At 71.9% G+C, this 112,815-nt stretch carries 107 protein-coding genes, 3 pseudogenes and 1 riboswitch (2 of these 111 only partly in view); of the genes and pseudogenes, 54 read left to right on the top strand and 56 right to left on the bottom strand.

The features are described 5' to 3' along the window. From P3T34_RS34115 to P3T34_RS34105, 3 genes are all read left to right on the top strand, one after another. Positions 1-260 carry the end of a Scr1 family TA system antitoxin-like transcriptional regulator gene (locus tag P3T34_RS34115; protein WP_280669912.1) on the top strand. It extends 604 nt beyond the left edge of the window, so 260 of the gene's 864 nt are visible here — the last part of the coding sequence; its start codon lies off the left edge, out of view; it ends in the stop codon at positions 258-260. Then, positions 257-481, top strand: a complete 225-nt coding sequence (locus tag P3T34_RS34110) for a DUF397 domain-containing protein (RefSeq protein WP_280669911.1) — start codon at positions 257-259, stop codon at positions 479-481. Before P3T34_RS34115 ends, P3T34_RS34110 begins: the two co-directional genes overlap by 4 nt. 288 nt (positions 482-769) lie before the next feature. Then, a complete protein-coding gene (locus tag P3T34_RS34105) occupies positions 770-1,966 on the top strand; it encodes an FAD-dependent oxidoreductase (protein ID WP_280669910.1) in 1,197 nt (398 codons plus the stop codon). A gap of 28 nt (positions 1,967-1,994) precedes the next feature. On the opposite strand, the gene P3T34_RS34100 is transcribed toward P3T34_RS34105, so the two are convergent. After that, positions 1,995-2,927 carry an LLM class flavin-dependent oxidoreductase gene (locus tag P3T34_RS34100; RefSeq protein WP_280669909.1) on the bottom strand — a complete coding sequence of 311 codons (933 nt, stop codon included), beginning with the start codon at positions 2,925-2,927 and terminating at the stop codon, positions 1,995-1,997. Between the two features lie 108 nt (positions 2,928-3,035). On the opposite strand from P3T34_RS34100, the gene P3T34_RS34095 reads away from it, so the two are divergent. Further along, a complete protein-coding gene (locus P3T34_RS34095; protein ID WP_280669908.1) occupies positions 3,036-3,485 on the top strand; it encodes a MarR family transcriptional regulator in 450 nt (149 codons plus the stop codon). A gap of 57 nt (positions 3,486-3,542) precedes the next feature. On the opposite strand, the gene P3T34_RS34090 is transcribed toward P3T34_RS34095, so the two are convergent. Further along, positions 3,543-5,612 (bottom strand): hypothetical protein, encoded by a 2,070-nt coding sequence (locus P3T34_RS34090; RefSeq protein ID WP_280669907.1) that lies wholly within the window; start codon positions 5,610-5,612, stop codon positions 3,543-3,545. A 455-nt stretch (positions 5,613-6,067) separates the two neighbouring features. On the opposite strand from P3T34_RS34090, the gene P3T34_RS34085 reads away from it, so the two are divergent. After that, on the top strand, positions 6,068-7,348 hold the full coding sequence (locus P3T34_RS34085) for a S53 family peptidase (protein WP_280669906.1): 1,281 nt from the start codon (positions 6,068-6,070) through the stop codon (positions 7,346-7,348). A 71-nt stretch (positions 7,349-7,419) separates the two neighbouring features. On the opposite strand, the gene P3T34_RS34080 is transcribed toward P3T34_RS34085, so the two are convergent. Continuing rightward, on the bottom strand, positions 7,420-8,616 hold the full coding sequence (locus P3T34_RS34080; RefSeq protein WP_280669905.1) for an alpha/beta hydrolase-fold protein: 1,197 nt from the start codon (positions 8,614-8,616) through the stop codon (positions 7,420-7,422). Between the two features lie 338 nt (positions 8,617-8,954). On the opposite strand from P3T34_RS34080, the gene P3T34_RS34075 reads away from it, so the two are divergent. The 7 genes from P3T34_RS34075 to P3T34_RS34045 are packed head-to-tail and all read left to right on the top strand — an operon-like array spanning position 8,955 to position 15,324. Next, a complete protein-coding gene (locus tag P3T34_RS34075; RefSeq protein ID WP_280669904.1) occupies positions 8,955-10,370 on the top strand; it encodes a ferric reductase-like transmembrane domain-containing protein in 1,416 nt (471 codons plus the stop codon). A gap of 14 nt (positions 10,371-10,384) precedes the next feature. Further along, complete coding sequence (locus tag P3T34_RS34070) at positions 10,385-10,858, top strand: FMN-binding protein (protein WP_280669903.1); 474 nt, start codon at positions 10,385-10,387, stop codon at positions 10,856-10,858. A 4-nt stretch (positions 10,859-10,862) separates the two neighbouring features. Continuing rightward, positions 10,863-11,699: an FAD:protein FMN transferase gene (locus P3T34_RS34065; protein WP_280669902.1), complete on the top strand. Its 837-nt coding sequence runs from the start codon at positions 10,863-10,865 to the stop codon at positions 11,697-11,699. A gap of 4 nt (positions 11,700-11,703) precedes the next feature. Further along, a complete protein-coding gene (locus P3T34_RS34060; protein WP_280669901.1) occupies positions 11,704-12,360 on the top strand; it encodes a response regulator transcription factor in 657 nt (218 codons plus the stop codon). After that, positions 12,357-13,574 carry an ATP-binding protein gene (locus tag P3T34_RS34055; RefSeq protein WP_280669900.1) on the top strand — a complete coding sequence of 406 codons (1,218 nt, stop codon included), beginning with the start codon at positions 12,357-12,359 and terminating at the stop codon, positions 13,572-13,574. The genes P3T34_RS34060 and P3T34_RS34055 overlap by 4 nt, the downstream gene beginning before the upstream one ends. Before the next feature lie 34 nt (positions 13,575-13,608). Further along, complete coding sequence (locus tag P3T34_RS34050; protein WP_280669899.1) at positions 13,609-14,391, top strand: hypothetical protein; 783 nt, start codon at positions 13,609-13,611, stop codon at positions 14,389-14,391. Positions 14,392-14,442: 51 nt separating this feature from the next. Continuing rightward, the gene (locus P3T34_RS34045; RefSeq protein ID WP_280669898.1) at positions 14,443-15,324 is read left to right on the top strand and encodes a CHAD domain-containing protein; all 882 of its coding nucleotides are present in this window, start codon (positions 14,443-14,445) and stop codon (positions 15,322-15,324) included. Between the two features lie 19 nt (positions 15,325-15,343). On the opposite strand, the gene P3T34_RS34040 is transcribed toward P3T34_RS34045, so the two are convergent. Then, the gene (locus P3T34_RS34040) at positions 15,344-16,153 is read right to left on the bottom strand and encodes a helix-turn-helix transcriptional regulator (protein WP_280669897.1); all 810 of its coding nucleotides are present in this window, start codon (positions 16,151-16,153) and stop codon (positions 15,344-15,346) included. Between the two features lie 88 nt (positions 16,154-16,241). Between P3T34_RS34040 and P3T34_RS34035 the strand changes: the two genes are divergently transcribed. From P3T34_RS34035 to P3T34_RS34010, 6 genes and pseudogenes are all read left to right on the top strand, one after another. Next, positions 16,242-17,504, top strand: coding sequence for an MFS transporter (locus tag P3T34_RS34035; protein WP_280669896.1), 1,263 nt, complete (start codon positions 16,242-16,244; stop codon positions 17,502-17,504). Between the two features lie 415 nt (positions 17,505-17,919). Continuing rightward, the gene (locus tag P3T34_RS34030) at positions 17,920-19,635 is read left to right on the top strand and encodes an LCP family protein (RefSeq protein ID WP_280669895.1); all 1,716 of its coding nucleotides are present in this window, start codon (positions 17,920-17,922) and stop codon (positions 19,633-19,635) included. Between the two features lie 342 nt (positions 19,636-19,977). Then, positions 19,978-20,541, top strand: a pseudogene (locus P3T34_RS34025) (hypothetical protein); the annotation flags it as partial. Between the two features lie 127 nt (positions 20,542-20,668). Next, positions 20,669-21,205 carry a GNAT family N-acetyltransferase gene (locus tag P3T34_RS34020; protein WP_280669894.1) on the top strand — a complete coding sequence of 179 codons (537 nt, stop codon included), beginning with the start codon at positions 20,669-20,671 and terminating at the stop codon, positions 21,203-21,205. A gap of 80 nt (positions 21,206-21,285) precedes the next feature. Further along, positions 21,286-23,313 carry a glycoside hydrolase domain-containing protein gene (locus tag P3T34_RS34015; protein WP_280669893.1) on the top strand — a complete coding sequence of 676 codons (2,028 nt, stop codon included), beginning with the start codon at positions 21,286-21,288 and terminating at the stop codon, positions 23,311-23,313. Between the two features lie 203 nt (positions 23,314-23,516). Next, the gene (locus tag P3T34_RS34010; protein WP_280669892.1) at positions 23,517-24,320 is read left to right on the top strand and encodes a methyltransferase domain-containing protein; all 804 of its coding nucleotides are present in this window, start codon (positions 23,517-23,519) and stop codon (positions 24,318-24,320) included. Between the two features lie 45 nt (positions 24,321-24,365). Here P3T34_RS34010 and P3T34_RS34005 read toward each other — a convergent pair whose 3' ends face one another. Beyond that, on the bottom strand, positions 24,366-25,349 hold the full coding sequence (locus P3T34_RS34005; protein WP_280672559.1) for a LacI family DNA-binding transcriptional regulator: 984 nt from the start codon (positions 25,347-25,349) through the stop codon (positions 24,366-24,368). A gap of 318 nt (positions 25,350-25,667) precedes the next feature. Here P3T34_RS34005 and P3T34_RS34000 point away from each other — a divergent pair, with 318 nt between their 5' ends. The 4 genes from P3T34_RS34000 to P3T34_RS33985 are packed head-to-tail and all read left to right on the top strand — an operon-like array spanning position 25,668 to position 32,147. Continuing rightward, positions 25,668-26,462 (top strand): ATP-binding cassette domain-containing protein, encoded by a 795-nt coding sequence (locus P3T34_RS34000; protein ID WP_280669891.1) that lies wholly within the window; start codon positions 25,668-25,670, stop codon positions 26,460-26,462. Beyond that, the gene (locus P3T34_RS33995; protein ID WP_280669890.1) at positions 26,459-27,451 is read left to right on the top strand and encodes an ABC transporter permease; all 993 of its coding nucleotides are present in this window, start codon (positions 26,459-26,461) and stop codon (positions 27,449-27,451) included. The genes P3T34_RS34000 and P3T34_RS33995 overlap by 4 nt, the downstream gene beginning before the upstream one ends. Positions 27,452-27,475: 24 nt before the next feature. Continuing rightward, complete coding sequence (locus tag P3T34_RS33990) at positions 27,476-28,474, top strand: ABC transporter substrate-binding protein (RefSeq protein WP_280669889.1); 999 nt, start codon at positions 27,476-27,478, stop codon at positions 28,472-28,474. Between the two features lie 55 nt (positions 28,475-28,529). Continuing rightward, positions 28,530-32,147, top strand: a complete 3,618-nt coding sequence (locus P3T34_RS33985) for a GH92 family glycosyl hydrolase (protein WP_280669888.1) — start codon at positions 28,530-28,532, stop codon at positions 32,145-32,147. 27 nt (positions 32,148-32,174) lie between these two features. Here the strand turns inward: P3T34_RS33985 and P3T34_RS33980 are convergent, their stop codons facing one another. After that, complete coding sequence (locus tag P3T34_RS33980) at positions 32,175-33,086, bottom strand: glutamate ABC transporter substrate-binding protein (protein ID WP_280669887.1); 912 nt, start codon at positions 33,084-33,086, stop codon at positions 32,175-32,177. Between the two features lie 214 nt (positions 33,087-33,300). Here P3T34_RS33980 and P3T34_RS33975 point away from each other — a divergent pair, with 214 nt between their 5' ends. Next, positions 33,301-33,684: a S4 domain-containing protein gene (locus tag P3T34_RS33975; RefSeq protein WP_280669886.1), complete on the top strand. Its 384-nt coding sequence runs from the start codon at positions 33,301-33,303 to the stop codon at positions 33,682-33,684. Positions 33,685-33,689: 5 nt separating this feature from the next. Here the strand turns inward: P3T34_RS33975 and P3T34_RS33970 are convergent, their stop codons facing one another. Further along, entirely contained in the window at positions 33,690-34,928 is a 1,239-nt protein-coding gene (locus P3T34_RS33970) for an RNA-guided endonuclease TnpB family protein (protein WP_280669885.1), read from the bottom strand. A gap of 114 nt (positions 34,929-35,042) precedes the next feature. Here P3T34_RS33970 and P3T34_RS33965 point away from each other — a divergent pair, with 114 nt between their 5' ends. After that, positions 35,043-35,246 (top strand): transposase, encoded by a 204-nt coding sequence (locus P3T34_RS33965; protein WP_280669884.1) that lies wholly within the window; start codon positions 35,043-35,045, stop codon positions 35,244-35,246. An 80-nt stretch (positions 35,247-35,326) separates the two neighbouring features. Here P3T34_RS33965 and P3T34_RS33960 read toward each other — a convergent pair whose 3' ends face one another. Both P3T34_RS33960 and P3T34_RS33955 read right to left on the bottom strand, forming a co-directional pair. Continuing rightward, entirely contained in the window at positions 35,327-36,256 is a 930-nt protein-coding gene (locus P3T34_RS33960; protein WP_280669883.1) for a phosphatidylinositol-specific phospholipase C, read from the bottom strand. Between the two features lie 134 nt (positions 36,257-36,390). After that, on the bottom strand, positions 36,391-36,981 hold the full coding sequence (locus P3T34_RS33955) for a TetR/AcrR family transcriptional regulator (protein WP_280669882.1): 591 nt from the start codon (positions 36,979-36,981) through the stop codon (positions 36,391-36,393). A 121-nt stretch (positions 36,982-37,102) separates the two neighbouring features. Here P3T34_RS33955 and P3T34_RS33950 point away from each other — a divergent pair, with 121 nt between their 5' ends. After that, positions 37,103-37,591: a cupin domain-containing protein gene (locus P3T34_RS33950; RefSeq protein ID WP_280669881.1), complete on the top strand. Its 489-nt coding sequence runs from the start codon at positions 37,103-37,105 to the stop codon at positions 37,589-37,591. A 72-nt stretch (positions 37,592-37,663) separates the two neighbouring features. Here P3T34_RS33950 and P3T34_RS33945 read toward each other — a convergent pair whose 3' ends face one another. Next, positions 37,664-38,659, bottom strand: coding sequence for a helix-turn-helix domain-containing protein (locus P3T34_RS33945; RefSeq protein ID WP_280669880.1), 996 nt, complete (start codon positions 38,657-38,659; stop codon positions 37,664-37,666). A 167-nt stretch (positions 38,660-38,826) separates the two neighbouring features. On the opposite strand from P3T34_RS33945, the gene P3T34_RS33940 reads away from it, so the two are divergent. Continuing rightward, positions 38,827-39,126: an antibiotic biosynthesis monooxygenase gene (locus P3T34_RS33940; RefSeq protein ID WP_280669879.1), complete on the top strand. Its 300-nt coding sequence runs from the start codon at positions 38,827-38,829 to the stop codon at positions 39,124-39,126. A 54-nt stretch (positions 39,127-39,180) separates the two neighbouring features. Here the strand turns inward: P3T34_RS33940 and P3T34_RS33935 are convergent, their stop codons facing one another. The 8 genes and pseudogenes from P3T34_RS33935 to P3T34_RS33900 form a co-directional block, all read right to left on the bottom strand. Further along, complete coding sequence (locus tag P3T34_RS33935; protein ID WP_280669878.1) at positions 39,181-39,912, bottom strand: ABC transporter permease; 732 nt, start codon at positions 39,910-39,912, stop codon at positions 39,181-39,183. Next, positions 39,909-40,876 (bottom strand): annotated as a pseudogene (locus tag P3T34_RS33930) (ABC transporter ATP-binding protein). The gene P3T34_RS33935 and the pseudogene P3T34_RS33930 overlap by 4 nt, the downstream one beginning before the upstream one ends. A 231-nt stretch (positions 40,877-41,107) precedes the next feature. After that, a complete protein-coding gene (locus P3T34_RS33925) occupies positions 41,108-43,636 on the bottom strand; it encodes a rhomboid family intramembrane serine protease (protein ID WP_280669877.1) in 2,529 nt (842 codons plus the stop codon). A gap of 37 nt (positions 43,637-43,673) precedes the next feature. After that, positions 43,674-44,993: an alpha/beta hydrolase-fold protein gene (locus P3T34_RS33920; RefSeq protein WP_280669876.1), complete on the bottom strand. Its 1,320-nt coding sequence runs from the start codon at positions 44,991-44,993 to the stop codon at positions 43,674-43,676. Between the two features lie 133 nt (positions 44,994-45,126). After that, positions 45,127-45,972, bottom strand: coding sequence for a metal ABC transporter permease (locus tag P3T34_RS33915; RefSeq protein WP_280669875.1), 846 nt, complete (start codon positions 45,970-45,972; stop codon positions 45,127-45,129). Next, positions 45,969-46,886 carry a metal ABC transporter permease gene (locus tag P3T34_RS33910; RefSeq protein WP_280669874.1) on the bottom strand — a complete coding sequence of 306 codons (918 nt, stop codon included), beginning with the start codon at positions 46,884-46,886 and terminating at the stop codon, positions 45,969-45,971. Before P3T34_RS33910 ends, P3T34_RS33915 begins: the two co-directional genes overlap by 4 nt. Beyond that, entirely contained in the window at positions 46,873-47,769 is an 897-nt protein-coding gene (locus P3T34_RS33905) for an ATP-binding cassette domain-containing protein (protein WP_280669873.1), read from the bottom strand. The genes P3T34_RS33910 and P3T34_RS33905 overlap by 14 nt, the downstream gene beginning before the upstream one ends. After that, positions 47,766-48,731 (bottom strand): zinc ABC transporter substrate-binding protein, encoded by a 966-nt coding sequence (locus P3T34_RS33900; RefSeq protein WP_280669872.1) that lies wholly within the window; start codon positions 48,729-48,731, stop codon positions 47,766-47,768. The genes P3T34_RS33905 and P3T34_RS33900 overlap by 4 nt, the downstream gene beginning before the upstream one ends. A gap of 237 nt (positions 48,732-48,968) precedes the next feature. Between P3T34_RS33900 and P3T34_RS33895 the strand changes: the two genes are divergently transcribed. Together P3T34_RS33895 and P3T34_RS33890 are read left to right on the top strand one after the other, a co-directional pair. Then, positions 48,969-51,035, top strand: coding sequence for an elongation factor G-like protein EF-G2 (locus tag P3T34_RS33895; protein ID WP_280669871.1), 2,067 nt, complete (start codon positions 48,969-48,971; stop codon positions 51,033-51,035). 113 nt (positions 51,036-51,148) lie between these two features. Next, positions 51,149-51,826, top strand: coding sequence for a hypothetical protein (locus P3T34_RS33890; protein WP_280669870.1), 678 nt, complete (start codon positions 51,149-51,151; stop codon positions 51,824-51,826). Positions 51,827-51,832: 6 nt separating this feature from the next. On the opposite strand, the gene P3T34_RS33885 is transcribed toward P3T34_RS33890, so the two are convergent. Continuing rightward, entirely contained in the window at positions 51,833-52,303 is a 471-nt protein-coding gene (locus P3T34_RS33885; protein WP_280669869.1) for a helix-turn-helix transcriptional regulator, read from the bottom strand. Between the two features lie 127 nt (positions 52,304-52,430). Between P3T34_RS33885 and P3T34_RS33880 the strand changes: the two genes are divergently transcribed. The 3 genes from P3T34_RS33880 (at position 52,431) to P3T34_RS33870 (ending at position 56,229) form a co-directional block, all read left to right on the top strand. Then, positions 52,431-54,821 (top strand): excinuclease ABC subunit UvrA, encoded by a 2,391-nt coding sequence (locus P3T34_RS33880; RefSeq protein WP_280669868.1) that lies wholly within the window; start codon positions 52,431-52,433, stop codon positions 54,819-54,821. 440 nt (positions 54,822-55,261) lie between these two features. Next, positions 55,262-55,621 (top strand): nuclear transport factor 2 family protein, encoded by a 360-nt coding sequence (locus P3T34_RS33875; RefSeq protein WP_280669867.1) that lies wholly within the window; start codon positions 55,262-55,264, stop codon positions 55,619-55,621. Between the two features lie 113 nt (positions 55,622-55,734). After that, entirely contained in the window at positions 55,735-56,229 is a 495-nt protein-coding gene (locus P3T34_RS33870) for a peptidylprolyl isomerase (protein WP_280669866.1), read from the top strand. A 134-nt stretch (positions 56,230-56,363) separates the two neighbouring features. Here P3T34_RS33870 and P3T34_RS33865 read toward each other — a convergent pair whose 3' ends face one another. The 4 genes from P3T34_RS33865 to P3T34_RS33850 all read right to left on the bottom strand — a co-directional run bounded on the left by P3T34_RS33865 (position 56,364) and on the right by P3T34_RS33850 (position 57,697). After that, positions 56,364-56,741 (bottom strand): glyoxalase, encoded by a 378-nt coding sequence (locus P3T34_RS33865; protein ID WP_280669865.1) that lies wholly within the window; start codon positions 56,739-56,741, stop codon positions 56,364-56,366. 164 nt (positions 56,742-56,905) lie between these two features. Beyond that, the gene (locus P3T34_RS33860; protein ID WP_280669864.1) at positions 56,906-57,157 is read right to left on the bottom strand and encodes a hypothetical protein; all 252 of its coding nucleotides are present in this window, start codon (positions 57,155-57,157) and stop codon (positions 56,906-56,908) included. Then, positions 57,154-57,441 carry a hypothetical protein gene (locus P3T34_RS33855; RefSeq protein WP_280669863.1) on the bottom strand — a complete coding sequence of 96 codons (288 nt, stop codon included), beginning with the start codon at positions 57,439-57,441 and terminating at the stop codon, positions 57,154-57,156. The genes P3T34_RS33860 and P3T34_RS33855 overlap by 4 nt, the downstream gene beginning before the upstream one ends. 16 nt (positions 57,442-57,457) lie before the next feature. Then, a complete protein-coding gene (locus P3T34_RS33850; protein ID WP_280669330.1) occupies positions 57,458-57,697 on the bottom strand; it encodes a hypothetical protein in 240 nt (79 codons plus the stop codon). Between the two features lie 108 nt (positions 57,698-57,805). Here P3T34_RS33850 and P3T34_RS33845 point away from each other — a divergent pair, with 108 nt between their 5' ends. The 3 genes from P3T34_RS33845 (at position 57,806) to P3T34_RS33835 (ending at position 59,203) form a co-directional block, all read left to right on the top strand. Beyond that, positions 57,806-58,636 carry a helix-turn-helix transcriptional regulator gene (locus P3T34_RS33845; RefSeq protein ID WP_280669862.1) on the top strand — a complete coding sequence of 277 codons (831 nt, stop codon included), beginning with the start codon at positions 57,806-57,808 and terminating at the stop codon, positions 58,634-58,636. Next, on the top strand, positions 58,633-58,842 hold the full coding sequence (locus P3T34_RS33840) for a DUF397 domain-containing protein (protein ID WP_280669861.1): 210 nt from the start codon (positions 58,633-58,635) through the stop codon (positions 58,840-58,842). The genes P3T34_RS33845 and P3T34_RS33840 overlap by 4 nt, the downstream gene beginning before the upstream one ends. Before the next feature lie 151 nt (positions 58,843-58,993). Then, on the top strand, positions 58,994-59,203 hold the full coding sequence (locus P3T34_RS33835; protein ID WP_280669860.1) for a DUF397 domain-containing protein: 210 nt from the start codon (positions 58,994-58,996) through the stop codon (positions 59,201-59,203). Between the two features lie 89 nt (positions 59,204-59,292). On the opposite strand, the gene P3T34_RS33830 is transcribed toward P3T34_RS33835, so the two are convergent. From P3T34_RS33830 to P3T34_RS33810, 5 genes are all read right to left on the bottom strand, one after another. Next, complete coding sequence (locus tag P3T34_RS33830) at positions 59,293-59,853, bottom strand: GNAT family N-acetyltransferase (RefSeq protein WP_280669859.1); 561 nt, start codon at positions 59,851-59,853, stop codon at positions 59,293-59,295. Between the two features lie 92 nt (positions 59,854-59,945). Continuing rightward, positions 59,946-60,104, bottom strand: a complete 159-nt coding sequence (locus P3T34_RS33825) for a hypothetical protein (protein WP_280669858.1) — start codon at positions 60,102-60,104, stop codon at positions 59,946-59,948. A gap of 115 nt (positions 60,105-60,219) precedes the next feature. Then, the gene (locus tag P3T34_RS33820; protein ID WP_280669857.1) at positions 60,220-60,756 is read right to left on the bottom strand and encodes a GNAT family N-acetyltransferase; all 537 of its coding nucleotides are present in this window, start codon (positions 60,754-60,756) and stop codon (positions 60,220-60,222) included. A gap of 76 nt (positions 60,757-60,832) precedes the next feature. Then, positions 60,833-62,461: an AMP-binding protein gene (locus tag P3T34_RS33815; protein ID WP_280669856.1), complete on the bottom strand. Its 1,629-nt coding sequence runs from the start codon at positions 62,459-62,461 to the stop codon at positions 60,833-60,835. Between the two features lie 96 nt (positions 62,462-62,557). Continuing rightward, entirely contained in the window at positions 62,558-63,427 is an 870-nt protein-coding gene (locus P3T34_RS33810) for a DNA-formamidopyrimidine glycosylase family protein (RefSeq protein WP_280669855.1), read from the bottom strand. 104 nt (positions 63,428-63,531) lie between these two features. Between P3T34_RS33810 and P3T34_RS33805 the strand changes: the two genes are divergently transcribed. The 4 genes from P3T34_RS33805 (at position 63,532) to P3T34_RS33790 (ending at position 66,657) form a co-directional block, all read left to right on the top strand. Next, positions 63,532-64,443 (top strand): glutaminase, encoded by a 912-nt coding sequence (locus P3T34_RS33805; RefSeq protein ID WP_280669854.1) that lies wholly within the window; start codon positions 63,532-63,534, stop codon positions 64,441-64,443. 171 nt (positions 64,444-64,614) lie between these two features. After that, complete coding sequence (locus P3T34_RS33800) at positions 64,615-65,067, top strand: SRPBCC family protein (RefSeq protein ID WP_280669853.1); 453 nt, start codon at positions 64,615-64,617, stop codon at positions 65,065-65,067. A 133-nt stretch (positions 65,068-65,200) separates the two neighbouring features. After that, positions 65,201-65,821, top strand: a complete 621-nt coding sequence (locus tag P3T34_RS33795; protein WP_280669852.1) for a cyclodeaminase/cyclohydrolase family protein — start codon at positions 65,201-65,203, stop codon at positions 65,819-65,821. Then, positions 65,818-66,657 carry a bifunctional 5,10-methylenetetrahydrofolate dehydrogenase/5,10-methenyltetrahydrofolate cyclohydrolase gene (locus P3T34_RS33790; RefSeq protein ID WP_280669851.1) on the top strand — a complete coding sequence of 280 codons (840 nt, stop codon included), beginning with the start codon at positions 65,818-65,820 and terminating at the stop codon, positions 66,655-66,657. Before P3T34_RS33795 ends, P3T34_RS33790 begins: the two co-directional genes overlap by 4 nt. Before the next feature lie 151 nt (positions 66,658-66,808). Here the strand turns inward: P3T34_RS33790 and P3T34_RS33785 are convergent, their stop codons facing one another. Then, entirely contained in the window at positions 66,809-68,455 is a 1,647-nt protein-coding gene (locus P3T34_RS33785) for an APC family permease (protein ID WP_280669850.1), read from the bottom strand. Between the two features lie 578 nt (positions 68,456-69,033). Here P3T34_RS33785 and P3T34_RS33780 point away from each other — a divergent pair. The 3 genes from P3T34_RS33780 (at position 69,034) to P3T34_RS33770 (ending at position 71,965) form a co-directional block, all read left to right on the top strand. Continuing rightward, on the top strand, positions 69,034-69,891 hold the full coding sequence (locus P3T34_RS33780) for a hypothetical protein (RefSeq protein WP_280669849.1): 858 nt from the start codon (positions 69,034-69,036) through the stop codon (positions 69,889-69,891). 80 nt (positions 69,892-69,971) lie between these two features. Beyond that, positions 69,972-70,970: a S41 family peptidase gene (locus tag P3T34_RS33775; RefSeq protein ID WP_280669848.1), complete on the top strand. Its 999-nt coding sequence runs from the start codon at positions 69,972-69,974 to the stop codon at positions 70,968-70,970. Positions 70,971-71,086: 116 nt separating this feature from the next. Beyond that, positions 71,087-71,965: an SGNH/GDSL hydrolase family protein gene (locus P3T34_RS33770; protein WP_280669847.1), complete on the top strand. Its 879-nt coding sequence runs from the start codon at positions 71,087-71,089 to the stop codon at positions 71,963-71,965. A gap of 77 nt (positions 71,966-72,042) precedes the next feature. Here the strand turns inward: P3T34_RS33770 and P3T34_RS33765 are convergent, their stop codons facing one another. The 4 genes from P3T34_RS33765 to P3T34_RS33750 form a co-directional block, all read right to left on the bottom strand. Then, on the bottom strand, positions 72,043-73,356 hold the full coding sequence (locus P3T34_RS33765; protein WP_280669846.1) for an alanine racemase: 1,314 nt from the start codon (positions 73,354-73,356) through the stop codon (positions 72,043-72,045). 138 nt (positions 73,357-73,494) lie between these two features. Further along, complete coding sequence (locus P3T34_RS33760) at positions 73,495-74,103, bottom strand: thioesterase family protein (protein WP_280669845.1); 609 nt, start codon at positions 74,101-74,103, stop codon at positions 73,495-73,497. A 402-nt stretch (positions 74,104-74,505) separates the two neighbouring features. Then, complete coding sequence (locus tag P3T34_RS33755; protein ID WP_280669844.1) at positions 74,506-75,045, bottom strand: GNAT family N-acetyltransferase; 540 nt, start codon at positions 75,043-75,045, stop codon at positions 74,506-74,508. Positions 75,046-75,080: 35 nt separating this feature from the next. Further along, entirely contained in the window at positions 75,081-75,494 is a 414-nt protein-coding gene (locus tag P3T34_RS33750; RefSeq protein WP_280669843.1) for an ankyrin repeat domain-containing protein, read from the bottom strand. 347 nt (positions 75,495-75,841) lie between these two features. Between P3T34_RS33750 and P3T34_RS33745 the strand changes: the two genes are divergently transcribed. The 3 genes from P3T34_RS33745 (at position 75,842) to P3T34_RS33735 (ending at position 78,380) form a co-directional block, all read left to right on the top strand. Next, positions 75,842-76,036 carry a hypothetical protein gene (locus P3T34_RS33745; RefSeq protein WP_280669842.1) on the top strand — a complete coding sequence of 65 codons (195 nt, stop codon included), beginning with the start codon at positions 75,842-75,844 and terminating at the stop codon, positions 76,034-76,036. 99 nt (positions 76,037-76,135) lie between these two features. Further along, positions 76,136-77,713 carry an FtsK/SpoIIIE domain-containing protein gene (locus P3T34_RS33740; protein ID WP_280669841.1) on the top strand — a complete coding sequence of 526 codons (1,578 nt, stop codon included), beginning with the start codon at positions 76,136-76,138 and terminating at the stop codon, positions 77,711-77,713. A gap of 292 nt (positions 77,714-78,005) precedes the next feature. Next, positions 78,006-78,380 carry an RNA polymerase-binding protein RbpA gene (locus P3T34_RS33735; protein WP_035795456.1) on the top strand — a complete coding sequence of 125 codons (375 nt, stop codon included), beginning with the start codon at positions 78,006-78,008 and terminating at the stop codon, positions 78,378-78,380. Positions 78,381-78,468: 88 nt separating this feature from the next. On the opposite strand, the gene P3T34_RS33730 is transcribed toward P3T34_RS33735, so the two are convergent. From P3T34_RS33730 to P3T34_RS33715, 4 genes and pseudogenes are all read right to left on the bottom strand, one after another. Next, complete coding sequence (locus P3T34_RS33730; RefSeq protein WP_280672558.1) at positions 78,469-78,960, bottom strand: FxsA family protein; 492 nt, start codon at positions 78,958-78,960, stop codon at positions 78,469-78,471. 180 nt (positions 78,961-79,140) lie between these two features. Then, positions 79,141-80,770, bottom strand: a pseudogene (lnt, locus tag P3T34_RS33725) (apolipoprotein N-acyltransferase). Positions 80,771-80,990: 220 nt separating this feature from the next. Further along, complete coding sequence (locus tag P3T34_RS33720) at positions 80,991-82,601, bottom strand: amidohydrolase (protein ID WP_280669840.1); 1,611 nt, start codon at positions 82,599-82,601, stop codon at positions 80,991-80,993. A 45-nt stretch (positions 82,602-82,646) separates the two neighbouring features. Further along, positions 82,647-83,087: an Lrp/AsnC family transcriptional regulator gene (locus P3T34_RS33715; protein WP_280669839.1), complete on the bottom strand. Its 441-nt coding sequence runs from the start codon at positions 83,085-83,087 to the stop codon at positions 82,647-82,649. A gap of 206 nt (positions 83,088-83,293) precedes the next feature. Between P3T34_RS33715 and P3T34_RS33710 the strand changes: the two genes are divergently transcribed. Then, positions 83,294-83,770 carry a hypothetical protein gene (locus P3T34_RS33710; RefSeq protein WP_280669838.1) on the top strand — a complete coding sequence of 159 codons (477 nt, stop codon included), beginning with the start codon at positions 83,294-83,296 and terminating at the stop codon, positions 83,768-83,770. 69 nt (positions 83,771-83,839) lie between these two features. Here the strand turns inward: P3T34_RS33710 and P3T34_RS33705 are convergent, their stop codons facing one another. Continuing rightward, on the bottom strand, positions 83,840-85,003 hold the full coding sequence (locus tag P3T34_RS33705) for an acyl-CoA dehydrogenase family protein (RefSeq protein ID WP_280669837.1): 1,164 nt from the start codon (positions 85,001-85,003) through the stop codon (positions 83,840-83,842). Positions 85,004-85,197: 194 nt separating this feature from the next. Between P3T34_RS33705 and P3T34_RS33700 the strand changes: the two genes are divergently transcribed. From P3T34_RS33700 to P3T34_RS33690, 3 genes are all read left to right on the top strand, one after another. After that, positions 85,198-85,827, top strand: coding sequence for a hypothetical protein (locus tag P3T34_RS33700; RefSeq protein ID WP_280669836.1), 630 nt, complete (start codon positions 85,198-85,200; stop codon positions 85,825-85,827). A gap of 350 nt (positions 85,828-86,177) precedes the next feature. Continuing rightward, positions 86,178-88,238 (top strand): AAA family ATPase, encoded by a 2,061-nt coding sequence (locus tag P3T34_RS33695; protein WP_280672557.1) that lies wholly within the window; start codon positions 86,178-86,180, stop codon positions 88,236-88,238. A 35-nt stretch (positions 88,239-88,273) separates the two neighbouring features. Continuing rightward, positions 88,274-88,510: a hypothetical protein gene (locus tag P3T34_RS33690; RefSeq protein ID WP_280669835.1), complete on the top strand. Its 237-nt coding sequence runs from the start codon at positions 88,274-88,276 to the stop codon at positions 88,508-88,510. Between the two features lie 13 nt (positions 88,511-88,523). On the opposite strand, the gene P3T34_RS33685 is transcribed toward P3T34_RS33690, so the two are convergent. The 11 genes from P3T34_RS33685 to P3T34_RS33635 all read right to left on the bottom strand — a co-directional run bounded on the left by P3T34_RS33685 (position 88,524) and on the right by P3T34_RS33635 (position 97,251). Beyond that, positions 88,524-89,033, bottom strand: a complete 510-nt coding sequence (locus P3T34_RS33685; protein WP_280669834.1) for a dihydrofolate reductase — start codon at positions 89,031-89,033, stop codon at positions 88,524-88,526. After that, positions 89,030-89,827 (bottom strand): thymidylate synthase, encoded by a 798-nt coding sequence (locus tag P3T34_RS33680; RefSeq protein ID WP_280669833.1) that lies wholly within the window; start codon positions 89,825-89,827, stop codon positions 89,030-89,032. Before P3T34_RS33680 ends, P3T34_RS33685 begins: the two co-directional genes overlap by 4 nt. A gap of 30 nt (positions 89,828-89,857) precedes the next feature. Further along, positions 89,858-90,901: a hemolysin family protein gene (locus P3T34_RS33675; protein WP_280669832.1), complete on the bottom strand. Its 1,044-nt coding sequence runs from the start codon at positions 90,899-90,901 to the stop codon at positions 89,858-89,860. Then, a complete protein-coding gene (locus tag P3T34_RS33670; RefSeq protein ID WP_280669831.1) occupies positions 90,898-92,220 on the bottom strand; it encodes a hemolysin family protein in 1,323 nt (440 codons plus the stop codon). The genes P3T34_RS33675 and P3T34_RS33670 overlap by 4 nt, the downstream gene beginning before the upstream one ends. 175 nt (positions 92,221-92,395) lie before the next feature. Then, positions 92,396-92,863 carry a PH domain-containing protein gene (locus P3T34_RS33665; protein WP_280669830.1) on the bottom strand — a complete coding sequence of 156 codons (468 nt, stop codon included), beginning with the start codon at positions 92,861-92,863 and terminating at the stop codon, positions 92,396-92,398. A gap of 26 nt (positions 92,864-92,889) precedes the next feature. Beyond that, positions 92,890-93,735: an ATP phosphoribosyltransferase gene (gene hisG / locus P3T34_RS33660; protein WP_280669829.1), complete on the bottom strand. Its 846-nt coding sequence runs from the start codon at positions 93,733-93,735 to the stop codon at positions 92,890-92,892. Between the two features lie 47 nt (positions 93,736-93,782). Next, positions 93,783-94,055, bottom strand: coding sequence for a phosphoribosyl-ATP diphosphatase (locus P3T34_RS33655; RefSeq protein WP_280669828.1), 273 nt, complete (start codon positions 94,053-94,055; stop codon positions 93,783-93,785). Between the two features lie 81 nt (positions 94,056-94,136). Then, complete coding sequence (gene ribH, locus P3T34_RS33650; protein ID WP_280669827.1) at positions 94,137-94,610, bottom strand: 6,7-dimethyl-8-ribityllumazine synthase; 474 nt, start codon at positions 94,608-94,610, stop codon at positions 94,137-94,139. 69 nt (positions 94,611-94,679) lie between these two features. Then, the gene (locus P3T34_RS33645) at positions 94,680-95,951 is read right to left on the bottom strand and encodes a bifunctional 3,4-dihydroxy-2-butanone-4-phosphate synthase/GTP cyclohydrolase II (protein WP_280669826.1); all 1,272 of its coding nucleotides are present in this window, start codon (positions 95,949-95,951) and stop codon (positions 94,680-94,682) included. Next, positions 95,948-96,595 carry a nicotinamide mononucleotide transporter family protein gene (locus tag P3T34_RS33640; protein ID WP_280669825.1) on the bottom strand — a complete coding sequence of 216 codons (648 nt, stop codon included), beginning with the start codon at positions 96,593-96,595 and terminating at the stop codon, positions 95,948-95,950. Before P3T34_RS33640 ends, P3T34_RS33645 begins: the two co-directional genes overlap by 4 nt. Continuing rightward, on the bottom strand, positions 96,592-97,251 hold the full coding sequence (locus tag P3T34_RS33635) for a riboflavin synthase (RefSeq protein WP_280669824.1): 660 nt from the start codon (positions 97,249-97,251) through the stop codon (positions 96,592-96,594). The genes P3T34_RS33640 and P3T34_RS33635 overlap by 4 nt, the downstream gene beginning before the upstream one ends. Positions 97,252-97,469: 218 nt before the next feature. Further along, positions 97,470-97,597: riboswitch (FMN riboswitch) on the bottom strand. Positions 97,598-97,801: 204 nt separating this feature from the next. On the opposite strand from P3T34_RS33635, the gene P3T34_RS33630 reads away from it, so the two are divergent. Further along, positions 97,802-99,070, top strand: coding sequence for a phenylacetate--CoA ligase family protein (locus P3T34_RS33630; protein WP_280669823.1), 1,269 nt, complete (start codon positions 97,802-97,804; stop codon positions 99,068-99,070). Positions 99,071-99,129: 59 nt separating this feature from the next. Here P3T34_RS33630 and P3T34_RS33625 read toward each other — a convergent pair whose 3' ends face one another. From P3T34_RS33625 to P3T34_RS33610, 4 genes are read right to left on the bottom strand one after another with little or no spacing between them, the layout of a single operon-like run. Next, the gene (locus tag P3T34_RS33625; protein WP_280669822.1) at positions 99,130-99,378 is read right to left on the bottom strand and encodes a hypothetical protein; all 249 of its coding nucleotides are present in this window, start codon (positions 99,376-99,378) and stop codon (positions 99,130-99,132) included. Continuing rightward, positions 99,336-101,648, bottom strand: a complete 2,313-nt coding sequence (locus P3T34_RS33620) for an acyl-CoA reductase (RefSeq protein ID WP_280669821.1) — start codon at positions 101,646-101,648, stop codon at positions 99,336-99,338. The genes P3T34_RS33625 and P3T34_RS33620 overlap by 43 nt, the downstream gene beginning before the upstream one ends. Continuing rightward, the gene (locus P3T34_RS33615; RefSeq protein ID WP_280669820.1) at positions 101,645-102,817 is read right to left on the bottom strand and encodes an acyl-protein synthase; all 1,173 of its coding nucleotides are present in this window, start codon (positions 102,815-102,817) and stop codon (positions 101,645-101,647) included. Before P3T34_RS33615 ends, P3T34_RS33620 begins: the two co-directional genes overlap by 4 nt. Next, complete coding sequence (locus P3T34_RS33610; RefSeq protein ID WP_280669819.1) at positions 102,814-103,959, bottom strand: GNAT family N-acetyltransferase; 1,146 nt, start codon at positions 103,957-103,959, stop codon at positions 102,814-102,816. Before P3T34_RS33610 ends, P3T34_RS33615 begins: the two co-directional genes overlap by 4 nt. A 518-nt stretch (positions 103,960-104,477) precedes the next feature. Here P3T34_RS33610 and P3T34_RS33605 point away from each other — a divergent pair. After that, positions 104,478-104,984, top strand: coding sequence for a DinB family protein (locus tag P3T34_RS33605; protein WP_280669818.1), 507 nt, complete (start codon positions 104,478-104,480; stop codon positions 104,982-104,984). Positions 104,985-104,997: 13 nt separating this feature from the next. Here P3T34_RS33605 and P3T34_RS33600 read toward each other — a convergent pair whose 3' ends face one another. Both P3T34_RS33600 and P3T34_RS33595 read right to left on the bottom strand, forming a co-directional pair. Then, positions 104,998-105,495 carry an FBP domain-containing protein gene (locus P3T34_RS33600; protein ID WP_280669817.1) on the bottom strand — a complete coding sequence of 166 codons (498 nt, stop codon included), beginning with the start codon at positions 105,493-105,495 and terminating at the stop codon, positions 104,998-105,000. 42 nt (positions 105,496-105,537) lie between these two features. After that, positions 105,538-106,386, bottom strand: coding sequence for a DUF6777 domain-containing protein (locus P3T34_RS33595; RefSeq protein ID WP_280669816.1), 849 nt, complete (start codon positions 106,384-106,386; stop codon positions 105,538-105,540). Between the two features lie 321 nt (positions 106,387-106,707). Between P3T34_RS33595 and P3T34_RS33590 the strand changes: the two genes are divergently transcribed. The 4 genes from P3T34_RS33590 (at position 106,708) to P3T34_RS33575 (ending at position 111,644) form a co-directional block, all read left to right on the top strand. After that, complete coding sequence (locus P3T34_RS33590; RefSeq protein ID WP_280669815.1) at positions 106,708-108,006, top strand: streptophobe family protein; 1,299 nt, start codon at positions 106,708-106,710, stop codon at positions 108,004-108,006. 93 nt (positions 108,007-108,099) lie between these two features. Then, positions 108,100-108,831, top strand: a complete 732-nt coding sequence (locus P3T34_RS33585) for a Mut7-C RNAse domain-containing protein (RefSeq protein ID WP_280672555.1) — start codon at positions 108,100-108,102, stop codon at positions 108,829-108,831. Positions 108,832-109,147: 316 nt separating this feature from the next. Next, positions 109,148-109,828: a DUF5995 family protein gene (locus P3T34_RS33580; RefSeq protein WP_280669814.1), complete on the top strand. Its 681-nt coding sequence runs from the start codon at positions 109,148-109,150 to the stop codon at positions 109,826-109,828. Between the two features lie 178 nt (positions 109,829-110,006). Continuing rightward, on the top strand, positions 110,007-111,644 hold the full coding sequence (locus P3T34_RS33575; RefSeq protein WP_280669813.1) for a cellulose binding domain-containing protein: 1,638 nt from the start codon (positions 110,007-110,009) through the stop codon (positions 111,642-111,644). Positions 111,645-111,698: 54 nt separating this feature from the next. Here P3T34_RS33575 and P3T34_RS33570 read toward each other — a convergent pair whose 3' ends face one another. Next, on the bottom strand, positions 111,699-112,815 hold the 3' portion of the coding sequence (locus P3T34_RS33570; protein WP_280669812.1) for a GuaB1 family IMP dehydrogenase-related protein. Its footprint extends 347 nt past the window's final position; 1,117 of the gene's 1,464 nt are visible here — the last part of the coding sequence; the start codon falls outside the window, past its right edge — the gene reads right to left on this strand; the stop codon is at positions 111,699-111,701.

The raw sequence follows: 112,815 nt of genomic DNA, 5'->3' as shown, positions 1-112,815 counted from the left end.
ACGTCACACTGTCGATGGTTCCGCTCAGCGCCGGGCGGCCAGGAATCCTGAACTCCGGGGTCACGCTGCTGGGCTTCGCCGACGAGCCCGGCGAAGAGAATGGGTTCGTGTTCGTGGAGGCCGTCGGCGGTATGCTCCCGCGTAGGTCGGGGCGCGACGTGCGGCGGACCAGGCGGACGTTTGACCGCCTGCGGCGCCACGCATTGTCCCCGGACGACACTCTCACCGTCCTTGCAGACAAGTTGGAAGAGATCACGTGAGCGACAGGCACGACCGGCATGGCCACGACACCATCGCCTCCGGCTGGTTCAAGTCGCGGTACTCAGGCGAGGCCAACGGGGCCTGCGTCGAGGTCCGGCGCGATGTCGCAGGCATGGAGGTCCGCGACTCCAAGGACCGGGACGGCGGCACCCTCAGCTTCAGCTCCGATGCATGGTCGCGCTGGCTACAAGACCTGGTCGAGGACAAGCTCTCTGGATGACGATCACAACGCCGCCCGGCTCGATGCGGGTGAGGGGACGGACTGCCGCCATCCTCACAGGCGTTTGCGCATCGTCGGGCGGTGCGCTTCGGTGTCGTCCTTGATCGGGTCGTCCACCACGGCGAGGTGCGCGCCCTTGCCGGTGAGGCCGCCACCGACGCCACCGATCTGACGATGGCCTGATCCGACCGGACCCGACAACTCGCCGATTCAGCCGGGGTGGGGGTGACTTGGGCGCTACCGTCGGTGGGGGACGCGGTTGGTGGGCGGAGTCGGAGGAGAGCCGAGTTGGCGGAGATCATGGTCATCGGCGGGGGTATCGCCGGTACGGCGGCTGCTCTGGGGCTGCACAAGGCGGGCTTCGACGTCACCGTCCACGAGGCGCATCCGGACACCGGGGCGGACATCGGCGCGTTCCTCAGCCTGGCGAGCAACGGCATGCGCGCGTTGGAGCAGCTCGATGCCGCGCCGCTGGTCGCCGGGCTCGGCTTCCCGCTTGCCGCGATGCGGGTCATCGACGAGGCGGGCCGGGAGCTCGCCGCCGTGCCGCTCGGGGAGTACGACGACGCCCTGACCGGCTACCGCTGCCTGCGCCGCGCCGAGCTCGGTGCGGCGCTGCAGCGCGAGGTCCGGCGTCGGGGGATCCCGATCCGGCACGCCGCCCGGCTGGTCGCCCTCACCGAGAGCGACACGGGCGTCAACGCGACCTTCGCGGACGGGACTTCGGCAAGCGCCGAGCTGGTCGTCGGGGCCGACGGGCTGCACTCGACGCTGCGCGCCCGGCTCGACCCGGACGCCGCCGGGCCCGCGTACGCCGGGCAGCGGGTCTTCTACGGATACACCACCGACTACGACGCCCCGGACCCGGCCGAGGAGCCGGCGGACCGGATCACCATGGTCCGCGGCAGCGGCGCCGCGTTCGGCTACGCCAACTCCCCCGCCGGGGAGACCTTCTGGTTCGCGCGGGTGCCCGGCCCGCCAGCCACTCCCGAGGAACTGGCCCGCACCACGCCCGCCCAGTGGCGCGAGCAGCTGCTGCCGCTGCTGCGCCCCGACCGCACGCCCGCGGCGGACATCGTCGGGGCAACCGCCGAGCGGCTGATGGTGACCAACGCCCAGCACCTCGCCCCCGGCGGCCGCTGGCACAGCCGGCGCACCGTCCTGATCGGCGACGCCGCCCACGCGGCCTCGCCCGCCACCGGCCAGGGCGCGTCAATGGCCTTGGAGGACGCGGTGGTTCTCGCAAAGGCGCTGCGCGAAGCGGGCCCGCGCACCGCCGCGCTGGAGCTCTACGAGACGCTCCGCCGCTCCCGGGCGGAGCAGAACATGGCCACCAGCGCCCAGCTCACCGCGAGCAGGGACACCGCTGCGGCGGCGGCAGCCCCGCGTGACTCCGCACGTCCCGCCCCGCGGGTGGACGAGGAACTGCTGCGCCTACTGCACTGGGAGAGCCCCCTGCCGGGCGCCACTCGTCAGAGCGACTGACCGGCACCCCGGCAGGGGGTTGCGGCTCTCAGCGCCCGCCGCACTCCGCGCGCAGCGGCGTGATGATCTCCTCGACGAGCCGGTGGGCGACCTCTGGCGGGTAGGGGCTTCGCAGGCTCAGCACGATGTGGGTGAGGCCGGCGTCGATGAGGTCGCGGATGGCCTTGCGGTCACCGGCCGGGTCGTCGTAGGAAACGATGTACTGCACGGAGCGGGTGATCGTCTGCGGGTCCCGCCCGACAGCTGCGCAGTGCGCGTCCAGGACGCGGCTGCGCTGGATGATGTAGTCGAGGGTGTTGTGCGGCGGACCGGGGATGTTCCAGATGTCCGCGTGTTCGGCGACCAGGCGAAGGGTCCTGGTCCCCCAGCCGCCGATCAGCAGGGGCGGGCCCGGCTGCTGGACGGGCTTGGGTTCGTTGCGATTGCCCTTGAGCGTGTAGTAGTGGCCGTGGAAGTCGAAGACGTCCTCCGTCCACATGCGCTTGAGGATGGTGATGGTCTCGGCCAGGCGGGCGATGCCCTCGGCCGGCGGGACCAGGGTCAGGCCGTAGGCGTCGTACTCCGCGACGGCGGGGTTCTCGCCTGCGACGCCACCGGCGTCGGCTGGCTGGTGGGTGCCGCCGACGCCGAGGCCCATGACCAGGCGGCCACGGGAGATCACGTCCACCGTCGTGGCGATCTTGCCGAGGACGGCGGGCTGGCGGATCCGGTTACTGGTCACCAGCAGGCCCAGCCTGAGCCGTTGGGTCTGTGCGGCCAAGGCGCTCAGGAGCGTCCATCCTTCGAGGATGTGCCCGTCCTTGGGGCCTGCGATCGGCATCAGGTGGTCCCACAGCCATGCGTCCGCGATCTCCGGCAGGGCGTCGGCCTCCTGCCACACTCGGAGGATGTCCTCGTAGGAGGTGCGCATCGGGGTGGTCTTGATGCCGAACGTCACTCGGTGCTGAATCTGATCGCTCATGGTGCCACGCACCCTTCGGCTCGACGTGTCGCCGCCACCGACGACAATACCGTCACCATAGATGATCGTCAGTACTCCTGACTATCATTGCTCGGATACGATGCGGACATGACGGACGATGCAGCCTCCGAGGCCCTCGCCTCCCGACTCGGCTATCTGCTCAAGCACGTGCAGCTGCGGCTGACCGAGGCGTCCGCGCCGGCGCTGGCTCCGTTCGGCATCGACGGCCGCGAGCTGGCGGTCCTGGTCGTGCTCGCAGCGGAATATCCGCTCTCCCAGCTGGAGGCGGCGGGCAGGCTCGGCGTCGACCGCACGACGATGGTGGCGCTCGTCGATGCCCTGGAGAAGAAGGGGCTCGTCGAGCGCCACCGCAGCTCCCAGGACCGGCGCAAGAACACCGTGCAGCTGACCTCGACGGGTCAGGACACCCTGCGTAAAGCCGAGCACGCCCGCGAGGAGATGGAACGCCAGTTCCTCGTCCCGCTCTCGCCCTCGGACGCAGACCAACTGGTCCGCGCCCTGCAGACCCTCGTCACCGCCCCGAAGACCGTCGACTGACGACCGGCCCGGGGTGCGGCGGGAACTCGCTCTTCCCACCGCACCCCTGACTGATCGTCAGTTGCTCCAGTGCGGACGCAGGGTGACGCTCAGGATGGTGCGGTACTCGGCGGGCTCGGCGGCCGGGACGGTGTACTGCGCGGCCGGGTCGGTGCCGTAGACGCTGCCGATGGAGGGCAGCGGCTTGGGGGTCGAGTAGCCGGCGAACAGCATGGTCAGGGTGCCGTTGCCGTTCTGCACCACGGTGGGGTCGTAGACGCGGCCGGCGTAGTAGCCGGAGACGCCCAACGCGCCGCCGGAGGCTGCCTGCTGGGCCAGCGCGTTGAAGCTGTAGTCGGTGCCGATCAGCTTCTGCGGGGCGGACCAGTTCTTGCCGTCCTTGGAGGAGGCGTAGAAGATCTGGTTGAAGGCGTCGCTGTCGCCGTCCGAGGCGTAGGCGCCGGACAGGAAGAGGCCGTAGCCGCCGTCGGGGTTGGTGACGACGGTGCCGCGCGAGCCGATCCAGCGCAGCACGCTGTCACTGCCACTGGCGGGGTCGCCCAGGCCGCCGACCTGCCCGAGGTCGGTGAAGTTCAGGCCGTCGGTGGTGTAGGCGGCGCGGACCACGGTGTAGTCCTCGTTGTTGCCGAACAGCGACTTCGGCTTGTTCTTGCCCTCACCGATCGTGGCGAGCTGCGCGTACGGGACGGTGGCCGCGCCGGGTGCGCCGACACTGCTGCCCTTGGCCACCGTGCCCGTGCCGCCGGTGCAGCCGGTCAGGTGGGTGGCGTCGGCGCCGGTGCAGGCGACCTGGACGATGCCGGCGGCGGTGCCCAGGCTCACGGTGACCGAGCCGTTCGCCGGCCGCAGGGCGGTGGAGTCCGCCACCGGGAGGATCGCGGCCGGCAGGGTGACGGCCGCGGTGGTGGTGGTCGGCGTGAAGTAGTTGAGGATCTTCTCGGTGTAGAGCACCGCGACGCTGCCCTTGGGCGCGCCGGGGTAGTGCGGGATGGTGCTGATGATGCCGTCGGGGGAGACCAGGCCCGAGGTCTGCTGGGCGGTGGCCGGGATCAGCCGGTCGGCGGTGACCGCGTCGCCGGCCTTGATGCTCACGCCGCCCGCGGTGCGGGTGGTGCAACCGGTGAAGGCGGTCGCGGTGGCGGCGCCGTCGTTGCAGTCGACCGTCACGCCGTCGACGCTGAAGTGGCCCGGCTGCTCGAAGGCGGCGGTGCTGCCCACGCTGATGCTGACGCCCGCGCCGGCGGGGCCGGCCGGGACGGTGACGGCCGCGGTGGCGGTGGTGCTGCCGCCCTGACCGACCGGCTCGGCGGCCGGCAGTCCGGCCAGCGGGTTGCCGTCCTTCGGGGTGAGGTGGTGGACGATCAGGTTGGTGCCCAGCGCGTCGCCGGAGGGGCGCGAGAGGGTGTAGAGCACCTGGCCGCGGTGGCCGGTGCCGGCGTAGTCGGGCACGTTCAGCACGAAGGCGTGGCCCTGGCCGTCGTCATTGGTGTTGCCGTTCGGGCACAGGCCCGCGTTCTGCTCCAGCGCCTCGCCGGCGTACTTCCAGGTCTTGCCGTGGTCGGTGGAGGTGGCCGCGACCACCGCCTCGTCACCGTCCTTGGGGCGGTAGTCGAACAGCCCGTTGAGCGTGTCGCCGCCGTCCTGGCTGGTGACGAAGGGGAAGTAGTAGGGCTGCATCGGCAGCGTGGTGCCCTTGGGCTGGCGGACCACGGTGCCGGTCTCGGGGGTGGCGCCGCCGCTTGAGCAGTAGCCGGTCAGCGGGCCGGGCGTGCCGGTGACGCCGCTGGCCGCCGGGACGGCGCCGGTGTCGGCCGGGTCCACCGCCAGGTTGGGGTAGCTGACCCCGCCGACCGTGATGCTGCCGCTGCCGCCGCCCGCGTAGACCGGCAGGCTGCGGCTGTACGAGGGAGCGAGCGAGAGGTCGCCCTGGGCGAGCGTCCACGGCCCGCCCTTGACCTTGTCGACCACCGGGGTGCCCACGGTGTAGCCGAACGTGCCGTGCTGGTGGCCGTGGCCGCCCCACCAGTCGGAGTCGGCCGAGGCTGCCGAGGCGGAACCCGCGGTGGCGGTCAGGGCGGTGAGGCTGAGGGCAGCAAGAGCGGCTGCCGTGGTCCGGCGACGAGGCATGGGTTCCTCCCGTTGGGCACCCGGCGGGGGAAGTCGCACGGGTGGCGCATCCGTGCGACTGCCGCACGGTCACGCCAGATACTGACCGCTCGATCGAGTGAACGGGCCGCTTGTGAAAGAGAGTTCACCCGCCGTTCCGCGACGCAACGCCCAACCGCCATCGAACCCGCGCGCCAGCCAGCACCCCTCAAGCCCCTAGGGACTCCCAACTCCCCCACCCTTGGCGCTTTCTGAGTAAGTTCTGTGTTTTTCCTGGGTAATCCCTGGGAATCCTCTTGATTGACATGCGCGCGCAAATCTACAGTCAGGCCCGGCTGCTGAAAGCGCGTGACTCCCCGGGCTGAACCACCGTCGGAGGACGTGAGCGGCAAGGCTCCGCAGGTTCGGCCACCCCACGGGCCGTTCCTGCGGGCCGCTCCCCCCACACCCTGGTTCACCAGTCAGAGGAGCAGTTCTTGCGTACCTCGATAGGATCAGTGACCCGGCGCACCGCGCTGGCGCTCACGGCCGCGGCGGGTCTCACCCTGTCCGGCTTCGCCATCACCCCCGCCGACGCCGCCCCCACGGCGGACGCGCACGGGCACGGCCACGGACACGTGAGCGTCACCCGGTCCTGCGCGGTGCCGAAGAAGGCCGGCTACCTGGCCTGCAACGCACTGCGCGTCACCAGCGGAACCCCCGTCAAGGCCAAGGCGACCGGCGCGCTGGCCGGGCACGCCACCGCGGCTGCCGCCGTCTCCGGCTACGGCCCGGCCGACATCCAGGGCGCCTACAACCTGGCCTCGGCCGCCGCCGCCAACGGCGCGGGCGAGACCGTGGCCATCGTCGACGCGCAGGACGACCCCAACGCCGAGTCCGACCTGGCGGCCTACCGCAGCCAGTTCGGGCTGCCCGCCTGCACCTCGGGCAACGGCTGCTTCACCAAGGTCGACGAGAACGGCGGCACCAACTACCCGTCACCGGACTCCGGTTGGGCCGGGGAGATCTCGCTGGACCTGGACATGGTCAGCGCCACCTGCCCGAACTGCAACATCCTGCTGGTGGAGGCCACCAGCGCCAGCACCGACGATCTGGGCACCGCGGTGAACCAGGCCGTCACGCTGGGCGCCAAGTTCGTCTCCAACAGCTACGGCGGCTCGGAGAGCGCCGACGAAACCACCGCCGACAACCAGTACTTCAACCACCCGGGCGTCGCCATCACCGCCTCGGCCGGCGACAGCGGCTACGGCGTCGAGTACCCCGCAGCCTCGCCGTACGTCACCTCCGTCGGCGGCACCTCGCTGACCGCCGACTCCAGCGCACGCGGCTGGAGCGAGTCGGTCTGGTCGACCAGCAGCACCGAGGGCACCGGCTCCGGCTGCTCCGCCTATGAGGCCAAGCCGAGTTGGCAGAGCGACCCGGGCTGCGCCAACCGCACGGTGGCCGACGTCTCCGCGGTCGCCGACCCGGCCACCGGCGTCGCCGTGTACGACACCTACGGCGCCTCCGGCTGGAACGTCTACGGCGGCACCAGCGCCTCGTCCCCGATCATCGCGAGCGTCTACGCGCTGGCCGGCAACCCGGGCGCCAACACCACCCCGGCGGCCGACCTCTACGCCAACCCGTCCGCGCTGAACGACGTCACCAGCGGCTCCAACGGTGACTGCGGCGGCTCGTACCTGTGCACCGCCGGCGCGGGCTACGACGGCCCGACCGGCCTGGGCACCCCGAACGGCACGGCGGCCTTCACCGGCTGACGTGCGAAGGGCGGTGGCCCGCGCAGACCCGGACCGGTCTGCGCGGGCCACCGCTGCATGCCACCGCTGCGTCAGTGCGTCGCCGGAATGATCGTGCTGAGCCACTTGAAGGCGGCCGGCACCATCGGCTTCCAGGTCGAGACCAGGTGCGGACCCGGGTTCTCGAACGGCGTGACCGTGGTGGGCGCCTTCGCCGCCTGCTGCAGCGCGATGGCGTCCTCCAGGCCGTCGCCCTTCTTGCCGGTCTCCCAGAGCGCCACGTTCGGCGGGGTCGGGGCGTGCGTCAGGATGTACAGCGTGTTGCCGATCTCCTTCAGGTGCGGGTCCTTGGCGGTGATGGCGGAGCTCTCGCCGCTCGGGTCGTTGTACCCGGACATGGCGATCGCGGCGCGGAAGCGGTCCGGGTGGGACAGCGCCAGCTTGGTCGCGCAGAACGCGCCCGCCGAGTAGCCGCCCAGCGCCCAACGGTCGGCGGAGGGGTCGACGCGGAAGTTGTCCAGGATCATCTGCGGGACGTCCCGCGTGAACCAGGTCTCCGCGTTGACCCTGCCGGGGACGTCGGCGCAGCCGCTGTACTCGTTGCTGCCGATCAGGTTGACCCGCGGCGAGATCAGGATGAACGGCGTCACCTGCCCCGAAGTCATCAGCGGCGCAAGCTGCTTGGAGACGTCCATGCTGCCGAACCAGGCGCTGGAGGAGCCGGGGAACCCGGCCAGCAGCTCGACCACCGGGAAGGTCTTGTCCTTGTACGCGGGGTCGTCGTACTGCGGCGGCGTCCACACCACCACCTCGCCGTCGACGCCGGAGAGCCGCCCCTTGAGGTCGGTGGTCTTGACGTCACCGGGCACCGCGGGGTCGTCCACCGGCTTGAAGGTCTGGATCACCTTGGTCTGCGGCTGCGCCGCGTCGGCCGCCAGACCGTGGTCCGCGGGCGGCGGCGGCACAGCCCGGACGTGGCTGGAGGTGCCCAGCAGGTCGCCCCAGCTGTCGTAGAGCAGGTTCGAGTCGTTGACCATCACGAACACCATGGTCACGGCGGTGGCCTGGCAGAGCAGGATGGTTCCCAGGTAGCCGAGGGTCCGCAGCAGCCCCGGTCCGCTGCTCCCGCGCCGACGCGAGGCCGCTCTCCCCCGGCCGCCGACAGCCCGGCCGCCCTCCCCCGCGGCACCACCGCCGCGGCCTCGACCCCACTGCAGCATGGCGAGCCCGATGGAGGCCATGAACAGGATGATCGTGAGGATGAAGAAAGGGGTACCAGTCAGTTGCATCGCGTTCTCGTATCCGGGTCATCAACCGCCCGGTCCCCCACTCGGCCGGTGCGCATCTCCACCTGCGGGGACGATAGCGAACAGGCGTCCGGTTCGCCGATTTCTGGGAGCTTGATGAGAGGCGCGTCACACCTCGTCAGGCCGAAACAGTACTGGTTGAAACGAGATGACGGGGCAACGACCGGATCCCCATGATCATCGGCAGGACCGGAGCTGTACGGTTTCTGAACGCGGTGGGCCCGGGCGCGGCCGCCCAGCGATCCGGCTGTTACGGCCCTGTTATCCGCTCCCGGGGAGAGTAGGCCCGTCAGCCATTCGCCTCACGACGGGAGCCACTCGTGGCGACTGTGAGCCCGCCCGACGCGCGGACGGCCCGCCACCGCGCGGGGCCGAGTCCGCGACCGCCCGGCCTGTCCGGCCTGCCCGGTCCCGGGAAGCTCTGGTCCTGGGCCCTGCTGCTGGTCATCTGGGCCGGCGTCCCGGCCATCACCGCGCTCTGGTGGCAGAACACCATCCCGGGTGCGCTGCGCGGCGGCGGGGACTACGTGACCGCTGCCGGACGGCTCTCCGGGCTGTTCGCCGCCTATCTGCTGCTGGTCCTGGTCGCGCTGATGGCCCGGGTGCCGTGGCTGGAGAACCGGGTGGGCTCGGACGTGGTGGCCCGCTACCACCGGTCACTGGGCGAGTACACCGTCGCACTGGCGGCCGCGCACGCGGTGCTGATCATCCTGGGCTACGCCTGGCAGTCGGGGACCAACCCGGTCTCCGAGGGCGTCACCGTGCTGTTCGACTACCCGGACGTGCTGCTGTCGGCCATCGCGCTGGCCCTGCTGGTGCTGGTCGGTGTGGTCTCCGCCCGGGCGGTGCGCCGCAAGCTCGCGTACGAGACCTGGTACCACGTCCACCTGCTGGTCTACGTCGCGATCGGCCTCGCCTTCGCGCACGAGTTCGCGGTCGGCGCGGACTTCTCGGCCTCCGTGCGCAACCGGCTGCTCTGGTCCGCCGCGCACATCGTGGTCGGCGCGGCCGTGCTGGTCTTCCGGATCGGGCTGCCGCTGCGCCGCTCGCTGCGCCACCGCCTGCGGGTGGCCAAGGTGGTGAACGAGGGTCCGGGCGTGGTGTCGATCCACCTCAACGGCCGCGAGCTCGACCGGCTGGGCACCGAGGGCGGCCAGTTCGCCCGCTGGCGGTTCCTGGCCCCGGGCCTGTGGTGGCAGTCCCACCCGTACTCGATCTCGGCCGCGCCCGGCTCCGGCACGCTGCGCATCACGGTGAAGGACCTCGGCTCCTCCAGCGCCTCGCTGGCGCGGCTGCGGCCCGGCACCCGGGTCTGGTTCGAGGGCCCGTACGGCGCCTTCACCGCGCGGCGCGGCACCCCGGGCCGGCGGATCCTGCTGATCGCCGGGGGCGCGGGCATCACCCCGATCCGGGCACTGTTCGAGACGCTGCCCGGCCGCGGCTCCGACGTGATCCTGCTGTACCGTGCCTCGCGCGCCGCCGATCTGGTGCTGCAGCGCGAGCTGACCGAGATCGCCCGCCGGCGCGGCTTCGGCTACTACCCGCTGGTGGGGCCGCGCAGCGGCCCGGGCGGCGACCCGCTGGGCAGCACCCAGCTCCGGCGGATGGTCCCCGACCTGGCCGAGCGCGAGGTCTACCTGTGCGGGCCCGTGGGCATGACCGAGGCCGCCGGCCAGCACCTGCGGTACGCGGGGGTTCCCCGGCACCGCATCCACACCGAAGCGTTCGAGTTCTAGGAGAGCCGCGAGCTATGCGCAGGACCACCGTGGCGCTGGCCGCCACCAGTGCAGGCATCGCCCTGCTGATCGGGGCGAAGGCGCAGTCCGCGGGCGTGGCGCGCTCGGCGCTGAGCGACGCGCCGCGCGCGGCGCAGCCGGCCGCCCCGGCGCAGGCCGCAGGCCCGTCGACGGCAGGCTCGTCGACGCAGGCAGCCCCACCGGCGCGAACCGGCAGCGGAAGCTTCACCGGCAGCCCCGTCGACACCCCCTACGGCACGGTGCAGGTCAAGGCCGTCGAGTCCGGCGGCAAGCTCACCGACGTCGTGGTGCTGCAGCAGACCTACGGCGGCCACAGCACGCAGATCGACGACTACGCCCTGCCCGTCCTGAAGTCCGAGGCGCTGGCGGCGCAGAGCGCGGACATCGACGTGGTCTCGGGTGCGACCTACACCTCCCAGGGCTACGCGCAGTCGCTGCAGGCCGCCCTCGACTCCGCCGGGAAGTGAGCGCGTGCGCACCGCGGCCGAGCAGGTGATGGGCACGGTCGTCTCGCTGGCCGCCCCCGACGCGACCGATCCCGCGCTGTTCCGCGCGGCGGCCCAGGCGGCGTTCGGGTATCTGCACCACGTCGACGAGGTCTTCTCGCCGTTTCGCCCCGACAGCCCGGTCAGCCGGATCCGCGACGGCCGGCTCTCGCCGACCGCGCTCGGCGAGCACCCCGACGGCCCGGAGCTGCTCGAAGTGCTGGCGCTGTGCGAGGAGTTGAAGCAGGGCAGCGAGGGCGCCTTCGACGCCTGGGCGGTCGGCGACCCGCCCGGCTTCGACCCCTGCGGCGCCGTGAAGGGCTGGGCCGCCGAGCGTGCCAGTGCTCTCCTGACCGAGCACGGACTGCCGCGGCACTCGCTGAACGCCGGCGGCGACGTCCGGCTGCGCGCCGGGCAGGAGGACCGCTCGCCGTGGCGGGTGGCGCTGGCCGATCCGCACCGGCCGGGCAAGCTGCTGACCGTCCTGGAGATCGCCGACGGCGCGGTGGCCACCTCGGGCACCGCCGAGCGCGGCGCGCACGTCTTCAACCCCTGGACGCACCGGCCCGCCCGGGCGCTGGCCCAGGTCACCGTGACCGGCCCGGACCTCGCCCGCGCCGACGGCTGGGCGACGGCCGCGCTGGCCCTGGCCGACGGCCCGGGCGGCACCGCCGGGGCGCACGCCTGGCTGAGCGCGCTGGCCGAGCGCACCGGCTGCCAGGCCGTCACCGTCGACAACAGCGGCGCCACCTGGCTGACCCGCGGTTTCGCCGCACTCGTCCGGTCGGCGGCGGCCGGCACACCTCCGTCCGGGGGAAGATAAGGGCATGCGGATCCTGGTCGTCGAGGACGAACTACGCCTGGCCGCGCGCATCGCCGAGGGGCTGCGCGACCAGGGCATGGCGGTGGACGTCAGCCACGACGGCGACGACGCCCTGCACAAGTGCGAGCTGAGCGAGTACGACGTGCTGGTGCTGGACCGCGATCTGCCGGGCACCCCCGGCGACGAGGTGTGCAGCGTGCTGGCGGCCCGCCCGGACGCCCCGATGATCCTGATGCTGACTGCTCTCTCCGGCACCGACGACCGGGTGGACGGCCTGACCCTGGGCGCCGACGACTACCTCGGCAAGCCCTTCTCGTTCGCCGAACTGACGCTGCGCATCCAGGCGCTGGGCCGTCGGCGGCGCTCCCACCCGGCGCTGCTGACGCGCGGCGACCTGACCATGGACACGCTGCGCCGCACCGTGCACCGCTCGGGGCGGCCGATCGCGCTGACCGCCAAGGAGTTCACCGTGCTGCAGGTGCTGCTCACCGCCGACGGCGCCGTGCTCAGCCACGAGCAGCTGCTGGAACGGGCCTGGGACGAGCACGCCGACCCGTTCACCAACACCGTCCGGGTCACCGTCAACCGGCTGCGCCGCAAGCTGGGCCCGCCCGACGTGGTGGAGACCCTGGTCGGCGCCGGCTACCGGATCGCGCCGTGAACCGGCCGCCCACGGGCTGGCTCCGCTGGCTGGTCGCGTGGCTCCGGCATCCGCCGCTGACCATCCGGGCCCGCCTGACGCTCACCTACGCGACGCTCTTCACCATCGGCGGCAGCGCCCTGGTGCTCGCCATGACCACGGCGTTCTACCACGCGATCTTCCAGCCGCTGCCGCCCAGCGCGATCCCCGGCCGGCTCGACCCCGACCACGACCACATCCTCAGTCTGAGCGACCAGATCCGCGACGTCGCCGTCTCCCACCTGCTGCGCGACGCCCTGCTGCTGCTCCTGCTGGTGGTCGCCGTCTCGGCGCTGCTGGGCTGGTGGATCGCCGGACGGATGCTGCGGCCGATCAAGGCGATCACCGCGGCGGCCCGGCGAGCCAGCGGCACCACGCTGCACGAGCGGCTGAACCTGCCCGGGCCGCCGGACGAGCTCAAGGAGCTGGGCGACACCTTCGACGAGATGCTGCAGCGCCTTGACTCGGCCTTCGTCACCCAGCGGCGGTTCGTCGCCAACGCCAGCCACGAGCTGCGCACGCCCCTCGCGGTGACCCGGGCCGCCGTCGAGGTGACCCTCGCCAAGCCCGCCGCGACCCAGGCGCAGTGGCGCGCGATGGCGCAGGACGTCGCCGACTCCACCGAGCAGGCGCAGCGGCTGATCGAGGCGCTGCTCGTGCTGGCCCGCTCCGAGCAGCGGGTCACCGACTCCACCGACTCCTCCGAGGACGACCTCGCGGACATCGCGGCGGAGGCGCTGGACCAGGTCGCCGCCCGCCGCCGGGCAAGGGGCCTGCGGCTGGAGGTCGAGTTGGCGCCCGCGCCGCTGCGGGGCAATGTGGCGCTGCTGGGCATCGCGGTGGCCAACCTGCTGGAGAACGCGGTGAAGTACAACCGCGACGGGGGCCTGCTGCTGGTGGCGACCCGCCGGACGGGCGACGGGCGGGCGGTGGAGCTGACGGTGGCCAACGACGGCCCGGCGCTGGAGCCCGAGCGGGTAGAGGAGCTCTTCGAGCCCTTCCACCGCGGCCGGCACACCCGCCGCAGCAGCGGCCCGGGCGCCGACGGTCCGGAGGGGGCGGGCCTGGGCCTGTCGATCGTCCGGGCGGTGGCGCTCGCGCACGGCGGGACAGTGCGGGCCGCCGTGCGGGCGGAGGGCGGTCTGGCGCTGGTGCTTCGCCTGCCGGTCACACCTTGTTCGTCTACAGGCTTGTAGACACTTCGCCCTGAATTATGCCATTCTGCCTCGTATGACGACAGCTCAACTCCAGCCGAACAGCCACAGGGCCCCCGTCAGGCAGGCGCTGAACAAGGTGCCGGAGGTGACGGCACTCTTCTGGATCATCAAGGTGCTGACCACCGGGATGGGCGAGACAGCCTCCGACTTCCTGGCCCATGTACTGAACCCGATGATCGCCGTGGCGCTCGGCGGGGTGGGCCTGGTGGTCTGCCTGGCGGTGCAGCTGAGCGTGCGCCGGTATGTGGCGTGGATCTACTGGACCACCGTCGTCATGGTCAGCGTCTTCGGCACGATGGCCGCCGACGTCCTGCACGTCGGCCTCGGCGTACCGTACCTGATCTCCGCCCCCTTCTTCCTGGTCGCCCTCGCGGTGGTCTTCGCCGCCTGGTACGCCGTCGAGCGCACCCTCTCGATCCACAGCATCGCCACCCGGCGGCGCGAGCTCTTCTACTGGGCCACCGTGCTGGCCACCTTCGCGCTGGGCACCGCCGTCGGCGACCTGACCGCGACCACCTTCGGCCTGGGCTACGTCGCCTCCGGCGTGATGTTCACCGTGCTGATCGCCCTCCCCGCGATCGCCCACAAGGGCTTCCGGCTCGGCGCCGTCCCCGCCTTCTGGATCGCGTACGTGCTCACCCGGCCGCTCGGCGCGTCCTACGCGGACTGGATGGCGGTCTCGCACCAGCGCGGCGGCCTGGCGCTCGGGCTCGGACCGGTCACGGCGGGCTGGACGGTCGCCATCCTGGCGCTGGTCGGCTACCTGGCCGCCACCCGCCGGGACGTCGCACGCTGAGCGACCCACCGTGGGCTGCGTAGAGCGGCGCACGGTGGGAAGGTCATCTCTATGGCCTCCCACTCTTCGGCGTCGGTGGGCGCCGCGCTCACGGCCTACCTGCGCCACCAGGTCGCGGAGCTGGTCGAGCTCGACGCCGCAGTCCGCGCGGACGCCCCCGACTCCGTGCACCGGATGAGGGTCTGCGTCCGGCGGCTGCGCAGCGCGCTCACCGCCCACCGCCGCCTGCTGCGCCGCCGGCACACCGACCCGCTGGCCGAGGAGCTGCGCCTGCTGGGCCAGGTGCTCGGCCACGCCCGGGACGCCGAGGTGCTGGGGCAGCGGCTCGCCACGCAGGCCACCGGGCTGGCGCCGCAGGCCCACCCCGAGGAGCTGGCCGCGCGGATCCGAGACCGCTTCGAGCACCGCTACACCGCCGCTCACCGCGCCGCCGTGCACACCCTGGACAGCGAGCGCTACGGCGCCCTGCTGGCCGCGCTGACCGAGACCGCCGACCACCCCCCGCTGCGCGGCCGGGCCGCCCGGGGACGCGCCGAGGCCAAGCGGGTGCTGCGCCGCGAACGCCGCCGCACCCTCGGGCGGGCGCGCGCCGCATTCGAACGCCCGCCGGGCCCGGACCGCGACGGCGAGCTGCACCGCGCGCGCAAGGCCGCCAAACGCGCCCGCTACACCGCCGAGAGCATGCTGCCGCTGACCGGCGCGGCCGGCGCGCGCTGCGCCCAGCGGATGAAGCAGCTCCAGCAGGCCCTCGGCCGCTACCAGGACGGCGTGGTCGCCGAGCAGGCCGTCCTCGCCCTCGCCACCGAAGCCCGCGCCCACGGCGAGGACACCTTCGCCTACGGCCTCCTCTACGCCACCCAACGCCCCGACGCCGAAGCCGCCCTCACCACCGCCGCCGAGGCCCTCCATATCAGGACCCCGGAAGTCGGCTGACCCGACTTCCGGGGAGGCTTCACGGGCAGATCCAGGGGTCCGTATGGTGGCCGTCCCGCTCGGCGAAGTAGGCGCTCGGGGGTGTACCCAGTGTGCGGCGGAACATCGCGGTGAAGGCGCTGGGCGTGGCGTAGCCGAGCTCGGTGGCGACGGCGGTCACCGGCCTGCCCGCCGCCAGCAGCACCACCGCGCGGACCAGGCGCGCCTGCTGGACCCAGTGCGCCAGAGTCATGCCGGTCGCGGCCGGGAAGCGGCGCTGCAGACTGCGCGGGCTCAGGTGCGCGCGGGCCGCGGCGGTCGCGGTGTCCCAGCCGGCGCCGGGGTCGGCCCGGACGGCCGCGCAGAGCGGCGCGAGGTCCGGATCGGTCGGGGACGGCAGGTGCAGCGCGGCGACGGGGTGCGGTTCGAACTCCAGCAGGAGCAGCTCCATCAGCCGGCCGTCGCGCCCGTCCCGGTCGTACTCCAGCGGCACCCGGGTCGCCGCTTCGATGAGTTCGCGCAGCAGCGGCGGGACCGACACCACGGTCGGCTCGACCGGCAGGCCCGCCGCCGCCTGCGCCTCGATGTAGAGGGTGCGCATCCGGACCGCCCCCGTGCAGCTCATCGCATGCTCGATGCCGCCCGGGATCCACACGCCCCGGGTCGCCGGCACCACCCACAGGCCGCGCCCGGTGACCACCGTGATGGCGCCGCTCGCACCGTAGATCAGCTGCGCCCGCCGGTGCTGGTGGGCGGCGATGTGGTGGCCGTCGGGCAGGTCGCGCGCCATCGCGGCCAGCGGCCTCGGGACGTCCTGGTAGTCGTCGCGGTCCTCGCTCTTACCGAACACGGCTCCCCCGACGCGGCTGGCGCGATCTCGACAGTGGGTGGCACAACGGCGAAAGCATGCCAGAAGCGGCCCGCCTAGCGTTTGGGCGGTGAACAGACGACTGACCGCACTGCTGGCCGCCACCAGCGCGGTGACCGCCGCCAACATCTACCTCAGCCAGCCGCTGCTGACCGCCGTCGCCGGCTCGCTGCACGTCGGTCCGCAGCTGCTGGGCGCCGTGCCCACCGCCACCCAGCTGGGATACGCCGCCGGGATCGCGCTGCTGGTGCCGGCCGGCGACAGTCACGACCGGCGGCGGTTGATCCTGTGGTTGTGCGCGGCCTCGTGCCTGGCGCTGGCCGGGGCCGCGCTGGCCTGCGGCGCCGGGGTGCTGGTGGTCGCGAGCTTCGCGATCGGGCTGCTCTCCCCTGTCCCCCAGCTGGTGGTGCCCCTGGCGCTGGCACTGTCCATGGACGGCAGCCGGGGTGGCCGGACCGTGGGCGTGCTGCAGGGCGGGCTGCTGCTGGGCGTGCTGACCTCCCGGACGTACTCCGGGGCGCTCGCGGCGGCGGCCGGGTGGCGGTCCGTCTACTGGTGCTCCTGCGTGGCGACACTGCTGCTGACGCTCCTGCTGTGGCGCGCGCTTCCCAGCGCGCTTCCCGGCGTGCCGCGCGGCGCGGCCGGCCGGAGCTACCACCGGACGCTGGCCTCGCTGCCACGCCTGTTCGCGGCGCACCCGCTGGTGCGGCGGGTCACCCTGTCGGGGGCGCTGGTCGGCGTCTCGTTCGGGGCGTTCTGGACGGCGCTGACCTTCCTCCTGGAGCAGCGATACCACTACGGATCCACCGGGGTCGGCCTGTTCGGGCTGGTCGCGGCGGCCGGCGCGCTGGCCTCGCCCGCCGCCGGGAGGCTGGCCGACCGCCTGGGACCGCGCGGGACGCCGGCCGTGCTGATCGCCATCGTGCTCGCCGGCTGGGCGGTGCTGCTGCCCGGCGGCCACCGCCTCGGCTGGCTGGCCGCCGGCACGGTGCTGCTGGACGTCGGCACCTGGGGCAACCAAGTCGCCTGCCAGAGTGCCCTGTTCACGCTGGACCCGGCCATCCACAGCCGGCTGAACACCTGCTACTTCACCCTTCGGTTCCTCGGCATCGCGATCGGCTCGACGGCCGGCACGCTGGCCTGGCAGCACGGCGGCTGGCGGGCGGTGGCCGGCGTCGGGGTGACGGCGGGGGTCGCCGCCCTCCTCGTCGCCGTGCTGCCCGATCGCCGCCCGGGTGCGGGTGCGCAGGTCGAGGCGGGTGACGACGCCGTGCACGATGCTCTTGACGGTCCGTTCGGCCCGCGGCCCCGACACCCGCTCCCCACTGCGTGAAGTTGGTCACGTCGACCTCCCGACGGGCCAGTGGTCAGGGCCCTCGCACCGCCCCGGTCGGCGGTCAGGGGCGCCCCGGTACTCTGCCCTGGGAAAACGGGCGCTACCTTGGCATATCTGTCGCAGGCCGCTGGTCCTGTCTACAGGCGATGCAACCGTTCGGCTCGCCGAGGCGTCCAGTTAACCAAGACTGGCGAGCCCCGGATCCGGAACGGCTGGACCGAGACCGCCGGGGCCCCGGCTGACTGGACGAAGGAGAGCGAGTGACGGGTCAGTGGATCGTCGCACCGAGTGGGGTGGTTGAGCCGCGGCACGAGCTGCGCGCGCCCCGACCGGTACGGGGTGCGCACGTCGTGGGCCGTCAGCTGGACAACCGGCGGGCAGCGGAGCGGTCGAGGAATGAGGGCACGCAGGCATGACCGAGATACAGGCGGACAGGTCCCGCTCGGGACGGCGCGGGCAGGGCGGTGCGGGTCCGACCCCACCGGCCGCTGCCGGCGGCGGCCGGGCCGCGGCGCGCAAGAGCCGCAAGAAGCCTCGTCGCGCACTGCGGATCGTGGCCTACACCAGCGCCGGCGCCGTCCTGGTGGCCGCCGGCGTGGGTGCCTACGCGTACGAGACGCTGAACGGCAACATCCACAGCTCCCCGCTCTTCGCAGGGACCTCGGGTGACGCGGGTCACGAGACGCCGGACGCCTTCGGCCGGACCCCGATCAACATCCTGGTGATCGGCTCCGACACCCGCGACAACGCCGCCGACTGCGCGATCGGCGGCGACTGCGGCAGCGGTGCCAACGCCGACGTCGAGATGGTGCTGCACGTCTCGGCCGACCGCAGCAACGCCACCGTGATGAGCGTCCCGCGCGACACCATGGCCCAGCTGCCGGGCTGCACCGACACCCAGAACCACACGTCGATGAAGGCGCAGCGCGGCCAGATCAACAGCACCCTGGACTACGGCCCGGGCTGCACGGTCGCCGCCGTCCACCAGCTGACCGGCATCCCGATCGACCACTTCATCACCGTCGACTTCACCGGTGTGGTGCAGATGTCGGACGCGGTCGGCGGCGTGCCGGTCTGCGTCAGCGACGACGTCTACGACCCGGACTCGGGCCTCAAGCTGAAGAAGGGCGACCACACCCTGAAGGGCATGGCCGCCCTGCAGTTCGTCCGCTCGCGGCACGGCTTCGGCGACGGCAGCGACCTGGGGCGCACCGTCACCCAGCACCTGTTCATCGGCTCGATGGTCCGCCAGCTCAAGAGCGCCGGCACGCTGACCAACCCCTCCGCCGTCTGGTCGCTGGCCAACTCCGCCACCAAGGCGCTGACGGTCGACACCGGCCTGAGCGGCATCCCGCAGCTGATGGGCCTGGCGAACGACCTCAACAAGGTGCCGACGAACCGGATCACCTTCACCACCATGCAGAACGATCCCGACCCCAGCAACAACTCCCGGGTCGTGGTGGCGCCCGCCGCGCAGAACCTGTTCAAGACGATCATCAACGACCAGTCGCTGACCACCGGCAGCGGGGACAAGTCCTCCGCCGCCGCCCAGGCCACCGGCGCGGCCGCCGCGCCCGCCCCGGCCCCGGCAGCCCCCACCGCGGCGCCCAAGCCCGCCGGAGCACCGGCCGCGGACATCGCCGTCCAGATCAAGAACGGCAGCAAGGTCAGCGGCCGCGGCGCCGCCGTGCGCACCGCGCTGATCGCGCAGGGCTACAGCTCACGCAGCACCGATGTCACCGGCACGGTCACCGACCGGACCACCGTGAGCTACACCGCCGGCCGCGAGGCCGACGCCCAGGAGGTCGCGGCCTCGCTCGGGCTGCCCGCCTCCGCCGTCGTCCCCGGCGAAGGCAGCGGCATCACACTCACCATCGGCACCGACTGGACCAGCGGCACCACCTTCGGCGGCTCCACGGGCACCACGCCGTCCGGCGGCGGCGCGCCCGCCGCGCCCGCTCCCGTCGACACCCAGGCCGCCCTCAGCAACGCCAGCGCGGCCACCGCCGACGACAGCAGCAAGTGCGGCCAGGTCAGCCACGACCGGACGGTCAACCTCAAGGGCGTCCCGATGACCCCGACCCAGGCCTACGCCAGGAGCCCCCAGGTCCCCGACTCGGACGCCTGAGCCGACTCGGCCCACGCGTAAAGCCGCCCGCACACCGTTCCCCGGTGTGCGGGCGGCTTTACGCGTTCCGGCCGTCCCGCAGGGTGCGGTTGCGCTTTCGGGAAGAGCTGCGGCCGCGGGTGAACCGAGCCGGTGCGACGGCCCGTCAGAGCAGATGGAGTCCAGCGAACTCCGGGCGCCGGGGAAACCCCTGACCCGGCGCCCGGTCCGCTACCCGGTCCGCTACCCGAGGCGCGGCACCGAGCAGACGCGCACAGCAGGAAGCGGCCACCTGGAGTGTCAGTGGTCGATGCCAGAATGGACACCATGACGGCAGAGAACGGGAACACCACAGCACTCCTGCTCGGCGACGACGAACGCCAGGAGCTTGAGACACGCGTCCGCGAGGTGCTCCTGGGCGGCTATGCCAGCCGGGAGGAGCTGGCCGAGCTCGCGGAGGACTACCTGGTCTCCGGCGAGCGGCGGCCCGTCTCGCCCGCACAGGCATGGCAGTTGGTCGACCGGCTGTGGCTCGAGCAGCTCGCGGCGCAGGCCGACTGGGAGGGTGAGACGGATCCGGAGCGGCTTACCCGGGCGTTCAGCGCCCTCGAAGCCGTCGGGATCACGGCGGCGGAGAACTTCACCTGCTGCCGCTCGTGCGGTCAGGCGGAGATCGGCGCGGCGGGTTCGCCGGACGCCCGCGGCTTCGTCTACTTCCACACGCAGTGCACCGATTCGGCGGTGGCCGGGCAGGGGCTGATGCTCCTGTACGGCGGATTCGACAGCTCGACGGAGACGACGGCGGCCATCGGCCGGGAGGTGGCGGCCGCGCTCCAGGCGGTCGGACTGCCGGTCGAGTGGGACGGCGACCCCTCGCGGGCCGTCAAGGTCACGCCGCTGAACTGGCGCAGACGGCTGGTCGGTTAGGCCTCGATCAAGCCCCCGCCGGCGAGCACTCGCCCCCTGATGATCGCTCTGATAATCGCTTGCGGTTCCGGCTCGGCAGTCCGATGCTCGGGGCGACATGCTGGTTCACGGCGATCAGGCGGCTGCATTGAACTCCCTTACCATCCCGGCCCTTCGCACCGAGCGGCTGGACCTGCAGCCGCTGCGGGTCGAGCACGCCGAGGAGATGGCCGTGGTGCTGGGCGACCCGGCGCTGCACACCTTCATCGGCGGCGAGCCGGACAGTGAGTTCACCCTCCGCTCGCTCTACCGACGTTGGGTGGCCGGCCCCTCCGAGCCCGGTGTCTCCTGGTGCAACTGGGTGGTCCGGCTGCGCACCGAGGACTGCCTGACGGCCTGGCTGCAGGCCACCGTTGAGCCCGCCCCGCAGGGCCCGGTCGCCGAGATCGCCTGGATGGTGGGCACCCCGTGGCAGCGCCGGGGCATCGCGACCGAGGCCGCCCGCGCGCTGGTCGGCTGGCTGGAGGAGCAGCCGGTGCGGAGCATCGTCGCGCACGTCCACCCGGACCACCGGGCCTCCGCCGCCGTCGCCGCCGCCGCGGGGCTGACCCGCACCGACCAGCTGATCGACGGCGAGCTGAGGTGGGTGCGCGCGGTGGGTGCGCACGGTCAGTCGGCAAAGTGACCCCCCTTGCAACCTGACGCCCGACCAGTACGTCACTATGTTGAGCGGTTTCTGATCATCGAGAATGGGGAAGCGTTTTCATGCTGCATGGCTTGCGCACGGATCGGGCGAAGGCCCTGACTGCCATCGGGGCGATGGTGGCGTTGATGGCCGCCGGAGCCGGCACGGCCGAGGCCGCCTCGACCAAGGCGGTGTCCTACCTGGGCCACACCTTCCAAGTACCCGCCGGCTGGCCGGTCGTCGACCTGACGGCCAATCCGTCCAGCTGCGTGCGGTTCGACCAGCATGCCGTCTACCTCGGCACCCCGGGCGCCGAGCAGGCCTGCCCCAGCCACCCGTCCGCGCGCACCGAGGCCCTGCTGATCGAGCCGCGCACCGACGGCGGCGCCGACACCCGGACCGTCGACAACCCGTCAGCCGGCGAGCTGGACGCCGTCGCGCCGAAGATCAAGGTGACCGCCACCTACGGGAGCGACCGGTCCACGGTCTCCAACGTGCTGCAGCAGGCCGGGTTCGGCCCGGCGAGCACCTTCGCGCAGCACACGAGCAGCACCGTCCCGCGCCCCGCCACCCCGCGCGCCGCCGCCGCGGCCACCGCGCAGGGCGCGGCCACCGCGGCCGCCGTGGTCTCCATCCCCGGCACCACCACTGACTACACCGGCGCGGCCTTTGACGCCTGCTCCGCGCCCAGCACCAGCGACCTGAGCGCCTGGGCCGCGTCGCCCTACCGCGGACTGGGCATCTACATCGGCGGGCGCCGCGCCTGCGCCCAGCCCAACCTCACCAACGCCTGGCTTCAGCAGGAGTCCGCCGCCGGCTGGAAGTTCCTGCCGATCTACGTGAGCCCGTCGGCGTCCTCGCTCACCAGCCCGAGCTGGCAGGGCGTGCAGAGCGCCGACGACGCGGCCAACCAGGCCCAGGCGCTCGGCTTCGCCCCCGGCACGACGCTCTACGCCGACATGGAGCAGTACACCTCCACGTACAGCAGCAACGTCCTGGCGTACCTGGCGGCCTGGACCACCGAGATACACGCGCGCGGCTTCCACTCCGGTGTCTACTCCAGCTCCTCCTCCGGCATCAGCGACCTGGCCGGCCACTACTCCGCGTACGCGATGCCGGACGTGATCTGGGACGCCAACTGGAACGGGGCGGCCAACACCAACGACGCGGCGGTTCCCGCCGCGTACTGGTCCAACCACCAGCGCGTCCACCAGTACGACGGCAACGTCACCGAGTCCTACAACGGCGTGACCATCGGAATCGACCACGACTACGCGGACGTCATGATCGCGGGCACCCCGGTCACGGCGAACAACCGCCTGATCTCGACCATCGAGAACGGCACGCTGCACAACGTCTACCCGGCCGGCGACGGCTGGCACGACGACGCGCTGCCGGTCGGCGGCAACATCTGGGCCACCGCGCTCGCCTACCTGAACGGCAACCCGACCCAGGCCGTCGTGGAGGGTGGCGCGCTGCACATTGTCTGGCTGGACGCGGCCGGCTGGCACGACGACGCCGTCCCCGGCGTGGGCGGCCCCGTGAGCGCCGTCGCGCTGGCCTACAACCCGGTCACCTCGGTGGGCGCGTTCGAGGTGGTCGAGAACGGCGTGCTCCACGAGGTCTACCAGGACTCCGCCGGCTGGCACGACGGCGCCATCCCCACCGCGGGCTCGGTGAGCGCCGTCTCCATCGCCTACAAGGCCAGCGGGGACCGGGTGCTCGAGACCATCGAGGGCGGCGTGCTGCACGAGATCTACGCTGACAGCACCGGCTGGCACGACGGCGTCATCACCGGCTCCGCCGGCAACGCCAGTGCCGTGTCATTCGCCATCGACCCGACCGGCAGCCGGGTGATCGAGGCCGTCGAGAACGGCGTGCTGCACGAGATCTACGCCGACTCCGCCGGCTGGCACGACAACCCCATCGGCGTGGGCGGGAGTGTCAACGCGGTCTCCATGGTCCGCCACAGCGACGGCACCCGGGTGCTGGAGGCCGCCGAGAGCGGCGCGCTGCACGAGATCTACACCGACAGCACCGGCTGGCACGACAACGCGGTCGGCAACACCGGCGGTGGCGTCGTCAGCGTCTCGCTCGCCTACCACTGACCCAACCGGCGCCGGCTGACCCGGCGCCACCAGGAGCACTTCGTCCGGCCGGGCCTCAGCCCGGCCGGACGAGCCGTCTCTCAGCCCGGCACGACTCGACAGGTATCTTGACATCGAGATACTTCGGGATCATCCTTGACCTGGTTATCTTGACGTCAAGATAACCAGCCGAGCCGAGCCGCGTTGAGACACCTGGAGCTTCGATGGGCACCGTCCAGTGGGACCCCGAGCAGTACCTGCGCTTCGCCGACGAGCGGACCCGTCCGCTGCGCGACCTGCTGGCCCGCGTGCCGGCCCTGCCCGGCGAGCCCGCGCCCGTCGTCCTGGACATCGGCTGCGGCCCCGGCAACTCCACCGCGGTGCTGCGCGAGCGCTGGCCCAAGGCGCGGATCACCGGTGTCGACAACTCACCCGAGATGCTGGCCGCCGCCCGCTCCCACGGCGAGCCGACCGCCGACTACCTGCTCGCCGACGCCCACGACTACGACCCCGCCCCCGCCGCGCCCGACCTGATCATCAGCAATGCCACCCTGCAGTGGATCGACGGGCACCTCGCCCTGCTGCCGCGCTGGGCCGCCGCGCTGCGCCCCGGCGCGAGCCTGGCCTTCCAGGTCCCGGGCAACTTCGAGGCGCCGAGCCACACCCTGCTGCGCGAACTCGCCGGCAGCCCCCGCTGGCGGGACGCCCTGGGCGAGCGCATCGGCCGGGCCGGCGTCCACCAGCCGGCCGAGTACCTGGACGCGCTGGTCGCCGCCGGCCGCACCGGCGGCTGGAGCGTCGACGTTTGGGAGACCACCTACAGCACCCTGCTGACCGGCGAGGACCCGGTCCTCGACTGGGTCAAGGGCACCGCGCTGCGCCCGCTGCTCACCCACCTCACCGACCCGGCCGAGCAGCGGCGCTTCCTCGCCGAGTACGGCGCACTGCTGCGCGAGGCCTACCCCGCAGGCCCGCACGGGACGGTCTTCCCGTTCCGCCGCATCTTCGCCGTCGCCACCCGCGCCTGACCTGCGCCACCCACCACCCACCACCCACTGCGCAGGCCGCGCCCTTCAGCTCGCCAACTCCCCGCTGCCGCGCGGGATCAGCCGGGTGGGGAGTTCGATCCGCTGGGGCTGGCCGTGCTCACCGGCCAGCCGGCGGAAGAGCAGCTCGGCCGCCGTCCGACCCAGACCCGCCGGATCCTGGGCGACGACGGTCACGGGGATGGCGAGCAGGTCGGCGAGTTCGAAGTCGTCGAACCCGACCAGCGCCGGACGCCGCGCCCGGCCGGTCCACTCGCGCAGAACGGCCACGCTGGTCCGGTTGTTGCCGCTCATCAGTGCGGTGACCGGCCAGCGGCCGGTGAGCATCCGGTCCAGCGCCAGCCGGATGCCGACCGGGTCCGGGCCGCCCATCGAGACCCAGCGCTCCTGCACCTCGCACCCCGCCGCCGCCATCGCCTGCCGGTAGCCGAGCAGTCGCTCGCCCGCCGTGAAGATGCCCGGCAGGTCGCCGAGATAGCCGATCCGGCGGTGGCCCTGGCGCAGCAGGTGTTCGACGCCGCGCCGGGCGCCGCCCCGATTGTCGCTGAGCACCGCGTCGGCCGCCAGGCCCGGCAGCGGGCGATCCACCGCGACGACGGGGGTGCCGGCCGCCGTCTCCAGCGCCAGGTAGCCGTGGTCGGCGGCGGTCGGCACGACGATCAGGCCGTCGACCCGGCGGGCGCAGAAGGCCAGCGCCAACTCCTGCTCGCGCTCGGGGTCGGCGGCCGAGGAGCCGGTGAAGAGCAGCGATCCGTGCGCCCGGGCCACCTCCTCGACCGCCCGGTGGAGAGCTGACGAGAACGGATCCGAGACGTCCTCCAGGATCAGCCCGACGCTGCAGGTGTGACGCCCCTGGCGCAGCAGCCGCGCGCTGTCGTTGCGTCGGAAGCCGAGTTGGGCCACCGCCCGGCGGACCCGCTCGGCCGTCGCTTCGCGCACCCCCGGCTCGCCGTTGACCACCCGGGAGACCGTCTTCAGGCCGACGTCGGCCGCCGCCGCGACGTCCTTCATGGTGGGCCGTCCCGACGCGGGCTGTCCAGACACGGGCCGCCTTCCCTGACCTCGACGAGATGACAACGCGATGACAACGTTGCCAGGAGTTTCCGCCACGCCCGGCCACTCGCTGCCGCTCCGGACGCCAAGTCATCGCTCCCCAGGGCTACTTGACGACCCCATACGCCCCGGTGGTTACGGTCGTGGTTACGGTCGAACCCCTTGACAGCCCCTCAGGTTCCGTGAGTACATGCCAACCGCGACAACGTTGTCCTCGCCATCGACCGCACGACCCACGGCAGTTGACGACACCTGCGCACAGAGCAAGGAGGAACGGTGCCCGAACCCCTCTTGGAGGCCCGGCGGCTCGTCAAGACCTACGGCCAGGTGCAGGCGCTGAGCGGCGCGGACTTCGCGATCCACCCGGGCGAGGTAGTGGCTCTGGTCGGCGACAACGGCGCCGGCAAGTCAACTCTGGTCAAGACGCTGGTCGGGGCGATCGCCCCGGACGGCGGGGAGATCCTCCTGGAGGGTCGGCCACTGTCGTTCGGCGGTCCCCGCGACGCCCAGGCACTGGGCATCGAGACCGTCTACCAGGATCTCGCCCTGGCGGCCGACCTGGACGCGGCCGCCAACCTGTTCCTCGGCCGCGAGCAGGTGCGCGGCGGGCTGCTCGGCCTGCTGGGCGTGCTCGACAAGCGGGCGATGAACGCCCGCGCCGTCGAGGCCTTCGCCGAACTCGGCATCGAGCTGCGCGACATCGGCGCCCCGGTGGCCACCCTCTCCGGCGGCCAGCGGCAGAGCGTGGCGATCGCCCGCTCGGTCGCCTGGGCCTCGCGGATCGTCTTCATGGACGAGCCGACCGCCGCGCTCGGCGTGGTGCAGCGCGCCCGGGTGCTCGACCTGATCCGGCGCGTCCGGGACCGCGGCGTCTCGGTGGTGCTGATCAGCCACAACATGCCCGAGGTGCTGTCGGTGGCCGACCGGGTCGAAGTCCTGCGGCTGGGACGGCGGGTGGCGCGGTTCGCCGCCGCCCGGACCTCGCTGGAGGAACTGGTCGCCGCGATGACCGGCGCGCTCGACAACGAGGGCAACGACAACCCCGACCACCACCTTACGGAGCCGGCATGACCGAACTGCGCGAGGCCGCGCGGCGCCTGCGCGGCCAGAACACGGTCTGGACCTTCCTCGTCCTGGCCGCCCTGGTGGCGGTCTTCTCGATCCTGCGGCCGACCTCCTTCGCCACCGTTTTCGAGTTCCGCAGCATCGCCACCGAGTCGGCCATCCTGGTGCTGCTCGCGGTCGGCCAGACCTTCGTGATCGTGACCGCCGGAATCGACCTCTCGGTCGGTTCGGTGCTGATCTTCTCCGGGGTGATCGCCGCCCGCACCATGAACGCCCTGGACAGCGGCCCGCGGGCCGGCTGGGGCGTGATCGCCGCCGGCACCGCCGCCGGCCTGCTGGCCGGGCTGACTTGGGGCGCGCTCAACGGGTTCCTGGTCGCCAAGGCCAAGGTGCCACCGCTGATCGTCACGCTCGGGACGCTCGGCATGGCACTGGGCTTCGGCCAGATCCTCACCCACGGCGTGGACGTGGGGAATGTGCCGACCGCGCTCACCGATTCGGTGGGCAGCGGCAGTGTGCTGGGCGTGCCGTGGCTGATCGTGATCGCCGTGCTGGTGGTCGCGGTGGCCGCCCTCGGGCTCGGGCTCACCAGGTTCGGCCGCTACACCCGGGCGATCGGCTCCAACACCGAGGCGGCCGCGCGGGTCGGCATCCGGGTCGACCGCCACCTGATCAAGGTGTATGCGCTCTCCGGCCTACTCGCCGGCCTGGCCGGGGTGTTGAACCTGGCGCACTTCAGCAGCACCACGCTGACCAGCGGCACCCAGGACAACCTGAACGCGATCGCCGCCGTCGTGCTGGGCGGCACCAGCCTGTTCGGCGGCGTCGGCTCGGTGATCGGCACCGTGATCGGCGTCTTCATCCCGGCGGTGCTGCAGAGCGGCTTCACCATCCTTCAGGTGCAGTCGTTCTGGCAGACCGTCGCGGTGGGCGGCGTCCTGATCGTGGCCGTCTACTTCGACCAGCTCCGCCGCCGCAGGCGCCAACGTATGTAGGCCCGACCGAGAGGGGTTCTCAAGGTGTACTCCACGAACTACCGGCTGCTCTGCGCAGCCGCCGTCCTCGGCGCCACCGCCGTCACCGCGCTCACCGGCTGCTCCAGCAGCGGGGGCGGCGCGGGTGGCGGCGCGACGAGCATCGCGTTCATCGCCGGCAAGACCGGCGACCCCTTCTACATCACCATGAAGTGCGGGGCGAGCGCCGAGGCGAAGAAGCTCGGCTACAAGTTCAGCGCCACCGGCTCGGCCGACTGGAGCGTGCCCGAGCAGGTCGACTCGGTGAACAGCGTCGCCGCCACCCGTCCCGACGGCGTGCTGATCTCGCCGGTGGACCCCAACTCGCTGGCCGCGCCGGTGAGGACGCTGCAGAGCGCGGGCAGCAAGGTGGCGATCGTGGACACCTCGCTGACCGACGCCTCGCTCGGCGTCACGCACATCTCCTCCAACAACCTCCAGGGTGGCCGGAAGGCCGCCGACACGATGGCCCAACTCCTGGGCGCCGGCGGCACCGGAGAGATCGTGGTGCTCACCCCCGACCTGACGACGACCACCACCAACGCCCGGATCCAGGGCTTCAAGCAGGAACTGGCCGCCCAGTACCCGAACTTGCGCATCGACGACGTTCGCCAGGTCGGTGACACCGCCCAGGGCGCGGCCTCCGCCGTCAGCGACGAACTGTCCACGCACCCCGGCCTGGCCGGCATCTTCACCGCCAACTCGCAGACCGGCGAGGGCGTGGGGACCGGCCTGAAGAACGCCGGCAAGCAGGGCAGGATCAAGGTGGTCTCCTTCGACGCCGGCCCCGAGCAGGTCCAGGCCCTGCAGAGCGGCGCGGTGGACGCGCTGATCTCCCAGGACCCGTACGGGATCGGGCAGCAGGCGGTCGACCAGCTGGGCAACGCGATCGGCAAGCGGCCGGTCACCGCCACCATCCAGACCAACCTGGCGAGCATCACCCGGGACAACCTCAAGGACCCGGCCACCGCCCAGTTCCTCTACAAGGCCGACTGCACCTCCTGACCCACCCACCCACCTCCCCACCCACCTCCCCCAACCCCTCCCGCGAGGTCGCCGAGTGTCCCGCTCCCTGCGCACGCTCCTGCTGGCCGGCGCCCTGCTGGCCGCCGTCACGCTCACCCCGACCGCGACCGCCGTCGCCGCGGCGGACTCCGCCGTGGTCGCCGACCCGGCCTCGCTGGTCGACCCGTTCGTCGGCACCGGCAGTGGCGGCGCCGTGGTCGGGCAGGTGGACACCTTTCCCGGCGCGGACGTGCCGTTCGGCATGCTGCAGTGGAGTCCTGACACACCGTCACGCCCACCGGGCGGCGGCTACAACACGACGGACTCCTCGATCACCGGCTTCAGCCTCACCCACCTCTCCGGGCCGGGCTGCGCCATCGCCGGCGACTTCCCCTTCCTCCCGCTGACCGGCGCCCTGCCGGCCGACCCCGGTTCGGCGACGGCGGCCTTCGACCACACCTCGGAGACCGCCCACCCGGGCTCGTACGCGACCACCGCCGGGGGCGTGCGCACCGAGCTGGCCGTCACCGCGCGGACGGGCGTCGGCCGCTTCACCTTCCCCGCGACCGACCAGGCGCAGCTGCTGGTGAAGGCCGCCGCCAGCGAGAACGGCGGCTCGGCCGCCGCGTTCAGCACCGTCGGCGACCACGAGATCACCGGCTCCGTCACCAGCGGCCACTTCTGCGGCCAACCCGACACCTACACCGTGCACTTCGCCGCCGTCTTCGACCGCCCGTTCACCGCCTCCGGCACCTGGGGCGGCCAGTCCCCGGCCACCGAGCGGGTCAGCGTGGGCAGCGGCAGCGTGACGGTCAGCGGCGTCCAGCAGCCTGCTGCCAAGCAGTTGACGGGCAAGCAATTGACGGCGCGTCAGAACACTGCTGCGGCAAGCGGTGTGGTGGCTGGCGGCTGGCTGACCTTCGACACCCGCAGCAACCCGGTGGTCGGCATGCGGGTCGCGGTCTCCTACGTCAGCACCCAGGGCGCCGAGGCTAATCTGCGCAGCGACAGCGGCAGTTGGGACGTCAACCAGGTGGCCGCACAGGCGAGGGCGCTGTGGAACCGCCGACTGCGCGGCATCTCCATCGCCGGTGGCACCCGCACCCAGCAGGCCACCTTCTACACCGCGCTCTACCACTCGCTGCTGCACCCGAACCTGTTCAGCGACGCGGACGGCCGCTACCCGGGCTTCGACGGCGCGATCCACACCGCCCCGCCGGGCCACGCCCAGTACAGCAACTTCTCCGGCTGGGACATCTACCGCTCCCAGGTGCCGCTGCTGGCCCAACTGGCGCCCGACGAGACCAGCGACATGGCGACCTCGCTGCTCAACGACGCCGACCAGGGCGGCTGGCTGCCCAAGTGGCCGGTGGCCAACGGCTACACAGGCGTGATGAACGGCGACCCGGCCGATCCGATCCTGGCCGATGCCTACGCCTTCGGCGCCCGCGGCTTCGACGCCGGCCACGCGCTGCAGGCCATGGTGCACGGCGCGGAGAACACCAGCGGCGCGCCCGGTCAGGGCTGGTACGCCGAACGTCCGCACGGAGCCGACTACTTGGCCAAGGGCTATGTGCCCAACGTCGGCTCCGACTCGATCAGCCCGGTGCCCAACGGAGCATCGGAGACGCTGGAATACGCGATCGCCGACTTCTCGATCGATCAACTGGCCACCGCACTGGGCCAGTCGGACACCGCCGCCAGGTTCCAGCAGCGCTCGCAGAACTGGGCCGACCTCTTCGACACCGCCACCGGCTACATCCAACCGCGCGACGCCGACGGCGCCTTCCCCGCCGGTCCGCCCGTGCAGACCAGCGGCGGCTTCGGGCAGAGCGGCTTCCAGGAGGGCAACGCGGCGCAGTACACCTGGATGGTCCCGCAGAACCTGCGCGGCCTGATCAACGGCATGGGCGGCGACCAGGCCGCCACCGCCCGGCTGGACGACTACTTCACCCAGCTCAACGCCGGTCCCAACCAGCCCTACCACTGGCAGGGCAACGAGCCGGCCTTCGACACCCCGTGGGTGTACGACAGCCTCGGGCAGCCCTGGAAGACCCAGTCCACCGTCCGGTCCATCATGGACTCGCTCTACTCCCCCACCCCGGGCGGCGAGCCCGGCAACGACGACCTCGGCGCGATGAGCTCGTGGTACGTCTGGGCGGCGCTCGGCGTCTACCCGCAGACCCCGGGCGTGCCGCTGCTGGTGCTCGGCAGCCCGCTCTTCCCGCACGCCGTGCTGCACGGCCCCGGCGGCCACGACCTGACGATCAACGCGGCTGGCACCGGCGGAACTTACGTCCAGCGGCTGGCCGTGGACGGACATGCCTCCTCCCGTACCTGGGTCGACCTGAGCCGAACCCACCGGCTGGACTTCACCCTCGGCGCCACCCCGGACACCCACTGGGGCGCCGGCCCGGGCGACGCCCCGCCCTCCTACGGCTCCGGTCAGCCCGCCTTCCCGCCGAGCACGCGCGCCGCGCTGACCGCCGCGCCCGGGCAGGTCAGGATCGCCCCCGGCGCCAGCGCGACGGTGCAGGTCACCGTCGACAACACGGCCGGCAGCGCCCCCGCCACCGTCAGCTGGCAGGCCACCGCGCCGACGGGCCTGAGCGCCGGCCCGGCCGGTGCGACCGTGACCGCCGCGCCCGGCGCCGGCGCCGCCACGCCCGTCACCCTCACCGCCGCCGCGGGCACGGCGACCGGCTACTACCAGGTCGCGCTCACCGCGCAGGCCGGCAACGGCGCCGTGCTGGCGCGCACCCACCTGCTGGTCACCGTCGCCCAACCCGGCCAGACCATCCCGACCGCCTACGTCTCCAACTACAGCGACAACACCGTCACTCCGGTGGACACCCGCACCCGCAACGCCGGGCCGCCGATCACCGTCGGCAACGGCCCCGACGGCATGGCGACGGCCGACGGCCGGCTCTTCGTCGCCAACAACAACACCAACGACGTCACCGTGGTCGACCTCACCAGCAACGCCGTCACCGCCACCGTCAAGGTCGGCACCACCGCCGCCGACGTCGCGCCCACCCCGGACCAGAAGACCGTCTGGGTCAGCGACTTCGGCGACGGAACGGTCCAGCCGATCGACACCGCCACACTCACCGCCGGCCCGCCGATCAAGGTCGGCGGCCAGCCCGAACGGCTGCGGGTGCGCCCCGGCGGCGGCGAGCTGTGGGTCGCCGACCAGGGCGACGGCACGGTCAGCGTGGTCGACCTCGCCACCCGCGCGGTCACCCGCACCATCGCGGTCGGCGCCGCGCCCTTCGGCATCGCCTTCACCCCGGACGGCAGCCGCGCCTACGTCACCGACAACGGCGCCGGCACGGTGTCGGTGATCGACACGGCCGACTACCAGGTGGTCGCCACCGTGCCCGTCGGCTCCAGCCCGGAGTACGTCGCCGTCGCACCGTACGGCAGGACGGCCTATGTGGCGGCGAGCGGCGCCGGCGGCGTCACCCCGATCGACACGGCCACCGACACCGCCGGGGCGCTCATCCCCACCGGCGCCGGCACCTACGCGCTGGCCTTCGCCCCGGACGGCTCGGCGCTCTGGGCGGTGGACTCCAACGTCAACGACGTCCGCCCGGTGGACCCGGCCACCGGTACCGCCGGCCCGCCCGTCACGGTCGGCAACGTCCCCGACGGCGTCACCGTCACGGGCTGATGTGTCCGCACTACCTGCCGTTCACGCTTACGGCAGGTAGTGCGGCGCCGGCTGCTGCGCCGCCTGACCGAAGCGCCCCATCCAGTGCGTGTAGAGCTGCTGCCAGCCGCCGCCCGTGCGCAGCTGCTCCAGGACGGCGTTGGTGAAGCGGACGAAGTCACTGTTCTGCTTCGCGATCGCCAGCCCGTGCGGCTCGAAGGTGAAGGCCGGGCCGACCACTTCGGTCTGCGGGTCCTGCGCCTGGAGCCCCTGGAGGATGTGCTCGTCGGTGGAAATGCCGTCCACCTGGCCGAGTTGGAGCAGTACCAGGCAGTCCGTCCAGTCGGTGACCCCCACCGGCACCACCGCCGGGACTGCCTGTCCCAGGGTGGCGATCGAGGTGGTCCCACTCGCCGCGCAGACCTTGCGACCGGCGAGGTCGGCGAGGTCGTGGGCGCCGGAGTCGGTGCGCACCAGCAGCCGCTGGCCGTCGTTGTAGTAGTCGGTGCTGAACGCGACCTGCTGCTCGCGCGCGCAGGTCATGGTGATCGAGTCGGCGGCGATGTCGACCTCACCCGAGGCCACCGCGGTCAGCCGCTGCGCGGAACTGACGGCCCGGAACTCCACCTTGTCGGGATCGCCGAACAGCGCCTTCGCGATGGCGTGCACCAGGTCGACATCAAAGCCCTCCAGTGTCCCCGTGCCGGGATCGCGATAGCCCCAGAGGTAGGACGTCTGGTCGACGGCCGCGATCAGCCGCCCCCGGCTCTGGATCTTCGCCATGGTCGAACCGGCGGGCATCGGCGCACCGGGCGCGGGCAACGCGCTCGGCGTCAGGCTGGCCTGCGGGTCGCAGGTGTCCGAGGCCGGGGCCGCCGGGGCCTGCAGCGCGGCCACCCTGACCGCCCCGGACGGGCGTCCGGCCTCGGCCGCCGGCGAGGAGGTGGCCGGCAGTGCCATCCCCAGCGCGACTCCCAGACCCGCACACACCGCTCGCTTCCAACGCACCGACGCCCTCCCCACTGCTCAACTCGGCCCCCCGATGGGCCGGTTCACCACCATACGGCGAGCCTGCGGCCGTCCGGGCGGGAAAGCGCGAAAGGCGCCGCCCCGACCACAGCACGCCCGGGAGCGGGATCCGCGAGCCGACCCGTCCGAGTCATAGAATCGTGGGATGGCTACAGACGAGGGAACCGTTCGGGTCGACAGCTGGATCTGGTCCGTCCGGCTCACCAAGACGCGCGCGCTGGCCGCGGCCGCCTGCCGGGCCGGCCATGTGCGGGTCAACGGCGAGCGCGTCAAACCCGCCCAGGCGGTGCGCCCCGGAGACGAGGTGCGGATGCGCCAGGACGGGCGCGAGCGGATCGTCGTCGTCAAGGACACCGTGCGCAAGCGGGTCGGGGCGGCCGTCGCCGTGGAGTGCTTCATCGACAACAGCCCGCCGCCGCCCGCGCACGGGGACGCCGCGCCCAGCGGTCTGCGCGACCGCGGCACCGGCCGCCCGACCAAGCGCGACCGGCGCGATCTGGAGCGGCTGCACCAGAACCCCGCCAATTGACTTCCTCAACCGGCCTGAAGGCCGGTGATTCCCTCCACGCTGCGCGCGGAGCGCGCGGCGTCCGGGTGGGTTCCTGCTTCACCGCGCGGCGCCGGGACGAGTCCTGGTCTTACCTGCGCTCCACAGGCTGAGACCGCAAGTCCTGCGGCCTTGGCTATGTTCCGGGCTGCGTTGACGTCCCGGTCGTGGACGGTCCCGCAGTCCCCACAGGTCCACTCGCGGACCTGGAGGGGCTTGGGGCCGTCCTTGATCCCGCAATGCGAGCAGACCTGAGAGGTCGGCTCGAACCGACCGATCCGGATCAGCTCGCGTCCGTGGCGGCTGGCCTTGTACTCCAGCATGTCAACGAACGCGGACCATCCAGCGTCATGCACCGACTTGGCCAGGCGGGTCCGGGTGAGTCCATTGACCGAGAGCGTCTCGACCGCGAGCACTTGATTTTCGCGCACGAGGACGGTGGACAGCTGGTGGTGGAACTCCCGCCGGGCGTCGGCCACGCGGGCGTGTGCCCGCGCGACCTTGACCCTGGCCTTGTCGCGGTTGCTGCTGCCCCTGGCCTTGCGGGACAGGGCCTGCTGCGCACGCTTGAGCTTCTTCTCCGCGCGGCGCAGGAACTTCGGTGAGTCGATCTTCCGGCCGTCCGACAGGACCGCGAAGTGGGTCAGGCCCAGGTCGATACCCACCGCCGCGTTCGTCGTCGGCAACAGGTCGGGGTCGGTCTCCACGACGAAGGAGGCGAAGTACCTTCCGGCGGCGTCCTTGACCACGGTCACGGTGGACGGGGTGGACGGCAGCGCACGGGACCAGCGGACCGGCACGGGGCCGATCTTCGGCAAGTTGAGCTTTCCCCCCTCGGTGATCGACCACCGGGCGTTCGCAGTGAACCTGACGGCCTGCCGGTTGTCCTTCCTAGACTTGAACCGGGGTGGCTTGATCTTCGGCCCCTTGCGGGTGCCCTTGAGACTGGCGAAGAAGTTGCCGTACGCGGTCTCCAGATCCCTGAGCGACTGTTGCAGCACCACGGCGGACACCTCGCCCAACCACGCCCGTTCCGGAGTCTTCTTCACCTCCGTCAACCGTTTGGAAAGCTCGGCTGCCTTCGGGAACGGCAGCCCGGCGGCCCGCGCCTCCTCACGAGCCCGCAGCGCATCGTTGAAGACGACACGGGCACACCCGAACGCCTGGGCCAGAGAGGACCGCTGACCAGCCGTCGGATACAGGCGGAAGCTGTACCGAAGCTGCATGATCGGCACGCTACCCCGCCGATTCGACGACCGAGCGTCATATCATCCGTACAGACAGGAACTGCGCGTTCGTTTCACGTGAACTTGGTTCCCGTGACGGAATGACGGCAGTGAGTGTTCGCTGACGACCATCTCAAGCGCATGGAAGAGATTTTGCGAGACGTGTGCGCGGACATCGAAGTGAAGTTGGCCGAACTGGTCCGCCACTACTGGCGCGCACAGAAACTGTGGTCCGGCTCGTCCTACGCGGGCTCAGCCGACGGCGCGCCAATCAGCGTCCTCCGCCGATACATCGAGCAACAGAACCGCCCCGCCTGACCTGCGGGTCAGGGCACCACTCAGAATAGCTTCACCCTCTGCCTGAAGGCCGGAGACCTGCGATTAGCTCCGGTAGCTCTCTACGCGCCGAAGTTCAGGGCGTAGAAGGGCTGGACGGTGGCCGGGGTGACGAAGTCCATCGGCACCGTGCCGAGCAGCGGCCGGGCGGCGGCGTTCAAGCCCGCGAGGTAGCCGCTGATCCGGGGCGCCATCGCCTCGGCCGCCTGCTGCGGCCACAGGCCCCAGCCCGAGGAGGTGGTGAAGGTGATGTACAGCTTCTGCGAGTCGGTCGAGGCGCGCGCCGCGTCCAGATGGGCGGAGACCTCGGGCCACTTGCGGGAGGCGATCTCGAAGATGGTGCCGATGTCGTAGTCGTCCTCGATGTCGGTGGACGCGCCACCCCACGGGATGCCCGGCAGGCCGGAGCTGTCCGCCAGCACCACGATCCGTCCGCGCACCTCGCCGAGCTGCGGGATCCGGTTCTCGGCCCACAACAGGCCCTGCCACTTGGCCTGGTAGCCCGCGAAGACGGCGGCGAAGTCCGCGTCGGAGGCGGTCGAGTACTCCTGCTTGACCCGCATCAGCACGGTCTCCCCCGGGTGCTGCGCCAGGAACGCCTGGCAGAGGTTGAGCACGTCGCCGAAGAAGATCTGCTGGAAGATCGGGCCGTGGTGGATCGCGAAGACTCCGTTGATCAGCCGGCATCGCATGTCCAGGAACCGTACGCCCGCCGCGAGTTGGTCCGGCACGGCGAGCGTCTGGGTCTGCGTGAGCGCCCCGCCGTAACGCGAGCAGGTGTCATGCGTCCCGGGGATGGTCAGCTGCGACAGGTAGCCGCCGCCGGCGAGAGCCCCCATCCAGTCGGCCCCGCCGGGAAGGCCAGCCCCAGTGGGCAGGTCGGCCGCCCGCGCCCGGCTGGTCGCGCGGGTGAGTCCGAGCCCCGCCGCACCCAGCACCAGCGCCGACCGGGCGAAGGACCGCCGACCGAACCGAGCATCCGTCAAGTCCATGGACCCGTCCCCCTGTTGCCGCCGCACCCGGCCGAGTTGCCATGCTCATTGTGACTGCCGCCCCGCGTCGGCGCACGGGGTTGGCGGGGACGACTTTCGCGCGACTGCCGTCAGGGCTGTCGTCAGGACTGTCGTCAGGACTGCAGGGCGGCTCGGGTGAGGCTCGCCGCGGTGGAGGTCAGGCTGGTGATGGCCTGCTCCGAGTCCAGTCCGTACAGGTCCATCAGATTGAAGAGCGCCTCGGCGCTGACGACGACGGCGAGACCGCACTTGAGCTGCACCAGCGTGGCGGGGTCGGGGGCTCCGATGGACTCCGCGGCGAGCGCGTGGTCGATCAGGCCGAAGCGCAGCCCCGGGCGGGGGTTCTGCCCGGGGCGGGCGACCGTGCCCGCGATCATGGCGCGGACCACGCCCTGCCGGGCCAGCACGTGGCGCAGCAGGAAGTCGGTCGCGAAGGCGACGCGCTCCGCCGGGTCCTTGGAGTGCGCGACCGGCGCGAGTGCCTCTGTCGGGACGGGGAGCTGATCGGCGATGGCCTCCAGCAGCAGACTGACCAGGTCGGGGAAGTAGCGGTAGGCGGTGGCCTCCGAGACCAGGGCCGCCTTGGCGATCTCGGGCATGGTCACCTCGCGCCCGGTGCGACTCAGTTCGGCCGCGGCCTGCAGGATCGCGCTGCGGGTGCGCAGTTTCTGGTTCATGCGACCCGCGGTGCTCGGCATGGTCATGACTCCACCTTTCAATCCTCGACAGAACTAGCGAGCGCACCACCGTCATGAGAGATGACTTGCATCATGTAACGCGAGCGCCCTACAGTTGTGCGAGCATACTCTCATAAAGGAGCCGGCCATGAACGATGCCTCGCCCACTCCATCACCCGCCTCGACCGTCTCGGTTGTCGCACCCGACGCAGGCGAGGTGATCCAGCTGGGCCCGGCCCGGATGCGCATCCTGGAGGACGGCGGCACGACCTCGCACCGTCTCGGCATCGGCGAGATCACCCTCGCCCCGCACAGCGCCGGCCCGCCCCAGCACCGGCACTCCGACCACGACGAGGGCTTCTACGTCGTCTCCGGCACAGCCGTGTTCACCGTCGGCCACGACGAGTACGAAGCGCCGACGGGCACGCTGGTCATGGTCCCACCGGGCGTCCCGCACACCTTCGCCAACCCCGGCGACCAGCCGGTCGTCCTGCTCAACACCTTCACCCCGGACCTGTACGTGCAGTACTTCCGCGACCTGCGCGACACCCTCGCCGAGCACGGCGAACTGACCACGCAGGCCACCATCGAGACCATGAGCCGCTACGCCACCACCCCCGCCACCAACTACGCCTGATCCTCCGCCCACGCCTGAGCCAACGCCTACGCAACACGAACACGAACGCCGACGCGGGGCGGCAGGCCGCCCTCAGCCCCGGCGCAGCTGACCGGCCGTCAGCCCAGCCCGGGAACGCAGCAGCACGCGCAGCGTGTTGGCGTTCTGGTAACCCACCCGGCGGGCGATCGCCTCGATCCCCAGGTCGGTGGTGCGCAGCAGGTGCGAGGCCTGCTCGACCCGCAGGTCCTGGACGAAGCGAACCGGCGACGTCCCCAGCGCCCCGGCGGTCGCCCGCTGCAGCGTGCGCTCGCTGACCCCGAGCGCGCGGGCCGCCGCTCCGACGTCCAACGGCTCGTGCAGCCGCTCGCGCGCCCAGCGCTCGAAAGCACTGACCGTGGGATCGCTCGCGGCCAGCGCGCTCGGCAGGGTGTAACTGGCCTGGGACGGCCGCTCGTCCACCACCAGGTAGCGCGCCACCAGGTCGCAGAGCGCGGGACTACGGCGGCGGACCACCGACAGCGCGAGGTCCACGTGCCCGAAGGCCGCGCCGGCCGTGGTCACGCCGCCGGAGCTGGTCACCATCCGGGTCTGGTCGAGCGTCACCAGCGGGTAGCGCCGGCGGAAGAGCGGGGCCAGCCACCACGTCGTGGTGGCGCTCCGGCCGTCCAGCACGCCCGCCTCGGCGAGCAGGAAGGTGCCCGCACAGGCCGAGGCGAGCGCGGTGCCCCGGCCCTGCGCCCGCGCCAGCAGCTCGCGCGCGGCCAGGGTGCCGGGTCCCGAGACGAGCTCGACCAGCGCCTGCGGATCGCGCTCGGCGACGGCCGGCACCAGCAGCAGGTCACAGCCGCCCACCCGGTCCGCACGGTCCACCCGGTCCACCCGGTCCACCCGGTCCACCGGCTCGGCCGGCACCAAATGCCCGGCCCCGGTGCGCACCTGGCGCTCGAAGCCGACGGTGCTCACCTCGAAGGGCGGCGGCGGTTGCGGCAGTTGCCCGCGCAGGTCGTTGGCGCACTGGAGGACATCGAGCACGGAGGCGAGGCCCGAGTCGAAGACACCGTCGAGGGCGAGTACGGCTATTCGCATGTCGGAAACGGTATCGGATGTGCCGGTCACGACACTTCGCCGACGGCGGCCGGCGGCCTAGATTCGGAGCTGCCGGCAGCCCGCCGGCCCAGGTCACCAGCCGAGTGACCAGCGACAGAGCGGCCAGCGGCCGTCAAGTCAGCACAGCCACCAGCAAGGAGCGCATCATGTCGAAGATCGGTCTGCGGGTCCGGATCGAGGCCAAGCCCGAGCACGCCGAGGCGGTGGCCGCCCTGCTGCGGAGCGCGCTGACGCTCGCCGAGCAGGAGGAGCTGACGGTCAGCTGGTTCGCGTTCCGGGAGAGCGAGACGGTGTTCGGCGTCTTCGACACCTTTGACGGCGAGGACGGCCGCGAGGCGCACCTGAACGGCCGGATCGCCAACGCCCTGCTCGAGATCGTGCCGACCCACCTCGCCGCCGCCCCCGAGATCAAGAAGGTCGACCTGCTGGCCGTCAAGCGCGGCTGACCACCCGCTGCGGGTCCCGCCCGACCGGACGGGACCCGCAGCGACCAGCCCCGCTCACTCGTCGATCTTGGCGTCCCGCTGGTAGACGTAGCCCGCGAAGGCGATCGCGCCCACCACCCAGAGGGCGATCACCACCAGGTCGGTGGCGTTTCCGTCCAGCCCACTGACCCGGTGCATCACGTAGTCACGCGCCGAGTAGCTGGGCAGCACCTTGCCGACGTCGGCCAGCGCCCCGCTGCCGAGGGTGAACCAGAGCCCGCCCAGGATCGCCATCACGAAGTACGTGATCATCGAGATCAGCTGCACGCTGTCCTGCGGAATCGCATAGCCGATCGCGATGCCCAGCGCGGTGAAGGCGAACGAGGCGAACCAGATGATCAGCGTGGCCTCCACCCAGACCGCGGCCGACAGGTGCACCCCCATCACGCCGCCGACCACGAAGACCACCACGATGGCGGGCAGCGTGACCATCGCCGCCGAGGCGATCTTCGCCACCACGTAGCCGTTGCCCGGCAGGGTGGTCAGCTTGAGCTGCTTGATCCAGCCGTCGCTGCGCTCCTGGGCGATCTTCTGCGCGTTGTTCATCAGCGCCGCGCCCAGCGCGCCGAACAGGGCCATCGCGACCATGTAGTAGTTGCGCACCGGGACGTCGCCGATGGTGCCCTTCGCGCTGCCGCCGATCACCACGAAGAGCAGCGTCGGATAGAGCACCGAGAAGAACAGCACCCGCCGGTTGCGGAACACCCGCAGGATCTCCAGCCGGGCCAGCGCCCACACGCCGTTCATCCGATCCCCCCTACGTTCGGCCCCTGCTCGCTGTCCTGCTCGTTGTCCTGCTCGTTGTCCTGCTCGGTGATGGCGATGAAGGCCTGTTCCAGGCCGAGCGCGGTCACCTCGATCTCGGTGGGCCGGTGCCCGGCGTCCAGCAGTCCGTAGAGCGTGGCGTCGGAGTCCGAGGTCTGGATCCGCACCAGGCCGCCGGAGACGTCCAGCGAGCGGACCCCGGGCAGGCTCAGCAGCTCCTGCTCACCGACGCCGGCAGCCGGAAGGCCAGCCGGCGGAAGCCGGCCATCGCCTTGATCTCGGCGGCGGTGCCCTCCGCGAGCAGCCGGCCCTTGTTGATCACGACCACCAGGTCGGCGACCTGGTCGGCCTCCTCCAGGTAGTGGGTGGCGAAGAGGATGGTCTTGCCGCGGCGGGCCTCGGCCTTCATCGCGTTCCAGAAGATCTGCCGGTTCTCCACGTCCATGCCGGTGGTCGGCTCATCCAGCACCAGCAGGTCGTTCTCGCCCGCGATCGACACCGCGAAGCGCACCCGCTGGGTCTGGCCGCCGGAGAGCTTGTCGACCTTGCGGTCGGCGATGTCGGCGATGTTGGCCCGGGAGAGCAGTTCCTCGATATCCAGCGGCTTGGGGTGCAACCGGATGATCAGTGACAGGAACTCACGGACCGTCACCTCCCGCATCAGGCCGCCGGATTGCAGCATCACCCCGATCCGTCCGGCGTTCACGGCCTCGCGCGGCGTCCCGCCGAGCACCCGTACGGTGCCGCCGGTGGGCTTGCGAAGTCCGAGCAGCATGTCGATCGAGGTCGACTTGCCCGCGCCGTTGGGGCCGAGCAGCGCGATCGTCCGCCCCTGCGGCAGTTGCAGGCTGAGCTCGTCCACCGCCTTCACCGGCCCGAAGTGCTTGGAGACCGCGCGGAAGTCCACGGCCAACGCACTCGACGCCGCTGGTTGATCCTCACTCATCCTTCATCTCCCAGAGAACCCGGCCTTCCAGCCGGGAGAGCGGGGGTCCCCCGCCTTGAGGGAGGCGGCGGGTCCTTGGTTCGCGTTCTCCTCAGAGTCGGTGGCGGTCCCAGCTGTCAGCGGAGCTCAGCAGGTGGATCGCGCCCATCTTCGGTACTCGTATCGTATCTACCCACCGGCAGCTCAGCGCCATTTACCGGCAGTCCCCCGTGGTGAATCCGGGAGCTGGAGCTAGGACGACAACTTGCGCATCAGGCGCATGCCCTGACTTGGCGTCAGATGTGGTAGGTATGCCTTGCCGATCGCCCGGGTGATGCTCGCCAACGCCGCCGGGTCCGGGTACACCATGTACATCGGGCGGTACTCCGGCTGGAACTTCGACTTGAACGCCAGCAGCGAGCGGAACCCGTACACCGGCTCCAGCGTGCGCCCCATCCAGTCCAGCATCCGCTGCAACGCCGTCCCCACCTCGCCCTGGTCGGCGCGGGCCAGCGGCGCGCCCGACAGGCTGAGGAACAGCGCCCCCTCCTCCTTGAATCCCAGCGCGGCCGAGGCGATCAGGAACTCCATCACCCCGCGGAACGCGCCGTCCGAGCGCCGCATGAAGTCCAGCGTCCACCCCACCGGTTCACCCTCCCGGTAGACCGGCATCCAGCTGGTCAGCCCGTGCACCGTGCGGTCCTCGTCCACCGCCACCAGCATCCGCACCGCCGGATCGTCCAGCTCCTCCAACCCGCCCAGGGTGAAGCCCATTTCGGGGAGTCCCTTGTCGGATACCCACTCCTCCGAGATGGACCGCACCTGGTCCTGGATCACCAGCGGCGCCTTCCCCCAGGTCCACCACTGCGCGGTGATCCCCTCCTTCTTGGCCTTGTTCAGCGAGGTGCGGATGTCCTGCCACTTCTTGCCGGTGAACGCCAGCTCCGGCAGCGCCACCACGGTGTCCTCCGCCACCTGCAGCGACCGCCACCCGAGCGCCACCGCCCTGCCCCGGGTCTGCGCCGTCACGCTGTAGAAGCACGGCGTCCACCCGCGCGCGTCGCAGTACGCGGCGAACCCCGCCACCGCCCGCTCGCACGCCGCCGGCTCCCCGAACGGATCCCCCGTGGTCAGCGCCACCGTCGCGAACACCCGGTACGCCACGCCCGCCTCACCGCGCTCGTCGAACCAGTAGTGGTTGCCGTCCCAGGTCGAGATGAACGACAGCGTCGAGCCGCCGTGCCGCTCCAGCAGGGCCCGAGCGCGCGCGGCGGCGGCCGCGTCCACATGCACCCACGGCCGGCGGAACACCACCAGCAGCGCCGTCAGCGCCACCACCCAGAACAGCAGCCCGCAGTAGTCCTCCAGCGCCCGGCCGGCGCCGCCGGAGGGCACCGGATAGGCCGGCAGCAGGTCGTTGTAGGCGGGCGGCAGGAACTCCGCGGGCAGGCCCTTCAGCAGCCTGGCGAGGCTGGCCGGCGGCTCGTACTGGTCACGCAGCAGCCAGCCGATCCCCACGTACGCGGCGCAGGCGAGCAGGAAGGCGCCGCCGATCACCACGGCCAGCAGGATCACCGCCCGGCGCGGCAACCGCAGTCCGAACCGGTCCTGGGTGAGCAGCAGCAGCATCAGGATCAGCACCGGCAGCAGCAGCGCCTCACCGAAGATCTGCAGCACATAGGAGGTGGGATCGGCCCGGTCGGTGCCGCTGAAGGCGTCCTTGACCCCCCAGCCGACCAGCGACATCCAGCCCACCTGCGCGGCGACCGTGATCCACCAGGCCAGCCGCAGGCCCCGGCGCAGCCCCTCGGCCAGCACGAAGAGCAGCACCGGGATCAGGATGCCCATCAGCAGGCCCGGCGAGTTGAAGAACTGCTGGGTCGAGTGCGCCCGCGCGCACTCCTGCGCCGAGGTCTCGCAGGCGGCGCGGATGTCCTCGCCGGTGGGCGCCTGCGAGAAGTAGAGATCCCCCAGGACGTTGAACGGGCCGGTGGCGTTCTTGTAGAGGCTGGCCACCAGCGGACCGACCGCCGAGGCGGCCACGCACAGCGCCACCAGCACCCGGGTCTCGTTGTGCGAGGAGCGGTGCGGGCGCAGGTCGCCTGGCCGTCCGTGGAGCGCGGCGCCGACCAGCAGGCCGACCACCGCGCCGGCCAGCCGCTGCACGCCGGACAGGTAGCCGACGTACAGCACCATCACCAACGGGACGAGCAGCGCGAGGAGTTGGAGCCGGCGCTTCCAGAGTGTGGTGAGCCGGAAGCTCAGCACCATGGCCAGCGCGAAGATCCCGGGGGTGGGGCCGACCGCGATCTGGTCCTTGATGTCCTCGGTCCAGGCCGAGCCGGCCGCCACGCCGAGCCGGACCAGGCCGGTGCCGAGCAGCGTGCCGGCCACCTGACCGCCGACCAGCACCCAGGCCGTCTGCGGGGTGCCGAGCCGGCGCTCCGCCTGCGGGCCGATCAGCAGCAGCAGGAGGGTGGACGCCACATACGCGGCGATCCCCGAGCACCAGAAGAGCGAGGTGACCGGGGTCCACCAGTGCCCGGCCTCCAGGGTGCTGATGCCCACGCCGATGTCGTCCAGTACGTGGTGCGGCGGGTGGGCGCGCAGCGAGCCGGTGGCGGCGCCGATGATCCAGAGCGCGGCCACCAGCACCAGGGTGACCGGCGCGCTGAGCACCGGCTCGGCCAGGAGCGCGAGTTGGCGCACCCAGCGGTAGCCGCGCTCGGGCCCCGGCGCGAGCGGCACGGCGGCGTCGGTGCGATCCGTCGGGCTGTTCATCGCGTCACCGTCAGGCTGCGCGTCACCGTCAGGCTGTTCATCGGGTCAGTCCTGTCTGCTGGGCCAGCCACGGGATGTTCTGCGCGAGAGCGGGCCGGAAGACCGTCCAGTCGTGCCCGCCGGGCAGCGTCGCGGCCCTGGCCCGCATGCCGGCGGCGACCGCCGCCGCGTAGACCTTGGCCTGCTGCGGCCGGTACTCCCGGTCTCCGGCGCCGACCACGAAGGAGGCGGCGGTGTCGGGGAACCGCTCCCGGGCCATCACATGCAGCGGGTCCACCGCGTCGAAGGCGGCCTCGTCGCCGCCGAAGGCCTCGTCCACCGTCTTGCGGTGGCTGCCCAGGGTCGGCTCGTCCTGGCCGGAGATGTCCAGGAACGAGCCGTACACCTGCGGTGCGTTGACGGCGAGTTGCAGCGAGCAGGTGCCGCCGAGCGAGAGGCCGCCGATCGCCCAGTGCCCGCGGCCGGTGGCGACCTGCAGGTGGGTGCGGATCCAGTTCGGCACGTCCTCGGCCAGGTAGGTCTGCGCCTGGGCGATCCTGGAGTTCATGCACAGGGTGTTGCTGAAGTCGGAGCCGATCGGGTCGACGATCACCACGACCGGCGCCAGGCCCTGGTGTTCGGCGGCGAAGGCGTCCATCGCGCCGGGCACGTTGCCGGTGGTGATCCAGTCGAGCGGGCTGCCGGGCTGCCCGGCCATCAGCACCAGGACGGGCAGCAGCGCGCGCGGGGTGGTCTGGTAGGCGGGCGGCAGGTAGACATAGGCGCCGCGCGGGTGGAAGCCCGAGATCAGGCCGGGGATCGGCGAGGTCGACACGGTGCCCTTGGCGGGCAGTGCGGGCGGCGCGTGCCAGACCTCGGCGAGGACCTGGCCGGGCGGCGCGCCGACGGCGCCCGGCACGCTGCCGGCCGGCAGCGCGGTGGTCTTCTGCAGCCAGGGCGCGAACAGCACCCGCAGCGTCGGGTACTGGTCGAAGTGCCGGTTGACCTCGTTGCTCGACATCACCAGGACCAGCACCGCGGCGCAGAGCGCGCCGCCCCGCCCGCGCCAGCGCAGCCCGGGCATCCGGAAGGCGGCCAGGGTCACCGCCAGGACCCCGAGGCCGATCCAGAACCACACCTTGCGCGGCAGCGGCCCGGAGAACGGCTGCCACCAGTAGTCGATCCAGAAGACCAGCAGGATGCTCACGCCCACCGTCAGCAGCACCGCGGCCGGGAACCGGCGGGTCCACCACTGCGGGTCGCGCGACAGCAGCAGGGCGGTGAGCGAGCCGAGGCCCGCCAGGACGATCAGGACGGGTATGACACCTTCGGTCAGCGACCAGTCGAGCGGGTTCCCGCCCGCCACGGACTGGCTCATCTCGCTCCTCGGTGTCGGCTGGACTGCGCCTACCAGGAGTGAACCGTCATGGGCGGGGGACGGCATCCGCAGCCTGCCGATCGGGCGAACCGCCCGCCGCCGCCACAGGTCGGCGGTACGGGTCAGGTACGGGTCAGGCCGGCAGCTCGGCGCGGCCCTGCCGGGCGGCCCGCGCGGGCCGGACCAGGAAGGTCGCGGCGTAGACCGCGGTCGCGGTGGCCATGATGGAGAAGCTGGGCGGCAGCGTCGGCACCTCGGCGCTCAGCAGCAGGCCGACCCACATCTCCAGCACCGCGAGCCCCGCCGACAGGCCGAGCGCCCGGAACGGACGGTCGGTGAGCCGGATCGCCGCCCCGGCGGGCGCCGCGAGCAGGCCGAGCAGCAGCAGCGAGCCGACCGCCTGGGTGGCCTCCCCCGCGCACGCCCCCACCAGCGCGAGGAAGCCGAGCCCGAGCGCCCGCACCGGCACCCCGCGGGCGGCGGCCACCGCCTCGTCCAGGGTGGCGAAGAGCAGCGGCCGGGCGATCAGCAGCAGCGCGGCGCAGACCGCGGCGGCGATCAGCACGGCCAGCAGGGTCTGGTCGGCGTTCAGTCCGAAGATCGAGCCGAACAGCACGCTGGTGCCCGCGCCGCCCTGGGCGGCGCTGCGCGAGGTGGTGTAGATGGTCAGGAAGAACGCGCCCAGACCCAGGATCCAGGCGAAGACGCTGCCGATCGCCACGTCGTCCGGACGGCCCTTGCGGCCGATGCCGCCCAGCAGCAGTCCGCCGCCGACGGTGGCCGCGAAGAGCCCGAGCCGCAGGTCGTAGCCGCCGGCCAGGGCGGCCATCGCGCCGGTGAAGGCGACGTGGCTGAGCGCGTCGCCGGTGAAGATCTGCGCGCGCAGCACCAGGAAGTAGCCGACCAGGCCGGCCGCCAGCGCGATCGCGGTGCCGGCCAGCAGGGCGTGCTGGAAGAACGGCTGGGTCAGGGTGTTCATGCGGCGCCTCCCAGGGCCAGGGGCGCGCGGCTGCGGCCGTGGCCCAGTCGGTCGTGGACGGCGCGGCCGAGGTGGGCCAGCAGGTAGCCGCCGAAGGCGAAGGCGGTCACGAAGAAGCCGAGCGGGTAGGGCTGGTAGTAGGCGGCGATCAGGCCGAGCCAGCAGGAGCCCAGGCCGATCAGCACCGCCAGCAGCAGGCTGAGCCCGGGCCGGGCGGTGAGCTGCTGGGCGGTGGCGGCGGGGATCACCATCAGCGCGAAGACCAGCAGGGTGCCGGTGATCTGCCCGGCCTCGGCGGTCGCCGCGCCCAGCAGCACCAGGAAGACGGTGGACAGCAGCCGCACCGGCACGCCGCGGCCCGCGGCCACCTCGGGGTCGACGGAGGCGAACAGCAGCGGGCGCCCGATCAGCGCCAGCACCGCGAGCACCACCGCGCCGACCACCGCGAGCACCGTCACCTGGCCGGTGGTGATGCCGAGGAAGCTACCGAAGAGCAGCGACTCGGGACCGCTGAGCAGTCCCTTGTAGAGCGTGATGAAGAGGAAGCCGCAGGCCAGCGCGAAGGCCTGGACGGTCCCGGTGACGGCCGACTCCTCGGCGCCGCTGTCCCGGCCCTTGCGCCGCAGCAGGGCGATCACCAGCGCGGCGGCCACGCAGAAGCCGAAGTAGCCGAAGGTGGCGCTGACCCCGATCAGGGTGGCCAGCGAGGCGCCGGGGAAGGCCGCGACCGAGAGCGTGTGCCCGGCGAAGGTCTGCCGGCGCAGCACCATGAACCAGCCGACCGCCGCGGAGACCACCGCGACGACCGCGCCGGCCCGGAAGGCGTTGACCATGAAGGGGTAGGACCAGATCTCCTGGAAGTCGGCGAGCAGGTTCCAGGAGAAGACCGGTGAGGAGGCGTCAGCGAGCAGCACGGTCGCCTCCGGGCGCGGCGGCCGGGTGCCGGTCGCTGTGCACGGCCGGCGCCTCCGGCTGGCCGACCACCACGAGCCGGCCGTCGGAGGTGCGCAGCACCTCGACCGGGGTGCGGTAGAGCCGGGTCAGCGTCTGCGAGGTGATCACCTCGGCGGGGGTGCCGCTGACCGCGCCGCCCTCGGCGATGTACACCACGCGGTCCAGGTGGTGCAGGATCGGGTTGACGTCGTGGGCGACCATCAGCACGGCCACCCCCTCCTGGTGGCAGATCCGTCCGAGCAGGGCCGCCACGGCGCTCTGGTTGGGCAGGTCGAGGCTGTCCAGCGGCTCGTCGAGCAGCAGCAGCCGGGGGCGGCGCACCAGCGCCTGGGCGATCAGCAGGCGCTGCTGCTCGCCGCCGGAGCACTGGCCGATCGGGCGGTGGGCGTAGGCGCTCGCGCCGACCAGCTCGATCACCTCCTCGACGCGGGCGGCCGCGGCCTTGCGGCGGGCCGAGCGCAGGCCGGGCAGCGGCACGCCCCAGCGGTCGCCGTCCAGGCCGAGCCGCACCACGTCGGTGCCGCGGATCCGCAGGCCGGCGTCGAAGCTGCGGCGCTGCGGCAGGTAGCCGACCTGCGGATTGCCCTGACCGGGCGCGGCGCCGAGTACCCGGACCTGGCCGGCCGCGGCGGGCACCATCCCGAGCAGCAGCTTGACCATGGTGGACTTGCCGACCCCGTTGGGGCCGAGCACGGCGGTGAACTCCCCTTCGCCGACGGTCAGATCGACTCCCGACCAGAGCATGCGGCCGCCCACCTGGACGGCCACGCCGTCCAGCGCGACCACCGGCTTGCCGGGCGAGGCGGCCTCGGCCGCCACCGACTCCGTTGTGATCGCGGTCACTTGGCCACCGCCTGGCTCAACGCGGCCTCGATGCCCTGGAGTTCCTTGGTCTGCCAGTCCTGGAAGCCGGCTCCGGCCGGCGCCAGGGTCTCGGTCACGGTGGCCACCGGGATGCCCTGCGCCTTGGCCGCGTTGACCTGCGCGGTCACGTCCGGGGTGGAGTTCTGGGTGTTGTAGACGTAGACCTTGATCTGCTTGCCGGCGATCTGCTGGTCGATGGCGGCCTTGTCGGCGGCGGTCGGGTCGGTGCCCTCGCTCATCGCGGCCAGGAAGCTCGCGGGGGTGATCAGCTTCAGCCCCAGGCCCTCGGCGAGCGGGCTGACGATCGACTCGGAGGCCCCGATCGGGGTGCCGGCGTACTTCGTCCTGATGTCGGATATCAGCTGGTGGTACGAGGCAAGCGTCTTGGTCTCGAAGGCCGACTGCTGGGCCTGGAAGTACGCGGCGTCGGCCGGGTCGATCCGCTGGTAGTCGGCGGATATCTGCTCGACCACCTTGGTGACGCTGTCCGGCGAGTACCACTGGTGCGGGTTGCCGCCCTGCTTGACGCCGACCAGGTCGCCCACGTCCAGGGTGCTGCGGCTCTTGCTGGGGTTGGCGCCGATCAGCTTGTCCGCCCAGCTGTCGTAGCCGATGCCGTTGACGATCGCGTACTGCGCGCCGGCCACCGTGCGGCCGTCGGCCGCGGTCGGCTCGTAGGAGTGCGGGTCGGTGTCCGGGTTGGTGATGATGCTGGTCACCTTCACGTGGTCACCGCCGAGTTGGCGGGCGATGCTGCCCCAGAAGTTCTCCGCCGCGACCACCTGGATCACCTTGCCGTGCCCGCCGTCCGCCGTGTCCGTGCTGGTGGACGGCGCGGTGGTGGCGCAGGCACTGGTGACCGTGATCGCGCCGACGGCGGCGAGGCCCAGCGCCAGTCGCGTGGCGCGACGGCGGGCCTGGCGGGTACGCAAGGGGTGCATGGGCGCGGGTACTCCTCAGGGACACGGACCCCGGAGGAGGGGTTCGACTCGGTGGGACACCGGTCAGAGTACGTGACAACGGTTTTCATCTCCAAGCCGATTGCCGCTGAGATGAAAATCAATACCGAATCTTGACCGACCGGCGGGCGGCCCTGCGTCCGGTCGGTTGGCCGCCTCGGCCGGAGGGTGGAAAGCTCGAAGGGCGTGGTCCCGTGCGCCGTCGGGAGGAGTGCAGCGATGTCCGAGCGAGGAACGTCCCGGGCGGGGGCGGGCGCTCGGGCGCCCGCGGTCGAGCGGGTGGAGCAGTTGCGCAATGTCGTGCTGGTCGGCGTCAGCGGGGTCGGCAAGACCACGCTGACCGAGTCACTGGCCCTGGCGGCCGGGGCGCTGAACCGGGCCGGGCGGGTGGCGGACGGGACGACGGTCGCCGACTACGAGGAGATCGAGCACCAGCAGCAGCGCTCGGTACGGCTCTCGGTGGTACCGGTCGAGTGGCGCGGAATCAAGATCAACCTGCTGGACCCGCCCGGCTACGCCGACTTCGCCGGCGAACTGCACGCCGCCCTGCGCGCCGCCGACGCCGCCGTCTTCCTGGTCTCCGCCACCGAGCCGGTGACCGGCCCGGTGCTGACCCTGTGGCGCCTGTGCGCCGACGCCGGGCTGCCCCGCGCCATCGTCGTGACCAGGATGGACGCCGCCCGCGCCGACTTCACCGAGGTGCTGGCCGCCTGCCAGGACGCGTTCGGCGCGGGCCGCCCCGACTCGGTGCAGCCGCTGGACCTGCCGGTGCGCACCGACGGGCACGTGCGCGGCACCGTCGAGCTGATCAGCGGCGAGACACACGGCAGCGTCGACGGCAGCCTGCCCGACACCGGACCGGCCCGCGAGCGCCTGGTCGAGGCGATCGCCGGCGAGGACGACGCGCTGCTGGAGCGCTACCTGGAGGGCGAGGCGCTGGACGACGCCGCGCTGTCGCGGGGCCTGCGCGGCGCCGTGCTGCACGACGCGCTGCACCCGGTGCTGCCGACCACCGAGGACGGCACCGGCGCCGTCGACCTGCTGGACCTGATCGTCGACTCGTTCCCCTCCCCCGCCGACACCCCCCGCGGCGCCGACCCCAAGGCCCCGCTCACCGCCCAGGTGATCCACAACAGCGGCGACCCGTACGTCGGGCGGCTCAGCCTGATCCGGGTCTTCGCCGGGACGCTGCAGCCGGACGCCCTGGTCCGGGTGGCAGGCGGCCCGGACGAGGCTGCCGCCGGGACGGAGGAGCGGGTCTCCGGCCTGACCAGCCCGTTCGGCAAACTCCAGCGCCCCGTCCCGGAGGCGATCGCCGGCGACCTGGTCTGCGTCGCCAAACTCACCAGCGCCCGAGCCGGCGACACCCTCTCGGACCCGGCCGAGCCCCGGCTGCTGGAGCCGTGGCCGCTGCCCGAGCCGCTGCTGCCGATCGCCGTCGAGGCGCACAGCAAGGCGGACGACGACAAGCTCGCCCAGGGCCTGGCCAAGCTCACCGCGCAGGACGCCACCGTGCGCGTCGAGCAGAACCCCGACACCCACCAGATCGTGCTGTGGTGCACCGGCGAGGCCCACGCGGCCGTCGTGCTGCACCAGTTGGGCGCGCTGTACGGGGTGCGGGTGGACCAGGTGCCGTACCAGGTGGCGCTGCGCGAGACCTTCGCCGGCGCGGCGACCGGGCACGGGCGGCTGGTGAAGCAGTCCGGCGGCCACGGGCAGTACGCGGTCTGCGAGTTGCTGGTGGAGCCGCTGCCACCCGGCGGCGGCTTCGAGTTCGTGGACAAGGTGGTCGGCGGCGCGGTGCCCCGGCACTTCGTGCCCTCGGTGGAGAAGGGCGTGCGCGCGCAGCTGGCGCACGGCGTCGGCGAGGGGCACCCGCTGGTGGACGTCCGGGTCACCCTGGTCGACGGCAAGGCGCACTCGGTGGACTCCTCGGACGCCGCCTTCCAGACCGCGGCCGGCCTCGCCCTGCGTGACGCGGCGGCGCAGACCACCGTGCGGCTGCTGGAACCGGTGGCCGACGTCGGGGTGCTGATCCCCGACGAGTACCAGGGCGCGGTCTTCAGCGACCTGTCGATGCGCCGCGGCCGGGTGCTGGGCACCGAGGCCGCCGGTCCGGGGCAGAGCCTGCTGCGCGCCGAGGTGCCGGAGCTCGAACTCACCCGCTACGCCATCGACCTGCGCTCGCTCTCGCACGGCACCGGCTCGTTCACCCGCGCCCCGTTGCGCTACGAGCCGATGCCGGCCGCACTGGCCGGCCGCCGCACCCAGCCCGACGACCGTTAGGGCATGCGCGCCCCCGAATGGACCCGCGCGGGTCGCGGCCGCTTCGTGGCCCGGGTGACTGTGGGGACAGGCGGCACGGGAGTGGTCCCGGCCAGCGACCTTGGGCGGCTTCTGTGAGCGTAGGTGGATGGCGTGGGCGATCGGGTGCGGCCGGCGGCGGACGGCGCCGGGCGGTGGTGCTGCTCGCCGCGGCGGGCGGCCTGGTCGGCATGGTCGGCCTGACGGCCTGCGGGGGCGCGCCGGCGACCGTGGTCAACCCCGTCACCGGCGCCAGCCCGTTCTCACCGAACGCCGCCGCGTTCTCGGGCTCCACCCCCTCCGCGCTCGCCTCGATCGCCGCCTCGATCGCCGCCTCGGCCTCCGCCGTCGCCTCCCAGGCGGCCGCCTCGGCCTCCGCCGCCACCGCGTCCAGCTCCGCCCGGGCCGCGTCCTTCGAGGCATCCGTCTCGGCGTCCGCCGCTCAGGCCTCGGCCGCCGCCTCGGCCGCGCTGGCGCCCCTCGGCGGGACCCCCGGCAACGCCACCGGCGACATCACGCTCACCGGTGTCCCGCTGGCGACCACCGGCGGGCTGACGGCGGTGGTGGTGACGATCACCAACAGCACCTCGAAGACCGCCTCCTACGCCGTGCGCATCGATTTCACGAACGCGGCCGGCGAGTCGGTCGACAGCGCCGTGGTGGGCGCCCAGAACGTCGCCCCCGGCAAGACGGCGATGCCGGTCGCCTCCAGCTCGGTGTCGTCGAACATCGCGGTGCTGCCGGTGGTCGTCCAGGCGCTGCGCATCCCCTGACCCGGCTCAGCCGCTCCCGGGGGCGTGCGGGTCCTGCGGGGCGGTGGCTTCGCGGCCCGCCTCCCGCAACGTGCTCGGTACGCCCCTGATCGGCCGGGTGTGCACCTTCGCCACACACGGGGGCATCGCCGCCACGGCGGGGTGCTCCCGGGCGCGGTACGCGCTCGGCGTCTCCCCGACCAGTTCGGTGAAGCGCGAACTGAACGAGCCGAGCGAGGTGCAGCCGACCTCCATGCACGCGTCGGTCACGCTCATCCCCGCGCGCAGCAGCGCCATCGCCCGCTCGACGCGCCGGGTCATCAGGTAGCTGTACGGCGTCTCGCCGTAGGCCGCCCGGAACCGCCGCGCGAAGTGCGCCGGCGACATCAGCGCGTGGCGGGCCAGCGTCGGCACGTCCAGTGGACGGGCGTATTCGCGATCGATCAGATCCCGCGCCCGGCGCAGCTGCGCGAGCGCGGCGAGATCAGGCGAGTCCATGGAACGAGGCTACCGTTCACACCCGTTCAGTGATCCGGGCACCGTTCGAAGCTGCTTAGATCGAGCCAGGCGACGCCGACGGGGGCCGGTCAGGCAGCCCGCCGCCTGACCGGGACGGAGAAAGACGATGAGCAAGGCCAAGGGGAGCGACACACCGGCGCCGGCGCCGCATGCCGCCGACAGCCACGACCTGATCCGCGTCCACGGCGCGCGCGTGAACAACCTCAAGGACCTCAGCGTCGAGATCCCCAAGCGCCGGCTGACGGTGTTCACCGGCGTCTCCGGCTCGGGCAAGAGCTCGCTGGTCTTCGACACCATCGCCGCGGAGTCGCAGCGGCTGATCAACGAGACCTACAGCGCCTTCGTGCAGGGCTTCATGCCGACGCTGGCGCGGCCCGAGGTCGACGTACTCGACGGGCTGACCACCGCGATCATCGTCGACCAGCAGCGGATGGGCGCCGACCCCCGCTCCACGGTCGGCACCGCCACCGACGCCAACGCGATGCTGCGCATCCTCTTCAGCAGGCTCGGGAAGCCCCACATCGGCTCGCCCAAGGCGTTCTCCTTCAATGTCCCCTCCATCAGCGGCGCGGGTGCGGTCACCCTCGAACGCGGCGGGAAGACCGTGAAGGAGCGGCGCAGCTTCAGCATCACCGGCGGCATGTGCCCACGCTGCGAGGGCCGGGGCGCGGTCTCCGACATCGACCTCACCCAGCTCTTCGACGACTCCAAGTCGCTCGCCGAGGGCGCACTCACCATCCCCGGCTACACGCCGGGCGGCTGGAACTACCGCCTCTACAGCGAGTCGGGCTTCTACGACCCCGAGAAGCCGCTGCGCAAGTACACCAAGAAGGAGCTGGCCGACTTCCTCCACCACGAGCCGGTCAGGATGAAGATCGCAGGCATCAACATGACCTACGAGGGTCTGATCCCGCGGATCCAGAAGTCCTACCTCGCCAAGGACCGGGAGGGGATGCAGCCCCACATCCGGGCGTTCGTGGACCGGGCGGTCACCTTCACCGTCTGCCCCGAGTGCGACGGCACCAGGCTGAGCGAGGCGGCCCGGTCCTCCCGGATCGGCAAGGTCACCATCGCCGACGCCTGCGCGATGCAGATCGGCGACCTGGCCGACTGGGTCCGCGGCCTCGACGAGCCGTCGGTGGCGCCGCTGCTCGCCACGCTGCAGCAGACGCTCGACTCGTTCGTCGAGATCGGGCTCGGCTACCTCTCGCTGGACCGCTCCTCGGGCACGCTGTCCGGCGGCGAGGCGCAGCGGGTCAAGATGATCCGCCACCTCGGGTCCTCGCTCACCGACACCACCTACGTCTTCGACGAGCCCACCGTCGGCCTGCACCCCCACGACATCCAGCGGATGAACGGTTTGCTGCTGCGGCTGCGGGACAAGGGCAACACGGTGCTCGTCGTGGAGCACAAGCCGGAGACGATCGCGATCGCCGACCACGTCGTCGACCTCGGACCCGGCGCCGGGACGGCGGGCGGCACCGTCTGCTTCGAGGGCAGCGTCGAGCGGCTGCGGACCAGCGGCACCATCACCGGCCGCCACTTCGACGACCGGGCCGAACTCAAGAAGACGGTGCGGACGTCCACCGGCAGGCTGGAGATCCGCGGCGCGACAACGCACAACCTGCGTAACGTCGACGTCGACATCCCGCTCGGGGTGCTGGCCGTGATCACCGGCGTCGCCGGCTCCGGCAAGAGCTCGCTGGTGCACGGGTCGCTGCCCGCCAGTGCCGACACGATCTCGATCGACCAGGGCGCGATCCGCGGCTCGCGGCGCAGCAACCCCGCGACGTACACCGGGCTGCTCGACCCGATCCGCAAGGCGTTCGCCAAGGCCAACGGCGTGAAGCCGGCGCTGTTCAGCGCCAACTCCGAAGGCGCCTGCCCCAATTGCAACGGCGCCGGGGTCATCTACACCGACCTGGCGATGATGGCCGGCGTCGCCACCACCTGCGAGGAGTGCGAGGGGAAGCGGTTCGACGCGTCGGTGCTCGAGTACCGCCTCGGTGGCCGGGACATCAGCGAGGTGCTCGCGATGTCGGTGACCGAGGCCGAGGAGTTCTTCGGCGCCGGCGAGGCCCACACCCCGGCCGCACACCGCATCCTCGACCGGCTCGCCGACGTCGGGCTCGGCTACCTCAGCCTCGGCCAGCCGCTCACCACGCTGTCCGGCGGCGAGCGGCAGCGGCTCAAGCTGGCCACCCACATGTCGGAGAAGGGCGGTGTCTACCTCCTCGACGAGCCGACCACCGGCCTCCACCTCGCCGACGTGGAGCAGCTGCTAGGGCTGCTCGACCGGCTCGTCGACTCCGGCAAGTCGGTCATCGTCATCGAGCACCACCAGGCGGTCATGGCGCACGCCGACTGGATCATCGACCTCGGCCCCGGCGCCGGCCACGACGGCGGACGGATCGTCTTCGAGGGCACGCCCGCCGACCTGGTCGCCGCCCGCTCCACCCTCACCGGCGAGCACCTCGCGGCGTACGTGGGCAGCTGACCAACGCTTCCTACTGCCTCTCCTACTGCCTCGGCGGACCGCCGCTGGGCGGCGGCGGGTTGGCCGGACCGGGGGGCGGCGCGGGCTTGCCGCCCGGCAGACTGGTCGGCCCCTGCGACGGGGGCTTCTGCGGACTCACGAGGTGCGGCCCTCCTGTCGGGTCTGCCGGACCGTCCGGGGCGGCCGGGGCGGCCGGGGCGGCGGGGGGACGACCCCCCTTGCGGGGCCCGCGCGTACCGCGCCGGCCGCCGGGCCAGCTCGGGCCCTGGGCGCCGGGCGGTGGTTTCTCGCTCATGCTCGCCATGATGCCCACGCCGGCGGCCGGCCGCCCCTCCCCCGCCGCTCCCGCGCCACCGCCCGTGCGGCGTCTTGACAAGCGCACCTCGCGTCGCGGAAGACTGGTGGCCGACGTGAACTCCCGCTCCAGGAAGGCATCCCAGATGGCGAACATCGCGGCCCGCACCCCGCAGGAGACCTACGAGAGCCACGGGAAGGCCCTCCTCGCCGAGGACCTGGACGCGCTCGTCCTGAACTTCGCCGAGGACGCGGTCTTCATCACTCCCAGCGGCGTCAAGCACGGCCGGGAGGGCGTTCGGGAGGCCTTCGCCCAGCTGTTCAGCGAGCTTCCGCACGCCCAGTGGGACATCAAGATCGCCACCTTCGCGGCCGATGTCCTCTTCCTGGAATGGTCCGCCACCTCCGACCGCAACCAGGCAGACCAGGGCGTCGACACCTTCGTCTTCCGCGACGGGCTCATCCAGACCCAGACCGTCCGCTACCTGCTGACCCCGAACAGCTGACGCGCCACCGCTGATGACCCCGAGGTTTCGCGGATTTCCGAGATCGATGTGACGCTGCGCCAGTAGGCTGCGCCTGTCCGTGTCCAGCCGGCCGAGCATCAGCAGGAGAACTCATGAGCGCAGTAGTCCTCACCACCAACCACGGCAAGATCAAGATCGAGCTCGACGGTGAGAAGGCGCCCAAGACCGTTTCGAACTACCTGACCTACGTCAACAGCGGGCACTACAACGGCACGATCTTCCACCGCGTGATCCCCGGCTTCATGATCCAGGGCGGCGGGTTCGAGCCGGGCATGAAGCAGAAGCCGACGAACGACCCGGTCGAGAACGAGGCGAAGAACGGACTGAAGAACGAGCCCTACACCGTCGCCATGGCCCGTACCTCCGACCCGCACTCGGCCAGCGCGCAGTTCTTCGTCAACGTCAAGAACAACTCGTTCCTCGACTACCCGGGGCAGGACGGCTGGGGTTACACCGTGTTCGGCCGGGTCGTCGAGGGCACCGACGTCGTCGACGCCATCGAGAAGGTCAGGACAACCCGCAGCGGTCAGTTCGCGGACGTGCCCGAGACCGACGTCATCATCGAGAAGGCGGAGCTGGTGCAGTAACCAAGGAAGGCCGGCGAGTTCGGGACCGGCCGACCGCCGCGCCGAACTGAATCCCCGCCACCGTTACGAACGGTCGCGGGGATTCGCCATGCCCAAGCCCGGCCTGTACCCAACAACGGCCACCCAACGCCCACTCAGGAGTGCAGCTCGAGGAATTCGAGCCGGTTGCCGAACGGGTCGACGGCGTGGAAGCGGTCCTGCCCGGGCACTTCGTTGCTGAAGGTGACGAGATATCCGTGGTCGGCCAGCCGGTCCGCGAGCGCACGCAGCCCGCGGATCTCGAAGCCGGGATGGGCCTTGAGCGCGGGCCGGAAATCCGGCTCCACGCCGAGGTGGACTTGAAAACCGGGCCCCTGAAACCAGCAGCCGCCACGGGCGGCGAGCGGTGGCGGCTTGGGGATCTCGCACAGTCCGAGCAGTTCGCCCCAGAAGGCTCGGCACTGCGGTTCGCCACCGGCCGGGATGGCGAGCTGGACATGATTGATGGCAGCGAAGGAGATGGCAGCGGTCATAGCACGGGCCTCCAGCGGGTTCTGGCCTAACGGCAATTATCTCGACATCAAGATACATTGTGCACCGTCGGGCGCAACCCTCACAGAACCCCTCTGCGCGACCATGGAGAGGCAGGCCAGAGCCTCGGCCGTGATACGACGGCTCAACTGCACGTCTGCCCAGGTCATCCGGCGCAGCCGTGTTCGGCGTCGAGGTTGGCTTCGGCGACGCGGCCGCGCAGGGTTTCGCTGCGGTCGGCGGGGCGGATCTGGTCGGGTGTGCGGGTGATCTCGATGCCGCCGCCGGGTGGGCGGAGGTAGAGCTCGCCGTGGCGGTTGTCCATGACGACCAGGATGCGCAGCGACTTGCGGTCGACGACGTAAGAGCCGGTCGGCGGGATGTCGTCGGGGGTGCTGGTGCTGGTGGTGCTGATCATTCGCTCAATTCCATTCGCACAGCGGGCAGTTCGGCCAGTCCAGTGGGCACGACGGCCGTGCCGGGGAGAACGCGGCCCGAGCAGCGCGCGTGATCCTTGAGAAAATCGGCGATCGCCTGCACGGTGCGCACATTGCACCCGCCAATCTCGATGTGGACGCCACGCGGGTGGAGGGTGACCCTTCCCCCCTCCAGACCGGGCAGCGGCGGCAGACCGTTGAGCTGCAGCGCATCCACCAGCGCGTCAACGGCCCGCTGCGCGGCTTCGCGGAGCTCGCGGACCATCCGGTCCTCTTGGGACTCAACTCTGTTGCTTGTCACGGGCGTCCAGTCCCTCAAGGATCAGTTCGGCGATCTGAATGACCACATCCGACCGGGCCCGACCGAGGTCGACCAGGACGGTACCGGTCAGGGCGGACGCCGGGTCGATGCCGACGGATGGAAGTGGAGACCCTGCGCGAGTCAGGGCAGCGGTCAACTTCGTTACTGCGATGCGTGCTTGCTGGCGTTGGGCATGGATCTGCCTACTCAGGATGGACATGAGTCAGTTCCTCTCTGTAGCGAAACCACTACCGGGGGTGCTCACTGTGACGTACGCTTGAGAACTGTTCAACCTGCCCGAGAGCAATGTGGACTTGGAGTGGATCGCATGAACCGCAAGCAACTTGATCCTCAGTCATCTCCCCAAGCGGCCTTCGGCTCGCAGCTCCGCACGTCAAGGGAAGCGCTCGGGTGGTCGCAGGACGTGCTCGGCGAGCACATGGAGTACTCGGGCACGTACATCTCAGCGGTGGAAACGGCCCGCAAGTCTCCTACGCTGAAGTTCGCAAAGTCGGCGGACGCGGCGCTCGGCACCGGCCAGACGCTGGAGTTGATGTGGCGGGGGATCAAGAACTCGGCACTGCTGGAAGGCTTTCCGGAACACGCGGCGCAGGAGGCGAAGGCAGCAGAGATCCGGATCTTTGAGCCGATCATGATCCCCGGGCTTCTCCAAACCCAGGAGTACGCCACGGCGCTGGGATCGGCCGCGATGCAGCGTGGAAGCGTCAGCCAGGATCAGGTGGACGAGCGATTGCGCTTTCTCCTCACGCGTCAGCGACTGCTGCGCCGCTCGGCGCCACCGCTTATCCACGCTGTCATCGCCGAGAACTGCATCCGGCAGCCGGTGGGTGGTGCTGAGATCATGGGAGCCCAGCTTGACCACCTGGTCGTGATGTCCCGTCGGCCACACGTGATCATTCAGGTAGCTCCGTTCAGCCTGGCCGAGTTCGTTCCGTTCAGGGCGTTCGTGACCCTGCTGACCTTCGCTGACCGATCAGTGTTCGGCTACACCGAGTCGGCCGAGGAGGGCAACGTGGTACGCCATGATGAGACCGTCAGGGCCTGGGAGAGGAACTACCATCAGCTCCAGGTGGAAGCGCTGTCGAAGGCTGCATCTCTGGCACTGATCCGCAAAGCCCGAAAGGAACTTCTCTCATGACCGACCCCAACCTGTCCGGCGCCGCCTGGTTCAAGTCGTCCTACAGCGACAATGGCGGGAGCTGCGTTGAGGCCGCGCCGAACTTCCCCGGCCTCGTCCCGGTCCGTGACTCGAAGGATCCGTCCGGTCCCGCCCTGCTCTTCCCCGCTGAGGTGTTCGCCGCGTTCGTCGCCGGCGTCAAGGCTGGCGATTTCGGGACCGTCTGATCAACTTCCCACCCCACTGGCCCCTGTGACGCTGAGCAAGCCCGCAGGGGCTTCAGTGTCTGTGCTGCTGGGTACGGATGGGCGTTGGAGCGTGGCTCCGGGCTGCATCCCAGAGCCCTTCTCATCCGCGAGGTATGGAAGGAAGTTCGCCATGACCCACGTAGACCTGATCGACGCTGCCTGGTTCAAATCGTCTTACAGCCAGTCCGGCGGGCAGTGCATCGAGGTCGCTCCCGGCTTCACGGGCGTCATGCCGGTCCGTGACTCGAAGGACCCGTCCGGACCCGCCCTCGTCTTCCCCGCCGCCGCGTTCGCCGCATTCGTCGACGGTGTCAAGGCCGGCGATTTCGGGACCGTCTGACTTCGCTGCGCCAAGCTGAATCCCCGCCACCGTGAGGAACGGTGGCGGGGATTCGCCATGTCCGGTACCACGGGTCGCTCGCACCGTGGCTACTGCTCCCACTGCTCCTTGGTGATCTCGTACCGCACGCCTCCATGCTCGGAGCCCTCGACCATCGCCATGTCGGGGGGAGTAGGGAGGGTGTCCGCGAACGTCATTTCGAGCTTCTTCATGATGTTTTGCGAACCATGGTTCACGGTCATCGTCTCAGCCCAGACCATCCGCACACCGAGCTCCGTGAACGCCTTGCCCAGCAAGGCCCGCGAGCCCTCGGTGGCATAACCCCTGCCCCAAGCCGCCTGCCGCAGCCGGTAGCCGAGTTCGACTTCGTCCAGCGGGCCCTGCGGCTCGGGACGCAGGATGAACCAGCCGATGAACGCGCCGCCGTCCTTCTCGTGCGCGGCGAACAGTCCGAGGTCGCCGCCCCACTTCTCGTAGCCGGCAAGGATGTTCGGCAGGTAAAGCTCGCGGACGACCTCCGGCGCAGTCGGGTTGCCGCCGGTCAGGTAGCGCATCACCGCCGGGTCGCTGTCCAGCTCGATCAACAGGTCCGCGTCATCAGCAGTGAAGCGGCGCAGCGCCAGGCGCGCGGTCTCCAGGTAGGTATCCACGGGCCGATGATGCCTGAAGCAAGTCGGACAGCCCAACGGTTTTCTTCGGCAGCCCGGGGGGATCGGGTCGCTTCCCTCCCATGCCCCGTCCGTTACCCCCAAGTCGCCGGTGTGAACAGGAACGCGCGTACGGGCGTCGCCTCCTGATCGCTGTCGGCGTCGCCGTCCCGGGCGGCCTGAGGTGCGTCTTCGCCTGCCTGCCGGTACCACGCGACCAGCTCGGCATAACGGGGATCTGTCCACTCGCTCACGGGTGAGCCTCCTGTCTCCGCCAGCAGAGTACCGACGTGCAAGCCCCCTCCACCGACGTACCGACGGCAGGGGCCACATTGCACGGAGCCGTCCCGTGCGAGGCAACGGAATCGCCTACGACACCGGCGACCACACGCCGAACCACTGCTCGGCGTCCCACGCCTCGAATCGCTCCAGCTCGGTGAACCCGAGCTTCGCCGCGAGGCGCATCGAGGCGACGTTGGCGGTCTGGGTGTAGATCACCACCGGCTCACCGGGAAGCGAGCCGGCAAACCAGTCGAGTGCCGCTGCGCACGCCTCGGTGGCGTACCCGCGTCCCCACGCCTGCGGCAAGAACAGGTAGCCGAGCTCGGTCTTCCCGGCCTCCCGGCGGGTACTCGGAGGCTCGGGGTTGTGCGGGTCGAGCAGGATTGTGCCGATCGTCGCTCCGTCGAGCTCGACCACGAAGAAGCCGGGGCGCCGCCCGGGCACCTCGGGTACCGCGCGTTCGAGCTCGGCACGCGGTCGCGGGCCACCGAGGTAAGTGCCCACCTCTGACGAGGCGTGCAGCTCGATGACCGCCGCGCGGTCCCGAGCCTCGGACGCGCGCAGGACGAGCCGCTCGGTCTTGATCGGGGCAGGTGGCCAGGCGAGGGCTCTGGTGTCGGTCATGCCTGCCAACCTAACAAGCAGGCTCAGAAACGATCAAGACTCGCCAACCTGGCAGGCACTACCGGCACTACCGGCGCTACCCCAGCAGGCGGACCGCCTCCTCGCGCATCTCCACCTTGCGCACCTTGCCGGTCACCGTCATCGGGAACGCGTCCACCAGGTGCACGTAGCGCGGGATCTTGTAGTGCGCCAACTTGCCCGCGCAGTAGGCCCGCAGAGCGTCCGCCGTGAGCTCCGGCGCGCTCGGGCGCAGGCGGATCCAGGCCATCAGCTCCTCGCCGTACTTCTCGTCCGGGACGCCGATCACCTGGGCGTCCAGGATGTCGGGGTGCTGGTAGAGGAACTCCTCGATCTCGCGCGGGTAGATGTTCTCGCCGCCGCGGATCACCATGTCCTTGATCCGGCCGGTGATGGCCAGGAAGCCGTCCGCGTCCATCACCGCCAGGTCGCCGGTGTGCATCCAGCCGTCCGCGTCCACCGCCTCTGCCGTGCGCTCGGGCTCCTCCCAGTAGCCGAGCATCACCGAGTAGCCACGCGTGCACAGTTCGCCGGCGCTGCCGCGCGGCAGAGTAGCGCCGGTGGCCGGGTCGACCACCTTGACCTCCAGGTGCGGGCCGACCCGGCCGACCGTGGAGACCCGGTGCTCGAAGGAGTCGTCGGTGCGGGTCTGGGTGGAGACCGGCGAGGTCTCGGTCATGCCGTAGCAGATCGACACGTCCCGCATGCCCATCCGCTCCATCACCTGCTTCATCACCTCGCTCGGGCAGGGCGAGCCGGCCATGATGCCGGTGCGCAGCGAGGTGAGGTCGTGTTCGGCGAAGGACGGGTCGTTGAGCTCGGCGATGAACATCGTCGGGACGCCGTACAGCGAGGTGCAGCGCTCGGCGGCGACCGCCGCCAGCGTGGCGCGCGGCTCGAAGGAGGGCGCCGGGATCACCATGCAGGCGCCGTGCGAGGTGGCGGCGAGATTGCCCATCACCATGCCGAAGCAGTGGTAGAACGGCACCGGGATGCAGATCCGGTCCTGCTCGGTGTACTCCAGCAACTCGGCGACGAAATAACCGTTGTTGAGGATGTTGCGGTGCGAGAGCGTGGCGCCCTTGGGGAATCCGGTGGTGCCCGAGGTGTACTGGATGTTGATCGGGTCGTCCGCGCTCAACTCGGCTGCCAGCTCCGCCGGTTGAGCGGGGTCACCGGCCCGTCCGGCGGTCAGCAGGTCCGCCCAGGACTGCTCTCCTATCAGCAGGACGTCGTGCAGCGCGGGGCAGGAGGGCCGGGCCTCGGCGAGCATCCCGGCGTAGTCGGAGGTCTTGTGCGCGGGCATCGCGACCACTGCGCGGGCGCCCGACTGGTTCAGCACATACACCAGTTCGTGGGTGCGGTAGCCGGGGTTGATGCTGACCAGGATCGCGCCGACCCGGGCGGTCGCGTACTGCAGCAGCACCCACTCCGCGCAGTTGGGCGACCAGATGCCGACCCGGTCACCGACGCCGACTCCCAGCGCCAGCAGGCCGCGAGCCACCACGTCGACGTCCTCGACGAGCCGGCGGTACGTCCAGCGGCGGCCGGTCGGCAGGTCGACGAGGGCCTCACGCGAGCCGAAGGCGGCGGCGGTGCGGTCGAGGTTGGCGCCGATGGTCTCGGTCAGCAGCGGCGTGCCGGTGGCTCCGCGGGCGTGGCTCAGGCTCAGGTCGGCTTCGGGCACGGTCGGACTCCTCGGGACGCATAAACAAGACGCAGAACAAGACGCAGAACAGCAGGCACCCGGGGGCGATACCCACCCACCCCGCCGCTCAAGCCCCTACTTCAGGAGCCGGGAGAGCCTGCGATCGGCGAGCGGTTTGCCCCCGGTCTGGCAGGTCGGACAGTACTGCAGCGAGGAGTCGGAGAAGGAGACTTCGCGAATGGTGTCCCCGCAGACCGGGCACGGCTGGCCCGCCTTGCCGTGCACTCGCAGGCCGGTCTTCTTCTCGGCCTTCAGCTCGCCCGCCGCCAGCCCGCGCGAGCGTTCCACGGCGTCGCGCAGCGTGCTGCCGATCGCCTCGTAGAGAGCGCCGGCCTCGGCTTCGGTGAGGTTCGCCGCGATCTTGAACGGGGAGAGCCGGGCGACGTGCAGCACCTCGTCCGAGTACGCGTTGCCGATCCCGGCGATGGTGGCCTGGTCGCGCAGCACGCCCTTGATCCGCCGCCGTTCGCCGTGCAGCAGCCCGAGGAAGAGTTCGCGGGTGAACGCCGGGTCGAGCGGGTCCGGGCCGAGCCGGGCGATGCCGGGGACCTCGGCGGGGTCGCGTACGCAGTACACCGCGAGGCCCTTGTGCGTGCCGGCCTCGGTCAGGTCGAAGCCGCTGCTGGGCGGGTCGGCGAGGCAGAGCCGCAGCGCCAGCGGGCCTTTGCCGGGGTGTGGCGGCTCGGGTGGCAGGTTCTCGCGCCAGCGCAGCCACCCCGCCCGGGCCAGGTGGACGACCAGGAACAGGCCGCCGGAGACCTCCACGACGAGGAACTTGCCCCGGCGTCCGACCGACTCGACGGTGTGCCCGGTCAGCTCGGTGACGGGCGGGTCGTAGGTCTTGAGCGCGCTCACCGAGACCGGGTAGACCCGTCCGATCGCGCGCCCGACGAGGCGTTGCGTCAAGAAGGCGCTGAGCGCTTCGACTTCGGGCAGCTCGGGCACCCCTCCAGTCTCGCGCAGCCCCACCGGCCCCGCCAGCCCCGCCCAGCCCCGCCAGCGCGACGCACATGTGCCCCCCTCTTGCGCCCTCCCGGCAGAATAATCGTATGAACTACCTGCACGAGGTCCAGTCAGCCGCCGAAGCCGCCCAGTCCGTCCTGGGCACCGGACGGGTCGCCGACTACATCCCGGCGCTCGCCGCGGCCGACCCCGGCGCGTTCGGCCTGGCGCTGGCCACCGTCGACGGCGAGGTCTACGGCGCCGGTGACTGGGAGCAGCCGTTCTCGGTGCAGAGCATCTCCAAGCTCTTCACCCTCGCACTGGCGCTGGCCACCGGCGGCGAGGGCGTCTGGCACCGGGTCGGCCGCGAGCCGTCCGGCACGCCGTTCAACTCGCTGGTCCAGCTGGAGAGCGAGAACGGCATCCCGCGCAACCCGTTCCTCAACTCCGGCGCGCTGGTGGTCACCGACCGGCTGCTCACGCTGACCGGCGACGCCGGGCGCGCCGTACGGGACTTCCTGCGCACCGAGTCCGGCAATCCGCTACTCGACACCGACCGTGCGGTGGCCGCCTCCGAAGCCGCGCACGGCCACCGCAACGCCGCGCTCGCGCACTTCATCGCCAGCTACGGCAACCTGGAGAACCCCGTCGAGGCGGTGCTCGCCAACTACTACGCGCACTGCGCGCTGAGCGCCAGCTGCCGGGACCTCGCGCTCGCCGGGCTCTTCCTGGCCCGGCACGGCGTGCGCGCGGACGGCAGCCGGCTGCTCTCGCGCAGCGACGCCAAGCGCGTCAACGCCGTGCTGCTGACCTGCGGGACGTACGACGCGGCGGGCGACTTCGCCTACCGGGTCGGGCTGCCGGGCAAGAGCGGTGTCGGCGGCGGCATCCTCACCATCGTGCCCGGTCGCGGCGCACTCTGCGCCTGGGGCCCGGCGCTGGACCGGGCCGGCAACTCGGTCGGCGGCGTGGCGGCGCTGGACGCCTTCACCACCGCCACCGGCTGGTCCGTCTTCTGACGGGCGGCGGACGGCGGCCGGGGCGCGCGGTTGCCCACCGCCCCGCGCAGGGCGCACGCTGGAGTGGTCGGCCGGGGGCGGCACAAACCAGAGCACTGGCCACCGAACCGACCAGCACGGACCAGAGCACCCAGCAGCATGGACCTGAGAACCTGAAAAGGTGAGGCTCCGATGAGCAGACTCGAAGAGCAGATCGATGTCGACGTGCCGATGCAGGTGGCGTGGGAGCAGCTGCACCGGGTGCAGGACTACCCGCGGTTCGTCGACGGCGTGTTGCACGCCCACACGCACGGCGGCGGCAGCAACCGCGCCCACCTCGACGTCGAGGTCGGTGGCGACGAGCGGGCGTTCGAGACCGAGATCACCGACCGCGGCCAGAACCAGATCATGAACTGGAAGACCCTGGACAGCGCCCACCTGAAGGGCGCCGTCGCCCTGCTGCCACTGGACGCCGGCAGCACCCGGGTGCAGGTCCGGGTCGAGTACGAGCCGGACGCCGTCCGCGAGGCCTTCGGCGGGCCGCACGGCTTCGCCCAGGTCAGCGCGATCGAGCGGACCGTACGAAGCGACCTCGAGCAGTTCAAACAACTGGTCGAGGAGGAACGCCCGATGCCCGGCGGGTGATGCTCCACAGGGTCCACGAGGCGTCCACGGGACGATCGGGGCGGGGTCGGTCGGCTACCCTCTCTGACGGAGCGGCAGGCAACGAGGCCCCCACCCCGATGCCCATCACAGGACCCCGTCACAAGGAGCATGCATGCACGACCAGGCGATCGGCGCCTTCCTGGACCAGCTGGCCGACCGGGTCCCCGCCCCGGGCGGCGGTGCCAGCGCGGCCCTGCACGCGGCCCAGGCGGCAGCCCTGCTCGGCATGGTCGCGCGCTACAGCGACGGACCGAAGTACGCCGAGCACGAGCCGCTGATCAGCCGGGTGCGCACCGAGACCGACGCGGCCCGCGCCGAGGCGCTGCAGCTCGCGCAGGACGACGCGACGGCGTTCGGCGCGGTCGCCACCGCCTACGGCCTGCCCAAGGCCACCGACGAGGAGAAGGCGGCCCGTTCGGCCGCCATCGCCGAGGCCCTGATCGGCGCGGCCGAGCCGCCGGCCCGCACCATCGAGCTGGCCGCCAGGCTGGCCGTGCTGGGCGAGGAGCTGCTGCCGGTCAGCAACCGCAACGTGCTCAGTGACGTGGCCGCCGCCGCCGAGGCGGCCCGCGCCGCCGCGCTGACCGCGCAGGTCAACGTCGAGATCAACCTCGGGGGCATCAAGGACGAGGCGGCCCGCGCCTCGCTCGCCGCCCGCGCCGAGGCAGCCGACGCCGTCGCCGCCCGGTCCGCCGCGACCACCGCCGCTGTTCGCAAGGAGATCAACCGATGACCGCCACCGTGCTCTCCGGCAAGGAGCTCGCCACCGCCATCCGCACCGACGCCGCCGAGCGCGTCGCCAAGCTCGCGGCGCAGGACAAGACCGTGCGGCTCGCGGTGGTCAGCGCCACCGACGACGGCGCCAGCGCCTGGTACGTCAGCTCGATCGCCAAGGCCGCGGGCAAGGTCGGCATCGCCTGCGACATCGTGGACCTCGGCCCGGAGGCGACCGGCGCGGCCGTCACCGAGACGCTGCGCCGGCTGAGCGCCGACCCGCAGGTGCACGGCATCATCCTGCAGACCCCGCTGCCCGCCGGCGCGGCGCTGGAGGACCTGGCCTCGGCGATCGCGCCCGAGAAGGACGTGGACGGCGCCAACCCGCTCTCGCTCGGCCGCCTCGCCGCCGGGCTGCCCGCCTTCGCGCCGGCCACCGCAGAGGCCGTGGTCCGGCTGATCGAGCACCACGGCGTCGAGACCAGCGGCCGGCACGCCGTAGTGGTCGGCCGGTCCACCGTGGTCGGCAAGCCGGCGGCGCACCTGCTGCTCGACCGGGACGCCACGGTCACCGTGTGCCACTCGCGCACCCGCGACCTGGCCGCGATCACCAGCACCGCCGACATCCTGGTCGCCGCCGTCGGCCGCGCCGGGCTGCTGAAGGCCGAGCACGTCGGCGAGGGCGCCGTGGTGATCGACGTGGGCACCAACCCGACCCCGGACGGCGGTCTGGTCGGCGACGTGGACCCGGCCGCCGCCGAGCGGGCCGGCGCGCTGACGCCCGTCCCCGGTGGCGTCGGCCCGGTGACCACGGCACTGCTGCTCCAGCACACCGTGCAGGCCGCCGAGGCCTGAGCCCGGATCCGGGTCCGGACCCCGGTAGGACGCAAAGACCGACCCCGTCCAGGTGCGGGGAGCCTGGACGGGGTCGGGGTAGTGGGAGCCGGTGACTCGGTGGTTCACGAGTCACCGGCTCAGTTGTTCAGTTGTTCAGTGACTGGGGAGCTCAGTGGCCGCCCTCGTCGACCACCTCGAAGCCGGCGATGTTGCGCTCGATCTCCTCGACCGGGAGCGCCACCGCGCGGGCCCAGTAGTAGATGGCGAGCGCGAAGACGGTGATCACGGCGATGTCCACCCCGAGCGGGATGTCGCTCAGCGCGCCGACCCCGAAGCCACCCAGCTTGGAGATCACGCCCAGGCCGATCAGGTAGACCGGCAGCCACTGCGCGGCCTTCCAGTTGAGCCGGGGCGCGTTCGGCAGGTTCTTCGCGATCGCGTAGGCGGCGTACGAGCCGAGCAGCACGTAGCCGAGCACGATGGCCAGGCCCAGGCGCCACAGGGTGTCCCAGCCGGCCCAGTAGATGATCAGGGTGGCGACCACGAAGGAGATCGGGGAGATGATGTCGCCGAGCGGCAGCCGGTAGGGGCGCTCGCGGTCGGGCATCCGCTTGCGCAGCACGCCGAGGGCCAGCGGGGCGCCGGCGTACATCAGCACGCTGGCGGAGGTGATGAAGCTGACCAGCTGCTGCCAGCTGGGGAAGGGCAGGAAGCAGACCACGCCGGTGACGAAGGAGATGATCAGGCCGAACCACGGCACGCCGCGGGCGTCGGTGCGCTCGAACAGCTGGGGAGCGTAGCCGTTCTTGCTCAGGCCGTAGGAGATCCGGGAGGTGGAGGTGGTGTAGATCAGGCCGGTGCCGGCCGGGGAGATTATTGCGTCCACGTAGAGCACCCAGGCCAGCCAGCCCAGGCCGACCACGGTGGCCAGGCCGGCGAACGGGCCCTTGATGCCCGCGTACGCCAGGTTGGCCCAGCCGTGCGCGATCGAGGCGCCGGGCAGGGCACCGATGAAGACGACCTGGAGCAGCGTGTAGATCACCGCACCGATGAAGACCGAGCCGATCACCGCACGCGGGATGTCGCGCTTGGGGTTCTTGCTCTCACCGGAGAGCTGGATCGCCTGCTCGAAGCCGAGCAGGGCGAAGATGATGCCGCTGGTGCTGATCGCGCCGAGCACGCCCTTGACACCGAACGGCGCGAAGCCGTGCGAGGTGAAGTTGCCGGGGTGGAAGTTGGTCACCGCGAGCACCGCGATGGTCACCAGCGGGATGAAGATCTTCCACCAGGTGGCGGCGCTGTTGGTGCGGGCCAGCAGGCGGACGCCGAGGAAGTTGACGGCCACGAAGACCGCCATCAGCACCGTGGACACCACGAACCCGGAGGCCGTGAGCGTTCCGTTGGCGTTGAGGAAGCCCTGCGCGAAGGAGTAGTGACCGGCATAGCCGATCATCGCCTCGACCTCGATCGGCGCGACGGTGGCCGCCTGGAGCCAGGAGAACCAACCGAAGGACATCCCGGCGAGGCCGCCGAAGACGTAGTGCGGGTAGCGGGCGGTGCCGCCCGCCACCGGGAACAGACCCCCCAGCTCCGCGTGGACCAGCGCGAGCAGCACGATGGCGACTGCTCCGATGCCCCACGAGATGATCGCTGCCGGTCCGGCGACGACCACCGCGTTCTTCGCCCCGAACAGCCAGCCCGATCCGATGATCGATCCGACCGAGGCCCAGAGCAGGCCGATCAGTCCGATCTCGCGGCGGAGCTTGGGACCCCCTGATACGGACGTCCGAGGCGATATTTTGTCAACAACTGCCATGTCACGAACCCTCTTCAATGAACGGCGGAGTGAGAGTGGCCAAACGCTAACCGCCGATTAGGCATCTGCAAAGGCCTGATGGCCGAATAGTTACGTTCGGGTTGACCCATAGCACGGAACTCCGAATAGTTCACCTGCTGCCCGCAGAGTGACATCACTGCAGGTCAGATCCCTCGAGCGAGGCTCAGGACCCCCCTCCGGGGAATGTCCGTACCAATATTTGAGGATGATTTGAGCTTTCCATTTGAGCCCTGCTTGAGCTTTCGAACCGGGCTGCTCATAGCCTTCATTCGGACTGCATAGCGATGCGGCTCTCATGAATCGTTCAGGAATGTCTTAACGCCGTCTTATCGGCTTTCCCGGCAACATATTTGACGGATCGTCAGATGAATCGGCAGTCCTCTGGCTTGCCCCGCGACCCCATGGCCATGCAGTCGGGCATCGGTCCGAAATCCGCCTCGGCCACCGGATGCGCACCCAGAGTCACCGTTTCGACCCCTCCGCCGGGGCCGCCCTTGATTGCGCGGCCGGGCTGAGGCAGGCTCAGAGCCTGTGTCGACACCTGTAAGGACGGACCCATGACGACCGACCGGAGCGCCGTACCGCCGCTCTTCAGCGGGCTCTGCGACGACGCCGCGATCTTCCCGCCCGGGGACCTGCCGCTGCCGCAGGCCGTCCCCGCCCACCTGGTGCACCGCGCGGCCTGGTACGCGGAGCTGGTGGGCCCCTTCCTGTGCGGCGCGGGCGGGTTGGAGACGCTGGTCGCGCTGGCGCCCGAGGAGCTGCGGATCGGTGTGATCGTCCCCGGCGGCAGCACCGCCCTGGAGCCGGCCCTGCGGACCGCGGCGACCGGACCGGGTCTGCGGGTAGCGGGCGTCGAGGTCGCCGCCGACTCCGGCGTCGAACCGGCCGAGGGGGTGCGCCGGGTACTGGCAGCCTTCGACCGCCTGCTGCCGGACGGCGCCGTGGGCGCCGTCGAGGTGCCGCGCGGACCCGGGGTGGCGGCGGCGCTGGACGCTCTGGCCGGGACGCCGCACCGCGCCAAGTTCCGCACCGGCGGCACGGTGGCCGCGGCCTTCCCCGACGAGGAGGAGCTGGCCGCCTTCCTGCTGGCCTGCGCCGAGCGCGGGCTGCCGTTCAAGTGCACGGCCGGCCTGCACAACGCGCTGCGGCACACCGACCCGGACACCGGCTTCGAGCACCACGGCTTCCTCAACGTCCTGCTGGCGACCCACGCGGCCGCCGAGGGCGGCGGTCCGCGCGAGGTGGCCGAGCTTCTCGCCGAGCGCTCCGGCCCCGCACTGGCCGCACTGGCAGAAAAGCTGACAAGCAATCAGATCGCCACCGTGCGAGGCTCGTTCACCGCGTTCGGCACCTGCAGCGTCCTCGAGCCACTGGAGGACCTGATCGCGCTGGGCCTGATCAGCGCCCCCTGACCTCGGCTCCCCCTGCGGGCATGCTCTACTGCACGGTGATCGACTTCGCCGACAGCCGACTGCCTTCAGGGGGACCACCGATGACCCGACTCCGCACCGCCGAGACCGACGCGATCGTCGGCGAGACCAGGCGACTGGTCACCGAGCTCTACGTCTTCCCCGAGGTCGCCGAGTCGATCACCGCGCTGCTGGACCGCCGGCTCGCCGAGGGCCACTACCACCAGGCCGAGGGCGCCGAGGAGTTGGGCCGACTGGTCACCGAGGACCTGCAGTCGGTCAACGGCGACCGGCATCTGCGCCTGAAGTTCCACCCCCGGCCGATCCCGGACGGCAAGGACGGCGCGGTGCTGGCCGAACTGGAGCGCGCCGGCGACCTCTCGTTGGGCGGCGTGCCGCGGATCGAGCGGCTGGCCGGCGGCGTCGCACTGCTCGAACTCGCCCCGATCATCCTCCCGTTGGCGATGTCCGCCGAGCCGCTGACCGCCGCGCTCACCCTGGTGGCCCGCGCCGAGGCACTGATCATCGACCTGCGCGCGTGCGTCGGCGGCCACCCGCACACCGTGTCGCTGATCTGCAGCTACCTGCTCGACCGGCCCACCCACCTGAACACGCTCTACGACCGCGAGGACGACGACTACACGCAGTTCTGGAGCCTGCCGCACGTGCCAGGCGCGCGCTTCGGCGGCGAGAAGCCGCTGTACCTGCTGACCAGCCGCAGCACCTTCTCCGGCGGCGAGGAACTGACGTACGACCTCCAGCAGTTGGGCCGCGCCGTGGTGGTCGGCGAGCGGACCGGCGGTGGCGCGAACCCGCGCCAGGGCTTCACCGTCCACCCGCATCTGGAGGCCACCATCCCGAGCGCCCGCTCGATCAACCCGGTCTCCGGCACCAACTGGGAGGGCACCGGCATCACCCCCGACGTCGAGACCGCCCCGGCCGACGCGCTCGCTGTCGCCTACCGGGCGGCGCTGGCCGAGGTGGCGCGCCGCGGCGCTGACACCCCCTCCGTCGAGGAGGCCCGGCAGGCGCTGCTCGCCCCCGAGGCCGCTGCGGCGGTGCAGCCGCCCGCTCCGCTGTAGCCCGGCAGATTTCCTGGTCAGACCTCTTACCAGGCGATCTACCAGGCAGTAACCTCACCGGGTCCGACTCGCGCCGCCGCCACCCGGGCGGCGCACGGGTCACAACGGGAGGGTCCATGCGTTCACTTCAGTCCCGCCGCAGACACCGGGCGGCCTGCGCCGTCCTGCTGGGCGGCGCCCTGCTCGGTGTCTCGGCCGCCCCCGCCTCGGCCGCGGCACCCGCGCGCGCCACGCACTACTACCTCGCGCTCGGCGACTCGCTCGCCGCCGGCTACCAGACCCTGCCGGGCGGCGGCAGCGAGGTCGGCCACGGGTACGCCCAGGACCTCGCCCGCACCCTGGGCGACCGCGCCGAGCACTCCGGCCACCCGTTCTCCTTCACCGACCTGGGCTGCCCGGGCGAGACCACCGGATCGATGATCAACGGTGGCTGCCCCTACCCGCACCCGTACGCCGGTGCGCAACTCGACGCGGCGGTCGCCTACCTGAAGGCCCACCGCCACGACGACGTCCAGGTCACCCTGGACATCGGCGCCAACAACGTGGACGGCTGCGCCACCGGCGGCAACCTGGACGTCGCGTGCGCGGCCAAGGGCATCGTGACGGCTGGTCAGGACCTCGGGACGATCCTGGGACGGCTCAAGGCCGCGGCCGGCCCGCACACCACGATCACCGGGATGAACCTCTACGACCCGTTCCTCGCGGCCTGGGTCACCGGGGCCAAGGGCAAGCTGCTGGCCGGCCTCTCGGTGCCGCTGGCGGACACCCTCAACACCACGCTCAACGTGGTCGACGCGGTGCACGGCGTGCCGACGGCCGACGTCGCCAAGGCGTTCAGCACCAACTCCTTCCTGCCGCTGGTCCCGCTGGCCGGCCAGCAGGTACCGCTGAACGTGGACCGGATCCTGACCTGGACCAACATGTCACGCGGCGACATCCACGCCAACGACACCGGCTACCAGGTGATCGCCGACACCTTCCTGCGCAGGATGTAGCTCAGCTGCGGCTGTTCACCGACGCGCAGGCGCGGCGGTGAACAGCCCGGTCAGCAGCCCGGTCATCAGCTCCGGCGTCAGAAGAACGTCCGGACCAGGCCGACCACCCGGGGGTCGGCACTGTCCGCGTCGTCCAGCACCGGGATCAGGGTCCACTTGTCGAAGGCCGTGCACGGGTGCGAGAGGCCGAGCCGGACGACGGCGCCGACCGGTGCCGAGTCGCCCGCATCGCGCAGGAAGGCATGCTGGTCGTTGACCGCCGTCACCTTGCCGGTCAGCAACCCGTCCTGACCACGCACCAGTTGCGGCTCCGGCAGGCCCTCGTCGTAGGGGAAGTCGCGCTTGCCGCCGTCCAGCAGCGAGAGCTGCTCCTCGGGGCGCGAGACCACCCGGGCCCAGCCGTGCATCGCCGAGCGCAGCGGCCGGCCCTGCGCGCCGCGCACCAGCGGGGAGATGCCCCGGTAGAAGCCGTCGTCGTGCACCAGGTAGGCGCCGGAGCGGAGCACCACGCTGGTGCCGGGGTGGGCGTCGGCGATCGGGACCAGCACCCGGGCGACCTGGTCGAAGTACGCACTGCCACCCGCCGTCAGCACCACCTCCGCCGCCTCGCCGAAGAGCCCCTCGGCGCTCAGCAGTCCGTGCAGCTCGGCGAGTTGGTCGAGGTAGCGCTCCACCACCGCGAGGCCGGCCGGGGTCGCGTCATGGGCCAGCGCGCCCTCGTAGCCGCCGAGGCCGGACAGCCGCAGGGTGGGCGCCGCGTAGGCCGCGCGGGCGACCTCCAGGGCGGTGGCCAGGTCGCGGGCGCCGGTCCGGCCGCCGGGGCCGCCGAGTTCGACCAGCACCTCCACCGGGCGCTCGGCCCCGGCCGCGCGCAGCGCCTGGTCCATCAGCTCCACGCCGCGCACCGAATCCACCCAGCAGCTCACCGAGAACTCCGGGTCGGCGTCCAACTCCCCGGCCAGCCAGGCCAGTCCGGCCGCGTCCAGCAGCGAGTTGGCGAGCAGCACCCGGCGCACCCCGAAGGCCCGGGCGACCCGCAGCTGCGGCAGGTTGGCCAGCGTCACGGCCCACGCGCCGGCCGCCAACTGGGCCTGCCACAGCGCGGGCGCCATGGTGGTCTTGCCGTGCGGCGCCAGTCGTACCCCGGCCTCGGCGGCCCAGTCGGCCATGGTCCGCAGATTGTGCTCCATGGCGCCCGCGTCCAGGGTCAGCAGCGGGGTCCCGAAGTCGTCCAGAGTGGGGCCGGTGGCCAGGTACTCGGCAACGGTCATCCCCCAGGCGGCCGCCGGGAGGGCCTTGAAGCGCCAGTCGAGGACTTCGTCCGCCAGGGCGGCCACCCGATCGGGGTCGATCGCCGTACCGAAACGGTCGCTTGGGTCGGGCTGGGTCACCACTGCACCTCCGAGCCGGGATGTTGCGCCATCCGCAGATGTTCTTTGCGTATGGTGCCACTTTCGGCCGGCTCGCCGGGACCGGTCCGGGCCCGCCCCCGGCCGGCCCCGGCGCCGCCCTCCATTTGCCGGTCGGTCTCACCCCCGTCGGCTGTGCGGCACGGTCCGCGTGGCGGCCCGGGTGGGACGCGGCAGCTTGACCGCCTTGACTGCCGGCTTGCCCGCGAGCTTGGGCACCGGCTTCGGTGTCGGCTTGACCGCGTGCGTGCTGTCCGTCAGATAGTCCGACAGGAAACGTCGCTCCGACTGGCTCAGCTTCCGCGACCGCCCCGACGTCCGGTCCCGGGCCACCACGACCGTACGGGCCGTCATGAAGGTGGACCGCTCCCGGCAGACGTCCACCCGGACCTGCGCGGAACTGCGTCCGAGCCGCTCCACCATCAACCGCACCAGCAGCGGCTCCGGCCGGTGGTGGAGTTGCTGGAGATAATCGATCTCATGGCGGGCGATCAGGAATCCGGCCGGAAAGAGCGAATCCCGCACGGCCCGCGCGTGGTGGTAAAAGAGGTCGTGGATTCCCTCCTGGATGTAGCCGACCAGTCGGGCATTGTTGATGTGCCCGTTCTCGTCGACATCGCTCCACCGGGTGGGGCAGCTCAGCACATGCGCGGCCCCGTCGGTCTGCGGTCCGCTCGACGGCTCGGCGGTCGGCTGGTGGTCCAGGAGCTCCAACTGCGCCGCGCTCACCGCTGCGCTCCAGCGGTGACCCGACGGCGGCAGGGACCGACGGCGGCGAGCGCGTTCACCGCGAGCCGGCGACCGGCGGTAGCGGCCGCACTGCTTTCCGGTTGGCAATTTTCGTGCACGGTGTCTCCCGGGAAATAGCGGATGGGTATGACAATTGGCCCGGACGATTCCGGAGGCCACTCCAAGACGCAGCGGAGACGACGCTAGCCCAGCCCAACCGCCCCATTCGCGGTTTATGCACCTCCGGGGGGAATGAACCCACGTCCGGAGTAGCAATAATTCACCGTAACCAATCAAGTAACCAGCCAATCGGCGGCATCGCCCACGAAAAGCGCGAACTGAATGTGAAGAAATCTTGCGAAGATTTTCGAGTGCCGCTCGACCCGATCGGACCCGACCCGATCAGACCCGGGCAGACTCCCGGCCCGGCTCCTTGTCCGACTCCGCGTCCAGGGCCTTGTCCAGCGCCTTGCCCAGCGCCTTGCCCAGGCAGATGCTCAGCGGCGATTCCCGGTAGACACCGAACTTGGTGATCGGGCGGTAGCCCTCGGAGGTGTAGAGCGCGACGGCCTCCGGCTGCTCGGTACCGGTCTCCAGAATGACCCGGTCGCGGCCCGCCTCGGCGGCGGAGGCCTCCAGGTGGCGCAGCACGGCCCGGGCCAGCCCCTTGCCGCGGGCCTGCGGGACGACGAACATCCGCTTCAGCTCGGCGTCACCGTCCTGCAGGCCCGCGCCGCCGCTCTCCTTGGCGCGCCAGCCGCCGCAGGCGACCGGCTCGCCGTCCAGATAGGCCACTACGAAGACTCCCTGCGGCGGCACGAAGTGCTCGGGGTGCATCACCGTGGTGTCCACATCGCCGTACCGGCGTATGTACTCCTGCTGGACCTCGGCGGTCAGCAGCTCGGCATCGGGGTGGTCATAGCCCGTCGTACGCATCTCCATGATGAACAAGCATAGGACCCGATGATCACTCGATCTCAGCGCGCGGCGAACCGTGCCACCAGCTCGTCCTTGCCGAACATCTGCGCCGTGTCGACCGCGGACGGCTGGCCGGCCCGCGGGTCGGCGCCACCCTCGAGGAGTGCGGTCAGCACGTCGTCGGCGCCCTTGAAGACGGCCCCGGCCAGCGGGGTCTGGCCGCGGTCGTTGGCCCGGTCCGGGTCCGCGCCGCGCTCCAGCAGCAGCCGTACGGCGTCCGCGTGGCCGTGGTAGGCGGCCAGCATCAGCAGGGTGTCGCCGCGGTCGTTGGACAGGTTGGCCGGGGTGCCGGCCTCCAGGAAGGCGGCCAGCGCCGCGCTGTCGCCGGAGCGGGCGGCACCGAAGATCCGGCCGGCCAGCTCGATCAGCTCGGCGTCGTCGTCGGAGGTCTGCGGTTCGAGGGAGTCGGCCATCACGGGCCCTTCGCTACGGGGGTGGACGGGAGGGAGGTACTGCCTCGCACGGTAACCGGCCGCCGTGGATCACCACCAGCAGGTGTCCGCGATCCGGCCACCGCGCACGACACACCGGGCATTCGGTCACGCACCCATCCGGGGGAATTGCACTGAGTTCACAGGAACCACATCGGGCCGACAGCCCGCACCCCGCCCCCGGCCTGCGGCTTCGCGCAAAGTCCACCCATTTGCGCCGTTCCATCATCTATTACTTTTTGTCACGATTAGAGAACTTTCCGTGACACTGTCCCCGCCATCCCACGGCAGTGGCCCTTCCTGTCCCCCCGCATCGAGGAGCAGACCCCGTGATCCTGTCCATCTCCGGCATCGTCCTGTTCGGCACCATCGCCTTCCTCTTCTTCCGCCGGGACGGACTCAAGGTGTCGCACGCCTTGGTCTGCTCCCTCTTCGGCTTCTACCTCGCAGGCACCGCCATCGCACCGAGCATCACGGCGGGCGGCGCGAGCCTGGCCAACCTGCTCGGCGGCATCAAGTTCTGACGCTCCGGCCCCCACGGCCGCAGAGCCCCACCGGCCCGGGCGCGGATCCCACCGCCCCGGGCCTCCTTCGTCGTCTCACCCGCCCGGGGAGTCAGGACCATGTCCCTCAACCGCCACCTCACCCGAGGACGCGACCTCGCCCGCACCGCCGGCGACCACGCCAACGACATGTTCGCGCCGCTCGCCCTGATCGGCCGCGGTCTGCGCCGCCACGCCGACTGGGCCAGGACCCGCTGGCAGGCCACCCCCAAGGACCGCCGCGGCCCCACCGTGCTGCTGACCGCCGCCGCCCTGGTCGGCGTCTTCCTGCTCCCGCACGGCCCGCTGCTGGCCGTCGCCGCCCTGGTCGCCAGCGCCGCCTGGGTCGGCCGCCAGCCCAAGGCCGCCGCGGCCCCCGAGCCCGACGTCGCCGACCTCAAGCTGACCGCGCTCTACGCCGCGCTCACGCCCTACCTCGCCTCGCCGGACGACGCCTGCCCGATCTACAGTCCCGACGGCAGCTACAAGCAGGTCTTCGCCGGCTGGGAGTTCGACGGCGACGGCCGGCTGAACACCCTGGAGCTCGGCTACCCCGCCTACTTCACCGACACCGAGCCCGCCGCCCGGGCCCGGATCGAGCAGGTCGTCCAGGGCAAGGCCGGCCGGACCCGCGAGTACCGCTTCGACTGGGACGAGGAGTGCAACCGGCTGCGGGTCAACGCACTCGCCCCGCTGCCCGTCGACCTGCCCGCGCAGACCTGGGTGACCGCGCCCGGCGAGATCGTGCTCGGCTTCACCGACACGATGGCGACCCAGCGGATGATCCCGGTCGCCCAGGACGGCGGCCCCGGCCACCAGCCGCCGGTCATCTGGCGCACCGGCGCCCGCTCCTCGGAGCCGCACCTGCTGGTCCTCGGCGCGGCCGGCGCGGGCACCTCCACGCTGCTGCGCACCATCGCCCTGCAGGCGCTGGTCCACGGCGACCTGCTGGTGATCGACGGCGCCGGCACCGGTGAGCACGCCTGCCTGGTCAACCGACCCGGCGTGCACACCGTGGAGACCAGCCTGCACGGCGCACTGGCCGCGCTGGAGTGGGCCGCCCAGGAGACCGAGCGCCGGCTCGCCGCGCTGAACAGCGCCCGGCACAGCGGCAACCCCGCCCCCGCCGACGTCACCCGGCCGCTCTGGCTGCTGCTGGACCACCCCACCGAGCTCAGCGAGCTCGCCCAGGCCGAGGGCCGCGCCGACCCGCAGGACCTGCTGGAGATCCCGCTGCGGCACGGCCGCGCGGCCCGGGTCACCGTCGTGGTGGTCGACGCGATCGAGGCAGCCGACCGGATCTCGCCCGCCGTCCGCGCCACCACCCGCGCCCGGGTGGTGCTCGGCAGCACCAACCAGGACGACCTGCGCACCGCCCTCGGCGTCCCGCTGGACATCGCGCCCGCCGCGCAGACCCCGCCCGGCCGCGGCTACGCCAGGATCGGCACCGCCGCCCCGGTGCGCCTGCAGGTCCCGGCCACCGTCGACCCGCTGGACGACGAGGCCCCGGCCCGGCTGCGGGACGCCGTGATCGCCCTGCTGCCGCACCGCGACACCCGGACCGAGCCCTCCGCCCCGCCGATGCCGCCGGCGCCGCCCGAGACGGACCGGGAGCAGGCCGGGCCGCGGGTGGAACTCGGCAAGGAACGGCTGCACTGACCTGAACAGCCGACCGGAATGGCCAATTCAGGTATCGCACCAGTACCCTCCGGAAGGCCATTACGCTCCGGAAACAAGAGTCAATCGGTCACAGGGTGCGAAATACGAGGCACTCAGGGTGATATCCGGCCCCAGATGTGACAAATCGGACGGAGATGGGTACAAACAGGGGCGGCACGACAGACGACGCATGTCCCGGTTCGGGAATCTTCGTCGGCGGCCGGGCGTTGACCGAACGACGAAGACAGCGACCAACTAGTCCTGTGGGCCATAAGCCCTGGAGGCACGATTCATGAGCGAGCGAGCTCTCCGCGGCACGCGACTTGGGGCCACTAGCTACGAGACCGACCGTGGCATTGACTTGGCCCCCCGCCAGACCGTCGAGTACGCATGTCAGAACGGACACCGGTTCGAGGTGCCCTTCTCCGTCGAGGCGGAGATCCCCTCGGCGTGGGAGTGCCGCTTCTGCGGCACCGAAGCCGTCCTGCTGGACGGTGACGAGCCGGAGGAGAAGAAGACCAAGCCAACCCGGACCCATTGGGACATGCTGATGGAGCGCCGGACCCGTGAGGAGCTGGAGGAGGTGCTGGCCGAGCGGCTGGCCGTGCTCCGCTCCGGCGGGATGAACCTCGCGGTTCACCCGCGGGACACCCGCAAGAGCGCCTGAGAAACAAGCAGCACCCGCAGCACAGCCGAGGGCCCCGATCCTGACTCAGGATCGGGGCCCTCGGCTTGTCTGCGGTGGTCGGCGGCGGTCAGTCGCGCGGCGGGTCGACCACCTCGCCCTGGATGACCTTGCCGTCGGGGCGGTGGATCCGCAGCTGCTCCTGCAGGCGCAGCGCGTCGGCGAGCGGGGAGGCGCCGGGGGCAGCGGCGGCGGGCGGGACGCGCAGCGCGCTGCCCGCCACCCGGCGGCCCACCAGGCGCCAGAGCGCCCGGGTCGGCGGGAAGAGCAGGGTCAGCGCCACCACGTCCAACAGGATGCCGGGCAGGATCAGCAGCAGGCCGGCCAGCACCGTCATGCTGGTGCCGGTCTCGGCCGCGCCGGGCTTGGGCACCGCGCCCTGCTCGAAGGAGGCCCGGGCGGCCCGGAACGCCTTCAGGCCGGCCCGCTTGATCAGCCAGCCGCCGAGGGCGGCGCTGGCCACCAGCAGGGCCAGTACGGTGAACCAGCCGGTGAACGAGGCCAGCTCGACCAGCAGCCAGATCTCCAGCACCAGCCAGACGGTCACCACGAGCGGGACCACCCGGCGCAGCCGGCTACGGCGCCCGACGGGACGCCCCGGGGCCTGCGGCCCGGAAGTGTGCGGCCCGGGGGCAGGGGCGGGGAATGCTTGCTGGCTCACGGTACTGATCCACTCCATCGCGGCGCGCGGCATGCCGGGGGACGACTTCCCGACCGGCTAGGGCACCACCTGGGTCAACGGTCAGACGCCGTCCGGTGTTCCGTCGGGGGTCACCCGGCGGCGGCGTCCGGCCAGCAGGGCCGCGCCGCAGGCCAGCAGGCCCAGGATGGAGAGCGTCCACTCCGGTGCGGCGCCCACCTGGTCGGCGACGGTCTTGCCGTCGCGCAGCGGCACGTCCGCGCTCAGCTCGGCGGGCACCAGCTCGGCGGTGCGGCTCTGCACCGTGCCGTCCGGGCGGATGATCGCACTGATGCCGCTGGTCGCGGCGATCACCACGGCCCGGCCGTGCTCGACCGCGCGCAGCCGCGACATCGCGAGCTGCTGGTCGGGCTGGCCGCTGCGGGCGTAGGTGGCGTTGTTGGTCTGCACGACGATCACCCGGCCGCCGGGCGTTGACGGTGTCCCGGACGATCTCGTCGTAGGCGACCTCGAAGCAGATCACATCGCCGATCCGGGCCGGGCCCAGCTGCAGCACACCGGTCTTCTTGCCGGGGTAGAAGTCCTTGGCGATCCGCTGCAGTCGGGTGATGTACTTCATCAGCACCGAGCGGAACGGCACGTACTCGCCGAACGGCACCGGGTGCTGCTTGGTGTACTCGGCGCCGGCACCCGTGGTCGGGTCCCAGACGATGCCCTCGTTCTGCACGTGCTGGTCGTCCGGACCGTCCACCAGGGCGCCGACCAGGGTGGGAGCGCCGATCGTCTTCACCGCCTGGTCGATCCGCTGGTAGGCGAGCGGGTCGGCGAACGGGTTGACGTCGGAGGAGTTCTCCGGCCAGATCACCACGTCGGGCTGCGGCGCGGTGCCGGCCTTGACGGCGGCGGCCAGCTTCTCGGTCTCGGTGGCATGGTTGTCGAGCACCTGCATCGGGCGGCCGAGGAAGTCCATCCCGGGGTGCGGGACGTTGCCCTGGATGACCGCGAACTTGGCGGTGCTGTCATGGGCGCCGGTGGGGACCGGGACGGCGTAGCCGGCCGCGGTGACCGCGACGGCGCAGGCGCCGGCCAGCACGGGCACCAGCAGCGGCCGGCGCGGCGCGGGGGCGGCCGTGGCGGGCTCGGTCGAGTCCGAGGTCGAGGCCGCGGTCGAGTCCGAGCGCCGGCGCAGGCGCGGCAGCAGGGCAAGCGCCAGCACGGCGAGCAGGGCGCCGGTCAGCGCCACCGCGAAGGTGACCAGCGGCGCCCCGCCCAGCGCGGCCAGCGGCGTGTACGGGCTGGCGGTGTTGGCGAAGGCGAGGCGTCCCCACGGGAACCCGCCGAACGGCAGCCGGTCGCGCGCCCACTCCTGGGCCACCCACAGGCAGGCCGCCCAGATCGACCGGCCACGCAGCCGCGAGGTCAGCGCCAGGCCCGCGCCGAGGGCGCAGACGAAGAGCGCCTCGATGACCGAGAGGCCTATCCAGGCGTCCGGCCCGATCACCTGCATCCAGTCGAGCAGCCAGAGGAAGAACGGCACGCCGAAGGCCAGTCCGGTCCAGGCGCCCTGGCGGGCGGTGCGCCCGCGGGTGAGCAGCGAGAGCGCGGCGACCGCGACGATCGACAGCGGCCACAGGCCGTACGGCGGGAAGGCGGCGGCCAGCAGCAGGCCGGCCGCGGCGGCCAGCGCCGTCCGGGGCAGCCCGGCGCGGATCTTGGCCTTGCGGCGGGCCAGCCGGCCGGGGAGCGGCTGCGGAGCGGCCGTGGCGCCCGCGGGCTCCGGCGAACGGTCCTGGCCGTGGACCCGGGACTCCGAGTCGAGCGGCAATGCCACCTGCGCACCATCTCAATCTGGATCGGTCAGTCGGCCGCACCGGGGGCTGCGGCCGGTATCCCGATGACGGTACCTGCCACCGCGACCCACCGGTAGTCGCGGTTCTCTGAGAATCCGCAGGTCAGCCCGGAAGTGCAGCGTCGAACACGGTCCGGCCGCGGAGCGCCGTGCGCAGGCAGCGCGGCAGCGGCAGGCCCGGGGTGAGATCCGGCAGCCCCGGGGTGCCCGAGCGCGGGTCGGTGGACCAGCCGGCCACCCGGGAATCGGGGGCCTGCACCACCAGATCGCCGGTCTCCCAGAGCGCGTAGCTGGCCGGTGCGCCCGGCACCAGCACGCCCTCGTGGTCGCGGCCGATCGCCCGCCAGCCGCCGCGGGTGTGCGCGTTGAAGGCGGCCCGCACCGAGATCCGGTGCTCCGGGGTGCGATGGAAGGCGGCGGCCCGCACGGTGCCCCACGGGTCGAGCGCGGTGACCGGGGCGTCCGAGCCGAAGGCCAGCGGCACACCGGCGCGCAGCAGGGCGGCGAACGGGTTGAGCGCGGCGGCCCGCTCGGCGCCCAGACGCTGGGCGTACATGCCGTCCGGGCCGCCCCAGGCGGCGTCGAAGGCGGGCTGCACCGAGGCCACCAGGCCGTACTCGGCGAAGGCCGCCACGGCCTTGTCGTCCAGTGCCTCGGCATGCTCGACCCGGTGCCGCAGGGCCTTGACCGGGGCCAGTCCGAGCCGCGCGACGGCCGTTGCGACGCCCGCCAGGACGGCGCTCAGCGCGGCGTCGCCGATCGCGTGGAACCCGGCCTGCAGGCCGGCCTCGGTGCAGGCGGTGACATGGTCGGCGACCTGGTCGGCCGTCAGATAGGCGTTGCCGGTGTGCTCGGCGTCCTGGTAGGGCGCGTGCAGGCAGGCGGTGTGCGAGCCGAGCGCGCCGTCCACGAAGAGGTCGCCGCCGGCGCCGACCGCGCCCAGCCGGCGGGCGGTCTCGACGGCGCCCAGCTCGCCCCAGTAGCCGTAGACCTCGGGGCCCCCGTGCTCGGCGGCCAGCGCCAGCAGCGCGGTGAGGTCCTGCTCGGAGGAGATCTGCGGGCCGGCGCACTCGTGCAGCGAGGCGATGCCGAGCGAGGCGGCCCGGCGCAGGGTGGCGAGTTGGGCGGCGCGGCGCTGGTCGTCCGTCAGCTCGGCGAGCGCGGTGCGGCGCACGGCGTGGTGGGCGGCGGCGGTCAGCGGCGCCTCGGGGTGGAAGCCGGGCTCGGCGGCCAGGTCCGGGGTCAGCGCGCGCAGGGCGCTGGAGGCGAGGGCGGAGTGCACGTCGACCCGGGAGAGGTAGAGCGGGGCTCCGTCGGCGGCCGCGTCGAGTTCGGCCAGGGTCGGCGGGCGGCCCTCGGGCCAGCGGGTCTCGTCCCAGCCGTGGCCGATCAGCACACCACCGTTGAACCGGGCGAATCCCGCGATCCGGGCGAGCGCCTCGGCGAGCGTGGCGCAGTCGGTGAGGTCCAGGCCGGTCAGCGCCAGGCCGGCGGAGGTCGCGTGCACATGCGCGTCGACGAAAGCGGGGGTGACCAGCGCACCGGCCAGGTCGACGACCTCGTCCGCGACCGCCGCATAGCTGTCGGCGGCGCCCTCGCTGCCGACCCAGGCGATCTGCTCGCCCTCGATCAGCATCGCGGTGGCGAAGGGGTCGGCCGGGCTGTAGACGGTTCCGCCGCGCAGCAGCACGGTGCGGGAGGTGCGTTCGGTCATGGGGACCAGTGTGCACCCGCACCGTCCACCTGGTGGACAGTGCCCCTACAGCTTGGGCGGCCGGGCCTCGTACGGGGTGGAGAGCACCACGGTGGTGCGGGTGGAGACGCCGGCGGCGGAGCGGATCCGGCTGAGCAGGTCCTCCAGGTCGCCGGGCGCGGAGACCCGGACCTTGAGGATGTAGCTCTCGTCGCCGGCGACGCTGTGGCAGGCCTCGATCTCGGGCAGCGGGGCGAGCCGGTCGGGCACGTCGTCCGGGGCGCTGGGGTCGAAGGGCTTGACCGAGATGAAGGCCGTCAGCGCGAGGTCGACGGCGTCCGCGTCGATGATCGCCGAGTAGCCGCGGATCACCCCGCGCTGCTCCAGGCGGCGGACCCGCTGGTGTACCGCCGAGGTGGACAGGCCGGTGGCCTTGCCGAGGTCGGTGTAGCTCATCCGCCCGTCCTGGACGAGCAGCTGGACAATGCGCTGGTCGAGATCCTCCACAAGGCGTCAACCTACCGCAGTCGCCGCACCCGTTCGGCCCGACCGTCCTGGCGCCCGTGCTTCCGGCACATGCCAGAGGGATGTGACCAAGGCCACATTCCCCTGCATCACCCTGCGCCCACCTGCAGGGTTATGAGGCACCGTCGCGGGGAAGTGCTCGTGTTGGCCCAGGCCGAGTTGGCCCGGCCCGATCCAAGGGGGATCACATGCCTGTAGCTGACCAGCGCGCCCTCAGCGCCGACAGCACCCTGACCGCGGTCGACGAACCGGACGGCGAGGAACCGAGCCCAGGCTTCGACTTCGCCCCGGGGGTCGACCCCGGCGAGCCCGAGTCCTGGGAGATCTTCCGGGTGCACTGCCCGGAGTGCGACCAGCCGATCGCCCTGGTGGGCGAGGAGGAGCGGCTGCCGCAGCACGCCGTGCTGCGGACCGCCTGGCACCCCTTCTCCCCCGCGCTCTGCCCGGGATCGGGACTGCCGGCCGACGACCTGGAGGAGAGCGGTCCCGAGCCGGACACCGACGGCGCGCTCGCCGGGCTGTTCGCGCGGCCGGCCGATCTGGACTGGCGCACCCAGCCGTTCTCGCACGCCGGCGGCCCGGGCTCGACGCCGGGTACGACGCCGGGCGGGCACCGGGTGCCGGCGATGCGCGGGGCCGCCGAGGCACGGCTGGTCCGGCGCTGACAGCACACCTCAGCCCCCGGCGCCGTTGGTTCGGTGCCGGGGGCTGAGGCGTGTTCAGGCGGGAGCGAGTCAGCCCTTGGTGAGGTGGCGGCCGATCACCAGGCGCTGGATCTGGTTGGTGCCCTCGACGATCTGCAGCACCTTGGCCTCGCGCATGAAGCGCTCGGCCGGGAAGTCCTGGGTGTAGCCGTAGCCGCCGAGCACCTGCACCGCGTCGGTGGTGACCCGCATCGCGGTGTCGGTGCAGAAGAGCTTGGCCATCGCAGCCTGCTTGGAGAACGCCTGGCCGCTGTCCCGCAGCCGGGCCGCGGCGAGGTAGAGCGCCCGGCCGGCCTCGATCTGGGTGGCCATGTCGGCGAGCATGAAGGACAGGCCCTGGAAGTCCGCGATCGGCCGGCCGAACTGCCGGCGGGTCTGCGCGTACTCCACGGCGAGGTCGAGCGCCGCCTGGGCCACGCCGATCGCGCAGGCCGCGATGCCGAGCCGGCCGGAGTCCAGCGCGGAGAGCGCGATCTGGAAGCCCTGGCCCTCCGCGCCGATCAGCCGGTCCGCGTCCAGCCGCACGCCGTCGAAGTGCAGCTGGGCGGTGGGCGAGCTCTGCATGCCCATCTTGTGCTCGGGCGGCGCGGCCGAGAGGCCGGCGATCTGACCGGGGACGAGCAGGCAGCTTATGCCGCGCGAGCCGTCGTCGCTGGTGCGCACCATGGCGCTGTAGAAGTCGGCCTGGCCGCCGTGGGTGATCCAGGCCTTGGTGCCGCTGACCACGTACTCGTCGCCCTCGCGCTCGGCGCGGGTGCGCAGCGCGGCCGCGTCGGAGCCGGACTGCGGCTCGGAGAGGCAGTACGCGCCCAGCTGCTCGCCGCCGAGCATCCCGGGCAGCCAGCGCGAGCGCTGCTCGTCGCTGCCGAAGGTGGCGAGCGCGTGGCAGGACAGGGTGTGCACGCTGACCCCGAGGCCCACCGCCAGCCAGCCGGACGACAGCTCCTCCAGGACCTGCAGGTAGACCTCGTACGGCTGCTCGCCGCCGCCGTCCGCCTCCGGGTACGGCAGCGAGAGCAGGCCCGCCTCGCCCAGGGTGCGGAAGACGTCCCTCGGGAAGCGGCCGGCCGCCTCCTCCTCGGCCGCGCGCGGAAGCAGTTCACGGTCAACCAGGTCGCGGGTGAGGGCCAGCAGGGCGCGGGCCTCGTCGCTCGGCAGCTGACGTTCCACGGGCTTGGCGGGTGCGGCGTTCATGAGGGTGGGTCGCCTCCTCGGTCGGGCCCCGGGGTTGGGGGCACGGCGCTGTGCGGGTTACTGGGTGGCGGGGCTGCCACCGATCAGCGGTAAACGGTCGTTCACATAGCTGGCGCATGCGAGTATGCCCGATCCCGGGCCGCCCGTCACGAGCTGCCTGACCTGCGCTTCCGTCGGCCCGTAGAGTGGCGGTCATGGATCACCCGGACGGCTCGGCCGGCTTTGACGGCTTGGCCGCGCTCGCCGAGCGGCTGCGGGCACTGCCGCCGTCCTGCGGCCCGGTGCGGCTGGTCGCGGTGGACGGCCACGCGGGCTCGGGCAAGACCACCTTCACCGACCGGCTGGCCCGCGCGCTCGGCGGGACGCCGGTGGTGCACCTGGACGACCTGGCGACCCACGAGGAGCTGTTCGGGTGGACCGGTCGGCTGCGCGAGCAGGTGCTCGCGCCGCTCGCGCGGGGGGAGTGCGCCCGGCACGAGGTTTACGACTGGGTGCGCGGGAGATTCGAGGGGGCGCGCACGGTGACGCCCGCGCCGGTCGTGCTGGTCGAGGGGGTGGGGGCCGGACGGCGAGCGGTGCGCCCGGCGCTGGCCGCCCTGATCTGGATGGAGCTGCCGGCCGAAACCGCCCATGCCCGGGGCGAGTTGCGGGACGGTCCGGAGCTGGCCGGGTTCTGGGAGCGCTGGTCGGCGGCCGAGGCGGCGCACTTCGCGCAGGACCCCAGCAGGCCGTACGCACAGGTCCTGGTGGATGGCGCAAATGGTCGGATCATCCGCACAAAAGGTGCCGGACGAGTGCTTGACCGCACCACGGGGAGCAACTAAGTTCTCCCTCGCGGCCAGAATAGTTGAGCTCGCAACCATATACTCGGCACCTCCGACTCCTCCCCCGTGAGTCGGAGGTGCCGTTCTGTTGCCAGACCCCTCCCGATTCACCGATCCGTAGACGAACGGTCAACGCGGGCAAGGGATTTGGACCAGCGCGACACCCTTCCGGATCAGCCGCGCGCCGGTACGATGAAGTGCAGGCGCATATGCGCCCCGGGGGCGCTGTGCTGACACCTCAGTGGTCGGCGGCGCCTCGGTGCACACCACGGGGGGCGTGAGTGACCACTGTCGACAGTTCCGGCACCACGGGTCCGCACGGACCGGCGGACCGCGCATGGCTGCGCGCCATGGACGCGTACACGGCAGGGTCCTATGCCCGCGCCGAGGAGGAGTTCCGCACCGCCGTGCGGCTGGACCCGGCCATGGCCGACGCCTGGCTCGGTCTGCACGCGCTGCGCTGCGACACCTCGGGCGCGCTGCTGGCCATGTACCGCCACCGCAAACGCTTCGGCGAGCAGCGCCGCCGCCACCAGCGCCCGCTCAGCTCCTGGTACTGGCTCGGCTGGTGGGTGCAGCCCGTCCTGGAGGACACCCGCGACCTCGCGCTGGCCCACGCCTCGCACTGGCTGGACGGCCGGCACCTGACCGAGCTGGACCGCGCGATGGAGCAGTGCCCGCCGGCCGAGCAGGACCCCTCGGTGCGCTTCCTGCACGCCTGCCGCTCCTACCTGCTCAAGGACTGGGAGCAACTCATCCGGGACACCGACCAGTTACTCGATGATCCGCTGCTCGGCATCGAGGCCGGCCTGTTCGGCGGGATGGCCCGGGTCCGACTGGACATGTGCGCCCAGGCGCAGCCGCCGCTGGCCGCCTCGCTCACCCGCTGCCGCTCCGAACAGCCGCAGCGCAAGGAGCTGCGCTACTGGCTGGCCCGGGCGTACGAGGGGGCCGGGCGCAGCGCCGCCGCGCTGCCGCTCTATCGGGCGGTGCACCGCGCCGACCCGGCCTTCATGGACACCGCCGCCCGGCTGGCCGCGATCGCCGCCGAGGACGGCCTCGGGCTGCTGGACGAGCTGCCCGCCTTCACCCTCGCCGAGGACGGCACCGACACCGCGCAGGCGTTCGACGCCTTCGACGCGCTGGGCGCTCCTGACCCCCTGAGCGGGCCGGGCCCGCTGGGCGGCCCGGGGCCCGGCGACCAGGTCGGCTACGTGCTGGACGACTCGGGCCTGGAGGCCGCCGACCTCGCAGGCACCGGCCTGGCGGGCGCCGACCGCGCAGGTGCCGAGCTGGCAGGTGCCGAGCTGGGAGCCGGTGACCTGGCGGCCGGCGACCTCGACTACACCGACGCGCCCGACACCGGCCCGCTCCAGCTCGGCGGCCGACCGGGCAGCAGCGAACGCCCGGGCGCCGGCGGCGGAGCGGGAGCGGGCGCCACCCCGGGCGCCGGCAGCGGGGACGCCGCGCCGGCCGCCGCCGTGCGCGAGAGCCTGACCGCCGTACCGGCCGAGGGCGGCCCCGGCGCGCCGGACCGGACCGGCTCACCCGCCGGCCGGCAGCAGCTGGACGCCGCACTCGCCGCGCTGGAGCAGATGGTCGGCCTCGACCCGGTCAAGCGCCAGGTCCGCGCGCTCTCCGCGCAGCTGCGGATGGCCGGGCTGCGCGCCGACCAGGGCCTGCCGGTCCAGCCGCCGAAACGCCACTTCGTCTTCTCCGGCCCGTCCGGCACCGGCAAGACCACGGTGGCGCGGATCCTCGGCCAGGTCTTCCACTCGCTCGGCCTGCTCTCCGGCGACCACCTGGTGGAGGCCCAACGAGCCGACCTGGTAGGCGAGTTCCTCGGTCAGACGGCGGTCAAGGCGAACGAGCTGATCGACTCCGCGCTGGACGGCGTGCTCTTCATCGACGAGGCCTACAGCCTGGCCAACTCCGGCTACAGCAAGGGCGACGCCTACGGCGACGAGGCGCTCCAGGTGCTGCTGAAGCGGGCCGAGGACAACCGGGACCGGCTGGTGGTGATCCTGGCCGGCTACCCCGAGGGGATGAACCGCCTGCTGGCCACCAACCCCGGCCTCAACTCCCGCTTCACCACCCGGGTGGACTTCCCCAGCTACCGCCCGGCCGAACTCACCGCCATCGGCAGCACGCTGGCCGCCCGGGACGGCGACAGCTGGGACGAGGACGCGACCGAGGAGCTGACCAGCATCTGCGCCCACGTGGTCGGCGAGGGCTGGATCGACGAACTGGGCAACGGCCGGTTCATCCGCACCCTCTACGAGAAGTCCTGCGCCTACCGCGACCTGCGTCTCTCGCTCTCCCGCGAGCTGCCGGGCCGCGAGGACCTGGCCACCCTGCGGCTGCCCGATCTGGTGCAGGCCTACGGGGAGCTGATCGACGGCCGCGGCTAGCCTGAAGGAGGAGCAAGGGGAGAAGGAGGCAGAGCATGCGTCGGTACCGGAACTACTGGGCCTACAGCTGCGGGCTCGGCGTGGCCTGGGCGGTGCTGCTCGGAGTGACGGCGGCAGTGCGCGGGGAGTCGGAACTGCACAGGGTGCTGCCCGTCTTCGGCGGCTTCTGCATCGGGTGGGTGAGCACGACGATCGCCCGCTACGTCTACCCTCCACCGCAACGCTGGACCGCGAAGGAGCCCCGATCGGCGGAGCCCCGATCGGCCGACTAGGCCGAGTGGGCGATCACCGGGTGTATCGGCGGATGCGGTACCGAAGCCCGGACGTCGAGGGCTGCCAGCCGGTGTCCCCGGCGACCGTCCATGACGCGTCCACCGTCGGGGCATAGACGTCCCCGACGACGATCGCGTCGACTTCGGTCACCGACAGCATCGTGGCATCTCCCAAGGCGGCACGGTAGATCTCACCTCCGCCGATCACCCATGCCGTGCGGGAAGGAGCCGGCAGCCCCGGCGACGACGCTGCGGCGAGTTCCAGTGCCTCGGTGATCGACCCGGCGCGCTCCGCGCCGTCCGCAGCCCACTGCGGATCGCGGGTCACCACGATGTTGTGCCTGCCGATGAGCGGGCGGAACCGCGAAGGTAGCGAATCCCAGGTCTTGCGCCCCATCAGCACGGGGTGGCCGAGGGTGGTCGCCTTGAAGTGCGCCATGTCCTCGGGCAGCCGCCACGGGATCGCGTTGTCGGCGCCGATCACGCCGTCGGGGCTCTGAGCCCAGATCAGCCCGATCTTCACACCGCCACCGGGGCCTTGATCGCCGGGTGGTGCTGGTAGCCGACGACTTCGACATCGGAGAACTCGTAGTCGAACAGCGAGGGGGCCTGCTTCAGCCGCAGCTCGGGGAACTCGAACAGAGTGCGCGCGAGCTGCTCGGTCACCTGCTCGACGTGGTTGTCATAGATGTGGCAGTCGCCGCCGGTCCAGACGAAGTCACCCGGCTCCAACCCGGCCTGCTGGGCCACCATGTGCGTCAGCAGGGCGTAGCTGGCGATGTTGAACGGGACGCCGAGGAACAGGTCCGCGCTGCGTTGGTACAGCTGGCAGGACAACTTGCCGTCGGCCACGTAGAACTGGAAGAACGCGTGGCACGGCGCGAGCGCCATCCTGTCCAGCTCGGCGACGTTCCAGGCGGAGACGATCATCCGGCGGGAGTCCGGGTCGAGGCGCAAGGTGTTCAGGACCTCACTGATCTGGTCGATGTGCCGGCCGTCCGGGGTGGGCCAGGAACGCCACTGCACGCCGTAGACCGGGCCGAGGTTACCGTCCGCGTCGGCCCACTCGTCCCAGATGGAGACACCGTGTTCCCGCAACCAGCCGGTGTTCGAGTCTCCGCGCAGGAACCACAGCAGCTCGTACACGACGGACCTGAGGTGAACCTTCTTCGTGGTGACCAGAGGGAACCCCTGCGAGAGGTCGTAGCGCAGTTGGTGCCCGAACACACTGCGAGTCCCGGTGCCGGTCCGGTCGGCCTTGGCCGCCCCGGAGGCGAGTACCAGCCGCAACAGGTCTTCGTACTGAGTGTCCACCACAGCCGTCGAGTGTACAGGCCGCCTCAGCGGTTACGCCCGTGCCACGTGCCGGTGGTCCGGGTCGTGCATCTCGCCGACCAGCTCCTCCAGGACGTCCTCCAGGGTGACCAGCCCCAGCGTGCGCCCGTCCGTGGCGGTGACCGCGGCCAGGTGCGCGGCGGCCCGGCGCATCGCGGTGAGCGCGTCGTCCAGCGGCAGCCGCTCGGACACCACCGTCATCGGGCGCCACAGCCGCACCGGGACGGCGGCCTCCCGGTCGTCGGCGTCCAGCACGTCCTTGACGTGCAGGTAGCCGAGGAAGTCGCCCGAGTCGTCGACCACCGGGAAGCGCGAGAAGCCGGTGGAGACCGCCAGCTCCTCGACCTGCCGGGCGGTCACCGACGTGCCCACCGTGACCAGCCGCGACAGCGGCAGCAGCACCTCCGTCACCGGGCGGTGGCCCAGCTCCAGGGCGTCCTCCAGGCGCTCCTGCTCGCCGGGCTCCAGCAGGCCCGCGGCCCGCGACTCGGCCAGGATCCAGAGCAGTTGCTCGCCGGTGTAGACCGACTCCACCTCGTCCTTGGGGTCGACCCGGAACAGCCGCAGCACCAGGTTGGCGAGGGCGTTCAGCAGCCGGATCACCGGGCTCAGCCAGCGGGCGAGGCGGTCCAGCGGCGGGCCCAGCCAGAGCGCGGCCCGCTCGGGCGTGGCCAGCGCGATGTTCTTGGGCACCATCTCGCCGATCACCATGTGCAGGAAGACCACCAGGGCCAGCGCCAGCGCGTAGGAGATCGGGTGGATCAGCGCCGCGGGGACGCCGACCGCGTGGAACGGGCCCTCGAGCAGCTGCGCGATGGTCGGCTCGGCGAGCGCGCCGAGCAGCAACGAGCAGACCGTGATGCCCAGTTGGGCGGCGGCCAGCATTGCCGAGACGTTCGAGAGGGCGTGCAGCACGGTGCGGGCGCGGCGGTTGCCCGCGTCCGCGAGCGGCTCCACCTGGGAGCGGCGCACCGAGACGACCGCGAACTCGGCGCCCACGAAGAAGGCGTTGCCCAGCAGCAGGACCAGCGCGGCGAAGAGTTGGAGGAAGATCACCGGTGTTCCTCCGGTCCGGCGAGCCGCACCAGGCGGACCCGGGTGGTGCGGTGGCGGTCCACCGCCTGCGCGGTCAGCTCCCAGCCGGGCAGCAGCGCCCGGTCACCGGGCTCGGGGATCCTGCCGAGCAGATCGGCCAGCAGCCCCGCCAGGGTCTCGTACGGGCCGGCCGGCGCGAGCAGGCCGATCGAGCCCAGCTGGTCGATCCTGGCCCGGCCGTCGGCCAGCCAGGCCGGCCTGCCCTCGACCGGCGGCACCGAGAGCAACTCCGGTACGTCGCCCGGGTCGTGCTCGTCCTGCACCTCGCCGACGATCTCCTCGACGATGTCCTCCAGGGTCACCACCCCGGCCGTGCCGCCGTACTCGTCGATCACGATCGCCATCGGCTGGCGGCTGCGCAGCTGGTCGAGCAACCGCTCGGCCGGCAGCGTCTCGGGGACCAGCAGCGGCTCCCCCGCCAGCTGCCCGATCCGCACGAGGGCGCGGTGCTCGGGCCGCACGCCCAGCGCGTCCTTGAGGGTGATGGTGCCGGTGACCTCGTCCAGGCTGTCCCGGTAGACCGGGAAGCGCGAGAAGCCGGTGGCCCGGGTGAGGTTGACGACATCGGCGGCGGTGGCGTCCTGCTGCAGCGCGGCGACATCGACTCGCGGGGTCATCAGGCTCTCGGCGGTCAGGTCGGCCAGGCCGAGCGAACGGACGAAGAGCAGCGCCGTGTCCTCCTCTATGGCCCCGGCCTTGGCCGAGTGCCGGGCGAGAAAGGCCAGCTCATTGGGGGTGCGGGCGTGCGCCAGCTCGTCGGCCGGCTCCACCCCGAGCGCGCGGACCATGCGGTCCGCCGAGCCGTTCAGCACCGAGATCAGCGGTCGGCAGACCGTCGAGAACAGCCGGTGCGGGCCGACCACCGCGCGGGCCACCTGAAACGGGCGGGAGATCGCCCAGTTCTTCGGCACCAGCTCGCCGATCACCATCTGCACCACGGTGGCCAGCAGCATGCCGATCACCACAGCGAAGCCGGTGGCGGCGGAGCCGGGCACCCCGATCCCGGCGAAGACCGGGCCGAGCAGCGTGGACAGCGCTGGCTCGGCGAGCATGCCGACCACCAGCGAGGTGACGGTGATGCCGAGCTGGGCGCCGGAGAGCTCGAAGGAGAGGCGGCGCAGCGCCGTCCGCACGCCGAGCGTCTTGCGGTCGCCGGTGGCGGCCGCGCGCTCGACGGCGCCGCGGTCCACGGTGATGAAGGAGAACTCGGCGGCGACGAAGAGGCCGTTGGCGAGGATGAGCAGGAAGGCCGCGGACAGCAGCAGCCAGGCCGTGATCACAGCGCCGCCTGCTCTCCGGGGCACGGGAGGGAGGCGGCGGTCGTACTACCGGACGGATCGTCCATCGAGGGGAGGTGTCACTCCTCAGGTCGCGGGCGGGCGGGGCTGCTTTGCCCCGGCTTTACCAGCGTAGACGATACCTGTGCGAGGGTGGCGCGGACGTTCGAGGGGCTGCTTAGGCAGGCCTGGGCTCGGCCGTGGCGCCGTGCGCCTCGGCGAGGTCGCGCAGGCCGAGCGCGGCCCGGACGGCCTGCTCGCGGCCGCCGCCCGGCTGGATGCCGACGGCGGCCAGCGAGGTGCCGTCGGCCAGGTCCAGCGTCACCCACGGATCACCCTGGCGGAGGTTCACCCGGACGATCTGCGGCCAGTGCAGCCGCCGGGTGCGGACGAAGTTCACCACCGTGATCCCGTCCGCGTCGGCGACCACCTTGGGGCGGGCCAGCATCACGCCCGCCCCGGCGAAGACCAGGCCGGTGAGGATCAGGGCGATCCGGTCGTTGGGCTGCCAGTCGGAGGGGAGCGCCAGCGCGACGGTGACGAAGACCACCACGATCAGCGCGCTGACCGGGAGCAGGACGGCGCGGTTGCGGCGCGGCGCCCAGGTCACGGGCAGGGTGGGCAGGCCGGTGGTGGTGTCAGGCATCGCGGTGGTGCTCCCGAAGGGGGTGGTCAGAGCCGGCAGGCGTGGATGTTGGTCACCAGGATGGCCCGGGCGCCGATGCTCCACAGGTCGTCCATGATCCGCTGGGCCTCCTTGCGGAGCACCATCGAACGGACGGCCACCCAGCCCTCGGTGTGCAGCGGCGAGACGGTCGGCGACTCCAGGCCCGGCGTCAGCGCGACGGCGTCGGTGACCTTCTCGGCCCGGATGTCGTAGTCCATCAGCACATAGCGGCGGGCCACCAGGACGCCCTGCAGGCGGCGCAGGAACTGGTCGACCCCGGAGTCCTGGCCGGCGCCCTTGGGGCGGATCACCACGGCGTCGGAGATCAGGATCGGCTCGCCGAAGACCTCGAGGCCGGCGTTGCGCAGGCTGGTCCCGGTCTCCACCACGTCGGCGATCACATCGGCGACACCGAGCTGCACCGCGGTCTCCACCGCGCCGTCCAGCTTGGTCACGGTCGCCGTGACGCCATGCTCGGCCAGGTGCTGCTCGACCAGGCCGGTGTAGGAGGTGGCGATCCGCAGGCCCTGCAGCCCCTGGACGTCCTTGGGCGAGCCGACCGGACCGGCGAAGCGGAAGGTCGAGCCGCCGAAGCCGAGCGCGAGCACCTCCTCGGCGTTGGACGCCGAGTCGAGCAGCAGGTCGCGGCCGGTGATCCCGACGTCCAGGCGGCCGGAGCCGACGTACACCGCGATGTCGCGCGGGCGCAGGAAGAAGAACTCCACCTGGTTGTCCGGGTCGACCAGGACCAGTTCCTTCGGGTCCTTGCGCTGGCGGTATCCGGCCTCATGGAGCATCTCCGCCGCCGGACCCGAGAGCGAACCCTTGTTGGGGAGGGCGATGCGCAGCATGAGAGGAGGATCCTTCGCTTGGAAGCGGATGGTGCGGGAGGGGTGGTTCAGAGGTAGGCGTAGACGTCGTCGAGCGTCAGCCCGCGAGCGATCATCATCACCTGAAGGTGGTACAGGAGCTGCGAGATCTCCTCGGCGGTCTGCTCCTGGGTCTGGAACTCGGCCGCCATCCAGACCTCGGCGGCCTCTTCGACCACCTTCTTGCCGATGGCATGAACGCCCTGCTGGACGAGCTGCGCGGTACGGGAGGACGCGGGGTCGCCTGCGGCGGCCTTCTGCTGGAGCTCGACGAAGAGCTCCTCGAATGTCTTCGAAGCCATGATGGGTCTCACCTTACGTGCTGGACCGGGACGGGCGGTAAACAGTCCCGGACCGTGGACACGACGGTGGACGACAACCGGCTAGGAGACCGAGCGCAGCATGGCGGCGGTGGCGACGGCCGCGGTGACCGCCTCATGCCCCTTGTCCTCGGCGGAGCCCGGCAGGCCCGCCCGGTCGATCGCCTGCTCCTCGTTGTCACAGGTCAGCACGCCGAAGCCGACCGGCACGCCGGTGCTGACGCTGACGTCGGTGAGACCGATGGCCGCCGCCTGGCAGACATAGTCGAAGTGCGGGGTGCCGCCGCGGATGACCACCCCGAGGGCGACCACGGCGTCATAGCCGCGACCGGCCAACTGCTTTGCCGCGACGGGGAGTTCGAAGGTGCCGGGGACGCGGACGATGGTCGGCTCCGCGATCCCCAGCTCCTTGAGGGCGCGCTCGGCGCCGCCCAGCAGGCCGTCCATCACCTTGGTGTGCCACTGGGCGGCGATCACCGCGACCCGCAGGTCCTGGCAGTTCTTGAGGGTCAGCTCGGGTGCTCCGTGGCCGCTCACTGTGGTTCTTCCTTCAACTGGGTAAGTGGGTGGGTGTTCAGGCGGGTGGATCGTCAGGCGGGTGGATGGTCAGGCGTTGCCGAGCCACGGCAGGTCGTGGCCCATCCGGTCGCGCTTGGTCAGCAGGTAGGCGAGGTTGTGCACGCCGGCCTCGACCGGGATCGGCTCGCGGCCCTTGACCTTGAGGCCGTGCTCGGTGAGCGCGGCGAGCTTGTCGGGGTTGTTGGTCAGCAGGGTCAGCGAGCGCACCCCCAGGTCGGTCAGCATCTGCGCGCCGATGCTGTAGTCCCGGGCGTCGGCGGGCAGCCCGAGGTCGAGGTTGGCGTCCACGGTGTCACGCCCCTGCTCCTGGAGCTGGTAGGCGCGCAGCTTGTGGGCCAGGCCGATGCCGCGGCCCTCGTGACCGCGCAGGTAGAGCACCACGCCGCGGCCTGCGGCGGCCACCTTGGCGAGCGAGGCTTCGAGTTGGGGACCGCAGTCGCAGCGCAGCGAGCCGAACACGTCACCGGTCAGGCACTCGGAGTGGACACGCACCAGCACGTCCTCGCCGTCCGGCAGCTGCCCGTCGGCGTCCAGGCCGCCGGCCACCAGGGCGATGTGCTCGACGCCGTCCAGCGTGCTGCGGTAGCCGACGGCGGTGAACTCGCCGTAGCTGGTGGGCAGGGCGGTGACGGCCGCGCGGTCGACGTGCAGCTCGGTGCGGCGGCGGTAGGCGATCAGGTCCTCGATCGAGATGATCGCCAGACCGTGCTCGCGAGCGAAGCCGACCAGCTCGGGCAGCCGGGCCATCGTCCCGTCGTCGTTGACCACCTCGCAGATGGCGGCGGCCGGGGGCAGGCCGGCCAGTCGGGCCAGGTCGACGCCGGCCTCGGTGTGGCCGGGGCGGATCAGCACACCGCCGTCCACCGCGCGCAGCGGGAAGACGTGCCCGGGGCGGGTGAAGTCGCCGGGGCCGGAGGCCGGGTCACCCAGCAGCCGGACGGTCAGCGCGCGGTCGACGGCCGAGATGCCGGTGGCCTCGACCTCGCGGGCGTCCACCGAGACGGTGTAGGCGGTGCCCTTGCGGTCCTCGTTGACCCGGGTCATCGGCGGCAGGTCGAGGCGGTCGGCCTCGGCGCCGGTCATCGGGACGCAGATCACACCGGAGCTGTAGCGGATGGTGAAGGCGAGCAGTTCGGGCGTCGCGGCCGAGGCGGCGAAGATGATGTCGCCCTCGTTCTCGCGGTCCTCGTCGTCCACCACGATCACGGCCCGGCCGGCCGCGATGTCGGCGATGGCGCGCTCGACCGGGTCGAGGCTGAGGTCCGGGCCGAGGTGCTGGGTGCTGTCTGCGGTACTCATGCCGTAACTCCCTGCAGGGTCGGGGTGGAGGCGGAACGGGGGGTGCGGGTGCTCAGCCACCAGGCGCGCAGGCCCAGCAGCACCAGGACGAAGTAGATGCTGTACGTCAGGCCGGAGAAGGCGTAGCCGCTGTTGAAGGCCAGCGGGACACCGACCACGTCCACCGCGATCCAGGCGAACCAGAACTCCACCCAGCCACGGGCCTGGGCGACCATCGCCGCCAGCGTGCCGACGAAGATGTAGGCGTCCGACCACGGGCTCCAGGACATCCAGGAGTAGTGGGTGAAGAGCAGCGCCACCCCGGTGGTCACCAGCGCGGTAGCGCCGACCAGCAGCGCCCGCTCGGTCCAGCTGGCGAAGCGGACCTTGATCTCGCCGGTGCTGCGGATGCCGCGCCGCCACTGGGTCCAGCCCCAGACCGCGGTCACGATGACGATGGCCTGCTTGCCCATCAGACCGGTCAGATGGCCGGACAGGTAGGCCCCCACCAGCACGACACCGGAGAGGAGTTGGACCGGCCAGCTCCAGATCGAGCGCCGCCAGCCGAGGGCCAGCGCAGCCAGTCCGAGCAGGTTGCCGATCATGTCGGTCCAGAGCACGTGCTGGCCGAATATCGAGAACGCGACACTGTTGAGCCAGTTCACGAGGCGTCCTTCGAGATCGCCGGGATGCTGCGGGAGTCGAGCAGCCGCTCGACGTACTTCGCCAGGACGTCGACCTCGAGGTTGACCGGGTCGCCAACCGCCTTGGCGCCCAAGGTCGTCAGAGCGAGCGTCGCGGGGATCAGGCTGACCGTGAAGCTGTCGGCGGCGGCCTCGACCACGGTGAGGCTGATGCCGTCCACGGTGATCGAGCCCTTGTCGACCAGGTAGCGGGCGATGCTCTGCGGCAGCGTGAAGCGCAGCACCTCCCAGCGGGGCTTGCCCTCGGCGTCCAACTCGCCCGGGGCGCGGGAGAGCAGGGTGCCGGTGGCGTCGACATGCCCCTGCACCAGGTGGCCGCCGAGCCGGGCGCCGAGCGCCATCGCCCGCTCCAGGTTGACCCGGGAGCCGGGGACGAGCGCGCCCAGGCTGGAGCGCTGCAGTGTCTCGGCCATCACGTCGGCGCTGAACTCGGTGGTGTCGGCGGCCAGTTGCTCGGGGCTGTCGACAACGGTCAGGCAGACGCCGTTGACCGCGATGGAGTCGCCGTGGCGGGCACCGGTACAGACCACGGGCCCGCGCAGGCGGATGCGCGAGGAATCACCGAACTCCTCGATGGAGACGACCTCGCCGAGCTCTTCAATGATGCCGGTGAACACCCGGGTTCTCCTCGCGCTGTAGGGGCGCGGACTCCGGGGCGGCAAAGAACGGGAGTTGACACGGCTCGGCGGTGGCGGGTGCGCGAACGTCCTCTGCTCCGTCGCCGAGGTCGGCTCGGCCGCCGACATCGGCAGTTCGCCGACGTCGCTGAAGAGAGTCCTGCTCTTGCACCTTGAACACGGCTCCCCGAGGGGATCCGTGGCACTGCTCGAACCGTCGCGCACGCCTCCCATCCGGACTTTAACCGTCGGTCCAGGAATTTCACCTGGTCAACCGGCCGCTGGCTGCGGACGGGTCGCGGACTGTAACCGCCGGTTCGGATTTTCACCGACCCCGGAGTGCGCTGAACGTCACTGCTACTACTTGCGCTCATTGTGCCACGGCCCAAGGGCGTTCAGGGAGAGGTGGCGCTGTGGTCTGTTTCACTCACGCTCGGGAATAGGAACGGCGGCGATCCATCGCGCGAACAGCCGGGGCACCGTCCCGGGGCTGCGTCGTCTACGCGTGAAGATAAGATGATCTCTTTGCCGGGTGGGGAAGTTGGAAGCCATGAATGATCGTTCGATCGCCGATCTGGTGCGTTACGTCCGAGCGCACTCACCGTTCTACCGCGAGCTCTACGCGGGTCTGCCCGAGGGGACGTCGGAGCTGACCGACCTCCCGCTGATCGACCACGGCGCCTACTGGGGCGCCCACGGGATCGAGGAGAGCCGGCTGCTGACCGGCCCGCACGGCGACGGGATCGTCTTCAAGACCGGTGGGACCACCGGTGCGCCGCGCGTCTCGATGTACACGCGCGAGGAGTGGCGCGAGATGGCCCGCCGCTTCGGCGACGGCCTGCCGGCCGCCGGGCTGCGCGACGGCGACCGGGTGGCCAACCTGTTCTACGCGGGGGAGCTGTACTCCAGCTTCGTCTTCACCCTCAACCTGCTCCAGGAAGCCCCGGTCGCCACCGTCCAGCTGCCGATCGGCGGGGCCGCCCCGCTGGACTACGTGATCGGCACGCTGCGCGACTTCTCGGCCACCGTGCTGGCCGCCCCGCCCACCTCGCTCTGCCGGCTGGCCAGGGAGGTCGCCGACACCGTGGGCACCCTGCCGCACATCCGGCTCGTCCTGTTCAGCGGTGAGGCGTTCTACGGCGACCAACTGGAGCTGCTGGCCCAGGCGTTCCCGGGCGCCGAGGTCCGCTCGATCGGCTACGCGAGCGTCGACGCCGGCATCCTGGCCGGTCCGGTGGCCGGCGAGAGCGACGCCCGGATCCACCAGGTCTTCACCCCTGACAAGGTGATCGAGCTGCTGGACCCCGAGACCGGCGAGCCGATCGAGGAGCCCGGCCGGCCCGGCCGGGTGGTCGCCACCGACCTCGCGCGCCGTCTGATGCCGGTGATCCGCTACCCCGTGGGCGACCTGGCGCAGTGGGTGGACTTCCCGCAGCGCCGGTTCCGGCTGCTCGGACGCTCCGACGAGGGCGCCCGGGTCGGCCCGGTGACCGTGTACCTGGAGGACCTGCGCGCGCTGGTGGAGAGCACCGACCAGGACGGCCTGGTCGCGGAGGTGCAGGTGGTGCTGCGCCACCACGACGAGCGCGACCAGCTGGTGCTGCGGCTGGCCGGGCCGACCGGGGCCGGCGAGCAGGCGAAGGCCGTCCTGGAGGGCGCGCTGGCCGCGCGGCTCGCGCAGACCCGTCCGATGTTCGCCGACCACGCCGACCGCGGCCTGATCCACCCGCTGGCCGTGGAGTGGGTGGGCCCGGGCGCGCTGGCGGTCAACCCGCGCACCGGCAAGCTGGTCCGGCTCGTCGACGAGCGGATGGACTGACCGGACGCAGTGAGGGGGGGGTGACGGCAGCAGCCGTCACCCCCCTCAGCGCGAGGATGTCAGCGGTTGCGCGCCCGCCGCTCCACCACGCTCAGCAGCTTGCCGCTGGCCGCGGTGCGCTCGAAGCCGTCGGCCGGCCCCACCTCGACCCGCAGGGCCAGCAGCCCCTCCTGCTCCACCGCCGAGCCCAGCTCCGGGTAGCCGTCCAGGAACGCCCGGGCCGCGGCCGCGCCGTCCGACGCCGGGCCGGCCTCCAGGCGGACGGTCAGCGACTCGCCCGCGTCGTCCTCGTCGAGCAGGATCTGCAACGCGCCCCGGTGCTCGAACGCCTCCTCCGCGATCGTGACGAACCGGCGGTAGTTGAGGAAGTAGCTGCCGCTGCGGAAGACGTCGCCGAAGCGGCCCAGCAGCTCGAAGCGCGGGGTGCGGCGCCCGCACACCCGCACTCCCCCGCCACCCAGCGGCCCAGGTCGCCGATCTCGTAGCGGTCCAGGCGCTGGCCGCGCCGGGTGTGCGAGGTGAAGACCAGTCGCCCGGCCTCCCCGGCGGGGGCCGGCCGGTCCTCGTCCAGGGCCAGGATCTCCAGGGTCTGGAGCCCGCTGAACAGGTGGTGCACCCGCGGCGGGGTCTCGCCGCACTGGTAGCCCAGCGGGCCCGCGTCGGCGCTGCCGTACGCCGCCGAGCGGATCAGCTCGACCCCGAACTCCTCGCGCAGCCATGCCTGCTGGCGCTCGGGGAAGTGCTCGCCGCCGAAGTAGACCTTGCGCACCCCGCGGTAGCCGCGCAGCGCGTCCGCGCCCTCGGTGAAGACCCGCAGCAGGTAGCTCGGCATGCCGAACAGAGTGTCCACCCGGTGGTCGACGATCGAGTGGGCCACGGCCGCGTGGTCGTCCTGCGCCGCCATCGGGAACTGCACGGCCTGCAGGGTCTCCAGCACCGAGAAGAAGCTCAGGAAGCCACCGTAGAGCTGCCCGCCGAAGAACAGGTTCATCGCCCGGTCGGTGCGCGGGTCGAACCCGGCGGCGAGCAGGCCCTCGGCTCCCGAGCGCATGTGCTCGTGGTAGTCGTCCCAGGCGAAGGCGGAGAGCTTGGGCGCCCCCGAGCTGCCGCCGCTGCGGAAGAACACCTCGGCGCGCCCGAGGTCGTCCTGCAGCTGCTCGAACTCGGTCTTGCCGGTGACCGGGACGGACGGGACGGCCAGCTCGCGCGCGCCCACCAGGTCGTCCAGGCAGGAGTCGGTGGCGAACCGCTCGTCCAGCTGCACGTCCACCCGGCGGCTGTAGCGCTGCAGTGCGTACACGCCGTCGTGCGGCTCGCCGTCGTAGCTGTCCAGCATCCGGCCGGGCACGGTGACCCGCAGCACGCCTGCGGTCAGCACCTCCCCCGCGAGCACCGCCAGATCGGCGCGCTCGGCGCCGATCGCGGCGGTCTGCAGGTAGCGGCGCATCGGGCGCAGCACCTGGACGATCTCCTTGCGCGGCAGCGGCTTCACCCACACCGTGCGGTACAGCGGCGAGGCCCGCAGCGCGCTGCGGACGTCCGCCAGCACGTGCCAGTTGCCGTCTTCGGCCGCGTGCACCCGGGTCAGGCCGAGGTGCTCCTCCAGCCCGGCCACCAGCACGGTGTTGGTGATCTCGGCGCTCTCCAGCAGGTCCGGCAGCGCCGGGTCGAGCTCGGCGACGGTCTGCGCCAGCACGGCGGCGAACCGCTCGGCGAAGGCGAAGACCTGCTCGGTGTCGTCGGTGTCCAGGTAGATCACCTGCGGGCTGGAGCACGCCTGCTGGTCGAGCCGGCAGATGTCGTCGGCGATGCCGCGCAGCGCCGACGGCTCGGCCCAGGAGTGCTCGGTGAGGTAGGCGAAGGAGAGCTTGGGCCCCCAGTCGACCAGCCGGCAGCCGGCCGGCACCAGCGCCGCGACCCCGGCCAGGGCCTCCTCGCCGCCCCAGGCGGCCACCGCGTCGGCGCCCGCGCACAGCCGCTCCAGCCAGCCGGTCCGGCTGGACGGGAAGGCGAGCACCAGCACCCGGGTGGCGATCGTGCCGGTCGGATCGAGCTCGGCGAGCGCGGCCAGCAGCAGCTGGGTGAAGCGTGAGCTGCCGCTGGTCTTGATCGCGTTGACGTTCCCGGCGAGCAGGCCCTCGATCACGCTGAACGCGCCTGCGGCCGGCGCGTTGCCGGGCGCGACGTGCACCAGCAGGCCCACCGGCAGCCAGCCCTCGAAGATCTCCCGACGGAAGTCGAAGCGGGCCAGCCGGCCCGGGTCGATGCCGCCGAGCTCACGGGTCAGCTTGGCCTCCAGCGCCTCGCGGGAGAGCCCCTCGGCGATGTCGGTCAGCGTACGGGCGGCCTCCCCCGCGGGGATCCGCGCGGCGCGCAGCTCGGCGAACAGGCGCACGGACTGCGCGCCGGCCGGGTCGGCGAGCGCGATCGCCAGCCGGTCGCAGGCGGCCAGCACGGTCAGCGGGTTGAGCCTGTCGGCGAGCGCGGTGGCGACGTGGGCGTCGAGATCGTCGAGGCGGCGCTCCGCCTCGGCGTCGTCGACCCACTCGCCCTGCCAGTAGTGCTGATCGGCGGTCATGACTTCCCCTTGAGCAGTTCGGCGGCGGCGACGGCACAGCTGCGGTTCCGGCTGACCCCGGCCCGGCCGTGCACGGCGAACCAGGGGGTGGGCAGGCCGCAGCCGCACTCCTCGGGGGAGTGCTGCGAGACCAGGTCGCCCATCAGGACGGACTGGGCCGGCACGGAGGTGATGTAGGGCGAGACGAACTGGGCGTAGCCGCGCTCACCGTAGGGCAGCGGCGCGAGCGTGCGCACGTCGCGCACCAGCATCCGCGACCAGGTGGGCACGTGCAGGCGGTGGTTGGCGCACTCCATGTAGAGCACCGAGTGCTCGACCGCGCCGTAGCCGTCCCTGATCCGCTCGTCCGGGATGCCCAGTTGCTCGTGGATCCGCCGGTAGAGCTCCGGCCTGGCCACCTGCTGGTCGGCGTGGCCCTTCCAGCCGCCGCCGAAGGCGACCAGCGACTTGGGGTTCAACTGAACGGGCGGGAGCCCGAGTTCACGCATCCGGTCGAGCGTGAAGGAGAGGAACGCGGGGAACCCGAGGATCCGCACCGGCGCCCCCTCCTCGGCGAACCGCAGCAGCGCCCGCACGCAGCCGAACGCGTCGAACTCGTGGCCGCTGCCGGTGTGTTTGAGGGCGTACTCGACCGAGCGCACCGGGGCGAAGTCGCACAGGTACTCGTCGGTGAACGCGGTGCCCAGGTTCAGCCCGGGCCGGGGCTGGTAGTTGGAGAGCAGGTAGTTGACCGGCTCCTCCTCGCCCAGCCAGCCGTAGGAGTCGAAGACCCGGGCCACCATCCGCTGGCCGTTGCGCAGGGTCCAGTCGTCGAAGAACATCTGCGACTTCTGGCCGGTGGTGCCCGAGGAGGTGACGTGCAGCGCGACGTCCTCGGGGGGTATCGAGACCACCTCGTGCGTCTTGAAGAAGTTGGCGTGCACGAAGGGCAGCCGCTCCAGGTCGGCGACCGATTCGACCGGACATCGGGCGGCCTCACTCGACTCCCAGAGCCTGGCGAAGAACGGCGACCTGGCCGCGTGCCAGGCGTTGGACTCCGCCATCGCGGCGACGAACAGCCGGTCGGCGTCCTCGCCCACGGTGTACGGCTCGGCGATGTCGCACAGCCGCTGCACCTGGGCGAGTGCGACGGGATCGGGGACCTGGACCGGGTTGAGGTACTGGCTCACTGGAAAACCCCATGGGTGTTGAGGTACCGCTGCTTCCACAGCTCGATGTACTGCTCGGTGAAGGGCTGGAAGGACGCGTCGATGGACAGGCCGCGGAAGTCCAGTGGCTGCATGCTGCGGGCCATCACCACGTAGTCGCGAAAACCCTCGCCCTCGCGGCGCATCGCCGGGTAGGCGGCGGCGGGCAGGAAGCCGTGCGCGAGCAGCAGGCTGAGGTCCTCGTAGCAGTCCAGCGGCAGCAGGGTCTCGATGTGCGAGGCGCCGTCCTGGGCCAGGCGGTCGATCAGCGCCTCGAAGTCCCGTGCCAGCGAGGCGAGTCCGGGGGCGGCGCCGATCAGCGCGCAGTAGCCGTCGGAGCGGTTCAGCTGCGCGAACAGCTCGTAGGCACCGTCCGCGGCGGCCAGCAACACGTTGGGCGTGTGGAACGGGTAGAAGCGCTGCTCGGGATCGGGCACCACCTCGGCCAGCCGGCGCAGCACGAACTGCGGGGCGTCCACCAGCTCCACCTCGCGCACCTGGCCGCGCTGCGGGGCCGGGCGCGGCTCGTCGTCGACGGCGGGCAGCTGCTGGTCCGACAGACCCACCGTGTCGTGCAGCGCGCGCACCAGCCCGCCCAGGCCGGCCGGCACCCGGGGGACCGGCAGCCGTCGCTCCAGGACGCCGTCCCGGTGCCTGGCCAGCAGCACCATGGTCTCGTGCCGTTCCGCCTTGCGCAGATTGGGGAAGACGCCCAGGGCCCGGAAGCCACTGCGCAGGCAGATCCGCTGCGGCGCGGTGGAGTTGGTCCGGGCGGTGGCGTAGACGGAGTCGGCGGCCTGGTCGCCGCTCAGCATCATGTCGCTGAGCCGGCGGACCGCCTGGTGGGCGAGGCCGCCGCCGCGGATGTCCGGGTGGATCACCAGGCCCTGCATCTTGCCGAGCCGGTCGTGCGGGTCGATCGTGCCAAGGATGGAGCCGACCACCCGGCCGCTGCCGGGCTCCCTGACGACCAGCCAGGTCGTGCGGGGGGAGGAGATCTCCCGGGCCATCACCTCGGGATCGGTGCCCAACGGCAGTGCGTAGCTTCGTCCGTAGACCTGCCGGTAGAGCGTCAACAGCCCGTCGATGTCGCCCAGTTGAACAGCAGTGAACTCGTAGGTCAAAATACCTCCCCGAAGAACTGATACGCATACGGGTTACGTGGCGCATCGGACCGCGTTCCCTCGCCATCGAATGCGAGAGGCCCGGGTGGGGCGCCCACAAACGGAAATCCGCGTAGGGCGGCTGCCGTGCCGCAGCGCCGCCGGATTGGGGGTGGTCCGGCGGGGTGCGAATCGAAACGAGGAAGCGGCCGCTGATGTCCGGCCGCTGTCGCCACTGTAGCGTGCGCTCTCCGGGTCGGACGGTCCGTCAACTGCCTTAACAGGCAGAACTTCGGCCGAATGCGAGCAGGATCACAGGTCGTCAGTTCGCAACTGCGGATCGATATGCTCCGCTCTGCATAGAAGGGCAGAAAGCCGCGAAAATTTATTCACCGCTCTCCGCATTGTGGTAACCGGCGATGGAGATGGGCCCGTGATGTGGTCCGGGCCACCTTCGATGCCGATCTCCGGCGCCGGCCGGACCTCTCTCCGGAAGTGGCCGGAAAACGCCGTCAGCAGCGGGATGGAATGATGTACGGATGACTACCGAACGGATCGGCCCTCCCCTGATCGCCGGCGAGCGCGAAATGCTGCGCTCCTTCCTCGACTTCCACCGCGCGACGCTGGCGATGAAGTGCGACGGGCTCACCGACGAGGAGCTGCGCCGCCAGTCGATGCCGCCCTCGACGCTCTCACTGCTCGGCCTGGTGCGGCATATGGCCGAGGTCGAGCGCACCTGGTTCCGCATCGTGATGAACGCCGAGGCCATCCCGCTGGTCTGGTCCGCGGAGATGGACTACCAGGTGGCGTACGACGCGAGCACCGCCACCCGCTCGGAGGCCTTCGCCGCCTGGCAGGCGGAGGTCAAGCACTCCCGCCGGATCGAGCAGGCGGCCGAGTCGCTCGACGTGATCGGCCACAACGCCAGGTGGGGCGAGGACGTTTCGCTGCGCCTGGTGATGCTGCACCTGATCCACGACTACGCACGGCACAACGGTCACGCCGACTTCCTGCGCGAGGCGATCGACGGGACCGTCGGCGCTTAGGGTCTCGTCGGTCTCAGCCGAGGATCTTGGCGACGAACGCGTCCAGGTTCGCCACCGTGCGCTCGATCTGCTCCTCGACGGTCAGCGACTCCTGGAGCCGTCCGCCCATCCCCTCCGGGATCTTGCGGCCGCGGACGTAGAGCGGGCAGGCCAGGTCGGTGCAGATGTAGGCGCCGACCGAGTTGCCCTCACGGCCGGCCACCCCGGCCTTGCGCGCGGTGAGCAGCGAGACGCCGTTGCCGCTGTGCTGAGTGAGGCAGAGGCTGCACAGGCTGCTGCGCAGCAGGCCGCGGCGCTGGGCGGAGAAGCGCAGCGTCAGGCCGACCAACTCCCCCTCGCGCTCCAGCACCAGGTAGCTCCGGTCGGGGGCCCCGCCGTCCCGCCAGCCGAGGAAGTCCAGGTCGTCCCAGGGGAGTTCGGTGAGGTCGCGGGGCACCGTGAGCCGCTTGGCCTCCCCTTTGGAACAGTTGACGAACGACGCGCGGATGTCCTGCTCAGTGACTGCCTTCATGGCCATGGACGCTAACAATGCCTAAGGTGCTTAGGCAAATGATTAATAGCCATAGGAACGGGAACCGGCCGTGGAACTGCCGCTCGGGCCCGTGAGCGGGACGACCACGTCGTGGTTACCCGAACTGCCCACCGGCCGGGCGAACGCCTTGCCGCTCCCCGAGTCGACCATCACGATCGTGCTCACCGGCGCCGCCGCCGGCGTCACGCTGACCACACCGCCCGGCTGGAACGACGGCCACCCACCGCCACCGTACGTCGCCCCGCTCTGCGCGACCGGCGGCAGCAGCGGGTTGCCGCACGCACAACGCGCCCTGGGCACACCGCGGTTGTCGACCAGCACGGCGGTGCCGGCCTGGAGGACGGACTGGAAGCCGGTCGCGGCGCCGTCGGCGAAGCCGTGGTTGGTGACCCGGGTGTCCACCCGCAGCAGCGCGGACGTCAGCGAGTGCAGGTAGGAGGCGATGGAGTCCTGCGGGATGCCCTCCACCTGCGCCCATGCCTGGCCCTTGTCCGCGTGGGTGGTCAGGAAGTCGGAGAGCCGGCCGACATCGCAGCTGCTGGTGCGCTCGGTGCCTCCGTAGAGGCCGACCGTCCCGCCGTCGATCGTCCCGCCATCGACCGTCCCCGTCGCCGAGGGCCCGCCGGACGACGCGGGGGACGGCGCGGGGGCGGACGCCACGACGACCGAGGCCGTGAACGGGTCGGGCCCGGGCACGGTCGCCGCCTGCAGCGCGATCTGCGGCGCGGCGGAGGTCGTCGGCGTGCCATTCGGCTCCCGCTCCGCCAGCGCGATGCCCACCACCACCGCGACCACCGCCACGCCCGCCGCGACCACCAGCCGTCGCCGCCACCACGGCGGCCGCTGCCCACCGCCGCCCGATGCGCTCACCAGCGTCCGCGGCGGCGGCCCGACCGGCGGCACCGCGGATCCCGTCGAGGTCGGTTCCCCGGGCTCCCCCGCCGGCCGATCAGGTGGTGGCGCGGACGGCGGACCGGACGGCGGGCCTGACGGCGTTTCGGAGCTCACCGCCCATTCTCTGCGCCGCCCGCCACTACCCCGCAACCGCAGCCGGCCCGCCCCCGACACCCCGTCGGGCCACTCCATCCCCCGCCCCCGCGCGCCGATCCCGCCGCGCTGACCGAAGCTGGAACAGCCAGGTCACCACGGCTGGCCCCCACGCCGACGGCCCACACCCGAGCAGGAGACAGCGTGCGTCCGAGTGACGGTCCCCCCGACGCCGCCCACCCGCACCACCTGCACGACCCGCACCACCCGCTCACCGGCTGGCTGGACGCACTGGTGGCCACCGTCGCCGCGTTCGTCGTAATGGCCGCCGTCGCCGCCCTCGGCCTGTGGGCCGCCGGCGCGAACGGGCTGCCGAGCGGCTCATTCGTCCCCGTGGCCGCCGCCACGGTGCTGACGGCGCTCGGCATCCCGCTCCAACTGGAGGGCGACGCCGGGTTCCTGGCCCAGGCGAGCGCGCAGATCTCGGCCGTCCCGCTCTCGGTGGGCCTGGTCGGCGCCCTGGTGGCCGGCTGGGCGTTCCTGCGGCCGCTGCGCCTGCGGGCGGTGCTGACGCCGCGCGAGCTGGCAGCCCGGGTGCTGCGTATGGCGGTGTTCTGGACGGCCGCCGTCCTGCTGCTCACCCGACTGGCCCGGCACAGCTTCACCGTCTCCACCGGCAGCCCGGAGGCGGACCTGATCGGCGGCGCGCTCGGCATCACCCCCACCATCGGTTTCCACGCCGACTGGCCCGCCGCGGTCGGCTACGGGCTGCTATGGCTGGCCGTGGTGCTGCTGCTCGCCTTCCTGGTCGCCCGCCGCGCCCCGCTGCCGTCGGCGCTGCTGCGCCAGCAGGTGCGGGTGCGCCCGGCGGCGCACGCGACGGTGCTGGTACTGCTGGCGTACGCCGTGCTCGGGGTGCTCGCCGCGGTGGTCGTGCTGATCCGCGGCTCGGACGCCCGCTCCACCGTCGCGGTGGTGCTGCTCGCGCTGCCCAATCTGGCCTGGCTGGCGCTCGGCGTCGGGCTCGGCGGCTCCTGGCACGGCCTGGTGAAGGGCGGCAGCATCGGCCTGTCGGTCCCCGAGCCGCTCGCCTCGGTGCTGGGGGGCGGCGGCACCAAGGAGGCCACCCTGAACCTCTCCTCGCTCGGGCAGCAGGACAGCCGGGCCTGGCTGCTGCTGCCGCTGGCGGCACTGGTGGTGCTGGCCGCCGGGGTGCTGATGGCACGGCAGACCGCCGCGGCCACCGGCCGGCCCGTCGCACCGGGCCGGCACGCCCTGCGGCTGGCACTCGCGCTCGGCGTGGCCCTGCTGCTGGTGGGGCTGCTGACCCGGGTGTCGGCGGGCTACGGGCTCTCGTTCCTGGGGGTCGGCGGCCTGAGCGGCCCGGCCGCCGCCGTGACCCTGCACTGCGACCTGCTGGTGACGGTGGCGGCGGGCGTGGTCTGGGGCGCCCTGGCGGGCTTCCTGGGCGCGCTCACCGTGCGCCGCTCACCCCGCTCCTAGCCACGGCGTGTCCGGCGGCTGCGGCGAATCGGCCATCGTCATAACCGTTGGCCGCCACCCCCGCTCCCCTGGCATGCTGGCCGGGTGGAACGCGTGGAGAGACCCGAGATCAGCCTGAGCTTCGCCCCCGAGCTGCACGTCTTCGTCGCAGCCTCCCGGCGGGCCGGGTGGTCGCCGGCCCGCACGGACGGCGTCTCGACGCTGGGGCACACGGTGGAGTCGCTCGGCGTCCCGCTCACCGAGGTCGGCGCGCTCCTGGTGGACGGCCGGCAGGTGACCGTCTCGCACCTGCCCCGGGACGGCGAGGAGGTCTCGGTGCTCGCCTTCACCCGGCCGCAGACGCTGCCAGGACCGGCCCGCTTCCTGCTGGACGTGCACCTCGGCACGCTCGCCAGGCGGCTGCGCCTGCTGGGCGTCGACGCCGCCTACGAGAACGTGGACATCGGCGATGCGGCGCTGGCGGCCCGCTCGGCCGCCGAGCAGCGCGTCATGCTCTCGCGCGACCGGGGGCTGCTGCACCGCCGCGAGCTCTGGGCGGGCGGCTACGTCTACAGCCACCGCCCGCACGAGCAACTGAAGGACGTGCTCTCCCGGTTCGCACCCCCGCTCAACCCCTGGAGCCGGTGCACCGCCTGCAACGGCCCGCTGCAGGACACCGCGAAGGACGCGGTGTACGACCAGCTCCAGCACGGTACCGAGCGTGCCTACGACACGTTCGCCCGCTGCGCCGACTGCGGACAGGTCTACTGGCGCGGTGCCCACCACGCGCGCCTGGAGGCCATCGTGGCCGAGGCACTGCGCGAGTTCGGCCCGCAACCGGTCTGATCCCGAGCGCCTCCAACAACCCCCGCGCACTGGGGCTGTTGGAGGCCCAACCCCGGTCTGGCAAACTCTCGTTCGACCCGCGCATCGGTACGTCGGGCGCGAACAGGGGGACGGGGACGGGGATGTGGGATCGGGGGACGCTGCGCCGGCGTCACCGTCGGCACCTGCAGCCCGGGCAACACCTCCCAGGAGTGGCTCCTGCCCTGACCGGATGACGACCTGGTCGGCGGAACGGGTGGCGCGGCGGCTTCCGGCGGGGGCGGGTGGCTGCCAGGGTGGGTGCTCCCTGTCCCGGCCGAGAGGATGAGACGACCTCATGACCATCAGCCAGGTATCGACCGTCGACCAGGTGATTGATCGGCTTCAAGCGATCGGGGCGGGGCTGCCGACGGCCGACGGGGTCGCGGTCTTCAACCGGATGTACCTCACCGTCACCGAGCTGATCCGCGATCAGCTGGCGCAGGCGTTCTTCGACGACCCGGTCGCCATGGCCGAGTTGGACGCGCTGTTCGCCGCCCGCTACCTGGCGGCCTTCGACGCCGACGCGTCCGGGCGGCGGCCGCCGGCCTGCTGGCGGCCGCTCTTCGAGCTGCGGCACCACCCGGGCATCCACCCCCTGCAGTTCGCCCTCGCCGGGATGAACGCGCACATCGAGCACGACCTCCCGCTCGCCGTGCTGGACGCCGCCCGGCAGCTCGACCGCGACCCGCTCTCGTTCGAGGCGGACTACCACCGGATCAACGACCTGCTCGCCCGGGTGGAGGCCCAGGTCCGCGAGGAGCTGCTGCCCGAGCCGCAGTCCGCCCGACCCGCCGAGCCGCTGCTGCACGTGCTCGGGGTCTGGAGCATCGACCGGGCCCGGGACGCCGCCTGGGCCACCGTGCTGGCCCTGCGCGGACTGCGCGGCGCCCCGCTCGCCTCGCTTGCGCTGACCACCGCGCTCGACGACTCGGTCGGCGTGCTCAGCCGGGCACTACTGACCCCGATCACGGCCTGACCCCCGCCTCAAGGCCGGCTGACGGACCCTCACCACGTCGGGCGCGCGCCGAATCCCGCCGCCCCGACCGTATTGACGCATGCCATTGGTCTGTACCACTGTAAGGGAGCCGCGGCACTCCCCCACATTGTCCCGGCGGCGTTCCCCAGCGCTGCCCTTCGCCGAGGAGGACCCGCCCATGAGGCGTGTCACCCTGCCCACCGTCACCGCCACCATAGCCACCGCGCTGCTGGCCGGAGGCGTCCTACCGCTCGCACTGCCCGCCACCGCCCAGGCGGACGCAGGCGTCTCCGGTCTGGTGGCCACCCTCACCGAACCGCAGAGCTGGAGCAGCGGGTTCGAGGCCGACTACACGATCACCAACTACACCAAGGCGCCCGTCTCCTCCTGGTCGCTCTCCTTCGACCTGCCCGCCGGCGAGACGGTGAGCAGCGCCTGGAACGGCACGCTGACCCAGAGCGGCACCCACTTCACCGTCTCCTCACCAGGCTGGGCCTCGCCGCTCGCCCCCGGCGCCAGCGCCCCGGTGGTCGGGATGGACGTGTCGAACGGGACCGGCGCCCAGGTGCTGCCTGCCAACTGCACCATCAACAACGGCCCGTGTGCGGGTGGCCCGGTCGACACCACCCCGCCGTCGGTCCCGGTCGGGGTGAAGGTCTCCGGCGCCGGTCCGGACAGTATCTCGCTCTCCTGGAACGCCTCCACCGACAACGTCGGGGTGGCCGGCTACAACGTCCGCGAGGGCTCAACGGTGGTCGCGAGCACCACCACCGCCACCTCGACGACGGTCACCGGACTGCTCGCGGGCAGCAGCCACACCTTCACCGTCAGCGCCTTCGACGCGGCCGGCAACGAGTCCGCGGTCTCCGCCGCGGTGACGGGTGTGGCCGGCAGCGGCACCGCCGCCGGGGTGGCCGCACCCTTCGTCGACCTCGGCGCGTACCCGACGCCCAACCTGGCGCAGATCGCCGCGACCACCGGGCTCAAGCAGTTCTCGCTCGGCTTCATCGTCAACGGCACCAGCGCCTGCACCGCCAGCTGGTTCAACGCCTATGACCCGGGCACCGGTTGGGACAAGGCCGACTTCGACGCCGTCCGCGCGGCCGGCGGCGACGTCCGGCCGTCCTTCGGCGGCGAGGCCGGCACCGAGCTGGCCCAGTCCTGCACGGACGTGCCGAGCCTGACGGCGCAGTACCAGAAGGTCGTCGACGCCTACGGCCTGGACCGGATCGACTTCGACATCGAGGGCTCGGCCGTCTCCGACCACGCCTCGATCGACCGCCGCTCGGCCGCGATCGCCGCCGTGCAGGCCGCCCAGCGGGCCAAGGGCCGCGACCTCAAGGTCAGCCTGACCCTCCCGGTGCTGCCCAGCGGCCTGACCGCCGACGGCGTCTACGTCCTGCAGTCGGCCAAGGCGGCGGGCGTCAACGTCGACGTGGTCAATGTGATGGCGATGGACTTCGGTGACACCGAGGCTCCCAACCCGTCCGGCCAGATGGGTAGTTACGCGATCCAGGCGGCGCAGTCCACCCGCGCGCAGATCGCGCAGAACTGGCCGTCGCTGACCACCGCGCAGACCTGGGCGATGGTCGGGGTCACCCCGATGATCGGCCAGAACGACAACGCGGACGAGGTCTTCGGCCTCGCCGACGCCCAGCAGCTGCTCACCTTCGCCCAGCAGAACCACCTGGGCGAGCTGGCGTTCTGGGAGGTCACCCGGGATGGCAACGCCTGCACCGGCGCCCTCTTCAAGTGCACCAACATCACCCAGACGCCGTACGAGTTCTCCAAGATGTGGGCCGGCTTCACCGGCTGACCAAACACGAATGCCGGCCCCCGGGACACCCCGGGGGCCGGCATTCGTCCCGCATCAGGCCCAGCTGGAGTGCAGCGGCTTGCCCTCGGCGTAGCCGGCCGCGCTCTGGACGCCCACGATCGCCTTCTCGTGGAACTCCTCCAGGCTGTTGGCGCCCGCGTAGGTGCAGGAGCTGCGCACGCCCGCGATCACCGAGTCGATCAGGTCCTCGACGCCCGGGCGGGCCGGGTCGAGGAACATCCGCGAGGTCGAGATGCCCTCCTCGAAGAGCGCCTTGCGGGCCCGGTCGTAGCCGGACTCCTCGGCCGTCCGGTTGCGCACCGCGCGCGCCGAGGCCATGCCGAAGCTCTCCTTGTACTGGCGCCCGTCCGGAGCGGTCTGCAGGTCGCCCGGGGACTCGTACGTCCCGGCGAACCAGGAACCGATCATCACATTGGACGCGCCGGCGGCCAGCGCCATCGCGACGTCGCGCGGGTGGCGCACACCGCCGTCCGCCCAGACGTGCTTGCCCAGCCGGCGGGCCTCGGCGGCGCACTCCAGCACGGCGGAGAACTGCGGGCGGCCGACGCCGGTCATCATCCGGGTGGTGCACATGGCGCCGGGGCCGACACCGACCTTGAGGATGTCCGCGCCGGCCTCGACCAGGTCACGCACACCGGCGGCGGAGACCACGTTGCCGGCCACGATCGGGACCTGCGGGTCCAGGCCGCGCACCGCGCGCAGCGCGCTGATCATCGACTCCTGGTGGCCGTGCGCGGTGTCCACCACCAGCACGTCCGCACCGGCGTCCAGCAGCGCCTTGGCCTTGCCGGCCACGTCGCCGTTGATCCCGACGGTGGCGGCGACCCGCAGCTTGCCCGCCGCGTCCACGGCCGGGGTGTAGAGGGTGGCGCGCAGCGCGCCCTTGCGGGTCAGGATGCCGACCAGCTTGCCCTCGCCGTCCACCACGGGAGCGACCTTGCGGTGCCCCTCGTTGAGCCGCTCGAAGGCGGCGCGCGGGTCGATGCCCTCGTCCAGCAGCAGCAGGTCGCGCGACATCACCTCGGCGACGCTGGTGAAGCGGTCCACGCCGTGGCAGTCGGACTCGGCGACGACGCCGACCGGCCGGCCGTCCTCGACCACGACCAGCGCGCCGTGCGCCCGCTTGGGCAGCAGCGCGAGCGCGTCGGCG

This window comes from Kitasatospora sp. MAP12-44, assembly GCF_029892095.1.
In the GTDB taxonomy this organism is placed as follows: Bacteria; Actinomycetota; Actinomycetes; order Streptomycetales; family Streptomycetaceae; genus Kitasatospora.
The sequence above is the reverse complement of the archived record's forward strand: the minus strand, read 5'-3'. Positions and strand labels throughout refer to the sequence as shown.

What these genes read in the sequence shown, in the direction of transcription:
- P3T34_RS34100 (WP_280669909.1), bottom strand. Translation starts at nt 2,927, where the DNA reads ATGAGCGATCAGATTCAGCACCGAGTGACGTTCGGCATCAAGACCACC.
- P3T34_RS34095 (WP_280669908.1), top strand. Translation starts at nt 3,036, where the DNA reads ATGACGGACGATGCAGCCTCCGAGGCCCTCGCCTCCCGACTCGGCTAT.
- P3T34_RS34090 (WP_280669907.1), bottom strand. Translation starts at nt 5,612, where the DNA reads ATGCCTCGTCGCCGGACCACGGCAGCCGCTCTTGCTGCCCTCAGCCTC.
- P3T34_RS34080 (WP_280669905.1), bottom strand. Translation starts at nt 8,616, where the DNA reads ATGCAACTGACTGGTACCCCTTTCTTCATCCTCACGATCATCCTGTTC.
- P3T34_RS34070 (WP_280669903.1), top strand. Translation starts at nt 10,385, where the DNA reads ATGCGCAGGACCACCGTGGCGCTGGCCGCCACCAGTGCAGGCATCGCC.
- P3T34_RS34060 (WP_280669901.1), top strand. Translation starts at nt 11,704, where the DNA reads ATGCGGATCCTGGTCGTCGAGGACGAACTACGCCTGGCCGCGCGCATC.
- P3T34_RS34050 (WP_280669899.1), top strand. Translation starts at nt 13,609, where the DNA reads ATGACGACAGCTCAACTCCAGCCGAACAGCCACAGGGCCCCCGTCAGG.
- P3T34_RS34045 (WP_280669898.1), top strand. Translation starts at nt 14,443, where the DNA reads ATGGCCTCCCACTCTTCGGCGTCGGTGGGCGCCGCGCTCACGGCCTAC.
- P3T34_RS34030 (WP_280669895.1), top strand. Translation starts at nt 17,920, where the DNA reads ATGACCGAGATACAGGCGGACAGGTCCCGCTCGGGACGGCGCGGGCAG.
- P3T34_RS34015 (WP_280669893.1), top strand. Translation starts at nt 21,286, where the DNA reads ATGCTGCATGGCTTGCGCACGGATCGGGCGAAGGCCCTGACTGCCATC.
- P3T34_RS34010 (WP_280669892.1), top strand. Translation starts at nt 23,517, where the DNA reads ATGGGCACCGTCCAGTGGGACCCCGAGCAGTACCTGCGCTTCGCCGAC.
- P3T34_RS34005 (WP_280672559.1), bottom strand. Translation starts at nt 25,349, where the DNA reads ATGAAGGACGTCGCGGCGGCGGCCGACGTCGGCCTGAAGACGGTCTCC.
- P3T34_RS33995 (WP_280669890.1), top strand. Translation starts at nt 26,459, where the DNA reads ATGACCGAACTGCGCGAGGCCGCGCGGCGCCTGCGCGGCCAGAACACG.
- P3T34_RS33980 (WP_280669887.1), bottom strand. Translation starts at nt 33,086, where the DNA reads ATGGCACTGCCGGCCACCTCCTCGCCGGCGGCCGAGGCCGGACGCCCG.
- P3T34_RS33975 (WP_280669886.1), top strand. Translation starts at nt 33,301, where the DNA reads ATGGCTACAGACGAGGGAACCGTTCGGGTCGACAGCTGGATCTGGTCC.
- P3T34_RS33970 (WP_280669885.1), bottom strand. Translation starts at nt 34,928, where the DNA reads ATGCAGCTTCGGTACAGCTTCCGCCTGTATCCGACGGCTGGTCAGCGG.
- P3T34_RS33960 (WP_280669883.1), bottom strand. Translation starts at nt 36,256, where the DNA reads ATGGACTTGACGGATGCTCGGTTCGGTCGGCGGTCCTTCGCCCGGTCG.
- P3T34_RS33955 (WP_280669882.1), bottom strand. Translation starts at nt 36,981, where the DNA reads ATGACCATGCCGAGCACCGCGGGTCGCATGAACCAGAAACTGCGCACC.
- P3T34_RS33950 (WP_280669881.1), top strand. Translation starts at nt 37,103, where the DNA reads ATGAACGATGCCTCGCCCACTCCATCACCCGCCTCGACCGTCTCGGTT.
- P3T34_RS33945 (WP_280669880.1), bottom strand. Translation starts at nt 38,659, where the DNA reads ATGCGAATAGCCGTACTCGCCCTCGACGGTGTCTTCGACTCGGGCCTC.
- P3T34_RS33940 (WP_280669879.1), top strand. Translation starts at nt 38,827, where the DNA reads ATGTCGAAGATCGGTCTGCGGGTCCGGATCGAGGCCAAGCCCGAGCAC.
- P3T34_RS33935 (WP_280669878.1), bottom strand. Translation starts at nt 39,912, where the DNA reads ATGAACGGCGTGTGGGCGCTGGCCCGGCTGGAGATCCTGCGGGTGTTC.
- P3T34_RS33925 (WP_280669877.1), bottom strand. Translation starts at nt 43,636, where the DNA reads ATGAACAGCCCGACGGATCGCACCGACGCCGCCGTGCCGCTCGCGCCG.
- P3T34_RS33920 (WP_280669876.1), bottom strand. Translation starts at nt 44,993, where the DNA reads ATGAGCCAGTCCGTGGCGGGCGGGAACCCGCTCGACTGGTCGCTGACC.
- P3T34_RS33915 (WP_280669875.1), bottom strand. Translation starts at nt 45,972, where the DNA reads ATGAACACCCTGACCCAGCCGTTCTTCCAGCACGCCCTGCTGGCCGGC.
- P3T34_RS33900 (WP_280669872.1), bottom strand. Translation starts at nt 48,731, where the DNA reads ATGCACCCCTTGCGTACCCGCCAGGCCCGCCGTCGCGCCACGCGACTG.
- P3T34_RS33895 (WP_280669871.1), top strand. Translation starts at nt 48,969, where the DNA reads ATGTCCGAGCGAGGAACGTCCCGGGCGGGGGCGGGCGCTCGGGCGCCC.
- P3T34_RS33885 (WP_280669869.1), bottom strand. Translation starts at nt 52,303, where the DNA reads ATGGACTCGCCTGATCTCGCCGCGCTCGCGCAGCTGCGCCGGGCGCGG.
- P3T34_RS33880 (WP_280669868.1), top strand. Translation starts at nt 52,431, where the DNA reads ATGAGCAAGGCCAAGGGGAGCGACACACCGGCGCCGGCGCCGCATGCC.
- P3T34_RS33875 (WP_280669867.1), top strand. Translation starts at nt 55,262, where the DNA reads ATGGCGAACATCGCGGCCCGCACCCCGCAGGAGACCTACGAGAGCCAC.
- P3T34_RS33870 (WP_280669866.1), top strand. Translation starts at nt 55,735, where the DNA reads ATGAGCGCAGTAGTCCTCACCACCAACCACGGCAAGATCAAGATCGAG.
- P3T34_RS33865 (WP_280669865.1), bottom strand. Translation starts at nt 56,741, where the DNA reads ATGACCGCTGCCATCTCCTTCGCTGCCATCAATCATGTCCAGCTCGCC.
- P3T34_RS33860 (WP_280669864.1), bottom strand. Translation starts at nt 57,157, where the DNA reads ATGATCAGCACCACCAGCACCAGCACCCCCGACGACATCCCGCCGACC.
- P3T34_RS33855 (WP_280669863.1), bottom strand. Translation starts at nt 57,441, where the DNA reads ATGGTCCGCGAGCTCCGCGAAGCCGCGCAGCGGGCCGTTGACGCGCTG.
- P3T34_RS33850 (WP_280669330.1), bottom strand. Translation starts at nt 57,697, where the DNA reads ATGTCCATCCTGAGTAGGCAGATCCATGCCCAACGCCAGCAAGCACGC.
- P3T34_RS33845 (WP_280669862.1), top strand. Translation starts at nt 57,806, where the DNA reads ATGAACCGCAAGCAACTTGATCCTCAGTCATCTCCCCAAGCGGCCTTC.
- P3T34_RS33840 (WP_280669861.1), top strand. Translation starts at nt 58,633, where the DNA reads ATGACCGACCCCAACCTGTCCGGCGCCGCCTGGTTCAAGTCGTCCTAC.
- P3T34_RS33835 (WP_280669860.1), top strand. Translation starts at nt 58,994, where the DNA reads ATGACCCACGTAGACCTGATCGACGCTGCCTGGTTCAAATCGTCTTAC.
- P3T34_RS33820 (WP_280669857.1), bottom strand. Translation starts at nt 60,756, where the DNA reads ATGACCGACACCAGAGCCCTCGCCTGGCCACCTGCCCCGATCAAGACC.
- P3T34_RS33805 (WP_280669854.1), top strand. Translation starts at nt 63,532, where the DNA reads ATGAACTACCTGCACGAGGTCCAGTCAGCCGCCGAAGCCGCCCAGTCC.
- P3T34_RS33800 (WP_280669853.1), top strand. Translation starts at nt 64,615, where the DNA reads ATGAGCAGACTCGAAGAGCAGATCGATGTCGACGTGCCGATGCAGGTG.
- P3T34_RS33795 (WP_280669852.1), top strand. Translation starts at nt 65,201, where the DNA reads ATGCACGACCAGGCGATCGGCGCCTTCCTGGACCAGCTGGCCGACCGG.
- P3T34_RS33790 (WP_280669851.1), top strand. Translation starts at nt 65,818, where the DNA reads ATGACCGCCACCGTGCTCTCCGGCAAGGAGCTCGCCACCGCCATCCGC.
- P3T34_RS33785 (WP_280669850.1), bottom strand. Translation starts at nt 68,455, where the DNA reads ATGGCAGTTGTTGACAAAATATCGCCTCGGACGTCCGTATCAGGGGGT.
- P3T34_RS33780 (WP_280669849.1), top strand. Translation starts at nt 69,034, where the DNA reads ATGACGACCGACCGGAGCGCCGTACCGCCGCTCTTCAGCGGGCTCTGC.
- P3T34_RS33775 (WP_280669848.1), top strand. Translation starts at nt 69,972, where the DNA reads ATGACCCGACTCCGCACCGCCGAGACCGACGCGATCGTCGGCGAGACC.
- P3T34_RS33770 (WP_280669847.1), top strand. Translation starts at nt 71,087, where the DNA reads ATGCGTTCACTTCAGTCCCGCCGCAGACACCGGGCGGCCTGCGCCGTC.
- P3T34_RS33755 (WP_280669844.1), bottom strand. Translation starts at nt 75,045, where the DNA reads ATGGAGATGCGTACGACGGGCTATGACCACCCCGATGCCGAGCTGCTG.
- P3T34_RS33750 (WP_280669843.1), bottom strand. Translation starts at nt 75,494, where the DNA reads ATGGCCGACTCCCTCGAACCGCAGACCTCCGACGACGACGCCGAGCTG.
- P3T34_RS33740 (WP_280669841.1), top strand. Translation starts at nt 76,136, where the DNA reads ATGTCCCTCAACCGCCACCTCACCCGAGGACGCGACCTCGCCCGCACC.
- P3T34_RS33735 (WP_035795456.1), top strand. Translation starts at nt 78,006, where the DNA reads ATGAGCGAGCGAGCTCTCCGCGGCACGCGACTTGGGGCCACTAGCTAC.
- P3T34_RS33720 (WP_280669840.1), bottom strand. Translation starts at nt 82,601, where the DNA reads ATGACCGAACGCACCTCCCGCACCGTGCTGCTGCGCGGCGGAACCGTC.
- P3T34_RS33710 (WP_280669838.1), top strand. Translation starts at nt 83,294, where the DNA reads ATGCCTGTAGCTGACCAGCGCGCCCTCAGCGCCGACAGCACCCTGACC.
- P3T34_RS33705 (WP_280669837.1), bottom strand. Translation starts at nt 85,003, where the DNA reads ATGAACGCCGCACCCGCCAAGCCCGTGGAACGTCAGCTGCCGAGCGAC.
- P3T34_RS33700 (WP_280669836.1), top strand. Translation starts at nt 85,198, where the DNA reads ATGGATCACCCGGACGGCTCGGCCGGCTTTGACGGCTTGGCCGCGCTC.
- P3T34_RS33695 (WP_280672557.1), top strand. Translation starts at nt 86,178, where the DNA reads ATGGACGCGTACACGGCAGGGTCCTATGCCCGCGCCGAGGAGGAGTTC.
- P3T34_RS33690 (WP_280669835.1), top strand. Translation starts at nt 88,274, where the DNA reads ATGCGTCGGTACCGGAACTACTGGGCCTACAGCTGCGGGCTCGGCGTG.
- P3T34_RS33665 (WP_280669830.1), bottom strand. Translation starts at nt 92,863, where the DNA reads ATGCCTGACACCACCACCGGCCTGCCCACCCTGCCCGTGACCTGGGCG.
- hisG (WP_280669829.1), bottom strand. Translation starts at nt 93,735, where the DNA reads ATGCTGCGCATCGCCCTCCCCAACAAGGGTTCGCTCTCGGGTCCGGCG.
- P3T34_RS33655 (WP_280669828.1), bottom strand. Translation starts at nt 94,055, where the DNA reads ATGGCTTCGAAGACATTCGAGGAGCTCTTCGTCGAGCTCCAGCAGAAG.
- P3T34_RS33645 (WP_280669826.1), bottom strand. Translation starts at nt 95,951, where the DNA reads ATGAGTACCGCAGACAGCACCCAGCACCTCGGCCCGGACCTCAGCCTC.
- P3T34_RS33630 (WP_280669823.1), top strand. Translation starts at nt 97,802, where the DNA reads ATGAATGATCGTTCGATCGCCGATCTGGTGCGTTACGTCCGAGCGCAC.
- P3T34_RS33620 (WP_280669821.1), bottom strand. Translation starts at nt 101,648, where the DNA reads ATGACCGCCGATCAGCACTACTGGCAGGGCGAGTGGGTCGACGACGCC.
- P3T34_RS33605 (WP_280669818.1), top strand. Translation starts at nt 104,478, where the DNA reads ATGACTACCGAACGGATCGGCCCTCCCCTGATCGCCGGCGAGCGCGAA.
- P3T34_RS33600 (WP_280669817.1), bottom strand. Translation starts at nt 105,495, where the DNA reads ATGAAGGCAGTCACTGAGCAGGACATCCGCGCGTCGTTCGTCAACTGT.
- P3T34_RS33580 (WP_280669814.1), top strand. Translation starts at nt 109,148, where the DNA reads ATGACCATCAGCCAGGTATCGACCGTCGACCAGGTGATTGATCGGCTT.
- P3T34_RS33575 (WP_280669813.1), top strand. Translation starts at nt 110,007, where the DNA reads ATGAGGCGTGTCACCCTGCCCACCGTCACCGCCACCATAGCCACCGCG.